Here is a 114,504-nt window from a genome sequence, read left to right as displayed (position 1 = left end):
GGGGCGTGGGGCGCGTCGCGAGATCCTGCGCGGCGCCTTCGGTCGTGTCCGTCGTGTCGGCGGTAACGGCGCTGCACGCCGCGCACGAGAGAGCGCCAACGAGCCACGTCATGCGAAGCATGGTGGACCGGCTCATGTCAGATCTCCCCGCGGCAGCTGCGGAAGCGCCAGTTCGAGTATTCGCCGAACATGATCACGAGATCGCTCGCGTCGCCGCCCCCGCCCGCCGCGACGGCGATCCCATGACCGTCGCGCGCGATGCCGACCCAGCCTCGTATGGTTCCATTCGCAACGAGCGCGACGAGAAGTCGTTCGCGTGAAAGACGCCTCGCTCGAGCCGACCCGCGAGGATGAATTCGCCCTTCTCGTTGATCGTTCCCGCGGGCACGTCGTGGACCTCGACGCCGTGGGTCAACGCATAGACGGCGTCCTCGTCGTGGATGACGAGCTGGACCTCGCGGCGCTCATCGCGGTTCACATCGAGCACGGCCCTATCGCAACGGATGGCGGCTTGCCACTCGGTGGTCGTCGAGGCCTGCGTCGAGGCCGACGCCGTCTCGTCGTCCGGGGCGCCGCCACAGGCAGCCGCCGCGAGAAGGAAGGGAATGCAAAGGAACGTGGTCTTCATCAGGGCTTCTCCTGACGCGCCGCGCAGCAGGAGGTGTTCCAGCGTCCCACATGACGAGAATCACGCTGTTTCTCGGGTGAATGCTTGCGCGCCGTTACCTGTCGGTAACAGCCGCGCGGCTTCGGCTCCTCGCCCCGTCACCGGGAGGTGTCACTCGGACACCTGCCGTCGCGTGCATGCGACCGGCATGTCCGTTGCTCTCTCGTCGCGCGTGAAAACCTATCGACTCGCATGCTTCGTCGGGCTCATCGTCGCGGCGTGCTCGCCAACGAGCGACTACACGAAGACCGACGGCGGACCGAACAACCCGGCCGCGAAAGGACAGGTCTATGCGTACAACTTCGACGCGGCGCCGACCGGCGCGCTCCCATCCGAGCTCGCGCACGTCCTCGGCGACTGGCGCGTGAGCGAAGGGGCTCAAGGTCGCTTCCTCGAGCAAACCGGGGAGTTTCACACGGCGGACTTTCCGCGCGTCGTGCTGAAGGACATCGCCTTCACGAACGTCCACGCGAAGGTGCGCTGCAGCATGCGCGCGGGCGAGACCGATCGCGCGTGCGGCCTCATGTGGCGCTTCGTCGACAGCGACAACTACTATCTGACCCGCGCGAACTCGCTCGAAGACAACGTTCGCTTCTACAAAGTCGTCGACGGCGACCGCGAGGAGCTCGCCAGCAGAGACATCAAGATTCCCGCCGGTGACTGGCACACGCTCGAGGCGTTCATGGAAGGCACGCACGTGCGCGTCGTCTGGGACGGACAGACCGTCATCGAAGACGACGACCGCACCTTTCAGGTCGGCAAGGTCGGGCTTTGGACGAAGGCGGACTCGGTCACCTCCTTCGATGATCTGGAAGCGACCGAGCTCTGACGTTCACGCGTGCGAGTGCCGAGGATCCGCCGGCCGTACGATCGCCGCGAGCACCGTCACGACGAGACAGGTCGCGCCCGCGGCGGTCAGCGCGGTGGGCGCTCCCCAGCGGACCGCAGCGTGGCCCATCGCGGGATAGGTGACCAGCCAACACGCGTGCGTGAGCGCGAAATGCGCGGCGTACGCGCGTCCGCGTTCGGCCTGCGACGTATGCTCGGCGAGGAGCGTGGAGCCCGGGATCGCCACGAGGGCTTGGCCCGCGCCGAGGATCGACCAGAGCGCCGCGACGGCGATCAGCGGTGGGCCGAGCGCGATCGGGAGAAGCGCCGCGCTCATGCAAAGACCACCCGCGAGGAGCGCGCGGCGACCCCAGCGATGCCGCGCCGCGTGAACCTCGTTCGGCGCCACTCGGCGCTCGTACCGGCCTGTCACGCGCCCGAGCGCGAGCGCCATCATCGATGAGCCCACGCCGACCGCGGCCATCACGAGCGACACCGCCGTCTCCCCTCGCCCGAGCACGTTTCGAACGAGCGCGACGGTCACCACGATCGCGCCCGCCCCGGCCGTCGCCTCGGCGAAGCTGAGCAAGATCGCCTGACGGAGCGAGGGCTCACGCAAGACGATCCGCATGCCGACACCGAGATCGCGGACGAAGCCGCGAAACGACATCCGCTGGTCGCGCGCGTTCGCCTTGGGCAGCGCGACGAGCCCGACGAGAAGCGCCGAGCCGAGATAGGTCGCGGCGTCGAACCAAAAGACCCCGTCGACCCCGACGAAGGCGACGATCGCGGCGGCGACCACGGGGGAAGCCAACGCCTCGACGTCGCTCGCGATGCGCGACAGACCGAGCGCCCGCACGAGGTCTTCCTCCGCGACCACCGCGGGGATGCTCGCCTCGAACGTCGGCGTGAAGAAGGCGGTCAGCGCGTTGAGCAGGAAGACGACGACGTAGACGTGCCAGACGGCGGTCACGAACGGCATGAAGGCGAGGAGCGCGGCGCGGAGAACGTCGGACGCGATCAGGATCCGCTTCCGAGATCCGCGATCGGCGAGCACCCCCGCGGGCTGCGAAAACACGAGAAACGCGAGGATTCGCAGCATCAGCGCGTTCCCCACGAGCGCCGTTGCCTCGTCGCGGCCCGCCAGCCGATACGCGAAGAGCGCGAGGCCGATCGTCGTCGCGCCGCTACCGAGCAGCGAGACGATCTGCGCCGCGAAGAGCAACGCGAAGTTGCGGTTTCGGCGGAGCATGCTCACGACGTCGGTCGCGGCGCGAACCGCGCGTAGAGCGCCGGCAGCGCGACGAGCGTGAGGATCACGGCGGAGACGAGGCCGCCAATGACGACCGTCGCGAGCGGCCGCTGCACCTCGCTTCCGGGCGCAGTCGAGACGGCCATCGGAACGAAGCCGAGCATCGCGACGAGCGCCGTCATGAGCACCGGTCGGAGGCGCAGCCCCGCCGCCGTGTGAATCGCACGCTCCGGCGTCTCGCCTCTTTCTTCGAGGTGCTTGCTGAAAGAGACCATGACGAGGCCGTTCAGCACCGCGACGCCGAAGAGCGCGATGAAGCCAACCGCGGCGGAGACGCTGAACGGGATGCCACGGATCGCGAGCGCGAAAACCCCGCCGATGAGCGCAAAGGGAACCGTCGCATAGACGAGAAGCGCCGTGCGAAGGGAGCCGACGCCGAGCCAGAGGACGAAGAGAATGAGCCCGAGCGCGAGCGGGACGACGATCGCCAAGCGCTCGCGCGCATCGACGTAGTGCTCGAATTCGCCGCCCCACGTGACACGATACCCCTTCGGGAGGTCGATCTTCGCGGCCGCGCGTCGCGCATCTTCGACGACGCCGAGAACGTCACGTCCGCGGACGTTCAGCTCGACGAGGAGCCGGCGCGACTGAGCCTCGCGATTGATCTCGGCCGGGCCTTCTTGCAGGACCACGTCCGCGACCTCACCGACCGGCACGAGCGTCCCCCGACTCGTGGCGACGGGAAGCCCCGCGACGGCGGAGGTGTCTCCCGCGAAATGCGCGTCCGTCTTCACGACGATTCCGAAGCGGCGCTCGCCTTCGAACATCTGGCCCGCCGGATGCCCGACCGAGATCGCCTCGACGACGGCAGCGAGGGCTTCGATGCTGACGCCGTGTCGCGCGAGCTTCTGTCGATCGGGGATGACGCGCAAATAGCGGAGCCCCGCGACGTCTTCGACGCGCACGTCGACCGCGCCGGGGATGGTGCGGAGCTTCGCGGCGAGCTTGTGCCCGAGCGCGGCGAGCACTTCGTTGTCCTCGCCGTACAGAAGCGCGGCGACGTCGGAGCGGATCCCGGCCACGAGCTCGTTGGTGCGCATCTCGATCGGCTGCGAGATGCCCGCCGCGACCTCGGGCACGTGCTCGTCGAGCGCCTTAGCGACATCGTTCGCGAGCGCTTCTTTCGAAAGGCCTCGCCGCCACTCGCTGCGATCCGCGAGCTCGATGTACACGTCCGTCTGCGAGAGTCCCATCGGATCGGTCGCGAGCGCCGGCGCCCCGGTCTTGCTCACGACATGGCGAACCTCTGGGATCTTCAGCAGCGCACGTTGCATTCGGGCGTCCGTTGCGATCGACTCGGAGAGCGCCGCGTCGGGAAAGCGCCGCGCCTCCACGAGGATCTCCCCTTCGTCGAGCTGCGGTACGAACTCCGCTCCGACGCGCGTGAACATGAGCAGCGCTCCGGCGAGCAGCGCCACGCTGCTACCGATGACGATGGCGCGATGCCGCGCCGCGGCGGCGAGCACCGGCTCGTAGATCGCGTGCGCTTTGCGGATCAGCCAGGTGTCGCGGTGATCCGTGCGCGGCTTGATGACGAGGCTCGCCAGCACGGGGATGACGGTGAGCGTGAGCAAGAAGGCGCCGCCGAGCGCGAGCAAGACGGTCGTCGCCATCGGCCGAAACAATTTCCCTTCGATCGACGTAAGCGAAAGGATCGGAAGGTAGACGATGGCGATGATGGCCTCGCCGAAGACGCTCGCGGCGCGAACTTCGAGCGTGGCTTCTTCCACGACGCGCACGCGCGTCTCGCCGTCGAGCGGCGCCGCTTGTTTTCGCTGAGCCTCGGCGAGGTGCCGAGAGGCATTCTCGACGACGATGACGGCGCCGTCGACGATGAGGCCAAAATCGATCGCACCGAGGCTCATGAGGTTTCCGCTCATGCCCGTCGCGCCCATGATGGCGACCGCAAAGAGCAGCGAGAGCGGGATCGTGAGCGCGACGACGAGCCCCGCGCGCAGATCGCCGAGCAGGACGAGGAGCACGACGATGACGAGCCCGGCGCCCTCGAGCAGGTTTTCGCCGACGGTGCGGGTCGTGCGACGAACGAGCTTCGAGCGATCGTAGAACGGCTCGATCTTCGTGCCTTGCGGAAGCGATGGGCCCAGCTCATCGAGCTTCTTCTTCACGCGCTCCGTCACGGCGAGCGCGTTCTCGCCCGTTTGCATGAGGACGACGCCGACGACCGCCTCGCCGCGATCGTCCACGGACGCGGCGCCGACGCGGAGCGAATGCCCGATGCGGATCTCCGCGACCGACCCTACCGTGAGCGGCACGCCGTTCTCGGTGCGCCGAACGACGACGTCGGCGAGATCTTTCGGCCCGCGCAAGAGCCCGTCGAGCCCGACGACGAGATGCTCGCGCGCGTGCTCGACGTAGCCGCCGCCGGCATTCGCGTTGTTGTTTCGGATCGCGTCCGCGACATCGTCGATCGAGAGCGACGCGGCCTTCAGCCGGCTCGGGTCGACGATCACTTCGTACTCCTTACGCTGGCCGCCGAACGCGTTGACCTCGACGACGCCCGGCACGGTGCGAAGCTGCGGAATGATCGACCACTCGAGGAGCGCGGTCGTGTCTTTGAGCCCGAGCTTCTCGTTCGTGATCGCGAACTGGAAGATCTCACCCAGGCCGCTCGTCATCGGCCCCATGACGGGCCGGCCGTAGCGCGCGGGCACGGCGTCGACCGCGCGCGGCATTCGCTCGGCCACGAGCTGCCGTGCGAGGACGATATCGGTCGCGTCCTCGAAGACGACGGTGACGAGCGAAATGCCGTACTTCGATAGCGACCGCACTTCGATCGAGCCGGGCAACCCGGCCATCACGCGTTCGACGGGAATCGTGACGTAGCTCTCGACCTCAACGGGCGCGAGCGCCGGCGCGCCGGTGATGATCTGGACCTGCACGCTCGTCACGTCCGGCACGGCGTCGAGCTTCAAACTCGACGCCGATCGGAGCCCGACCAGAACGAAGACGACGAGAAGAACGAGGACGACGGCTCGATGACCGAGTGACCAGCGCACGATCGCGGTGAGGAGCGCCATCTCTTTACTCCTCCGTGAACGACGACTTGAGCGCGATGCTCTTCAGGGTGAAGACGCCATCGACGACGATCTCGTCGCCCTCGTTCACCCCGCGCACGACGGCGAGGCGATCGCCCGCGGCCGCGCCGGTCTCGACGTCGCGCGGCTCGAACTCCTCGGGCCCTTTCTTGACGAAGACGACGCGCCGGCCTCCGAGATCCGCGAGCGCGGCGCGCGGGATCGTGACGACGGGCGGACCGGCGTCGGCGGCGTTCGCTTTGGACATGATCCGCGCGAGGCCGGTCATGCCAATGCGGATCGCACCATCTCGATTGTCGATCGGAATGCGGACGCTCGTCGTCCGCGTCGCCGGATCGAGCGCGCGGCCGAGGAGCTCCACGGAAGCGTCGACGGTGCGGTCGGGCAGCGCCGTCAACCGCACGCGCGCGGTCGCCCCGATGTCGACGAGCGGAAGATCCCGCTCGAAGACTTGTGCGACGAACCAGACGCGCGAGAGGTCGGCGACCGTGGCGATCGTTTGATCCGAGCGAAGCGGTTGTCCGACCAGTGCCTCGCGCGAGACGACGACGCCGTCGACGGGCGCGCGCAGCGTGACCTGAAATCCGGAGTCCGTCTCGGACGGCGCACCCATCGCGCCGATCTGTTCGCGGAGCGCGGCCGTTTGCGCCTCGAACGACTTCGCCTGCGCCTCCGCATCGAGGTACGCCTGCTCGGTCGCGAGCTGCCTTTCCGAGAGGCCCTTGAGGCGATTCGCATCCGCGCGAGCAGCGGTCGCGCGCGCCGCGGCGGTCGCGAGCTCACCGCGAAGCCGTCCGAGATCGGGAACGCGGAGGACGGCGAGCGGCTCGCCTTTCTTGACCGTCTCGCCTTCGCCGAACCGAACCGAGTCGAGCCTCCCCGCGACCGGCGACGACACGCGCGCCGTTCGATCGGGCGTCGAGACGATTTCGCCGGCGATCTCGACCGTGCGCCCGAGGACCTCGCGCGTCACGCGCTCGCTCCGGACCTTCGCGTCGGTCTGCACGCCGATCGCGAGATGCACGTTCGTCGAGGAGGGCGCGCGCTTTTGCGGCGCCTCCTCGGATGGATGGACGCGTGAACAGCCCACGGCGATGAACGCCGCAGCAAAGAGCCAAACCGAATGCACGATGACCTCCTCCGCGCGGGCCGCGCGGACGTTTCGCGAGCGATGACGACGAAGCGTCAGCCGCGAGGAGGTCGATAGACGCCGCGGTAGAGCGGCGTCGCTGGTGCTTCGCTCGGTGCCTCGGCGATGGCGAGTCGCGCACTCCCCGGTGCCGCGAGCGACACGAGAATGGGCGACGCCAGCGAAGCGCCGCCGGGCTGCGCGTGATGCGATGCGGGCGAGCCGGGCGCTTGCGTCGGATCGTCGTCGTCGGGATCGAGAGGTGTCCCGGCGTGGTGGCCGGTCGTCACGAGCTCGTGCACGTCGGCCGCGAAATGCGCGAGCCCCGACGAATGAAACACGATGACGAGCAGCGCCGCGCGAACGAGCGCGACGAGACAAGCTCGCCATCGTGACGCGGCAACCCGCTTCATTCGCCGGAGACCCTAGCACGGCGCGGAAGCGCCCTTCCTTCGTGCTACCTGCGTCGCAGCGCGTGCCACGCGCGATCGTCAGCCGCTCACTCGTAGCTGCCCGTGATGATCGACTCTCCGAAGTAGCCGGGGTGGTACTTGTTCAGCTTCCCCGCCTTGCGGTTGGACGACTTCGGCGAGCGAAGGAAGCGGAGGGTTTGGATCGGCTTGGTCGCCGCGCCGGAGGCGTCGACGAAGGCGGCTTTCGCATCGGTGATGTCCGAGTCCGAGTCGCCGTAGAAGACGTCGAGGTCGAGCGCCTTGATGCGATCGGCCTTGCCCTTCGGGTTGCCGGGTTGGTCGATGTCCGGCTCGAAGAAGACATCCTCCTTCGCGATGCCGAGCTCCTGCTCGATGAAGTGGCGCAGCGGATCGCCATTGATGTCCGGGCGCGCCGTGATCGCGTAGACCTTGTGGCCGTGCGCCTTGTGGCGCTTCACCAGCTCGATCGCGCTCGACTTCGCGGTGCTCGCGACATTGTCCGGCAGGAGCTTGGTCGTGCCGTCCGGGAGCGTGATGCTCTGCGCGTTGCATCCGCTGTCGCAGCCGTTCGTGTGCGTCCAGAACACGGTGTCCGTCGGCGCGGGCGTTCCCCCCGTCGCGAAGCCTCGCGTAAACGTCGGCGTGGTGAAGGCGAGCGTGTCGTCGATGTCGAAGGCGACGGCCTTCACGCCCGTGAGGTTGACCCGCGACGCGGCGACCAGCTTCAACTTCAGAAGACCGAGGAGCTTCGCTTTGTCGAACGAGCAGCTCAAGGTCATGCTGGCCGCCGGCGTCTTGTAGAGCAGCGTCTTCGCCCCCGCGAGGTCGATCTCGAGCGCGTTCGGACCGTCGACGGGAACCACCTGAAGCCCGGCGTCGCTGAAGTCGACGAATTCGTTCACGACCGCGTTCGCGCTCGCACTGTCGTCGAGGCGCACGCTGAGCGAGGGACGCTGCGCGGTCGCCGTGAAGAGCGTCGCTCCGTTCGTCGTCGCGCGGATGTCGAACGCGTCCGCACGCGCGGAGACGACGACCGTGCTCTTCGTCGCGTCGGCGTTCTTGCACGTAAACGCGTACGACGTCGCTGCGCTCGTGAGCGCGTCGTCGGTCCCGTCGCTGCTTTCGGTGTCGTCTGCACCCGGCGTAGCAGCGCAGGCGATGAGGGGCAGCGTGAGAAGGGCGATGAAAGCGAGCTTGGTGGACATTTTTCAGGAGCTCCGTGGGGTTACGGGAGCGCCCAGTGCACGCGGGGTGCCAGTGAGTAAGTGTAGGTAATGACGCGCGTCGCGGACGCGAGTGTTCCCGGTGGGTAACGGAGCCGCGAAGCTTTCGAGCTCGCTCGTTACGACGAGGTAACAACGCGCCGCGACGATGGCGAGCAGCGACGCGCGCACGAGCGCACGCGATAAGCTCGCCATCGTACGAACGCCCGCGAACCTCAGCCGCCGTCGCCGGCGTCGCTCGTCCCGGGTGCCGTGCACGTCGCGAGGCACTCAGCCTTCTTCGCCGCGCACTTCTCCTCGGTCGGATTGTCGTGCCCGACCTCGTGACAGTCGTGGGCGGGGCCAGGCCCGTTGTCGAGCGGGTGGCAGGCGGTGATGATCGCCTGACACGACGGAAACTCGCTCGTATGTCCGCCAGACGAGGACGACGAATGATCGTGATCGTCATCGTCCGAACAACCCCAAGCCGCGGCCACGAAGACGGCGAGGATCGCCGTCCCAAAGATCTTCCTGTTCATGATTTCACCTCGAAAATGATTGGTTCGTCGGTTGGTTGGCTAAACCGGACGAACCCGAGGCGGTGGCGTAGGCGGCGGATCGGCGCCGCGGGAGACACGGACGTGATGTGCGGGGAGGTCGCGGCGGACCATGGGCGCCGCCGCGATGACGAAGGGCGCCGGGAGCACGGCGCGGAGGACGCTGCCGCCGAACGCGACGTCGTCGTCGCCACAGCGTCCCTCGAGCGACTCGGTCGAGAGGCGTGGCGAATGCTCGGGGTCGCAGATGGAGCACGTGCAGTCGTGGTGCTCGAGCGAGCAGTGGCAAACGTGAGGGCTCTCGACGCCAACGAGACGCGCCCACGTCGGAAGCGCGCCCATGCTCGCGAGCGGCAGGAGAAGCGCGAGCGTCACGAGTCGAAGGAGCTCGCACGTCCATGCGCGTCGCGTCGCTCGCTTCATCCGTGCCCCGGCATGGCCGGCCGTCGACTACAACGGTCGAGGGCCGGAGCCTAGCGATTCCGCGACGTCGATCAATTCACGAAGAAGTAGTGGGCCTTGTTGTCGGTGCCGAGCGTGTACACGCCGTATCCGGAGCGGGTGCCGCGAATGGTCGGGATCGCCCAGTAGACGAAGCCGCCGGGCATCGCCTCGTCGACGGCGTCGACGGCTTCACGCAGCGTCATGCGCGCCGTCTGCACGAGCGTGAGATCGCGGGCGGAGCGCGCGACGTGCTCGAAGTCGGGCATCTTGAACTCGGACTTCGAAGGCGCATACGCGGGCGCCGTGGGATCGCCGGCGAGCTCGAAGAACGAGTTGCGCTCGGCGTCGACGTCGATGCCCTTGCCGATGGGATACACGCTGAGCGAGAGCTTGCCGTCGTGATCGAGCTCGAACTTGGCTTCGATCGCCGGACCGTGCGCCGCCTCCGCCTGCGCGAGCGCGCGGGCCATCGAGATTTTCGATGCGCGCACGACGGTGAGGTCGGAGCCAACCTCCGGGTGCCGCGCGTCCGTCGCGAGCGAGCCCGGACCCGATCCGATCTCCTCGAGGCAATCGTCGGCCTCGTCGCTGCCGCGCCCGTCGATGAAGCGATAGGCCTGGCGCCCGCTCGGCGTGAGCGCATAGACGCCGTAACCCGCGCGGTGGTTGCGGATGGTCGGAATGGCCCAGAAGACCTTGCCCATGCTGGACGCCGCGGCGACGGCATCGGCCACGCCGAGGCGCGAGAGCTGGACGAGCATGAGGTCACGCGACGAGCGGAGCACGTGCTCGTCGTCTTCGAACGTCGAGAGGTCGCCACGGAACGCGGTCGCGGTCGGATCGCCGGCGAGCTCTTGGAAGACGTTTCGCTCGCTGTCGAGCGCGAGACCTGCCCCGACCGGATAGAGGCTCAGCGCGAGCTTCCCGTCATGTCCGAGCTCGAACTTCGCTTCGATGACGGGCCCGTTCTCCGTTCCAACCTTGCGGACAGCGTCGGCCATCGAGATCTTCGACTGACGAACGACGGTGAGGTCCGCGCCGAGCTCGGGCACGCGTTGGTCGGTCGCTTTCGCGCCGGGGCCACTGATGAGCGCATCTTCCGTCGCGACCGCGTCGCCGTCGTCGGACGGCGACGCGGTGCACGCGGCAGCGGCGGTGGAAGCAAGGACGAGCGCGACGAGAGAGAAGGAACGAGCAAGCATGAGATCCTCAATGGGTCTGGAGTTGCTCGCGCCCTCAGCAATGTCGGTGCCGCGGCGACACCGACCGCATTTCGAGCGGTTGCCACTGTCGCTCGCGACGATGTGTTACCGACCGGTTCGACGTTTCAGAAATGGCTGTTACGGAGAGGTTCCGCTCAGCGCCTGGAGTGAGGCCGGGGCTGTGCGCAACGTCGACGGACCGGACGAATCGATCAAGCCGAGCGCGTCTTCGTGATGACGGAGGCGACGTAGTCGTTCGGTTCCATCACGCCCGGTGCCCGCGGTGCCCCCTTTGCGACCGAGGGAGTCGGCCAGATCGCGCTTGCGATGAGCTGCCCGAGCGCCGGCTCGATGACCGCGTCGAGTGCGCTGGCGTATCGATCCGACTCGGGCGCGCCGCGTACGACCCAGGTTGCCCAGCGGCCGACCGCGCCGGCCACGACGTCGGCGATCTGGAGGGCGGCGCTGTGCTTTGAATCCTCGAAGCGAGTCGCAGTGACGCCGATTGGATATTCGACGGTTGCTCCACCACGCCCGACGACCGCGGCCGGCGCATCGGGCGCGAGAAGCGCGTCCCAAAGCCATTTGCTCTTCACCATCGGCGACGAGCGATCGTGGACGATGTTGAACGGCGGTGAGAGACGACGCCGCCATGCCCAACATTGCTGAAGCGCGAGAGGTAACGAAAGATCGAGGCAACGGTCCGGAAGGTCTTCGGTCCAATTCACGCCGTACTTCGCGATCGCGATGCGGAAAAAGTTCGGAAGACCATCGAGGGCCCCGCCGACGTCCGCGGACGAAAGAACGGTGTTGCAAGCACGCACGTGCTCAGGTGCGCGCGTACGGACCGCACGTTGAAATGCACTTCCGACGTCGAAGAGAAGCTTTTTCGAGTGTGCGCCGAGCGAATAGTAGAGCACCGCGGCGAGCGCATCGTGTCCGCCCTGGTCGTAAAGGTCGAGCCCGTCCTCGAACATCATCGGCTCGATGAGATGATCGACGATCTTCGCGATGAGAGCGTACGGCTTGTATGCCATCGATGCGCGCGCCCGGTCCGACGTCAGCACCGCGTCGAGGAGTGCGGTCACGGCAGCGTGGTGCTGTTCGCGCCGTTGGAGACTCGAGTGTTTGAGCTCCTCGGCTTTAACATGTCCGAAGTGCTGCTCTTTGAGCGCGCTCGCTTCATCCTCCGTGAGGTTGTGCGACGCCACCACGAAGACGGGCTGGTCCGGCTGCGCGAGGTCCTCGCCCGTGAAGCCACACTCGTCGAGAAAGACCGTCTGCTCCATGTGGCTCCGCGCCGATCATAGCGCGCGCGAATGAGTGCGCCGGTCCGGCGCCTCTCCGCGCTTGCCGTAACATCGGGGTGACATGCGAAAGACGGGACTCGCCGACTTCGAAAGGTCAATCTCGCGCGCCGTCCGGGCGGAGGTCGAGCGGGTCGCTCCGGCCGATCGCCTCGCCGCCCTGCAGTGGCTGCTCACGTGCACGATGACCTACGCGAGCGAGTTGGCGCACGAGCCAAAAGCGACTCGGTTCGGAGAGGGCGCGGTCCCGGAAGTCGACAGAGCGCATGCTCGCGACCTGATGGAGATCCTCTATCCGCTGACGCTCGGGCTGGTCCCCTTCGACCGTGCCGTGGTCGGCGCTGTCCAATCGGGTGCGCGTCGCGCCACGAAGACGATCATTGCGAAGACGCCCAACATGGCCGAATTCGTCCGCGGGCTCGGCGAGCCCGAGCAGGTCCTTCATCGCGCCGTGCTCAAGCGCGTTCGCGCCGGCACCACGACGAGCGCGCTCGCTCCCTATCTTCGTGTTTTCGTCAGCGCTCGGGGCGCTCTCTTGAACGCAGACCTCGTCGAAGATCGCGCCGCGGTCCCCGACCCACTCGACGCCAAGATCGCACGCGCCATAAGTCGTTACGCGGACGGCGGGGGAATCCACGTGCCGCGGGCCGTCGCATGTCGACGGGTCGGAGAGCGGCCGCGGCGCGGTCGTGTTCACGGCGAGCAGGAGTGCCGCTGCTCCGAGTGCATCACCGTTCGCATCATCAAGCGTGCGCGCGCCGTCCAGCGGTCAGCGCGCGGATAAACGCTTTTTGAAAGTCGTCTATTTGCCGACTGCGAGGCGCGAGCGTCCGAACGATGACGCAGAGTGAGGGCACGAGGTTTCTGATGAAGACGACGACCAGGAAACGGCGCCCGACGGGTGCGGGCCGCCTCCACATTCAACTCGAGCTCACTCTGACCAATCCGCGCGCGTGGGCGCTCGCCATCGCCTTCGCGGCCGCCATCGCGACGCACTGGTCGCCGGCCTGGCGCGTCGCTTCGCTCGTGGCGTAAGTGAGATCTCGCCGTGCGCTACGCGCGTTTCGCGACTCGCTCCCAGCGGGACTTGAGCAGCTCTTCCGCATCCCCGGCCGGGTCCATATCTTTTGGTGGGTGAACGGACGCCGCCGCGCACCCTCGCGTGTATCCCGTTGCTGCGACGCCCAGCCAGCGCGTGACCAGGGCCGGGCCGAAACTGATGCTCGTGAAGCCCGGACGGAGCCGCATGTACATCACTTCATCGTCGACGGTGAATCCGTGCGTCCGATGGGCCGGTGCGGTGAGATGAAGGATGGGGCAACGGTAGAAGCGGTAGAGCATGGCCGCATAGGTGTATTCAGCAGCCAATGACCGGAGCGGCTTGCTTGCCCCGATCTCCGGACATTCATCGATCAATTCGCCGAGCGGTTTGTCGAGATACGATCGCGGAAGCTCATTCGGGTGTTCGCCGATGCGCCGAGCGAGGAGCTTTTCGGCGGGACCCGCCGTCTCCGAGGCGTAGCGTTTCCAGTCCTCGGCAAACGACACGACCGCGACGAGCTGTGCGCTCGGCTCGGTCGGCGCGAAACGCGCCATCATGCGGGCGAGCCGAATGCTCGGCGGCGGGTTCCCGCCGAGCTCCCGCGAGAGCTCCTCAACCGTCGCCGGGAAGTCGTGAAACCAGATCGCCCCAAGCGCATCGAGCGCGCCCGCGGCCAGGCCGATGCCGTCGACCGTGAGCCCGCGCCCGACGAGCTCGTCGGCGAGATCGGCGCGGCGGTGGAAGTGTCGTTCGAACGCTTCATCGACCATGCACGAGCCCGTAGCACAGCTCCTATTGCGGCGGGATGTTGGCCCAGAGCGAGCCGTTCCTCAGCGACGCTTCGCTCGTGTCGTCGGTGACCGCGAACGACCGGCCTTCTTCGGTTTCGGAGGTTCTTCTGTCGCATCGGCTCGCCGCTGCTTCCGGGCGGAAGCCAACGGACCCTCGCTCGTCGGCTTCTCGTCCGGCTTCAGAAGCTCGAGTGGCTCGACGCCGAGCGCGTCCGCGATCCGCTGGATGACAGCGAGCGTGGCCGAGCTCGTCTTCTTGAGCAGCGACCAGAGGTAGGAACGAGCGATGCCCGCGCGATCCGCGACGTGGCTCAACGGAATCTTCTTGGCTCGCGCGAGCTCGCGCAGCCGTGCCGCGAGTGCGTCCTCGAGCCGTGATGCCACGGACCGAGCGTGGCCGTTGCTGGCCGGCTTGCTGTCCTATATATAGGACAGTGGAGCTCAAAACGGGGCTGCGCCGGGTCGGTCGGGGAGGAAGTGCCAAGGTCCCATGTCAGAGTCCGACGATCTTGCGGTCGCAGAAGCTCGCGTCGGGCAGGTGCTCGGCGACAAGTACCGCATCGAACGCGTGCTCGGGATCGGCGGCATGGCCGCGGTCTACGCCGCGACCCATCGAAACGGGCGCCGTGTAGCGCTCAAGCTTTTGCATCCCGAGCTCAACGCGCGACCGGATCTTCGGAAGCGGTTCCTTCGCGAGGCGCAGGCCGCCAACGCGGTGAATCATCCCGGCGTCGTCGCCGTCATCGACGACGACGTGAGCGACGACGGCGTTGCGTACCTCGTCATGGAGCTGCTCGACGGGAGGACGGTCGAGGAGCTCGCTGCAGCAGAGGGCGGGAAGCTTTCGATCAAAGCCACGCTCTCGATCGCGGCGGACCTTTGCGCGGTCCTCGCCGTGGCTCATGGCCTTGGTGTCGTTCATCGTGACTTGAAGCCGGCAAATCTGTTCGTCACAACCGACGGCGCACTGAAGGTTCTCGACTTCGGCATCGCGCGCGTGCGTGATGAGGCCGGACCGCGCGCGACGCAGACAGGTGCCGTGATGGGAACCCCGGCGTTTATGGCGCCGGAGCAAGCCGCGGGCTTGGTAAAAGACGTGGGCCCGCCCGCCGACATCTGGGCCGTCGGAGCAACCATCTTCAACCTTCTCACTGGTCACGCAGTGCATGAAGGTCAGTCCGCGCAGCACCTCGCGATTTTGGCCGCGACGACCCCTGCCCGCTCTCTCGCGACAGTTCTGCCCGACGCGCCGACCGAGCTGATCGCGCTCGTCGACCGCGCGCTCGCGTTCGACCAAGGAAGTCGATGGGAGTCCGCCGCTGCACTCCGAGCGGCGATCGACGAGATCGTCGCGACACTCACGGAGAGCGCAACACCGATCGGCGCAGGCTTGAGCGAGACGATGCTGGCGGCCGCGAAGGTCGCCGTTCCCGGCTCGACGCTCGCTTCGAGGGGCAACCGCCATCCGCCGGTACTTGGAAAAACGACTTCGGAACCGGTCTCGAGCACAGCGGAAACGCGGATTCGTCACCCTCGCTCGCGCACCGTGCACGTCGTGCGCCGACGATGGCTCGCGCTTTCCATCGCCGCCATCGCGCTCGTCGTGGCAGTTGGAATGAGCGCGCGTCCACGTCGTCCGGGCGCCGAGGAAGGCCAGAGAAGCAGTACGCCGACGTTGGGTGCAGCAACCGCAGCTGAGAATCTCGTCGATGCGGCCAAGGAACCAACTCCGCCGACGTCGGCGCCCATTGAGCCGGCTGAATCTCCTTCACGGGCGCCTGCTCGTGCGACGAGACCCTCGGCCAACAAGCCGCGTCCGCCAGCGCCACCGAAGAGCACATCGGCGAAGTCGAACTGCGACCCACCGTTCACCATTCAAGACGGCATCCAAGTGCACAAGCCGTGGTGCCCATGAAGTGGCGCGACGCCACGGCGATCCTGCTCGGCATCGTGACCTGGCTCGCGTCCAGCGAGGCGCGAGCGTCCGAAGAGAGCACCTGCTCTGCCGCGCACGTGCGCGCGCAGATACTCAAACGCGATGCGCCGGACAGTCTTCTCGAGCGCCGCGCCGCGCTTCGCACATGCTCGAGTGCCGTCTGCGCTCGTTCCATCGTCGACGCATGCTCGGCCTGGCTGCGCGATGTCGACGCCCGCATTCCGAACATCACGGTTCGCGTCGTCGATGCGCACGGCGGCAGCACGCCAGTCACATCAATCCTCGTCGACGGGAAGGCGCAATCATCGGCCGTGGCGCTCGACTTGGACCCTGGCGAACACACCGTCGTCGTACAGGCGGGCGGTTCGAAGGAGACGCGAGCCGTCGTCCTCCGCTCCGGGGAGAAGGGACGCGCGATCGACATCGTCCTCCGCTCGGACGAGTCGGAGCGTGGTGCGCCTGGCAAGGTGTCTGCGATCGACCCCGGTGCCGCCGGCGCCACACGACGCCCGCAGTGGCCCTTGTACGCGACCCTTGCGCTCGCTGGCGTTGGTCTCGCGACGAGCGCCGTTTTTGGAGTCCTGTGGACGAAAGGCGATTCGCGCTGCGCGAATCAGAACACCTGTCCGGATCGAGCCACTACGGATCACGCGAACGCGGAGCTTCGGCAGCTCGCCGTCGGATTCTGGGCGGGGGCCGGTGTCGCGTTCGTCGGTGCGAGCCTCGCTACCTGGTTCCTACTCTCCGAGCCGGCTCCAAAACGAAGCGCTCGCCCCTCTCCGCTCGTCGCAGCGCGCGTTGGTATCGGCTGGATCGGAGTCCACGGGGAATTCCGATGAAAATTCGGACCACCATTTTCATGATGCTGACGCTCTCGTGCGGAGACCGGTACCACTCCGCAGTCATGACGGGCGAGGAACCGCCGGCGTCGTCGGGCTCCTCGTCGTCGGGCTCATCGAGCAGCGGCACGTCGCCCGCACAGGTTGGCTGCGAGCCAGGAACGAGCACCTCTTGCGCCTGCTTGGGAGTGACGGACGGTGTGGCGACCTGTTCGGCAGCTCGCGTGTTCGGCAGTTGTGATTGCCCTACTGGTGGCTCGTCGACGAGCGGTGGCTGTTCTCACGAGCTGTGCAACGGGAAGTGCTGCAATCCAGATGAGCGCTGCATTTCGAGCAACGGCGCCAAAATCTGCGCGCGAACCTGTGTAACGGGTTCGGACTGCGGGCTCGGCGCGTGCTGTTCGCCTCAACCCAATGGCCAAGGCGCATGCCTTGGCGCCGCGAACACTAACGACGGCCTTTGTCTCTGCAAAACGACGAGCGACTGCGCGGGCGGCGCCTGCACGCCGTCTCTCGGTTACTACACATGCCAACCGGATAGCGGCGAACATTATCGCGGCTGTTATTCCAAACCGTGTGGCTATCGTCACGACTGCGTTGCCGACAATCTTGGTAATCGCTATTGCGCCCCCGACAATTTGAACGCCGATCAGTGCGCACTGGGATGGTGCATTGGTCCATTTCTGGGAATGGGCGAGCAAGGGAGCTGCCACAATCCGCCGGGTGAGCAATGCAATACAGACTGCATGCTTTGCTCGACCAAACCTTGGTGAGCGCGAGCGGTCGAGCGCCTGGCGTCCGGTTCGCGGCGCCCGTGCGGCACGTGTGAGCCCGCCTGCGATGGTCGCGCGGCTTGCTGCCGGCTTCACTACTCGTCGGTCGCCACTACGAGCTGGTCGGCCGAAGAGGCTTCCTCGGTCGCGAGAACGTCTGCCACGGCGACGCTCACGACCTTCGGTTTCGGTCGTTTGCTCGCCGACGTGACGTGCTCGAAGATGTCGACCACGACGTAATACACGGTGTGGTTGCCGACGCGGAAGCAGGGGAAGCCATCGTCGCGATCCCCTTTCAGATCGAAGATGACGTCGCAGTTCACGAAGATCACGAGGTAGCCCGCGGGCTCGTTGTGGTCCCGGCAGTAGTCCGCGATCTGTCGGAAGCCGGACGCGATCGTGCGAAGCGCCTTGGCGGACGCGTCGACATACTTCGCATCGGCGACAAGGGGTTCCCCTCGAGCTTCCCGCGAGACGACGTCGGGCTCGCCCGCTCACGGATTCGATCCAGAAGTCGACGCCCTGATCGTGAAGGTATTCATAGAAGTCGAACGCTAGAGCCAATGCCGTTCACTTACGCGGCTTCCGACGAGCTGTTGTAGGGCGCTTTCTGTCGTAGTTGCTCATTTTGATCTTCACGGCGCGGGGGAAGAGTCGGTCCGAGCGTCGTGGAGGCAAGATGAAGCGCTTTAGCTCTTCGCGGAGTTTGCGAAGGTTCTTCGGAATCGCTCCGGGGGCGTTGGATGCGGCGGCCCACGCCCACTCGTCGCGAATCAATCGGAGGCTCATCACGAAGCTGATGCGCGATGGCTCGCCGCTCGTCCTCGACCTCCCGTATTCGTTGGATGGGAATGCAGGGTAGTGACGACCGATTCTCGCGAAAGACGGTTCAGTACGAGCGCCTCTCACCCTCGTTTTCTGCGGGTTTCCTGCGGATCGCGCCTCTCCTCGTGGCGATCAGTGGTCCGACATGAACACGCCGCCCATCAGGCGTTCAGCCCACTCGCGTTTTCGTTGGGCTTTTCCCAAGAACGACATGAGCGCCAGACGTCGGTGCTTTCATCCGACTTCGGGCGTTCTCCTTGGCTGCCGTCACGCGCCGATCCGCCGCGAGCGCGTCCTGCTCAATGGCTTCGCAGCCGAGGAACGTCCGCCCGAGGTTGTGCGCCACGATGCCCGTCGTCCCGAAGCCCGCGAAGAAGTCCACGACGAGGTCACCGTCGTTGGAGTGCCCCTTGATCAAGCGAGCGAGCAACGGCAGCGGGCGTCGGCAGGAGCGCTCGGGACGAAAGACCTGCTCGATGTCGCTCCACACGTTCGAGACCTTCTTGAACTCGTTCTTGGTGGAGCGCTTGTTCCGTTCGTCGAGCCACTGCGGGTTGAACGTGAAGGCTCCGCGCTTCTCGCTCGCCGTGAACCAGATGATCTCATCGCGAGCGAAGAGGTAGTTGTCGTCCTTGCCGAAGGAGCGGCTCTTCTTCCAGGTGATCCAGTTGCGGAAGAACCAGCCGTTCTTCTCGGCGCCCTTGAGGACGTCAAAGAGCGGATGCTGCCCGTGCTTGCCGATCGCTTGGAACATGATGAGCGAGCCCGTGGGCTTGATCTTCTTCCGCGCCAGAACGAGGAGACCGACCAGCCACTCGGCGTACTGCTCCGCGCTCTCCCACTTGTGATCCCAGAGGTCGCGAACGATCTTGTAGTAGGGCGGGTCGATGAGGAAGAGATCCACGCTCTCGTCCTTCAGCGCGGTCAGGAACTTTTCGGCGTCGGCGGCGACCACGTAGTTGCTCACGACGCCGAGGCTATCCGAGAGCAGAGATCGGGTGCCATCTCCAGTTGGAAGTGAAGGCGGTGCGCATGCGACACCGCCTTCCTACCGATCAATTCTCGTCGGACCCCTCCTCCTCTTGTCGCAGTTGTTGCAAGAACAGCAGAAGTCGTCGCTTGTGCTCTGGCGAGAGTTCCAACGGCATGCGACAGCGGGGAACCCCATCAGCCGAAAGATCAAGCTCGATATAGACATCAAAAACAGTACTGCAAATGCGTTTCATAGTTCGCTCCTTGGTTTGAACCTCCTTTCTCCTCGGCACCGTGCGTCGTAGACCGTCGGCTCCACACGTCCGACAACCTTTCCTGATAAATTCGAGCGTCAAGGGGGCGGCAAATGAGAAAAAAGCGCGACGGCGAAAGCGCGTTCGGCTCGCTTGCCGCGCTCGTCGCAAGGTCTATCCCCTGTCCCCTCTATCCCCCTGTCCCACGAGCGCGAGTTCACGGGGTACAAAGGGATAGGGTTCAGCGGGCGGGCGTCTCGCGCTCGGCGGCGCGGTCGTCGTCATCCTCGACGTCTTCTCGCTCGACGGCGTAGCGAGCCGCGAGGTCTATCCCCGTATCCCCCGTGTCCCACCAGTTGGAGCCGAGCCATTCGGGACTGCCTGACGCAGCCTCTGGTCGTTGACCGGCAGCCCACACAGCAGTAGATGATCGTTATCGACAGTCGATAACGATGACCGATCGCGATCTCTACTCGGGGCTCATCCGCCTCCACATCCTGCACCATGCGGCACACGAGCCCATCTTCGGGCTCGGCATCGTGGAGGAGCTGGCGCGCCACGGGTACAAGCTGAGCCCCGGCACGCTCTACCCGATTCTTCACGGGCTGGAGACCAAGGGCTACCTGCGCTCCACGGAGAAGCGGATGGGGCGCACGGTGCGGCGCGTCTACCGCATCACCCCGCGCGGCAAGAAAGCGCTCGATGCCGCCAAGGAGAAGGTTCGCGAGCTATTCGGCGAGCTGTTCGAGGACGACTGAGGAGGGCACATGAACGACCGACTACACAACCGAAGAGATGCGCTTGCTTTCGGTGGAGCGATTGGCGTCGGGCTTGTCGCCGCAGCATGTGGAGGTCAAGGGCGCGGCGCCGAGAGCCCTCAGGCGCACGGCGGAGAGGAAGAGATCTCGCCTGCCGAAGACCTGATGCGCGAGCACGGAGTGCTGAACCGCGTGCTGCTCATCTACGAGGAGGGCATTCGTCGTTTCGAAGCCCCCGGCGAGAAGGTGCCCGTGGACCAGTTCGCCGCGACCGCCAACATCGTGAGGCGTTTCATCGAGGACTACCACGGCAAGCTCGAAGAGGACTTCCTCTTCCCGCGCTTCGAGAAGGCGGGCAAGCTCGTCGATCTCGTCGCCATCTTGCGCCGCCAACATGAGGCGGGACGGAAGCTGACCGACGAGGTTCTTCGACAAGTCGGCTCGCCCGTAAGCACCGAAGATGCGCGGCGACAGCTCGCAGGGAACCTTCGGAAGTTCATCCGAATGTACCGCCCCCATGAGGCGCGTGAGGACACGGTCCTCTTCCCCGCGCTTCGAACCGTCATTCCGCCGAAGGAGCTGGAGGAACTGGGCGAGCGCTTCGAGGAAAAGGAGCACGCTCTCTTCGGGAAGGAAGGCTTCGAGGGAATCGTCGCCCAGGTTGCCGTCATCGAAGCGCAGCTCGGCATCGGGGACCTTGCCTCCTTCACGCCGTCATGACCCCGTTGCGAGCATGGGCATTCGATGCTCGCGGACCAAGAGCGACGGCGCTCCTTCGCGGCATGGTCGGCATCATCTTCGTTTCCGAGGGCATCCAGAAGTTCCTCTTCACCGACGAACTGGGCGTTGGGCGCTTCACCAAGATCGGCATCCCGCTGCCATCCGTGATGGCTCCCTTCGTCGGATGCGTCGAAGTCCTCGGTGGCGCTCTTCTCGTCCTCGGGCTCGCGGCACGACTCGTTACCATTCCCCTGCTCTTCAGCATGCTGGTGGCGATCACGACCACGAAGCTGGCGACATTCGTCAAGAATGGCTTCTGGAAGACGATGCACGAGGCGCGCACCGACCTTCTCATGATCTCGGGGTTGCTCTTCGTGCTGCTCGTCGGCGCGGGGTCGTTGTCGATGGATGGGTGGCTCGATAAGTCGCGCCGGAGCAGCGATGGCTGACGGTACGACGGAGGAGCGGGGACGATTGGGCGAACTCGCTGCCCTCTTTCTTCGACTCGGCGTCACGGCATTCGGTGGTCCCGCTGCCCACATCGCGATGATGCAGGACGAAGTCGTAGAGCGCCGCAAGTGGCTCACGTCGGAGGAGTTCCTCGACCTGCTGGGCGCGACGAACCTGATTCCGGGACCAAACTCGACGGAGATGGCGATCCACATCGGGCACCGCCGCGCGGGCTGGGTGGGGCTCATCGTTGCCGGCGTCTGCTTCATCTTTCCCGCCGCGCTCATCACTCTCGCCCTGGCATGGGTCTACGTTCGCTTCGGCTCCGTTCCGGAAGCTCGCGGCATTCTCTACGGCGTGAAGCCCGTCATCATCGCGGTCGTCCTCCAGGCGATCTGGGGTCTCGGGAAGTCGGCGTTGAAGACCAAGCCGCTCATGGCGCTCGGAGCAGTCACGCTTGCCGCGTCCTTCTTTGGCGTGAACGAGCTTGTTCTCCTGCTCGGGGCTGGCGCCCTGACCGTGTTCGGTCGCTTTTGGTCACGTCGCGGCGCTCCTCCAGGGGCGAGCGTCCTTCAGATCGCTCCCGTCGCCCTCGGGACGATGAGCAGCGGCGTCGGTGCGTTCTCGCCCCTGAAGCTGTTCCTCGTCTTCCTCAAGATTGGCGCCATCCTGTTCGGGAGCGGCTACGTCCTCCTCGCCTTCCTTCGTGCGGATCTCGTCGATCGTCTTCACTGGATGACCGAGAAGCAGCTCATCGACGCGGTCGCAGTGGGGCAACTGACGCCGGGTCCGGTTTTTTCGACCGCGACGTTCATCGGGTACGTCGTCGGAGGCGGCACGGGTGCAGTTCTCGCGACGCTCGGCATCTTTCTGCCGTCGTTCTTCTTCGTGGCGGTGAGCGGAGCGCTTATTCCGCGACTTCAGCGGTCGGCGGGAGCGCGAGCGTTCCTTGATGGGGTCAACGTCGCGTCGCTCGCGCTGATGACCGCCGTGACGTGGGACCTTGGGCGAGCGGCACTCGTAGATGCGGCGACCGTCGCCCTCGCCGTAGCGAGCGCCATCCTCCTTCTTCGATTCAAGATCAATTCGGCATGGCTCGTAGTCGGAGGAGCAGCGCTCGGCTTCGTCCTCAAGGCTCTTCTCTGATGAGCCTCACAGGAGGAATCGACGCGCCTGCTTCACGAGCTGCAACGGCGGACAGGGTCGCAGAATGAGGAAGTCGATGCCCGCTGCGCGAGCGCCCTCCCTTTCCGCCGTATCGGTGGGGTCGATGATCGCAAGGATCTTCGGCGTCGTAGCTCCACACTGCGAACGGATCGCTGACGCTGCCTCGATGGTCTCGGCGACGGGAAGGTCGAGCAGCACCAAATCCACCCCGCTCTTCGCGAGGGCTTCGAGAGCTTCGTCCTCTTCGGCTGCCCCGACGACCGAGAAGCCAGCCGAACGAAGAACGCCGACGGTGCTCTCACGGCTCTCGTCAAAGCCATCCAGCACGAGGACGCGGGGCATTCCATCGACGTATCAGTCCGCGCGGTGAGACGACGACAGTTGCTCGTTCCGAAACTCGATGAACCCGTGGAGTGATCCGTCTCACCCCTTGTCCCATGCGGTCAGCTCAAGCGCTTTCTTCACGGCGCCGGCAAGAGCGACCGCCTTGCCCCGCCCCCAGTAGTGAAGGAACAGGATGCGCGGCGACTCGCCCGTCATGTGGTGATGAATCGCGACGACGTTGATCCCGCTGGAGCGCAGCGACTTGAGGACGGGCTGAAGCTCGCTCTCGATGACCGCGAACCCGGTTCATTCGCTCGCACGTATCGACGGAGGGCGGCACAGAGCGACTCAAATGAACGCCGTGGACTGGAGCAACCGGCGTAGCAGCCCAGGCCCTCAGCCTCTCTGTTTTCTGGCGCGCCGCTTCGCGCAGGAGATCTATCTGCTGCACGAGGTCCTCGATTTGCTTCAAGAACGGAAGCTCCTCGTCCCAGGGAGGTTGCTCGGCCGCGTGCATTCGGAGCATTGCGATCACGTCACTCGCAGCGCACTCCTTGCAACGCTTACGCTCATGAGGTGCTTTCGATGCCTCCATCATGTGCCCAAAGGCGAAGCGCGACGCGAGCTGTTCGGGCGAATCAGGTTGTCGTGCAGCAGCGCCAAGAGCCTCGTCCGGGTAGAGATTCGAGCGGAAGACGAACGCTGCCTGCCCGTCCGCGCCTGGCGTGGGTGAGCTCGCGAGGGTAGGCAACTTATCGTCGTCAACGTTCTCGAGGAACCACAGCCCGATGCGCGCAAGTGTTTCCGCCGGGTGCAACCGATCCTCTCTGTCCTTGCTCGGGACGCCGCGCTGTCGTCGCATTCGGGCCATGCCTAAAGATGCCACGAGACGCGCCGCCGATCGCCGCAAGCGACGACCGTGGAAAGAAGCGCCACGGAAACCTTCCAGTTCCTATATCGACGAAGCGCCGGCGAAAGGTCGTCGACGCGCCCGCCCCATGAGACCCGCTCGCGGCGTCGGCACACGCGAAGTGCGTACGCCACGGGCGCGAGGACTTGGGGGCAGACCGCACCGCGTCACGGCACGGTCTGGTATGCCGCTGAAGTATGCCGGTGACGTTCGCGCGTGCGGAAGTTCCGCGATTTCCGCGAGCGCGTGCCCGATCCAATCGGACCGCGACGTGCGTGACGTCCTCATCGAATTAGGTGACGCAGGCGCTTCCGCTCGCGACGACGTCCTAACTCCGCCGGGAATTCGTCGAGCGCGCGGTTTTCATTCGTATCCACAAGCATGGCGTACGCGTGTCGCTCATGTGCCGGTGACGAGGCGATCCCTACCGGCCCGGCCGCGGAGCGTGCAGAGCCGTCGTCGCGCTGCTGATGCCGGCACCGTCGCCGGAGGTCGCAAGAAGACTGGCCCCGGCGTCGCGGCGACGTGACTCAACCCCGCGCGTCGCGCGCGGTGTCAGCGGGCGCCTAGAAACGCGGCAATCTGAGCGCGCCGCCGCCGCGTAGTTGGCCGCCATGCCGCCGATCCCGAGTACCCCTCGATCGAGTACTTGCCCGCGCCGACCGTCTTGCCGACGCGCGCGTGGCTCGGCGCAAGAAGCTCGGCGTCGACAGGGTTCCGTTACAGCGCGTTATGCTTCGGTTGGCGTTATCCAACCGCCGATCCGAGCGAGTGCAGACACCGGGAGGGTCCACTGGTAGCCGATGACGTTAGCCTGGAGACGCGACGGCATCGAGAGTACCCAGCCGGCACCGGACCTGGCGGAGCACGCGCCTGTGCGCCGGGCGTCCGCCATTTCGGACCCTGACCGAACAAGCGCTCGCCCGTGCTCACGGGGCTTCCACATGGCACCATGTGGCACCGCGATTTGGGCTCACCCCATCGCGCTCGACGCCCGATGAGCACACCAACTTCTTATGTCGCGATCACGCGTCATCTTCGTGAGGTCAGCGACTCGCCGAATAGCGGCCTGACGCGTCGGATGCTCGGCGGGCTTCCCGGCCGAAGCATCATGACCTGGCAGAGCCTGCTGCTCCCCGACGCAAAGGCGAGCGCTCCATCCGCTGTGATCGTTATCGCTCCGTCTGGCTCGGGGAAGTCGACCGAGCTCGAACGGCAGTGCGAGCGATTGTGCGCCGGTGGGTTCTTCGCATTCCGATGCGAGGCCGGAGCCGTCGCCACGGATGGGCTCCGCGAGTCGCTCGACCCCTCGTCTGCAAAGAGGCTCGATTCTTGGCGCTCCGGGACGAGCCCCGCGGTCCTCTTCCTCGACGCAGCGGACGAGATCTACCTCCGGCAGCGGAGGTTTCGCGACGTGACGCGTCGCTTGGCGAAGGAGCTCGATTTCGCGACACGCGAGATTCAGGTTGTCGTTACGGCGAGGACAGGACTCTGGTCGCCGAACGACAGGAACGACCTCGCGGATCTCCTTCGGTCGCGCATTCCGGAGCCGCGCGTCGACGTCGTCACCCTCGAGCCCGTCGACACCACCGCGGTAGCAGCTCTCGCGCGCGCGGGCGGGGTGAGAAGTGCGGAAGAGTTCCTCCGGCGCTTCGACGAGGAGGAACTATACGACCTGATCGATCTACGCCCCTGCGATGTCCAGCTCTTCGTCGACTACTGGAACAAGCATGGAACGTTTGGAACGTGGACCCAGATCCTCGACGACTTTCTGGATACGGCATTCGCGGAGCGAAATGCCGTTCATCAACCTCACCAAGCGCTCTCGCTCGAGCAGGGGAGCGCTGCACTTCGCAGGATCGCCGCGGCGTCAGTCCTGACGAAGAAGCCACACATCACCTTGCCGACGAGCCCCTCGGTACCCGGGGCGCTGGATGGTCGCAAGCTCTTTGCCGACTGGCAGGGCCGCCTGCTCGGCGAGCTTTTTGGGAACGGACTCTTCGTCCACAAGGGCGAGGCGGCCGTTCAACTCCCGCAAGGTGCGCTGACACACTTCCTCACGGCGGATTGGTTCGGCGAGCGCTTTCGTCTTGGCTGGAACCTGGATGACCTCCGCGACGCGCTCTTCGTCAGGGTCTTCGAAGAGCACCGATGGCGCGTTCCCGCCTCCAGGCTCCCCATTGTCGGCTGGGTTGCATCGGAGGTTCCGGAGATTCGGAAGCTTGTCCTCGATGCGGAGCCGCACGCGCTCCTCTACGAAGGCGACCCGCGCAAGCTCGATTCCACCGAAATCCTGGGCGCGATTCGAAAAGTCATCGAGCTCGCGGCGGCGGACGAGGGTGCAACTTGGCCGACGACGGGGACGATCCGTCAGCTCGCGCGGCCGGAGCTCTCCGACGCGATCCTAGCGCTCCTCCGAGAATATCGTGGCGTCGCTGTCGTCGAGCAGCAGCTTCTTCGATATGTCGAGATTGGCCGTTATCGAAATTGCGTCTCCGTGGCTCTCGAGATTTGCCGTGATCGCACTGCCGACGAATCGTCACGCGCAGCAGCGATTTCTGCAGTCGCATCGGTCGGTAACGCAGCGGAAAAAGCTTCGCTCCTCGAGCTCGCCTCCGATCCGAGCGCGGAGGTGCGCGCCGAGCTCGTTTCAGCGCTCGTGCCGGATCTCTTGAAAGGCGACCCCCTCATCCAATTCCTCCTTCGGGTCGACGATCACCGGCTGCGCTTCTACGTCGGTCGCGCAGTCGATGGCGTTGCTCTGGCCGATGTCGACGCGACGCTCACCGCGCTGCTTCCGTCGCTCCAGAGTTCGGACATCACGACCGAAACGGAAAGCCACTTCGAGCTGGCAGCCATCCTTCTCGGTTCCCGCTTGCGGCGCGACAATCACGTACCGGCGTGGCTCGCCGATATCGCGATCGCACTCGAGAAGCATTGGGCCCACCACTTCGTCTCGGATACCGATCGCTCCCCCATCTCCGATGCAGTTGCAGCTAACGCGGGCGCGCGCCGTGCCATCTGGGCGGCACGCATTCGGAGCGGGAATGGATCCGCATTCGAGCTATCAATGGCCCGACCGCACCTCGCACGCCTGCACGCCGAGGATCTGGCCTGGATGTTCGAACAATACGAAGCCGCCGGCACCGAGGCTCTCAGAGGCGAGCTCCGGTGGGCAATGGACGCATTCTTTCATTTCGCAGGCCAGTCCGAACGTGAGGAAGCGTTAGCGCGTGTCGATGTCCCGCCTCCGCTCAAAGCGCGCTTCCGAGAAATCGAGACAACTGCGAATGAGGCGAAGGTTGCCGCGCAGGCGCAAGAGCACGCCCGAAGCGCGGCAGAGTATGAAACGCGGAATAAGAACATCGAGAACCTGACTCCGAGACGCGCCGTATTGGAATCGGGCACCGACATCAATCTGCTCGTCCAAGGGTGGCAACACCTCGTTCGACCGGACTCGTCAAGAGCACGCATCGATCTCGGTCAACTACGAAAGTTCGTCGGCGACGACTTTACGGAGTCGTTCGCCCGAGGATTCAAAGCGTGTTGGCGCCTCCAGCAAGTGCCCGTTCCTGAGCCCGGAACGATGGGCGCGCTCCACACCATACTCGCCGGTCTCACGGGATTAACTCTGGAGATTCGCGACGGGCGCGATCTCGTCATGCTCAACGCCGGCGAGGCCGAGCTGGCGGCGCGCTACGCGCTCTACGAATCGAACGCGTTCCCGTACTGGTTCGATGCGCTTCGGGCTGCACACCCGGTCTCCGTCCGGAACGTGCTCGAAGACGTACTTTCCAGGGAATGGCGCTCGACTCTCGATCACTCGGGTGTCATGCGTTTCGCGCCTTATGCGGCGCGGGACGTCGGTTTGCTCATGCGAACGATCATTCTTGGGCTGGCCGAGCAGGAGGGCCCCGGCCATGCCAAGACCGCTCGTATGGCCGCCAATGCATTACTCCTCTCGAACGACGACACGGAGCGCGTCGCCAGGACGGCACGAGACCTTCTCCAATCGGCGATGGCGGAGGAGACCGAAGCTCGGTTTGCTTGGCTGCGCGTCTGGGCCCACGTCGCGCCGGTCGACGCCGCGGATTGGCTAATGGATCTCCGAGACCGTTCGGCAGACGCCTTCAAGCTCCTCGTCGAAGGAACCGCCGATCAGCTCGAAAACGACTTCGATTCGCAAGCGCGGATCCCTCCAACCGCGTTGCTGAGCCCGAAGGCGCTCGAGCGGTGGGTAAAGCTGCTTCACCTCGCTGTTCCGCCTGACAACGATCTCAGCCGAAGCCGTGACTACAATCGAGGTCCCCGGAGTCACGCCGAGGATTTCCGCCGACGATGCTTGAGCGCGCTCGCGGGCGATCCGTCACTCGAGGCGTACCTCGCGCTGCGTCGTCTCCGCGCCGACGATGCGTTGAGCGACTTTGCGAAGTTGCTCGCGCGCGCCGCCGACGCCCAGATCGCGAACGCGACGGAGGTCGCCGCGACACCATGGACGGAAACCGACGTGGTCAGCGTGGAGCGTGGTGATGAAAGAAAGCCCTCGTCGCGCGAGGACCTCTTTCGGCTCGTCTCGAGGCATCTTCGTCGAGTCGGCCAGCTCGTGGAGAACGACGACTTCAGCTATCGCAGCCTGTTCACCTCCCGCACGTCCGAACCAGAGGTCCAGCGGTGGACGGCCTCGAGCCTCAAGCTGGTCGCGCGCGGGCTCTACTCCGTCATTCGCGAAAGCGTGGTCGACGATGACAAGGAGGTCGATATTTCGGCGGTGGCGGACGGCATTGGCCGGATCCCGATCGAGATCAAGCCGCTCGGCCCTTATTCGCTGAACGCGCTCACTGCATGCATCCGCGACCAGCTCTACGGGCGCTACATGCAGCCGCCCGACGTCACCCACGGAATTCTGCTCCTCGTGCGGCAGACGAGCAAGCGGTGGGAGGTCGGCGATCGAACCGTCGAGTTTCCGGAGCTCGTCGATGCGGTGCGCGCCTTCGCCGACGCGTTCGCCGCCGAGCGCGACAAAGTGATCGCGGTCATCACGATCGACCTATTAAAGATCGGCACCGACCGATCCGGCGCGCATGTGGAGTAATGATACGCCTAAGCAGAGCCCGAATATCGATTCCGAGCCGGCGAATGCGCCACCGCTGACACGAGCGGGCGCGGCGCGTCAGCGACGCATACTGCTGCTGAAGCTCACTCACCTCGGCGAAGAGCGAAGTCGGAAGCGATCGCGCGAAATGCCTCGGAGGCGAGAAGCTTCTCGGGATCAGCATTCCGAATGACGTCGGCGACTTTCCCGCTTTGCCGTGGCGACATGCCTGCGACGGCGGCGCCGACCTCACTCGCCTTCTCGTTGAGATAGTGAAGGATCGCTCCCGGAACGTGGGCCATCCCGCCGATGAGCCCCTTGTTCACGTGAAGCTTCGTGCCGCGCCACTTGCGAGGCTCGCTTTCGCGAACGAATCCGAAGATGATCACACGACAGAGTTTGGCGTACGTGAGGCAGCTCGTTGGCGATGTAGGAAGGTCGAGACCGATCGCGCGCGTGAGGTAGCGGCTCATGAATGGTGAGATCGGTCCGCTTGCCGAAAGTGGAGCGTCCACGCATAGAACATGCTGCTCGAACGGGCCTGGGTGCGGCTCTTCGTCGAGAAGGAAGCGCCGCCAACGCTCCTGCGCCCGGCCGGCAGCGGCCGCGTTTTCGGCTGTCAGATCGTAATCGGGTTGCTGCTTGCTAAAGAGCAGCGCGCGCCACGAAATCGAAACCGCAAACTTCAAAGCCCATGGCCCATAGGGAATGGGTTCTTGTTTCTCGGAGGTCTTGTGGACGTACGAGAAAACCTTTTCCGCGAATGGATTTTCCCATGCGGATAGCCGTTGCTCGCAGTCGTCGCAGAGCCAGGGAAATTTTGGCCCGTCTTGAATTCGCCGATCGGCGTTCGTGCCGTCACGCAGAAAGCCAACGCTCGAGTCCCGCATCCATTGGATAACGAAGTTGGGAATTACGTGACTTTTGCGAAGAGCTACGCCGTCACGGCGACAAAGTTTGCAGGTCCCGGCGATGGACATGGCGCTATTCCGCGGGCGCCTCCGGCAAACGAACGAACAAGCGCGTCTGCAGTTCTTCGACGCGAATCGGGCCCCCAACGACGTAGCGAAACCGGAGAACGTCGAGCCTCCGCCCGGTTCGCCGCGCAATCAGATCACGCAGCCCTTCGGCGTTGTCGCGCACGGCCTCATACACGTTCTGCGCGAGCTGCCGCTCGTAGCTAACCCTGCGCGCGGCGAGGGCCGACCCTCCGCAAGCCACCGTGCCGCCGCCAAGTGGCACGTACACGGTGCCGTCTTCGACCTGAGTGCAGAGCGTGAAGTGGCGACGCATCTTCTGCCGGTCGCTCGGCGAGTATCCGGCCGGCTCCAGACTTCCGGGAACGACGCCCGGCGCGCGGAATCGTTCAATCGCATCTGGCCAGTTTCGATGGAGGATGTTCATCAGCTCCGCGTCGCCGAAGCAGTCGTCGCCGTGCCGCTTCCAATCGATGAGATAGGCGTCGCGGGCAGTCATGAGCACGTACAGCAGCTCGGGACCGTAGGCATCCTCTCGCGGCCCGACGTGAAGATGGTGGATGCCCCAGTCATTCAGAAGCCGGTCGCTGTAGTTCGCCCTCATGATTCTGCGGCTAAGCCGGGGTCGGAGGTCGAGCCCGGCCTCGATCTCTGCGACGATCGTGGCGAGTCGGGCTTGCTGCTCATCCGTAAGAATGCGTTGCTCGAGCTCCCGCGACTTCCACGCTGTGCGCGCGCCGGCGGGAATGAGCCGCTGGAGCACGCTGAAGTAAGCGAAGCACGTCTCGCGTACCGGGTCGTCCGCGGGCGCGGGCGCGCTCACGCCCAGCTTCGCGAGCTCGGCGAGAAAGTGGATACGGAGGTCATTCTGGAAGTCAGCTTCAACAACAACGGACACGTCTTCCTCGCTCACGTGATCAAGAGGCTCACGATAGGCACGAGTTCTGACTCTGCAAGCGAGCGAGTTACAAAAGCACTAGGTCGTCGGACGGTGCAAACCGAGGCTGAACGATCGCTCGGCCCGAGCCGCCGAAGTGTTTGGGGATGACCGCATGCTCGTGGACGCCCGGCGCCGGGCTTTCGAGGGTCGCGCTCCAGTTCTTCCCGTCCACTTGAACCATTTCTCGATACACGTCCCCGCGCTGATACGCGTAGCGCCCGCGCAATGAAAGAACGCGGCCATCCGAGAACGCGAGCTGTTCGATGCTCGGCTCCCTGCCACCGGTTCCGACCGGGAGCGACAGGTGCGGAATCGCGTTCGGGTCACCGAAAATTAGAGGACGCGACTCGTCGCGCCGCTCGATGAAAAAACAATGATGAATGTGCGAGCGGTTGTCGGGCGAGCGTACGACGGCGGGTTGGTAGAGCAGGACGGCCGACACGGGTTTCGCCTGATAGTCCTCGAACCACTGCCTTACCCACGTCGCGCAATCCGCGATCGAGGCCGACGACGGAACGTGGACGTAAACCATGTTCGTGGACAGCGCCCCCTCTTGGACCCCGTGCCGGGCGAGATTTGCGCACGCGTCGAACAACTTGCTTCGCAAATTGTCCGCTTCATTCTGATGAAAAGGCGCGATGACCTGAACGGTGAGCGAGCCACATGAGGCGGCGAGAGGAGCATCATGGCGGTCCGGGAGCGGGACTGCGCGCACGTACCAGTCGTCCATCCGAAGCTCGTCACCGGTGGATACCTTGTTCGGATCCAGGGCCTTCCGCAGGTCGGCCCATTCAGCGGGGCCAGGATAGGACTCCGCGACCGCGATGAGAGCAAACCCGTCGGCGCCGCGCTGCTTGAGGCCCCCTGCAACGTCACGTCGAAGCGATTCGGCTCTTCGATTGAACTCGGCTTGGTGGTTGCTCGTTCCGTACCGCTTGAGCGAGAGAATGAGGCGCCCGCCAGATTTGAAAACGAGTGTGCCGTCGAAACCCGGTTGCGACGCTTTCGCCGGCACGACCGCGGCGTCGGTGACATCGAAATTGCCGAGCGCGAGAATCTCGAAGATGGCACCGCCGGCGTTATTGGTGTCCTTTCCCTTGGCGATGCGAACCTGACCGCGGAGCCACGCGGGATGACCGCTGAGACGCTCGAGCGCGTGCCCGAGCGAGACCAATTCACTCGTCGCGAGCATGTCTCGACGTTTCCACAGCATCTGCACGGTGTTGGTGCCGGTCGCGTCCAGCCATCCCGAACCGAAATGCTCGTGTACGCGATTCAGCCAGCGTTCGACGTCGTCGTCGGGCGCATCGGCGGCAAGCGGATTCTGGCGGCCATCAAGATGTTTCTTCGACATGGTGTCACGCGCGGCTTCGTTGGCGTCAAATGGCCGCGCTTCCCTTGATGAGGGTGCCGTTGAGGACGACCCGTTCGAATTTGTCCGCGAGGCGACGAAACGATGGATCGAGATCGAGGAGCTCACGCGCCCACCCAGCCGCGAGATCCGCGGCTTGAAGCTCATCGACCGCACGTGAGCTGACCTCCTTCACGAGCGGCTGATCCGAGACCGTAAAGGAGGGGATTGTGGCTTGGAGATTCGCCGCGATTTCGTCAGCGGCCGCATTAAGGACAGCAAGCGTACTCGGCTCTTCTTCGTCGAAGACGCGTTCGATCGAAAGTAGCTCGGTGAGCAACACCTTCGCGAGCGGAGAGCGAAAAACGTCGCGGGTCGAAGCGGCATCGCTCTCCTGCAGCGCGACATCGAAAATCGCGTGAGCGCGAGCCGCGAAGACGGTGGCCTTGCTCACGACGGACTTGAGCGAGCCGCCCGCCAACGTAACGACGATGCGTTCTGGAGTGAATTGGTCGAGGGTGGCGAGCGGCGTGTACTTCGACCACGGAATCGCGCGATCGAGCTCGTAAGGCAAGTGCGCGATTGGCGTCGCGAGGACGATGGCAGCCGCACTCTGACGAGCGAGCTCGTATCGAAACTCCGGATCCGTCTCCTTCGGCCCACCCTCGGCGAGCAGCCGGCGGACGGACCGGTCCGTCGGCGACGGGTCCATCACGATGAGCGTCGCCTGCGATATCCCTTTCTCGATTCGCGCCCACAGTTGGCCGCCGTCTGCCGCACGAAGCTTCGGGCGATTGTCTTTCAGCTGCTGCCATTTCAACTCGTCGGTGGCCAGCGTTCGACGAAGCTCGGCGATCCAAGCGAGCTCGGAATCGGAGCGGAACTGCGCCATCACGTACTTCGCGAGGCGCCCGCCTTCGGTACGCGTCGCGTCCGCGTACGTTCGCAGCCCCGTCCGTGCGTCGAACAAGGAGTAGTTAGATGGAAGGATCAGCGCCATGGCAACCGAACACGCGCTCGACCATCGTTCGGAGCTGGGCGTACTTCCCGTTCTCGATCGGCTTTGCGGAATAGAGATATTGCGGGTCGGAGTCGACGACGACCATGTTGTGGACCTCTGACGTGAGGACGGCCAAGACCTGCTGCCAATCAGGATCGGCGGCCCAGCTCCGGGGATAGGTCACGAACAGACGTCGCGCGCTGAGCGGCAGGGTCATCGCGTAAATGGTCTTGTCTTCGCTCGTCGGCGCCCAAGGATTCTCGAGCAACGGGCGATCCGAGGTGATGTAGTCCGCGTCGACCGCATCGAGGACGAGCCATTCCTGATTCAGCAGCGCATCGAGCCAGACCGAGTCATCGATCTGCTGAACCATATGGTTTCGCACGATCATCTTCGCCGCGGCACCGAAGTTGAAGTTGTCGAGCGCGCGCCGCGCCCGACGACTGTTGAATTGAGCGCGGTACGTCTCCATCCTCTCGGCAGCGATCTGGTTTGCCCGAGCGTCCCGCTGCGCGAGCACTCGCGGGTGGCGCTCCATCAATGAGCGAAGAAAGCGCGCCCACGCCAATCGGTCTGCGCCGTCCAGATCGACGACACCGCCCGGCGCGCCAAGCAGTTTCTCGTGGACGAGCGCCGCCGCATTATCGAGCGGCGACAGGAACGAGGTCTCGACGATACCGGGCGCCCACCGCTCCCACGGAGTCGTGGGAGGCGTACTGTAGAGGTGCTCCTCGTAGCCCGTCGATTTGGGACGCGCTTGGCTCTCGATCAGCTTCCCCGTCGGAACACGGCGCGTGAGACAGAGCTCGCCTTTCGAGTCCGTCCATTTGGACAGATAGAACTGCGGCGCATGATGGTGCCGCCAGGACGGCTTCTGAACGGATGTCACGGCACCATTTTCATGCGGACGGCGGTCTCGCCTGTCAAGGTCGGAGCGGGACTACAAGGTCAAGGCTCGGTCTTGCCGCGACGTCAGCGCGTCTCCAGCAGGAGGTTGTCGAAGAGCCAATTGCAATCGCCCTTCGCATTGGCGAGCCCCGCGACCGCCGTGAAACTCTGGCCCACTGCGGCCGGGGTCGACCACCCGCGGCTATCAACCTCGACACCCGACGCATTGAGCAACGAGACTCTCGCGGTCCGAGACGAAAGCTCCAGCTTGAGGTTCGACCAGCTCCCGTCCGGCGTGCCGAACGCGCCGCTGCTCCCGCAGCGATACGCGCCGCCCGCACAGTAGTACGCCACGTACGAGCCCGCGGTGTACGCAAGTCCGAGACTCGCGGAGCCCGACGACACCTGCGCGACGCCCCCGGTCTCGCTGCACGACTGCGGATTGACCTCGCTCATGGCGAACGTGAAGACTGCGCGTGCAGCGGAGGGCGCTGTGTAGCCGACGTAAGCGCTTCCCCCGCTGCTCGTCCGCGCTGACATGACTTTGCCGCCAGCACCCGCGATGACGGTCACCGTTCCACCGGTCGCGTACGCCGTCAGGCCTGACGGCGCATCCGTGTCATTGTCGAAGTCACGACAGAGCGCGTAGCCGCCGTCGTTCACGAATGGCGTGCACCACACGCCCGGTGTCCCTGCTGGCGTCGTCGTCCCGCCGTCCAACTCGAGAGGGGCGCCTCCTTCGAACACGCCTCCGCCATCGTCTCCTCCGTCGACACCCTCAGGCACCGGCACCTTCGGCTCGGCGCCGTCGCGCTCTTCCGCATCGGCGCCGCCATCGGGGAACGATGGGGCCTCACCGGCACCGAGCAGCTGCGCGCACGAGGCGGTGCACACGCTGGCCGTGCCGATCAGCAGGCAGACGAAGCCCGCAGGCACGTTTACCGCGCGCGCTAGCCGCTTCGATCGCACATCTCGCGTCACCACAGGAGCGTGCCCGTCGTCAGAGCTCCTTGCCACGGCTGAAGCGCGGCCCGTGCCGGACGGGGACGACTCGTGAGGAACAACCACGTGCTTGCGACGACCAGAAGGGCTCCTCCAACGAACGCGACCGTCGCGATGTTTCCGGCCGTCGCGATCCGGCCATCGCGGTCTTTGAGGTAGTCACCTCGAGAGGGGTCGGTACACGCCGGGTAGTCGCCGCGACAGGCGTCGTCGCGATCGCTCTTGGCGTTCAGCGCAATGACACCGCTCACAGCGCCCACGCCGATCGCGAGCACGCCGGCACCGCCGAGGACGTACGCAAGTGTTCGCTTCGAGCCGCCGGCGTTCTCTGTCGCCGTGTCACCGTCGTCGTGCGCGGAGCCGCGAGCCGTCGAACCCGTTGGCGTCTGCCGTCTCATGACGAGGTCTTCATGTATGCGATCGCCCGCGTGGAGTTCGAGTCGGCGAGTGACGGTCACGTAGCCATGCGCGCGGAGCTCGACGACATGCGCGCCAGGATCCACTGGCAGCTTTGGAAGCGGATCAACGAGCGATCCGTCGATTCGCACCTCGAGGCTCGGGACGGAGCGACCCTCCGGGTCGAAGACCATGAGCTCGACCTCCGGCGTGACCCGCTGCGCCTCGTCCCGCCGTCGTACGCAATCGGCGCGCAGCGGGCCAGGACATGCTGGAACGGCGCATGACGCGAAGCGCTCGACGGCAGCCCGAAGGTGACCATCGCGTTGAAGATCCTGGCCGCCCTCGTTTGCGGCGATGCACTCGTCTTTCGTTGGGTCAGCGAGCGCGAACGATGACGTCATTGCGCTGGCTGCGAAGCAGAGGACGCGAAGAACCTGCGGTCTCACAGACACTCCTTCTTCCAGATCGTCTTGCCCGAGGAGTCGACGTAGCTCGGCGACGAACAATTCGGATGCCCGGCGTCGACGGCAGCTTGTTGCGCACGGGGCTTGAGCGGTGTGCTTACGTGTGTCGGCCGCACGACCTTTGCGGAAGACGAACCGTTCGGCCGCACCAGAGAAGACGGCGGGGGCGGTGGCGCGGTATCGAGCTCGATCGCCGACGCACTCGCGGCTGAGGCGACACGAGCCCCATCGGCTACTGTCGACAAGGCCTCAACGTTTTCGTGATGTGCCGCTCGTTCACTCGAGCGCGCGTACAGCCGTGGAAGCACGACGATCAAGAACGCGCCCAGCGCGACTGCAGCGACGCCAAGTAGCCACCGGCCACTTGACGAGGCTCGCGCAGTGACCGCGGGGGTTGCGGGGTGCGGCGCGGTCGGCGCCATGCTCGACACCGGAGCGCCGCCGGTCGTTCGTCCAATGACGAGTTGCAGGCGCGCGAAAGCGGACGCCAGCGTCGCGATAGCTGGGCGCAGACGGATCGGTCTCGCGGTCCGCCGTCTTGTTGGCGCGGAGCTCGACACCGGGCGCGCCGTCGTCGTGCCGAGCGGCTTCGTCTGCGGAATCGTGTCGTCGGTGACGCCGACGTCGGGCGCGCGAGCCGTGGATGCTTCACTCCGCAAGATAGGAAGGACGCGGTCGCCGAAAAGCATCATGCTCGCCTCCTCGATAGCCGTCCGGAGATCGTCGGCGCTAGACCAGCGAGCTTCCTTGTCGAGCACGAGCGCACGGTCGACGAGCGAAACGACCGCGGCGGGTGCGTCTGGCGCCACCGCAGCGAGGGAGCGAGCCGGTCGCGTGGCCGCGAGGATGGCGACGTGTTGCGGCGTTTCACCTTCGTGGACGACGCGACCGGAGATCAAAGCGAACAAAGTTGCGCCGATGGCCCAAACGTCCGTCCGCTTGTCGACCTGACTCGTTTGCCCTGCCGCCTGCTCGGGAGCCATGAAGGCCGGCGTGCCGAGCACCATTCCTGTGTCGGTCAGCTGGGTGCTGGCGATGTCGCGCGCACGCGCGATCCCGAAGTCGAGCACCTTCAAGCGGCCTTCGTCGGTGACAAAAATGTTCGCGGGCTTCACGTCCCGGTGGACGACGCCGGCGCGATGCGCGACCTCCAAGACTTCGCAGAGCTCACGCCCGATTGCGAGCGCAGTCCGTACATCGAGGCGCTGACCGCGGCGCTCCCAGAGCTCTTCGACAGACTGCCCCGCGAGAAGCTCCATGACGAGGAACGCGGCGCCATCTTCCGCGACGTCGTCGTCGATGACCGCGACGACGCCTGGGTGATCAACAGCGTTCGCAGCGTGACTCTCACGGATGAATCGCTGCCGGATATCGGAGCGCATCGACAGCTCCGGGTGGAGCAACTTGACGGCGACGCGGCGGCCATTGCGGTGCGTCGCGGCGAGACCGCCGCCATGCCGCCGACGCCGAGCACGCGTTCGATGCGGTACTTGTTGGCGAGCAGCTGGCCGACTCTTAACCGGGCGCGAACGAGGAGCTCGTCTTCTACTGCCGACATATCCCTCCCTCGACTCGCGAGACGCGCTCCCGCGTCTTGTGCTTCGCACCAAGTCTACGACATGTGCTTCTGTCGCTTCAGCAAATTTGTGCCTCACGCCAAATCGACGGTATGCCTCGCGCGCCAAACAAGCTCCGAGATGTCATACGGCGCCGGGTGCGCGAGCTGCGGGGCGAACGCGGCTTCACGCAAGAGGAATTGTGCGAGCGAGCTGGCATTTCGGTCGATGCGATCAGCAGAATCGAAGGCGGGTCGCGCACTCCGACACTCGACACGATCGAGTCCGTTGCCGAAGCGCTCGGAGTATCGCCGCTCGCTTTCTTCGATCCTGACATGAAGACTGCGCCGTCGAAGAAGAGCTCGGCGTCGTTGCGCCGGATCGTTGCGCTGCTCGATGGTCAAGACGAGGAACTCCTTCGGGTCGCCGAGACGTGCGTCACTGCGGTCGTCCGCGCCTATCGGCTCGCGAGACGAGGCACGACGGCATGACCTCCTGCGTATTATCGAGAAAAGCTGTCAAGCGCCGCGCTTCACGTCTCGTCCCGCGAGCGTCAACCGAACGCCTCGTCGATCCATGAACACGTCACCGCCTCGCGCGCAATTCGTCGGTGGCGTGCGAGCTCGCAGCGCGTCGTCCGCGAGCGCCGAGTAAGCCAGCCGTACGTCCGCGCTCCGCGAGGCGTCCCGATGCGGGCGGCGCCGCCGCCACTGCCGAGCGCATCGAAAAGAATCCGTTCGACGAAGCCTGCGTCGACCATGACCGAAGCGTTGCTGACGTTCGACTCAATCGCGCGGCCGATGCGTAGCGACCGCGTGACTTCTTGCCCGTTCGTTCACATCGAGCTCGACGGATGATGTGGGAGGTGGCGAAGAGTTTCTACAAGACGGTCTTCGACTGGAAGCTCAATGACCTTCCCGGCATGGACTCGACCGCATCGATGTCGGAAAGACGTTGCGGCCGGATGGGTCCGAAGCAAATGCCAGATCAACCGTCGGCGTGGACCGCTTACGCCGAAGTGAGCGACGTCAGGCGCGCTACGTGCGCGCAACGGCCCACGGTCAGAGGAGAAGTATTCAAAGGCTAGGTCTCGCGAGTCGAGCGACTACGGGCGGCCGAGAACGCACAATGAACCGACGGTGCACGGCTCGATGCGGCTGACGTTCTCCAATTCCTTCGCGCATGGCTCGCTCTGCACCCCGCGAACACAATATTCGAGCATCCTGGAGCTGACAGGCCCGGAGCACCGGGACAGTTGAAGGTCCTTCGCCGTCGTGAGCCGGTGCTGATCGACGCAAGCTTGAAGCTCGCTGGAATCGTGGCGACACGTGCGGCGCAGCTCACAATGCGCCGCGGTCACTCGATCGATGGCGTCGAGCTTGTCGCGCGACCAGGTGGGCCCCGGGTCGGGCTGCTTCGGAAAGCCCGTGCAGGAAACGGCGCAGGCGACGACAGCCGCGCACCACGCACCCCGTGCTGCGCCACATCGCATTCGTCGATTGTTCTAGAATAGACGAACTAATCAGCCGCGGCTACGAAACTCTCTTCTAGCCGAAGGCGGCCCCGCGCCTCAGGCGATGGCGAATATTGCGTCCTTTTCGGACCGGGCACGTCTTGGTCCTCGAAGACATTCGCTGATGCAGGAGGATCTGATGCAGACGATGGTGAACGCCAATCTTCCGACGGTCGTGATCGGTGGGGGGCCTGTCGGCCTCGCCGCAGCCGCGCATCTCCTCTCCCGCAGCATGCCGGCGCTCGTCCTCGAGGCGGGAGATGATGTCGCCGCGAACGTTCGCGATTGGGGGCACGTGCGGTTGTTCTCCCCCTGGCGTTACAACGTCGACAAGGTCGCGGCGAAGCTGCTCGAAGGCGAAGGCTGGACTGCGCCGGCCCCCGAGGGGCTTCCGACGGGCGGAGAGCTCGTCGAGCAGTATCTCCGGCCACTCGCCCGGATACTCGAGAAAGCCGACCAGATCCGCTTCGGGCACCGCGTGATCTCGATCACGCGGCTCGGTACCGACAAGATGAGGACCCGAGACCGAGACACGATCCCGTTCGTCGTCCGCGTCCGTGACGCGCGCGGAGATGAGCGCGATCTGCTCGCGCGGGCTGTGATCGATGCGTCAGGAACGTGGGCAACGCCGAACCCAATCGGCGCCGCCGGTCTCCGCGCCATCGGTGAGGAGCAGCTCGCCGAGCGGATCCGCTATGGCATCCCGGACGTCGCCGGTCGCGACCGCGAGCGCTACGAAGGGAAGACCACCCTCGTCGTCGGCGCCGGGCACTCCGCGGCCAATGCCATCCTCGCGCTCGTCGACATCGCCGCGGAGAACGCCACGACGCGCGTCGTGTGGTCGACTCGCAGCCAGGACCTGACGCGAGTCTTCGGCGGCGGCGAGGCTGATGGGTTGCCCGCGCGCGGTGAGCTGGGAGCGCGCCTGCGCGGACTCGTGGAGTCGGGTCGGCTCGAGCTCGTGCGCGGCTTCTCGATCCTTCAACTGACACGGTCCGTCTCGGGCGACGCGATCGACGCGAGCGGCTTTCGCGATGGTGAAGCACACCGGATCATGAACATCGACACCATCATCGCGGCAACCGGTCAGCGGCCCGACCTCGGCATCAACCGGGAGCTGCGCCTCGAGCTCGATCCGTGGCTGGAGTCTGCAAAGCAAATCGGGCCACTCATCGACCCGAACGAGCACAGCTGCGGGACCGTGCGTCCGCACGGCGCCGTCGAGCTCGCCCACCCCGAGCCGAGCTTCTACATCATCGGCAGCAAGAGCTATGGTCGGGCGCCGACGTTCCTGCTCGCCACCGGGTACGAGCAAGCCCGCTCCGTCGTCGCGATGCTGGCCGGAGACCGCGAAGCGGCGACGCGCGTCGAGCTCGACCTCCCCGAGACGGGCGTGTGCTCGACCGCAAGCGCGGAGCCTGGGAGCTCGTGCTGCGCTCCCGCGGAAGCCGCGCCGGTGGCGGCGACGACCTCCTGCTGCGGCCCGCGCCCCGCTCCAGGTCCGGCGGCGTCGTGCTGCGGTTGAAGACGTCTCGAAACCGCTAGGAAACGCGCTTCAGCGACTTTGTTGCGTCCATTCGCGTCGTCCTTCGTCTTGAAGGACATGACGATGGCGACTGCTACTCTCGACGACGTGACCTCGAACCTGGAGGCCCCGACCGTCGATCGGCTCGACCGTGCGCACCTCTCGCTGCGTGCCGACGTGCATCGCTTCATCGCGCGTCGGGTCGAGCCCGCGGCGACGGATGACCTCGTGCAGGAGGTCTTCCTCAAGGTGCACGAGAGCGCGACGGAGCTGCGCGACGCCGAGCGCCTCGCGCCGTGGTTGTTTCGCATCGCCCGCAACGTCGTGATCGACCATCTGCGGAAGCGCAAGACGCGCACGCATACTTCTCTCGATGAAGTGGACGAGCCCGTCGCGCCGGAGCCCGAGGCCAACTTCAACGAGGAGATGGCGGCCTGGTTCCGCCCGATGATGGATCTCTTGCCGGAGGAGTACCGCGTCGCGCTCGAGCTCACCGAGATCGACGGGCTTACGCAGCGGGAGCTGGCGCAACGCGTCGGGCTGTCCCTCTCCGGCGCCAAGTCGCGCGTGCAGCGCGCGAAGCACCTGCTCGAAGGCATCGTGCGCGCGTGCTGCGACTTCGAGGTCGACGCACACGGCAACTTCGTCTCGTGCCGTCCGCGGAGCAGAGGATCTTGCAGGTCGTGCTGATCGATTCTGCGTCCTTCGTCACCGGTCCACGTCTTCAGGAGTGAGAGCCTCGAGAGGGGTCCAAACCTGGAGCTGACGAATGAAGACGAACGACGAAGTGACGAAGACAATGGGGTCGACGACCCAGAACACGAGCGCCCCGAAGGCGAGTTGCTGTTCGCCGAGCGAAAAGGAGACGTGCTGCGAGCCGTCCGCCAAGCCAGAGTGCTGCGGGACGGCGAGCGCGACGGCGAAGCCGTCCTCCTGCGGCTGCCGCTAATCGATGTCGATGACGGCCTCACCGATCGGAAGCGCGGTGAGGCCGTGGCGGGCCGTCGCGATGCTATCCATCTCGGAGACCGTCGCGTGGGGGATCCTCTATTACTCCTTCGGAGTCCTTCTTCGACCGTTCGCATCGCACCTGCAGGCCTCCGAGGCGTCGATCGCCGGTGCGTTCTCCGGCGCGATTCTCGCTTCGGCCGCGACTGCGTGGGTTGCTGGCGCGAGCATCGATCGGTGGGGGCCGCGTCCGGTGATGACCCTCGGCGCCCTTCTCGGAGTGGGAGCCTTCGCGTCGCTCGCTTCGGTCGACACTCTTGCCGCCTTCTATGTCGCGTGGGCGCTGATCGGGGTGAGCCAAGCCGCCGTGCTCTACGAGCCTGCGTTCGCGGCGATCGCGAAGTGGTTTTCGGACCCGAATGAGCGGTCCCGTGCGCTGCTCAGCGTGACGCTGGTCGCTGGCTTCGCCAGCACGATCTTCGTTCCGCTGACGGCTGCGCTGTACGAGCGCTTCGGTCACGAGCGGAGCGTGCTGCTCCTCGCGTTGGTCGCGCTGGTGACGGTCGTCCCGCTGAACGCGGCGCTGCCGCGCCATCATGCAGCCGCGAAGCCAGGGCGGGAGCCCACCCCCGCCGCCAGGGCGTCCACGCACGCGTCGGACGGCTTTCCCGTGCTCGCCGCCGTCTTCAGCCTGCAAGCGTTCGCCTCGGCCGGCGTGACGGTGCATCTCGTCACCCATCTCCGCGAGAATGGATTCGAGCTGACGGCGGCAGCAGCGGTCACAGGGTTGCTCGGGGCCGCGCAGGTCCCGGCTCGCCTCCTTTACCAAACGTTCCAGCGCCTCCTCGGCGCGCGCGCGAGGCTTCCGGTGCTCCTCGGCGTTCAGGCCCTGAGCCTCGTCGGGGTGCTCGCGACGGCCCATCCGGTCGCGATCGCCTCCGCGCTCGTGTTCGGAGCCGCGAACGGCCTGATGACGCTCGAACGTGCGGTCGTGATCGCGGACGTCTTCGGAACGGAGCGCTACGGCGCGGTCAGCGGGCGCGTCGCGACGGTAGCGAACGCGGCCCGCGCGGCGGCGCCCCTCGCGGTTGGCCTGCTGAAGACGATGGCGGCCTCGTACGCGATCCCGTTCCTCGGGCTCGCCGTTCTGACCGCGGTGGCGGGCGCGATGGCCTGGGCCTGGGCACGCGACGGCTTCGCGGCTCAGAAGACGACGGTGTAGCGAACGCCATACTGGTCGGCACACTCGCCGAAGGCGTACGTCTCGGCGATCCGGTGCACGAGCCTGCACCGCAGAACCGCATTGGATCGACAGACGAGAACAGCGACACCTGCATCCGTCGTCGCATCGCTGTCCGAATCCACCGAGCGCGCGTTGTCGGCTCTGTCCGTTCGCGAGACGCGGCCCTCGCAGCGCGTGCCATCCGCAAGCTCTGCGGACGCGTTCGCCGAAGCCGCCGAAGTATTCTCGATCGTGAACCGAGAGACCGCCGCTACATCATGGCGATAGAGGCGGCCTTCTTGCGGCGGCGGCGCGCACGCCGTCGAGACGGCCAGCATCCCCGATCCGATTGCGAAGCTTCTTTTCATGATCCCCCCGATTGCCGCTGCCCAGCTTCGCCCTTCGACTCGTGGCTCATCGCCGCCGCGGCGAGCGCGCGAGCCTCGCTCTTCGCAGCTTCTTCCTTTCGCTCGCTGTAACGGTCCGTGAGGTAGGTCGAGCGGTCACGCAAGAGGAGCGTGAACTTCACGAGCTCCTCCATGACGTCGACGACGCGGTCGTAGTACGACGAGGGCTTCATGCGGCCGTCGTCGTCGAACTCCTGAAACGCCTTTGCGACCGACGATTGATTCGGAATCGTGAACATCCGCATCCAGCGGCCCAGCAGGCGCAGGGCATTCACGGCGTTGAACGACTGCGAACCGCCCGAGACCTGCATGACGGCGAGCGTTCTGCCCTGCGTGGGCCGAATGCTCCCGACATTCAAGGGCAGCCAGTCGATCTGGCTCTTCAAGATTCCGGTGAGCGTTCCGTGCCGTTCTGGACTGCACCAGACGTGGCCTTCGGACCAATTCGAGAGCTCACGCAGCTCCTGGACCTTGGGATGATCGGGAGGCGTGCTGTCCGGCATGGGCAAGCCGCGCGGGTCGAACACGCGTGCCTCGGCGCCGAAGTGTCCGAGCAGGCGCGCCGCCTCGAGCGTCAAGAACCGGCTGTACGACCGCTCCCGCAGCGATCCGTACAGCAGGAGGATTCGTGGCCGGTGCGAGGAGGACGCCGCGCGCAGCTTGCCCAGATCCGGAATGTCCAGATGCTCATGGGCGATATTCGGAAGATCGCTCATGCGTCTAGGCGGAGGCCCAGCCTTCGCGCGTGACGAGCTCGCTGACCCGGCCTCGGATGTCGTCGCGAATTTGTCGGACCTCGGCAGCGGGTCGGCCCTTCGGATCGTCGAGCGGCCAATCGTCTCGTCGGAGGCCCGGGACGACCGGGCATGCCTCGCCGCACCCCATCGTGATCAGCATCGTCGCGGTGCGCGCAAGATCGTCCGAGAGATACGTCGGACGCTGAGCGGACAGGTCGATGTCGACCTCCTTCATGACCTCGAGGACCTCCGGGTGAACGCGCGTGCCGGGCTCCGTCCCGGCCGAGATCGCCCGCGCCTTCGCAGGATCAGCGAGTCGATTGAACCACGCGGCGGCCATCTGCGAGCGTCCCGCGTTGTGCACGCAGGCAAAGAGAACCGTCTTCATCGCGCTTCCTCCGTGGCGAACAATCGCCGTTTCAACCAAAGCGACAGGTACACGAGCGCAAGGAGCGCAGGGACCTCGATGAGCGGGCCGACGACGCCCGCGAGCGCCTCACCGGACGAAATTCCGAAGAGACCGATCGCGACGGCGATTGCGAGCTCGAAGTTGTTCCCCGCCGCCGTGAACGAGAGCGACGCAGTCTCCTCGTAGGAGAACCCAAGCTTCTTCGAAAGAAGGAATGCGGCCGTGAACATGATTCCGAAGTAGAGAACCAGCGGCACGGAAATGCGCAGAACGTCGAGGGGCAGGCTCACGATCTTGTCGCCCTGCATCGCGAACATGAGGACGATCGTGTAGAGGAGCCCAAGGAGCGCCGTCGGACCGACCTTCGGTAGGAACCTGCGCGTGTACCAATCCTCACCGCGCCGCCGAACGAGGACGGACCGAGTGAGTGCACCCGCGGCGAGCGGCACCCCGAGGAACAACAGCACGCTCTTCGCGATCTCTGCCATCGAGACGTGGAATGCCGCGCCTTCTGCTCCGAGCCACCGGGGAACGACCGTGATGAAGAGCCAGCCCAGCACCGAGTAGAAAAGGATCTGGAATACCGAGTTGAGCGCGACGAGCAGCGCGGCGATCTCGTTGCTGCCTTTCGCCAACATGTTCCAGATGAGAACCATGGCGATGCAACGCGCGAGACCGATGAGGATGAGCCCCGTCCGGTAGTGCGGAAGGTCCGGCAAGAGCAGCCACGCAAGGGTGAACATCAGAATGGGCCCGAGGACCCAGTTGAAGACCAGCGAGGCGGTGAAGAGCTTTGCGTTTGCCCCAACGGAGGTGAGCTTGCCGTACCGAACCTTCGCGAGGACCGGGTACATCATCCAGAAGAGGCCGATCGCGATCGGCAGCGAGACGCCTCCGATCTTGACGGTATCGAGCGCCGGCCCGATGGCCGGATAAAGGCGACCGAGGCCCACTCCGAGCCCCATGGCGACGAAGATCCAGATGGGCAGGAAGCGATCGATGACCGAGAGCTTGGCGGCGACCTTCGGCGCCGCTGTCGGCTCCTCCTGACCGTTCGCGAGGGCGACGTCAGCCATCGAAGCCGCCGAGGTAGGGGTGGGTGACGTTGATCATGGCGAAATTCCTATTTTGAAACTTGCGGAAGGATCGAAACAGCGGGTGCTCGGAATCCGTCAGCACGTGCCCTTGCCGCCCTTGCAGCAGTCTTCCCAGAGGTAGTCCGTGAGCGCGCGCAGGTTGGCGACCAGGGCGCTGTAGTAAATGTACGTGCCGTCTCGACGAGCCTCGACGAGGCCGGTCCGCGAGAGCTGCTGGATGTGGTGGCTCAGCGTCGACGCCGGGATGTCGACCTTCGACTGGATGTCGCCCGCGGCGACGCCTTCGGGTCCGGCTTGAACGACGTGGCGCAAGATCGCGAGCCGCACGGGATGGCCCAGCGCCGCAAGCTGTTCGGCATGAGTCTCCAGCTTACGAGACATACGATTGTTCTAGAACACTGGAACTATGGAAGCAAGCCTCGTTGAGGTGGAGCTTCCGCTCACGGGCTCGAAACACGGCCAAAGACCCACGCGAGGTCACGGCCGATCTGCGCGACGCGCTCGTCGTAACGTGCGGCCTCCTCGGGCGTACCGTCCGCGATCTTGGGGTCGTCGTACGGCACGGGGATCCTCGCGACGGCGCCCTGAACGTACGGGCATGCGGTGTCGGCCTGGGAGCACGTCATCACCACGATGAAGCCGGACGTCGGGTTCGGCGGATCGGTCAGGCGCTTCGAGAACGCTTCGACCGGATCAACGGACGGGCTCATGCGGACGGAGTAGTGCGGGTTGGTCCCGTCACCCGCGCCGATCTCGAAGCCGACCCGCTGCAAGGCGGCAATCGCTCGCGGGTTGAACGCCGTTGCTTCTGTTCCGCCGGAGAACGTGCGTACGTTCAAGCCCTTCCGGCGGGCGGCCGCGAGACCAAGGAGCTGCGCCATGTGGCTTCGACGCGAGTTGTGCGTGCAGACGAAGAGGACTTCCGCCTGCTTCGTCTCATCCAGGCGGCGCCGAACGGCGGTCGCGAGCTGCGCAAGGCGCCCGCGATGCTCGTCGTCACCCGAAGGCCCAGCGTCCTCCCACTTTTTGAACGAAGCCTCGAGCTGCGGGCTCAGCGCACTCGGGACAGCAGCGGCGCGCGTCTCCGGCGCCGGTTGACGGACGGTGGGCGTCCTTCCTTCGTGACATGCCGCGAGCATCACGAGCGCGGCGGGAAGCAGCTGAACGGTCGACCTCATCTTCGTTTGAGGTACCCGCGAAGAAAGCGTCGAGCAAGCGACGGTTCGGTGTCAGGGCGAGGCGGGCGTACCCGCGGCGGCGATCGGAGGAAGCGCGACCTCGAAGCCCGTCTCGGCCTCGATCGCCTTCGCGTACGCTTCGAGCCGCCCCGGCGCTGGCTCGTAGCTCACGACGACGGTCTGATGCGGGATGTCGAGCTTGAGGTCGTGGAAGCCGCCGACGCCGCGCATCGCCTTGCGCAGTCCGGTTGCACATCCCTCGCAGTCGATCCCTTGAACGTGGATCGCGGCCGTCACCATCGTCGCGCCCGGAGCCGCGGGCACGTGGACGTCTTGGCGCGCGACGTGAGCGAGCACGGACGGGATCGCGGCGAACAGAACGACCGTGCCGGTGGCGATCCAGAGCCCGATCTTGGCGGCCCGAGCGCTCTTGCCTCGGCGAGCGGTCGCGCAACCGCACGCGTCTGCCGTCGGCTTCGCCTTTCGGTAGGTCAGGTAATAGCCGACGCCGAGGAGTCCGACAGTTCCAACGAGGATGTGCGGCCGGTACGCACCAATCGTGGCGAACGCGCCGGCGCCGCCGAGTCCGAGCGCCGCGACGACGAGTGGACCGATGCAACACGAAGACGCCGCGACCGCCGCGAGCACGGCCCCGCCGAGAGACGCGCGTCTCGCGATGGCGCTCGACTCACGGGATTCCTGGTTTGCGAGTGCCGGTTCCGTCATCGTCAGATCAATCCGAGGTGAAGCGCGCGCAAAACGGCGCGGGTGCGGTCGCGAACGCCCAGCTTCGTGAGAATGTTCGAGATGTGATTCTTTACCGTCCCCTCGGCCACGAAGCACGCCTTTGCGATCTCGCGATTGCTGAATCCGCTCGCCATCGTTCGCAGGATCTCGATCTCGCGCTTGGTAAGGGATTCCGGCGGAGACAGCGATTCGAAGCCGGCGCCGAAGCGCTCGATTCCGCGGAGGACACGGTCGGTGACGGCCGGCGCAATCACGCTTCCGCCGTCCGCGAGCGTGCGGATCGCGGCCGTGAGCTGCTCGAGCGACACGTCCTTCAGGAGATAGCCGCGAGCACCGCGCGCGATCCCGCGGAGGACGAGCTCGTCATCATCGAAGGTGGTCAGGATCAGGCACGCAGGGGGATCGGGACGCTTCGCGAGGACATCGAGGACGCCGATGCCATCGAGCTTCGGCATTCGGATGTCGAGGAGCACGATGTCGGGCCGACACGATGCGATGACCTGGAGCGCTTCCTCGCCGTCACCCGCCTCCGCGACGACCTCGAAGTCAGGGACGATGCCGAGCAGCGATCGTAGGCCCTGCCGGACGATGGTCTGATCGTCGACGATGCAGACTCGGATCATGCGGCACTCCGCGGCAATGTCCCCCGCACCTCGAATCCAGTGCCCGAGGCGCGATGGCCGAACGACAGCTCTCCGCGAAGCCCTTCCAGGCGTTCACGCATACCCGTGAGCCCGCGCCCGGGGAGGACGTCACCGACGGCACGCCCGTCGTCGTGGGCGCGGATCTCGATCTCGCTGTCGTTCGCGGCGAGATGGATCCATAGATTCGACGCGGCCGCGTGTTTGATCGAGTTCGTCACGATCTCCTGCACACAACGCACGATCGCGTTCGCGCGATCACCATCCGCGATCTCGAGCTTGGCCGGGACGTCGAGGTGAATGGTCGGCGACTTCACGGCTCCGGCAATCGCGCGCACGGCATCGGCGACGTCGACCGCTCCATCGCTGTGGAGGGCGCTCACCGCCTTGCGCAGGTCGACGAGAAGGCCGCGCGCGACATCCTGCGCCCGCGCGATCGGTTCGGCAGCAGCGCCTCCGGCGGCGAGGTGCTTGGCCGCCTCGAGATTGAGATGAAGCGCCGCGAGGTCATGGCCGAGAAGGTCATGAAGCTCCCGCGCGATCCGCAGACGCTCCGCATCTCGGGTCAGGCTGGCGACGTGCTCGCGCGCGACCTCGAGCTCCGCATTGGTGCGCGCCAGCTCTCGACGCGCGGCGGCCTCCCTCCCTGCGATCGCCGCGATGGTGAAGGCGAACGCCCCGAACCCGAGCGCTCCGATCGACCACTTGAGGCCGGCGGCGGTGCCCATCTGCAGCATCGCGAGCTGGGAGAGCGCGACGCTTTGAAGGACCAGCCACGTCAACGCGAGGCGCATGGGCAGGAACAGCCCCAGCTCGACGCCGACGACAATCAGCAGCGAGGTCTCGAAGCCGGTGCAGATCCGCGAGAGCATGACGAGCGCCGCAAGGGATTGGAGCCCGAGCCAGACCCTTGCGCGTCCACCGTCGAGGGACTCGCCCGCGCGCGCGGAGGCCTTCCAGAACGCGAAGCCGAAGACGGCGAAAGACCCACCCCACGTCGCGAAGCCCGCGAGCGACATGCACCCTGGGTCGTGGCCGAAGCCGAGCAAAGCAGGAACGCCCGCGAAGGCCCACGCGAGCAGGCCGACGGCTCGCAGCAGGGTTCGCGTCGTCATGACCGCAACGACTCAGGCGCCGCCGAACGGGATGCCGCGTGCGGTGAGGATCTCGCTTCGGTGCGCGTCGAAGTACGCGGCGCAGGACGCGCAGCAGAAGTAGAGCGGCTTCCCGAGCACCTCGCGTTTCACCGCGTCCTCCTTCACCCTGAAGACCGCACCGCTCACGGGACAGTGCACGACCTCGCCGAGCACCGCTCCGGGCTGGGGTCGTGCGGCGGCCTTCATCGCGGGGGAGTGACTTCCACACGACGCCTTGCAGCCTTCGAACACCGTATCGACCGCCTCGTCCGCGGTCAGCGTCGCGTTCGGGTTGGTCGCGGTGGTCGTGGACGCGGACCCCGCTGCGGCTTGCGCGGCCTGCTCTTGACCGGCGCAGCAGTCGGAGCCGCCGTACCTCCGATACGCGACGAGCAGACCGACGACGGCAATGCCGGCGCAGAGAAGAGCCGTCCGCGGCCTCTTGGGAGCGGTGGGAGCGGGCGGCGCGGGGGTGGCAGGGTTCGTGTCACTCATGCCGCCACAGTGCCGATTTTGGAGGAGGGGCGCCATAGGCCGATCGGCACATTTTTCGGCCATGACTTTCGGCCCAGGGGCCGCGCGCGGGCTTCTCAGGCCCAACGAAGCGCGGACGCGACGGCCTTCGCAAGCTGGAAGGCCTCGTGAACATCCACGACCGCCAACGAGCCGGCATCGTCACCCGGCGCCCACCGTTCCACGGCCGCGGGTGACGTGAAGAACCGCGCGTACCGGCAGAACGATGCTCGCAGGTCGTCGGGCGACGCAGCGAGCGGTGCTGAGAGTGCAGCCGTCGCGGGGGCCGCCTCCACGACTCCGTCCGGGGAGACGTCCAGGCGAACGGACTGACCCGTCGCAGGACACGATGAGCTGACCCGACACCGCCGTCCGAGGATCACCGGGAGGAAGAGCGCATCGAGGGCACACCAGGTGTAGAGCCGTCGGCCTTCGACTTCGAAGGCGTAGGGTGTTTCGCGGAGCGTTAGCGCAGCGCCGACGATGCGCCCGTCGACGTAGTCCAGCACCGGCACCTTCGCGAGCGCGTCATCTATCTCGCCGACGGTCCCGCCCGTGGAAAGGGCCAGCTCCGCGTGCGCGACCGGGGCTCCCCGTGCAAGCTGCCGAAACAGGGCGACCATCACGGGGGCGGTCTCGAGCGGGAAGACATTCAGGAGTGGTTCGACCAACGCGTCGAGGATCGAACGGAGGTGTGTCGACAGCCGCGGCGCCGGCGGAGCGGCGGAAGCTGCACAACAGCCATGGTGTTGCGGAGCCGAAGGCTGCGGTGCGACGGCGACTCGGTCTTGGAGAGCGGCCGCAATCCACGCGGAAGGCGGCGCGCCATCGAGGCGCTCACCGGTCGAGTAGACCCGGCACTGCAGTCCAAAGTCTGATCGTTCCCACGCGCTCGGATCGACGTCGGTCCCATCGACGCGAACGCTGGGCGAGCCGAGGAAACGCCGCGCGATCGCGTCCGCGGAGTCGGTCACTTCGAGAAGCGCGATGTCGGCGGACACGTTGGAGGCCTCGATCGCTTCTCGCGCCCGTGCGGTGGCGAGCTCGATGTGCGGGCAGCCGGCGAAGAAGAGTATTTCGATCCGTTTCGACCTCAAGGCATCTCCTCTGCGGCGCGCACCGTGCAGGAAACATACGCCCGAATCGCACCGCGCCATGTGCCGGAAGGCACATTTTCGGCACGCGCGAGGTCACCGATCGACGGCGAGCTCGAGCGCGGTCTCGACGAGAGTATCGAGCGCGTTGCCACTCCGGAGTCGTCGCCCTGCGAGCCGCCGCCGTGTAATGGGCGGGGCCCGGCTGCGTCTTGTTGATGGGGGCAACAAGTCCCGTCGGAGGACTCATGAGCATCGAAGAAGCGCTTCTGAAGGTCAAAGGCTCGATGACGTGCTCGCAGTGCATCCGCGGCATCGAGAATTTCGTGCGTGCTCTTGGGGACGCCCGTGTCGAGCGCGACGCGACTGAACGAACGCCGCGGCACCTCATGGCTGCGATGACCGGCGGCCACGAGCCGCGACCATTCTTCGACCTCGCATGACCGGTGCGGCCTGTCGGTTCATCCTTCCAACGGTTCTCCGACCGAGGAAGTGTCGCCGTCGGCGGTCGGCGGCTGCTACGGCGACGGGGTGGCGTGCATCCTGGTCGTGGACAGTTTTGACCCGACGCGTGCGGTCACGGCGGACGCCCTCCGTCAGAACGGGTTCACGGTGCACGACGTCGCGGATGATGATGAAGCAGCATCGATTCTCGCCGCCGAAGCGGTTGACGTCGTGCTCCTGGATCTTCCGCTCGAAGACACGATCGAGCTCGCTGCAGAGATCCGACGTGCGACGGCAGCCAGCCGAGGGCCGAAGATCTTCGCGCTTGTCGATCGCGCCGCGACCCCCGAGCGCGGTCGTGCTCGGCAGGCCGGCGTCGATTTCTTCCTCCTGCGCCCTTGCCCGGCGGCCGCTCTCCTCAAGCACCTGTCGCGAATGCTTTGACGAGGCACGCTTCCGCCGCAGCAGCCCGCTGCTTATCTCGCACAGGCACTGTAATGACCGGCGGGCGGATGCGTCTTCGAGATGCGGGCACGAAGCCCGTTAGGAGGACGCAATGACCACCAAAGCAACGGTTCTGGAAGTCGAAGGCATGACCTGCTCCGCGTGTGTGCGCCACGTCGAGCACGCTCTTCGCGGCGTCGAGGGCATCGAGAAGCTCGACGTGAAGATCGGCAAGGTCCGCGTGGAGCACGACGCGACGAAAGCGACGCCAGAGCGCCTCATCGCTGCGATCGCAGACGCCGGCTACGAGTCGCGACCGGAGACCTGACGCATGAACGTCATCGTTGGCACCGGTCTCGCCGCCGTGCGAGCCGCCGAAGCGATGCGCGAGGTAGGGAGCTCGGAGCCGATCATGATGGTCGGCTCCGAGCTTTCTCTGCCGTACGAGCGGCCTCCGCTGTCGAAAGAGCTCCTTCGCGGCGCGATGACGCCCGCGGACGCGCTGCTCCACCCAGAGGACTACTACGCGGCCCACGGAATCGAGCTTGTCCGTGGGAGCGCCGCGACCGGCCTCGACCTCCGTGCCCGCAGCGTCCAGCTCGCGAACGGCCAACAACTTTCCTTCGGCCGGCTGCTGATCGCGACCGGCGCCACGCCGCGACGTCTGCACGTTCCTGGGGAAACACTCGACGGCATCCTCTACCTGCGCTCGCTCGACGACTCAGTCCGCCTGCGAGCCGCGTTGGACCAGGCGGAGCGCGTGGTCGTCGTCGGCGGCGGGTTCATCGGGCTCGAGGTCGCGGCGGTGGCGCGGGCTGCGGGCCGGACCGTCACGCTCCTTGAGGCGGGGCGGCAGCCGCTTGCGCGGCTCCTGCATGGAGCCGAGGTCGCCGGCGCAATCGCGAAGCTTCATCGCGACCAAGGCGTCGACCTCCGTACGGAGACACGAGTGAACGCTTTCCTCGGCGGTGGACGGCTCGAGGGCGTCGAGCTGTCCACCGGGGAACGGCTTCCAGCCGACATCGCGCTCGTCGCGGTTGGTGTCGTCCCGACGACCGACTGGCTCGTCGGCTCGGGTCTCCGACTCGACGATGGCGTCCTCGTCGACGCCGAGCTTCGCACGAACCATCCCGCGATCTTCGCCGCCGGAGACGTCGCACGCGCTTTCCTACGAGAGACCGGACGCCACGCGCGCTTCGAACAGTACGGCGCCGCTCACGAGCAAGGACGCGCCGCTGGACGTGCCATGGCTGGGTTGCCGAGCGTTCCGAGCATCACGCCCGGGGCCGGGTCCGAGCAGTTCGGCGTGCGGATGAGTGTCCTCGGGGCAACGGACGACCACGATCGCATCGTCATCTGCCCCGGCAACGAGGACCACGCCTTTGCAGCGCTGTTCGTTCGGGGCCCCGTCGTTCGCGGCGCCTTCGTCATGGGTCGCGCAAAGGAGCTCCCTGCCGTCCGCCAGCTCGTCCGTCGAAATGCGCCGCTCGACGAGTTCGCGTTCCTGATCGGGACCACGCCGCTTCGCAAGGTCGAGGCACCGAGATGACCGCGCGATCAGGCGCCGGGCTTCTTCAGGAACTTCTCAGGGTCCTTGGCGAATTTGTTATCGCAGCCGGAGCAACAGAAATAATAGGTTTTCCCCTGGTATTCGACCTTCGGAGAGTCGGCCGTGACGACGAACTCCTCGCCCGACGTCGGGCACTTCGTTCGGTCGCCGACCTTGGCGTCTCCGGCAGCTTTGAGCTCGGCAGCGTGGGTGGCTGCGGTTGCTGTTGCAGACGCGGATGACGGCGCCACCGGAGCGGGCGCAGCAGCCGGAGGCGGCGGATCACCGGCACAGGCGGCGAGAAGCGAAACCGAGGAGACGATCAGGTAGACGTGGCGTGAGAGCATCGAGCAGACCTTTTGCGCTCCGCTCCCATGGCGTCAAGCGGACGCATCTACGATCTGCGCGAGCCGCCAGGTTTGTAACCGGCGCGGTTACGGTTGGGCGCGTCGCGGCGTGGTAGAGGGAGACGATGCGCCGGCAGCGGACCTCATTCGCTCTGTCGGAACGAGTCGGTCGGTTCGTGCTCGCACTCGCGTCCGCTGGGGCTTGCCTCCTTTCGTGCAGCGACGAGACCGCAAACGGCTCCGACGCCACAGCTCCCGGCGACCCGAACACGGGTCCCGTTCGATTGAGCGAGACGGGGCTCTACGCCGATGGAGTGCGGTCAATCGCTCCGAGCGTGCTGCGTTTCGCGCCGTCCCATCCGCTCTGGGCCGACGGTGCCGAAAAGACGCGCTACCTCTATCTGCCGCCGGGATCGAAGGTCGACACACAGGACCCGGACCACTGGGTTTTCCCGGTCGGGACGAAGGCCTGGAAGGAGTTTCGCGTGGACGGCAAGCTCGTCGAGACCCGCTTCCTCTGGAAACGCGCGGCGACGCCGGGACACGAGAGCTGGTGGAAGGTCGCCTACGTATGGCTCCCGGACGGGAGCGACGCCGTCGCCAACGTAGAGGGCGTCCGAAACGCTCTAGGAACGACGCACGACGTCCCGAGCCAGGACGACTGCGCCGCCTGTCATGCGTACGTCAAGGACACGGTCATCGGCTTCTCTGCGATCGAGCTCTCGCGGCCGGAGAGCACGAGCCCGGCACGGCCCGCCGACACCGGCCGACTCCTCGAGCTCAGCGGCCGAGCCCTCTTCACGAACCCGCCGGCGGCGGACTTCACGGTACCGGGTGAAGGCACAGGCCGCGATGCCGTCGCATATCTCCACGGCAACTGCGGCTTCTGCCACAACTCACGGCTCGAAGAGCTGACGAAGCGGAAGATACACTTCCGTCTGCTTGTCGCCGACCGATCCGTCGAGCAGACCGGCGCGTACACCACGACGTTCGGGACGAAGGCGTTTCACGAGATCGACGGAACGACCGAGGTCATCGTTCCGGGCGATCCTATGAAGAGCCAGGCCTACGTTCGCATGGTGAAGACCGACGACTACCGGATGCCGCCGAAGGGAACGAAGCTCGTCGATCCCGCCGGCAGCGAGCTCATTCGTAGCTGGATTACCGGACTCGCCCCGTGACCCCGCCGGTTACAGCCGCTTCGCTCGAGAGCCTCTAAGATTGACGGAGATGCCCATGATCGTGCGCCAACCCCTCTCTGCTGCCCTTCTCCTCCTCGCCGCGTCTTTTCTGGCGTGCTCCGAGCACGATGCGTCCCACGGCGCCGCTGCTGATGGTGGACATGACCCGTCGCATACGCCGACTCCGGTCACGGGCGAGGCGAGCAGCACCGGGATCGCGGCCGTCACGTTCGATGCGCTCTACGTCGTGAACGGGGGAGACAATTCGATCTCCGTCATCAACACCGAGACGAACGAGGTCGCCGGCACCATCGCGTTGAAGAACGCTGCTTTTCCTCACCACGTGTACTTGAGCCCGGACCGATCGAAGCTCGCGCTTGCGGTGCCAGGGATCGATCTCAGCGCCGGTCATGGTGGCCATGGGGGCCACGGCGGCGGTACACCGACCCCCGGCATCGTGATGCTCCTCGACGCGACGACGGGCGCCACGTTGAAGTCCCGCACGCTCCCGACGATGAACCATAACGCAGCCTTCGCTCCGTCGGGCGAGATCTGGACGACCCAGATGGCAGAGCCGGGCAAGGTTCTGACGCTCGACGCCACGACGCTCGCGGACACGAGCTCGATCGACGTCGGCGCAGCGCCGGCCGAGGTGACGTTCTCCGCCGACGGAAAATACGCGTTCGTCGCGAACGGGAGCGCCGATTCGGTCACGGTGATCGATACGAACACGAAAGCGGTCACGAAGACGATCGCCGTCGGCGATGGGCCGGTCGGTGCGTGGCAGGGCTCGAACGGTATCGCGTACGTCGACAACGAAGCCGGCAAGACGCTGAGCGCGATCGATACGAAGACGCTCGACGTGAAGCTCACGTACAACCTCGGCTTCACGCCCGCCTACGCGGCGCTGGCTCCAGACGGCTCGCTCTGGATCACGGACACGGACAACGGCAAGGTCGTCGTCAACCTGGCCGACGCCGATACGAAGCAGGGGGAGATCGTCACTGCTGCAGGCGCCCACGCGATCGCCTTTGGTGGCACGAAGACCGGCTACATCACGAACCAGGAGGCGAACACCGTCTCCGTCATCGACGTCGCCACGCGCCAGGTCACGAAGACGATCCCGGTCGGCAAGAAGCCGAACGGGATGGCGTGGCGGCAGAAGTAACGACCTTGTGCCGTCGCGCGGCTTCGGGTCCGATGGCTCGGATTGTTTCGCGGATCGGCCAAGCTCCCGACGGTGCGCGTCGCGCACGCGCATTCGATCGATCGCGCCGCGCAGGCCCTGCTTGCGCGTGAGCTGCCGCATTCGTGGGCTCGCGGCGCGGCCGGTGACGATTACGGGCTCGACTACTACGTCGACGCCGTCGAGGCTGTCTACCTCACGGGCATTCGCTTCGGCGTCCAACTGAAGGGGATCGAAAAGCCGAACATCGTCGATTCTTGCATCCACTTCCCGTTTCCCACGAAGAACCTAGGGACGTATCTCACTGCCGAGCCGCTGCCCGTTCTCCTCGTCGTCGCGGACGTGTCGAGTGAGAAGGCGTACTTTCTCTTCCTCCAACGATACGCGGACGAGGCGCTCGTCGACGAGGAGTGGGCGGACCAACAAACGGTGACCGTGAAGGTGCCGCTCCATAACCGCGTCGCAGATCACACGCGGCTACGGAGCGCCGTTGTCGACGCCAACGAATATGTGCTCGCCGCGCGCGCCGCCCCCGACATGGTGCTTCGACGACGGAGCGAGGCCCTGCAAAAGCTCGATCGCCGCTTCATCGTCAGCGCAACAGCGACGGAGAAGGGCACGACCTACGAGCTCGAACCGAAGGAAGATGTCACGTTCGGTATCCGGTTCTCGGGGCTCGACGAAGAGCGTCGCACTGCGCTCCGCCGCGGGTACGTCGTACCGATCGAGCGGGGCGAGCTGTCGTTTCGTGACGCTCCCATCTTCACGCGCCTTCAACACATGATCACGAGCGTCCAGCTCGCGACCTTCGAAGAGTGCACGGCGACGATCGAGATCGAACGCGACGGCCTCGTCACCGGTCTGGTCAATGTGCCCGCGACCGTTACCGCCGGAGTGGACGAGATGCGGATTGTGGCGCGATATGCGAACGCGCCGTTCGACGCGAAGGTGACGCTGACGTTCCTCCCACCAAAGGAGAGCCTTACCGCGAGCGCGAAGATCGACATTCAACAGACGCTCGATGACCGATGGCTCGGCCGTCCGATCGACGCGCTTCCGCACTTCGACCGCATGTACCGTTTCACGAAGGTCGGACGGCCGTACCAGTTCCGCCTCATTCTCCATCCCGCAGGGAGCGAGGACTTCGAGCTTCCTTGGGGCGGCCCCATTGCTGCGACCGGCACGGCACCAGACGCCTACGCCGCCCTGCTGGAGCAGCTGTGGCGCGCGCGCGAAGTGTGTCGACTCCTGGCCCTGAGGCCCGTCCTTCCGGCGAGCGACCTCTCGACTGCGCTCGAGAATGTCGACACGCTCTACGACCTCCTCACCGGCGACAGCCACGACAAGGCCGCACCCCGCGGACTCTTCTCGGGGTCCGCATCAGAATGGAGCGATTACACGGCGTCGTTCGCGAAAGCGAAGGGCCGCCCAACGGACTTCTGGGTGGACCTGCCCGATGGGCTCTGGAGATGCCGCATGCTCGGGCTCGACGTAGCCGTTCCCGCAGCGCGCGCTGGGCTCACGAAGGCGCGATGCAAAATCACGAAGCGCCCCGACGGCACCGTCACGATTCGCGCGGAAGGCACGCCGAAGTCTCGCTTCTGGGTCGAGAAGCATCGGGCCGCGGACGGCCGGAGATAACTAGAGATCGAGCAGCTCACCGTTCCAAAGTACGTGGTCGAGTGAGGCGAGAATGTTCTCGGAGTCCGCGGTCCCACCGCAATACGGACTCTCGCGAGCGACCGTGCGAAACGCGACGCGATGTTCGAGGCCGGCGAGGAAGTCGAGCGCGGTCTGTCCCGAGTCCGATCGCTCGGTGAAACGCTTGAAGAAACGTGGTGGCCAAGCGAAGGTCCCGCCCTCGGCCGAAATGGCGAAGCAATCCAGATCGACGTCGAGCACAATCGGAGTGAGCCCCGTCGTTCCTTTGAACCAGCCACTGCTCGGATCCCAGTCGAGCGCATCCCAGAGACTCCCGAAGTAGCTCGCGCGAACGGCATCTTCGAGCGCCCCCCTCGTGGCCAATGCCTTCCAGAGGTGCGGCAGCAGCCAGATGCGATGGGAGTCGCCGCCGTGGTCCTCGTATCTCGCGCAAAGTTCCTCGCCGCGACCCGGAAGCACCCGATGCGGCTCATCCTTGCCCTTTGCACCGGAGAACAGCTCTCGCATGCGGCGTGCGCTCTCGACGGCTTCGGGGTCGAGGTCGGCATGCGAGTCGAGGTTCGGGGTGCACGATGCCCCGACGCAGATCGCATCGCCGACGAGGCCAAGCTCCATCGCGGCGAGAAGCCAGTCGTCGTCCAGCGGCGAGAGCTCCCACTCGACGAAGTCGAACACTTCGCGTGCCGTCGGTGCACCGGCGCGCAGCTCGCGCAGTCGCGCGAGCGCCTTGCCACTCACCGGTTTCGCGTCGTCGTGCCCGTCGAAGTAGATGAGAAGCGGGGCTCGTTCGATCACCTTTGCGGCGTGGAGCGCGTACCAGAGGACGAAGAAGAGAGAGCGATGGTCCTCATACAGAACCAGCGGCTTTTCGCGGACGGTATGGACGTCATAGTTTGCACGATGACTCAGCCGCGACATCGTCGGGGGCCCCATGATGTCAGACAGGTCCGCATACGAGCCAGCCGCTGCTGCTCGCTTCTTCGTTGGCGGCATCGCGCCCCGCTTCTTTGGCTTCGTCGTCCTCTGCGCCATCTCGATGCTCGCTAGGACGTGATTCGTGGTTCGTACCCCGCCTCGGCGATCGCCTCGATGAGCTGCTGCGGCGTCGCCTTCGTCTCGTCGTGATCGACGCGGACCTTTCCGATCTTCACATCGAGCTTCTCGACCCCGTCGACGCCGCGCAGTGCTTGCTCGACGTGGCGGACGCACGCAGAGCAGGTCATTCCTTCGACATCGAGAACGGTGGACTTCGTGGTCATGGCAATTTCCTTTTTGTGGCGAGCTCTCTGCCCGCATCCTGAAGACGCGCGGCGGCCGAAACGATTACACCGAGCCGCATCCGCCCTTGTCCGTCGCGCACGTGCACGCGACACAGCCGTGCGTAGCGCACGTGCCGCAAGATGCAGCGACCTGCTTCCGGAGCGCCTCGCGCGCGCGGAACACGCGGACGGCAGCGTTGCCCGCCGAGATGCCGGCTTGCTGCGCGAACTCCTTCATCGACGCGCCCTCCACCTCGACGCGCTGGAGCGCGTCCGCGTACTCGGGCTTCAGCGTCGACGCGAGACGCGTCACGCACTGGCAGACCTCGGCTCGCATCGTCTCGTTCGGCTCCTCGGCTTCCTCGAGCTCCGCCGCGAAACGTGAGAGCGCACCATCGGCCGTCTTCGTGCGGCGGAAGTAGTCGACGGCCGCGTTCCGGAGCGTGCGGTAGAACCACGGGACGACCGCTTCGTCGTCCCGCAGCGTCTCGAGCTTCTCGAGGCCGCGCGCGAACGCGTTCTGCAAAATGTCCTCGGCGACGTCTCGTCGTCCGAGACGTCGCTCCAGGTACCCCAGAAACTCGCGATGATTGGCGACGAGGACGTTCGCGATCTCGGCGTCGCGCGGACGAAGGGCGCTCTCTTCCATGCCGCCAGTCTGGTCACTCCGCGGCACGGTCGTCAATCCGGCCGAACCGCCGCAGGCGCAGGGAGTTGGTCAGCACCGACACACTGGACAGAGACATCGCCGCGCTCGCGATGACGGGAGAGAGCTGCCAGCCCGTCCACGGGTAGAGGAGACCCGCCGCGAGCGGAATGCCGACGACATTGTAGACGAAGGCCCAGAACAGGTTCTGGCGGATCGTCCGCATCGTCGTGCGGCCGAGGTCGAGCGCGAGCGGCAGCCGGGCGATTCCGCCACGGAGAAGCGCGATGTCCGCGGCCGCGATCGCGACGTCTGCGCCGGAGCCGACCGCGACGCCGACATGAGCGCCCGCGAGCGCGGGGGCGTCGTTGATGCCGTCACCGACCATCGCGACGGTTCGTCCCTTGCCGCGCTCCTCGAACACGATCCGGGCTTTGTCCTCGGGCTTCACCTCGGCGAAGACGTCGTCGATCCCGAGCTCTCGGCCCACCGCGCGTGCGGTGCCGGCGCGATCACCGCTGATCATCGCGACGCCGATGCTCATCTTCCTGAGCGTGGCGAGCATCGGGGCCGCCGTATCGGCCGGCCTGTCCGCGACGGCGACCAAACCGGCAAGCGCACCGTCCACCGCAACGAAGAATGGGGTCTCGCCCTTCTCCGCGCGCTCGCGAGCTTCATGCTCCAGCGCTTCGGTCGAAACAGACGCACGACGGAGCCATTCGGAGGTTCCGACCCGGACGCGATGACCGGCAACCGTGGCTTCGATGCCGTGGCCGGCCGCGCTGCTGAACCCTTCGGTCTCTTGGAGCGCGATGCTCTTCTGCATCGCCCCCGCAACGACGGCGCGCGCGACCGGATGTTCGCTGCCCTGCTCGGCGCTCGCGACCAGCGCGAGGAGGGCGTCGGAGCCGAGGCCGCTGCGATCGACGACGGTGGTCAGCACCGGCTTGCCATTCGTCAACGTCCCCGTCTTGTCGAGGAGGACGCGATCGATCCGCGATGCCGCTTCGAGCGCGGCGCCGCCCTTCACCAGGATCCCGAGCTCCGCGCCGCGCCCCGTGCCCACCGCCACCGCCGCGGGCGTCGCGAGGCCGAGCGCGCACGGGCAGGCGATGACGAGGACAGCGACGAAACGCTCGATCGCCGTCGCGATCCCGTCGGCGCTGGGGTCCAGCCACACCCACACGACGAGCGTGGTGAGTGCGAGCGCGAGCACGATCGGAACGAAGACTGCGCTCACTCGATCGGCGAGCCGTGCGATCGGCGCCTTCGAGCCCTGGGCCTGCTCGACCGCTTCGATGATCCGCGAAAGCGCGCTGCCGCGGCCGGTCGTCGTGACGCGGAGGCCGAGCGCGCCGCTCTGGTTCATGCTGCCGGCGTAGACCTTCGCGCCCTCCGCCTTGTCCACCGGCATGCTTTCGCCCGTCAACATCGACTCGTCGACCGCGGACGCGCCACGCAGCACCTCGCCGTCGACGGGGATGCGCTCACCCGGGCGGACGAGGACGACGTCGCCGCGCTTCAGCGACGCGATGGGAAGGTCTTCCTCCGTGTCGCCTCGCAGCACGCGCGCGGTCTTCGGCTGCAGCGCGATGAGACCGCGGACGGCATCGGAGAGACGCTTTCGAGCGCGCGTCTCGAGCATCTTGCCGAGCAGAACGAACGTGAGGACCGCCGCTGCTGCCTCGAAGTACAGATGAGGGACCCGCCCGTGCGCCGCATGCGGGAAGAGCCCGGGCGCGACGAGGGCGACGGTCGAGTAGATCCAGGCCGCCGCCGTGCCTAGCGCGATCAGCGTGTTCATGTCGGCCGCGCGATGCTTGAGCGCGGCCCACGCGAGGTGAAAGAAGCGCCGGCCGGGCCCGAGCACCACGGGCGTCGCGAGCGCGAACTGCAGCCAGCGCCCGTACGTGGTCTCGGTCCAAGGGATGAGCCCGTGCGACATGGCGACGACGAGGAGCGGGACCGTAAGCACCGCCGCGGTGATGAAGCCGCGACGGATGCTGTGCTGCTCGCGCTGCTCGGCTTCCTCGACGGCCGCGGCGCGCTGGCTCGCAGCGTCCGTCGCAGCGTCGTCGCGCTCGTCGGCGGCCGCCTCGCCGCGCACGGGCTCATAACCGGCCTTCTCGATCGCGGCCGCGACCGCGTCGACGTCAGCCGTGCCGGAAGCGAAAGACACCGTGGCGCGGTTCGTGACGAGGTTCACCTGCGCGTCGTGTACGCCGGGGACCTTCTTCACCGCGTTCTCGACGCGGCGCACGCAGGCCGCACACGTCATCCCGAGGACGGCGAGCTCCACCGTGGTCAGATCGACGTCCGTAGCGGTCTCGGTCGCTCGTTGGGTTGTTGCCATTGCAGTCATGACGAATCTCCTGCTGTGCAGACGCAGGGGTCCCCTCTGCATTACAGCCGACGCGACGCATCTTCCAGCGGAGCGACCTGAACGCTCTTGGTCTTCGGCTCGAGCTTCATGTTGCACTTGGGGCAGAGGCCCGGAGCGTCGCTCGTCACGTCCGGATGCATCGGGCAGACGTAGACGGTCTTCGCGCTAGGGGCAGGCGTCGCGGCCGACGGCCTGGCGGCCGCGAGCGACTTCGTCGGCTTGACGACGGTCTCGCTCGTGGCAGCGGCAGGCGTCGCGGCCGACGGGCTCGCGGCCGCGAGCGACTGCGTCGGCTTGACGACGGTCTCGCTCGTCGCCGCGACGGCCTCGCTCCGCGGCGGCGACGACCGCTCGCAACCGCCGAGCATCACGAGCGTAGCGATCGCACTCTTGAACAGATCCATGACTTCCTCCTGCCGTATTGGCGGAGGGAAGACGCGGCACGGGCGCGGCGATTACACGTCGCCGCCTGGGTCGCCGCACGAGTGTGACCGGCGCTGTCACTGTGGCCTCTCGATCGCGTGTGCGAATCGTCCCAGCTCCTTTCGCGGTCGCTGTAATGAACGGCGGCCGTCCGCGTCTGCACGACGGACCCTCAACGATCGAGAGCCCCATGAACCATCGTTTTCTCATCGCCACGCTCGCTGCGGCCGCGCTCGTCGCGTGCTCGCCCGCGCCGGCACCCGTCTCCACCTCCATGAGCGATCCGTCCAACCCGAACGCGCCGGAAGGCGTCGCCCACGCGGCCCCATCGACATCGACCGCGCCGCCCCCGGCATCGGATCCCCACGCCGGTCACCACGGTCATGCGGGCCACACGTCCGGGCCAGCGACCGCCGCCGACGCTGGCGCCGTCTACGTCTGCCCAATGCATCCGGAGGTCACTTCGACGGAGCCCGGCCAGACGTGCCCGAAGTGCAACATGAAGCTCGTCCCGAAGAAGTGAGGCCGCGATGAAGCTCCGAACCCTGAGCGCCATCGGCGCCGCTCTCCTCCTCGTCGGCTGCGCTTCGACGTCGCCGCAGACCCCCTTCAAAGACGTCGCCCGCGATGTGGAGAGCCGCTCGGGGCACAAGGTCCACTGGAGCCAGGCGGGCGGCGACGACAAGCAGGCCGAGCAGGCGATCGACAGCCTGCTCGACCGCGATCTCACCGCCGACGCTGCGGTCCAGGTCGCGCTCCTCGGCAGTCCCGCGCTACGAGCGCGGTTGGAGGAGCTAGCGATCAGCCAGGCGGATCTCGTGCAAGCGGGCCTTCTCAAGAACCCGGTCTTCTCGATCGGCCGGACGGCCTGGGAGCAGGAGCACATCGCTCCGAACCTGTTCGTCACCGTCGAGCAGGATTTCCTCGATCTGCTGACGATGCCGCTCCGTAAGCGCGTCGCGGCGACAGAGCTCGAGGCCGTGAAGCTCGACGTAGGTGACCACGTCCTCGAGATCGCCGCGCAGGTTCGGGAGGCGTTTTACGCCGCGCAGGCGGCCGAGCAGGTGGCCGCGATGCGACGGCTCGTCGACGACGCGTCGAAGACCTCGGCCGAGCTGGCGCGCCGACAGCACGAAGCCGGCAACATGAGCGATCTGAACCTCAATACGGAGCTTGCGCTCTCTGCGCAGTCTGCACTGGAACGGAAACGTGCCGACGGAGAGGCGATCGTCGCGCGCGAGAAGCTGAACAAGCTGATGGGGACGTGGGGCCCGCGCACGCGCTGGAAGACAGCGACGCGGCTCCCGGAGCTCCCGCGTGAGGAGGTCTCGCTCGAACGGCTGGAAGCCGTCGCCATCGAGCATCGGCTCGACGTCGGCGCCGCGCGCCGGAACGTGCAGGCGATGGGCTACGCGCTCTCGCTCGCGAAGACGACGCGCTGGACCGGCACCGTGAACGTCGCGGTCGAGGCCGGTCGCCTGCGGCCCGACCCCGACATCGGCATCCCGCGTCGCCGCTTCTCCTTCGGCCCGAGCGTCGCGCTCGAGATCCCGCTCTTCGATCAGCGGCAGGCGCAGATCGCGAAGCTCGAGGCTCACAAACGCCAGGCGGAGAACGAGCTCCAGGCGCTCGCGATCGACGTCCGCGCCGACGTCCGGTCCGCAAGCGCACGCGTGGTGACCGCGCGCGGCGTCGTCGAGGAATACGGCAAGACGATCGTGCCGCTGCGCGAGAACATCGTTCGGTTCTCGCAGGAGCAGTACGACGCCATGCTGCTCGGCGTCTACCAGCTGATCCAAGCCAAGCAGAACGAATACGAGGCCTATCGCGAATACATCGAAGCGCTGCGTGACTACTGGATCGCGCGGAGCGATCTCGAACGCGCCGTCGGCCGCCGCCTCGGCGGCGCCGCCGCGCCCGAAACGCATGACCCCAAGGCGACCGTCGCACCGCCGGCCGCTCATCAGCACTGAGGTTTACATGAAGTTCCATCGCATCTTGTCCGTGCTCGTCATAGCGCTCGCGGCGCTAATCCTCCCGCGGTTCGCCCACGCACAGCAGTACACCCCCGTCGTCACCCCCAACGGCTCCACGCTCCCGTTCACGATGAACAACGGCGTGAAGGAGTTTCGGCTGACGGCGGAGCCCGTGAAGCGCGAGTTCGCGCCCGGCATGATCGTGAATGCCTGGGGCTACAACGGTTCGACGCCCGGGCCGACGATCGAGGCCGTCGAAGGCGACCGCGTTCGGTTCTTCGTCACGAACAAGCTTCCAGAACGCACGAGCGTCCACTGGCACGGCATCCTGCTCCCCAACGGAATGGACGGTGTCGCGGGCCTCAATCAGCCTCACATCGAGCCGAACGAGACGTACGTCTACGAGTTCACGCTGAAGCAGAACGGCGTCTTCATGTACCACCCGCATTCGGACGAGATGGTCCAGATGGCGATGGGCATGATGGGCTTCTTCGTCATCCATCCGAAGGTGCCCGAGGTCCCGAAGGTCGACCGGCACTTCGTCGTGATGCTGCACGAGTGGTTCGTCGAGCCGGGCACCGCCACGCCGAACCCGAACGTCATGACCGACTTCAACCTCTTCACCTTCAACAGCCGCGTGTGGCCGGGCACCGACCCTTGGGTCGTGAAGAAGGGCGAGCGCGTACGCTTCTCTTTCGGCAACCTGTCGATGGACAGTCACCCGATCCACGTGCACGGCTACACCTTCGAGGAGGTCAGCACCGACGGCGGCCCTGTCCCGCGGTCAGCGCGCCGCCCGGAGACGACGGTAAACGTGCCCGTTGGCTCTACGCGAACGGTCGAGATGGTGGCCAACGCCGAAGGGGATTGGGCATTCCACTGCCACAAGTCGCATCACACGATGAACGCGATGAGCCACGACGTCCCGAACATGCTCGGCGTCAAACAGTCCGCGTCGCTGGAGGCGAGGGTCCGCGAGATCCTGCCTGGCTACATGGCGATGGGCGAGAGCGGCATGGGCAACATGATGGAGATGGGGCGTCCGAAAAACACGTTGCCGATGATGACGGGCGATGGTCCGTTCGGCCCGGTCGAGATGGGCGGCATGTTCACCGTGCTCAAGGTCCGCGCGGGCCTCACCAGCTACGCGGACCCGGGTTGGTACAAGCACCCCGAAGGCACGGTCGCGCGCAAGGTGGAGGCGACGAAGTGAGCGCACGATCGGGCGTCGGGCTTCTTCAGGAACTTCTGCGGGTCCTTGGCGAATTTGTTATCGGGCGGCCATGTTCGTGCGCCAACATTTCCCTGCTTCCCTCGTCGACCTCCTCGCTAAGACCTTCCTATCGTGCTCCGAGCAGGATGCGTCCCAGGGCGCTACCGCTGATGGTCAACATGAGCCTTCGGATACGCCGAGTCCCGTCACGGGCGAGGCGAGCAGCACGGCGATCGCGGCCGTCGCGTTCGACGTGCTCTTCGTCGTCAACGGGGGAGACAACTCGATCTCCGCATCAACACGGATACGAATGAGGTCGCGGGCACCATCGCGCTCAGGAACGCTGCCTTCCCGCACCACGTGTAGCTGAGTACGGACCACTCGAAGCTCGCACGCGCCGTGCCGGGATCGATCTCAGCGCCGGTCATGGTGGCCATTGGGGGGCATGGCGGCGGCACGGCCACGCCGGGCGCCGTGATGCTTCTCGACGCAACGACCGGCGCCACGTTGAAGTCCCGCCACCTCCCGACGATGAATCACATGCGGCCTTCGCTCCATCCGGCGGAATCTGGACGACGCCATGGCGGACCCGGGGAAGGTCCTCACGCTCGACGCGACCACGCTGGCGGACAAGAGCTCCATCGAGGTCGGCGCAGCGCCGGCCGAGGCGACCTTCTCCGCGGACGACGTCCGCACCCAAGAGTCCGCCGCATCTTGCCGACGCCGAAGAGACGTATCGCCGCGCGGTTGCGCGTGGCACTCGTCTGGCTCGCGACCACGGCGGTGGCGATCGCCACGCTCGTCGGCGTCCTCCTTGCCGGCGCCAGCTACGTGTACGGCCCGATGATCGAGCGCATCAGCGACGCGCCTTCCTCGAGACGCACAATCGCTGGGCGATGACCACGGAGGCGAGCTCGAGAGGTTCGGGCAAAACCTCCACTTCGATTCCACCCGGAACGTCCGCGGTAAGCCAAGCGCCCGCTGTCGCGCCGACGCTCTGGCGGAGAAGACCCGAATCGACGTCATCGCGGCAGTCGCAATCTACCTAAGCTGGCCGCCGCCGTCGGCCAACCCCGACGGCGGCAGCCCTACGACGAATGGCCTGCTGGCCGCATGATCGACGACGATGGTTGAGACGTGCACCAGCCGTCCGCCCGCGCGTGCCCCCTGCAGCGACGATCCATCGCGCCCCCTCGGCTCGGTCGCCGCCGTCACCTCGGTCCGACGTCGAGCGGCAGGCCGGCTGCGCGCGCGAGCTCGACGGATGCCAGACAGAGCTGTCGGCGCGCTTCGACGGATGCGAACAGATAGTCCATGAGCGACTGCTGGGTCAGGAGCGCGTCGCGGATCGGCAGGCGGCGCGCCTCGATCTCGCCGGCGATGTTGCGGAGCGTCTCTTCGGTCTGCTTTGTCTGCTGCGGCGGAAAGACATCGGCCTGGCGCTGTCGCGCTGACAGCACCTGCAGAGCTTGCACGATCTCGAGGCGCACCACACGCCGCAGACGCTCCGCTTCATTCTCCGCGCGCGCTGAGAGCGCGGACGCCTCCTCGATCTCGCCGGCGTATGTCCGACCGACCGGGGCTGGAATTGGGATCGGAATGGCGAGCCCGATCCCGACCTGTCGCTCGTTGATCCAGTCGTTGCGTACGAAGACCGAGATTGTTGGATTCGGAACCCGAAGCCGCCGGTAGAGGGCGACCTTATTGTTCTGCGCTTCCGCCTCGGCGACGGCGGAGGCGATTTCGGCCCGGCGCTCGAGCGCGGCCGTGACGAACGTGGCTCCCGCCGCACCAGGTACGTCGATCGGCACGAGCTCCCCTTCGACGCGAAGGCTCGTGGTCGCCGGATCGAGGCCGACAGCGGTCGCGAGCGAGGCGGTCGCGGCAGCGAACCGGCTTTGCGAGGCGACCTGCGCTTGCAGGAGACGCGCTGCCCCCGCTTGCGCTAGCTGTGCTTCGACATCAGGAGCAAGACCAGCCTGCACACGCGCACGCGCGACGGCGTTCAGAGCCGTCGCGAGTGTCGCAAGCCGCTCCGCGAGCCGCGTCTCCTCGGCAGCCGCGACCGCGTCGAAATAGAGGAGGAACGCATCCGCTGCCGCAACGCGACGCGCGAGCTCGAGGCGCGATTCCTGCGCGCGCTGCTCGGCGGAGACGACATCGACGCGCCTGCCCCGCTGGCCTGCGATCTCGACCTCTTGCGACAGCGTCGCCCCCCACAGCGATTCGCGCTGGTTCGCGCTGACTGTCGGCTCGATCGACTGTCCTCCCGAGACGAAAAGAGTCGGATTGGACGGCAGGAAAATTCCGGCCGCCCGCTGGCGCCCCGCGAAGCTCCGGAGCGTGAGCTGCTCACTCTTCGCGGCGAGGTTGGCACCCACAGCGCATCGGGCGATGTTCGCGCGCGTGATCATTGCGCAGGAGCCCGCCTCGTCGGCGCGACTCCCGGTCGAGGCCAGCCCGTATGCGCCGGCGACAGCGAGTCCTAATAACCAAGGCTTCCATTTCATCTTTGCCCTCCTTGCGCTCCGCACGTGCTCGACTTCCTGGACAACTTCACCTTCCGAGTGGATGCGACGCGAGCCCACCGCGCGAGTACTCCGGCGGCGCGCGGCTGCGATCGATCGCGACGTGGCGAGGCGATGGCTGTCGTCTCTCGGTTCATCGCTCTCGTCTGCGAAGCATGCGAAGACCGCTGGCGATGACGACGAACTCGCTCAGCTCGTGGGCCACGACGGCGGCGGGCAACGTGAGCCTCCCGACAATCGCCGCTCCGACGAGCGCTGCGATGACAATCCCCGACAACACTAGGTTTTGACGCACGATCGACGCATTCCGCTTCGCAAGACGAACGGCCTCGACGAGCTTCGCGAGGTCGTCCGCCATCAACGCGACGTCCGCCGTTTCGAGAGCGACGTCCGTGCCAGCAGCACCCATTGCGACTCCGACGTCGGCCTCCGCGAGGGCAGGTGCGTCGTTGACTCCATCGCCGACCATCGCTGTGGCGCCCCAGTCCTTGCGAAGCTGGCGCACGCGCGACACTTTGTCCTCGGGCCGGAGCCCGGCGAAGACCTCGTCGACGCCGGCCTGCTCGGCGATCGCCTGAGCCGTCCGGGCATTGTCGCCCGTGAGCATCACTACCCGCTGGATGCCAACGGCGCGGAGATTCGCCACGGCGTCGCGCGCGTTCGCGCGGAGCTCGTCGCGAAGCGCGAGCACGGCCCACACGCCGGTGGCTTCACCGATCGCGATCACTGTCTTCCCTCGCTCCTGGAGCTGCTCGATGGAGGCGCGCACGTTTCCCGGTGCGGCCGCGATCTGCCTCGCGAGGAACGTCGGGCTGCCAATGAGCACTCGCCGCCCCTCGAGCTGCGCCTCGGCGCCGGCACCGGTGTGAGAGCGGAACTCGATTGCGGCGCGTGGGGCGATCCCACGCGTCTCGGACGCGCGCACCACCGCGCGCGCAAGAGGGTGCTCGCTCCATCGCTCGATTCCTGCTGCCGCCGAGAGCATGCCATCTTCGCTCTTGAGCTCGGAGGGCGCTGCGTCGAAGAGGACGACGTCCGTGACCTGCGGCTCACCGCGCGTCAAGGTGCCCGTCTTGTCGAGCGCAACGACGCGGACGCGCGCGAGCTGCTCTAGGTGAATGCCGCCCTTGATGAGCACGCCGTTCCTCGCGCCCGTCCCGAGGGCGGCGACGAGTGTGATGGGAATCGATATGACGAGCGCGCAGGGCGCTGCCGCCACGACGAAGACAGTCGCGCGGCTGATCGAGATTGCCCAGGCCGCTCCCGTCACGAGCACAGGGATGACGGCGACGAGAACGCCGACCAGCAGCACGATGGGACTGTAGATGCGGCCGAATCGCTCGATGAAGCGCTGACTCGTCCCCTTTCGTTCGTGTGCCTCTTCGACCATCTGGATGATCCGCGAGAGCGTGTTCTCCGCGAACACCTTCGTCGCTCGAACTTCCAGGGCACCTTCCCCGTTGATTGTCCCAGCGAGGGCGACGTCGCCGACCTTCTTCTCGACCGGGACGCTCTCCCCGGTAACCGGAGCTTCGTTGATTGCCGACGTCCCCGATACGATTTCACCGTCGGTCGCGATCGCCTGGCCAGGCCGAACACGGAAGACGTCGCCGACTGAAATCTCTTCGACCGCGACCTCTACTTCCTTGCCATCGCGCACGACGACGGCGGTCTTCGGCGCGAGCTTCATGAGCGCCCGCACCGCTGCGCGTGTCTTCTCGGCCGTGTATCCCTCCGCCGCTTCCGAGATCGAGTAGAGGAATGCGAGCATCGCGCCTTCGCCGGGTTCTCCCATGACGGTTGAGACCACCGCGGCGACGGTCATGAGGAGCTCGATCCCGATTTCGCGCTCACGGAGCAGGTCTTCGAGCGCCTCGCGCGCGAAGTAGTACGCGCCGACAACGAGCGCTGCGAGGTAGAGAGCCACGCTGGCCTGCCGCGGGGCGCCTGCCGAGGAGGCGAGCCAACCTGCGAGCAGCGTGAGACCGGACACCGCGGACGTGACGACCTTCGGGTTGCGCCAAGGCGCCGGTAACGCGGACGCCTCTGGTGCGCGCGGTGGAAAGCCGGCCTCACGGAGTGACGCTGCAACGGCCTCCGCGGAGATCGAGCGCTCGTCGATGCGGAAGGTGACGCGTGCAGCCGATGCGTTGACCGCGACGTCGAGCACGCCGGGGACGCTCTTGAATCGGCGAACGATGGCTGCAGCCTCGTTCTCACAGTCGAGATTTGCGACTCGAAGGTCGAGTCTCCTCTCATGAGCCATCGTAATCTCCTCCAGTCGGACGAAGCGAAGCCCGCTCGCAGCGGCGTCGATCGTTGAAGCGGCCGTCGTCCATCACGCACGCTCCGGCGGCGCGGGCGCAGTGGCGCCAAGCTTCACGTCCGTCGACGTCCCTCTCGTCGACTTGCCGAAGTACGCATACAGGACGGGGAGCACGAAGAGCGTTAGCAACGTGGCCGTGATGAGACCTCCGATGACGACCGTCGCAAGCGGTCGCTGCACTTCGCTGCCGGGAGCCGTCGAAAGGGCCATCGGAAGGAAGCCGAGTGAGGCGACGAGCGCTGTCATCAGCACCGGACGCAACCGGAGCTCTGCAGCGTGCTGGATTGCCTTGTTGTGATCTTCACCCGCTTCTTCGAGATGGCGCGCGAAGGAGACGAGGACGAGGCCATTGAGGACCGCGACGCCGAAGAGCGCAATGAAACCGACGCCAGCGGAGATCGAGAAGGGGATCCCGCGGATCGAGAGCGCGACGACGCCCCCGATGATCGCAAATGGAACATTGACGAAGATGAGAACGGCCGCCCGGGTCGACCGAAACGCGAGCCAGAGCAGGAACATGATGAGCGCGAGCGCAAGCGGCACCACGACGACGAGACGCGCACGAGCATCGACGTAATGCTCGAATTGGCCGCCCCATTCGACGCGATATCCCGGCGGGAGCTTCGTCTCACGAGCGACCGCACGTTGCGCATCCTCGACGACCGACAGGAGGTCTCGATCACGTACGTTGAACTCGACGGTCAATCGGCGAGACTGCTTGTCGCGGCTGATCTGCGCCGGCCCCGTCAGGTAGACGAGGTCGGCCACCTCCCCGAGCGGGACGACCTGTCCAGCTCCCGTCCGTAGCGGAATGTTGCGGACGTTCGCCCGCTCTTGCATCGTCCCCTCGCGCATCTTGACGATGATCCCGAATCGGCGCTCCCCCTCGAGGACCTCACCCGCTTCACGACCGACCGCGATGGTCTGTGCCGCCTCGTTCACATCCTCGACGGTCAGACCGAATCGCGCGAGTCGCATGCGGTCAGGGACGATGCGAAGGTAGGGGAGGCCCGCGACCTGCTCCATCCTGACGTCGACCGCGCCGGGGACCGTGCGGATGACGTCGGCGATCCGGTCTCCGAACTTCGCCAGCGTCTCCAGCTCCGATCCGTAGAGGAGGACGGCGACGTCGGACCGTACGCCGGCGAGGAGCTCGTTCGTCCGCATCTGGATTGGCTGCGAGACCGCTCCAGCTACCTCGGGGACGGCGTGCTCGACGGCTTCGGAGATCTCCTTTGCGAGATCGGCCTTGAGCAAGTCCTTCCGCCACTGGTCGCGCTCCTTGAGTCCGATGTACACGTCCGACTGCTCGACCCCCATCGGGTCTGTCGCGACCGCAGGCGCTCCGGTACGCGTGACGACGGACGTGACCTCGGGAACCGCGCGGATCGCCTGCTCGAGCCGCAGGCTCGTCGCAACGGACTCTGACAGGGCGATGCCGGGAAGACGGCGCGCCTCGACGAGAACGTCGCCCTCGTCGAGCTGCGGCACGAACTCCGCACCGATACGAGTGAAGAGGAACACCGCTGCAGCGAGTCCGAGCACGGCCGCTGAGAGAGGGATCCACCGGCGCCTCATCGATCGTCGGAACAGCGGTAGGTACAGGGCGTGTGCCTTGCGAAGCAGCCAGGTCTCGTGCTCGCCAGGCTTCGGCCGCACGAGGTAGCTCGTGAGCACCGGAATGAGCGTCAGCGAAAGGACGAACGCTCCTGCGAGGGCGAGGAGCACGGTGATCGCCATCGGCTGGAACAGCTTTCCCTCGATGCCGCTGAGCGCGAGGATCGGCAGGTACACGATGGCGATGATGGCTTCGCCGAAGATGCTCGCGGAGCGCACCTCGAGCGTCGCCTCGCGGACGACGTCGACGCGCTCCTCGGGGGTGAGTGTGCGTCCCCGGGAGGTCTGAGCCTCGGAGAGCCGCCGAACCGCGTTCTCCACGATGATGACGGCTCCGTCGACGAGGAGGCCGAAGTCGATCGCGCCAAGGCTCATGAGGTTGCCCGACAGCTTCATCGCGTTCATCGCGACGACGGCGAATAGCATCGACAGAGGGATCGTCACCGCAACGACGAGTCCGGCGCGGAAGTCGCCGAGCAGCACGAAGAGGATGACGATGACGAGGAGCGCTCCTTCGAGGAGGTTCTTCGCCACGGTACGGACCGTTCGATCGACGAGGCGTGAGCGGTCGTAGAAGGGTTCGATCTTCGTTCCGGGCGGCAGTGTAGAAAGCAGCGCGTCGACCTTCTCCTTCACTGCGGCCGTCACGGTCCGCGAGTTCTCGCCCATGAGCATCATCGCCACGCCGATGACGACCTCCCCTTGGCCGTCCTTCGTCGCCGCGCCGCGTCGCAAGCGCGGACCGAACCCGACGTCGGCGACCGCGCCGACCGTGAGCGGCGCCCCGTCAATGCTCGTCGAGAGGACGACACTCTTGAGATCCTCGAGGCGTTTGAACTGACCGTCCGTGCCCACGACGATCTGCTCGCGGTTCTTCTCGATGTAGCCCCCACCGACGTTGGCGTTCGACTTCTCGAGGGCGTTAACGACGTCGGGCACACTCAGCGCGGCCGAGTGAAGGCGATGCGGATCGACCACCACTTGATACTGGCGGTCGTGACCGCCGAAGCTGTTCACCTCGATGACTCCAGGCACGGTTCGAAGCTGCGGAGCGATCTGCCAGTCGAGCATCTCCTGCACCTTCATCAGGTCCATGGAGTCGTTCTTCACGACGAACTGGAAGATCTCGCCCAAGCCCGTCGAGATCGGACCCATCTCCGGCTTGCCGTACTTTGCGGGCACGGCGTCCTGCGCCTCGCGCATGCGCTCCGTCACCAGTTGCCTGGCGAAGTAGATATCGACGTCGTCGCGGAAGACGATCGTCACGACGGAGAGACCGTACTTCGAGACCGAACGCACTTGCGTCGTCCGTGGCAGCCCGGCCATCGCTCGCTCGACAGGGACAGTCGCGTATTGCTCGACCTCGAGGGGCGAGAGCGCTGGCGTGGACGTGATGATCACGACCTGCACGTTCGTCACATCAGGGACGGCGTCGATCGGAAGGTCTTTGGCCGACCGCAAACCGAAGACGGTGAACAAGAGCGTGGCGACGAGGACGATGGGCCGGTTCTTGAGCGACCACTCGACGATGAGCGAGAGGAAGCGCATCATCAGTCGTCGTCTCCCATCGTCCCCTTGAGGAGCGCACTCTTGACGGTAAACGTACCGTCGACGACGACCTCCTCTCCTTCGCGAACGCCGGATAGGACCTCGACCTTGCCGATGCTCTCGGTCCCGACGGTGAGGTCGCGGCGCTCGAATCCGCCAGACTCCTTGACGAACGCGACCGGCTTACCCTGCACCTCGGTGATCGCGGAAGACGGCACGACGAGTGTCGGACCTTTCTTGGCACTCGGGTCCGCGGCGGCGATCGTCGCCGTCCCGAAGAACCCCACGCGGAGGAGGGCGGCGTCGTTCTTCAGGCGGATGCGCGTCGTGAAGGTGCGCGCACCGGGGTCCATCTGCTGCCCGACGTACTCCACCTTGCCGGCGAAGCGCTTCTCGGAGAGGGCGTTGACGCGGATCTCCGCATCAGCACCGGCAGCGATTCGGCTCACTTCCTTCTCGTAAATGCGCGCGAGGAACCATACTTCGGAGAGCTCGACGATCGAAGCGAGCGTCTGGTCCGCGCCGACGGCTTGTCCCACGACCGCGTTCCGACTGACGACGACGCCTCCGAGCGGCGCACGAAGCTGGAGCAGCGCGCCGCCTGCTGCGTCCGCCGTCGTTCCGAGCGCGGAGAGCTGATCGCTCGCCGCCTTCGTCTCCGACTCGAGCGCCTCCGCCTCGGCTTCTGCGACGAGCAGCTCTTGTGAAGAGGCAAGCCCCTTGTCCGCCAGGCTGCGAAGGCGATCCGCGTTGGCGCGCGCGGCGTGGGCTTTCGCGGACGTCGACGTGAACGCGGACCGCGCCTTGCCGATATCCGGGACGCGGATGACCGCCAAAAGATCGCCCTTGTTCACCCTCGCCCCTTCGATGAAGGAGACGCGGTCGAGACGCCCGGCGACGAGGGCGGTCACGCGAGCGCTCTTGTCGGGATCCGCGACGATGTCGCCTGGAACGGAAACGGTCGGCGCGAGCACCTCTTTCGCGACACGCGCCGTTCGAACGCCGGCTTTCGCGATGACCTCGTCCGAGAGCTGGATCTTCTTCCCCTTGTCGTCGTCGTCCTTGTCCTCCTTGCCCTTTCCGCCCGTGGACAGGCGCGGACGACCGCCTCGCTCCGGATGGCAGATCGGACACACGGACTCCGGAAACGCGTGCTCGGAGCACCAGTCCTTCTTCGCCTGGAACACCGGAACGAGCTTCGGATTGCACTTCGTGCAAATGTCCTTCTGCACCCCGTGCTCGCAGAGCGGCGGCTGCTCCGCAGAGCTCGATGTGGCGTCTGCCGTAGGTTTCTTGCAACCGACGGAGGTCCCGACAACGCCCAGCGCAAGCGCGACGACGAGAATGAAACGCATGGTCAGCTCTTCTTCGGGGGTCGCACCGGCTTCCGTCTCGGATCGCACTTCGTGCATTGCGACTCCGGCAGGCCGTGCTCGTTGCACCAGTCTCCGGCCGCCTTGAACGCCGGGATGAGATCGGGATTGCACTTCGTGCACTGTGACTCGGGCACCTGATGCTCGTCGCACCAGTCCTCGAACGACCCAGGCACGACGCTGCTCGCCGGTTTCGTCGAGACGTTGTTGTTGTTCACGGTCGCCGCCGGCTTCGTCTCCGGGGCCGGCGCGGGGTCGCGTTTGCAACCGGCAGCCGCGGTCACGATGAGGATGGCGGCGATGCCAACGAGAGAGATTCGCTCTTTTCGCATGGAAAACTCCTTCGAGTGGAAAGGGCTGGCGCTGCAGTCGGTACCACCTCGCACGAGCGCAACGACGCATCGGCGCTTAGGTGGCGACGCAAGCGCCGCGCGTGAGGCCATGACACGATGCCCACGGGCGCGCGGAAGCAGACGTCACCGCTGCGCGTACTGGCACAGGGACGTCCGTCAGCTCCTCAGCGCGTCACGCCTTGGGTACGTGACTGATCTCAGCTGGATCCGGTGAGCTCGGCGGCGCGTCCGCCTCGATGGGCGGCGCCTCTTGAGTCGCACGAAGGACGATCGGCTCGAGCGCGGAGCTCGGCGCCGAGGGAGGCACCGCACGCGCGGTCGCGCATGAAGTGCAGTCGAGAGGACACGGACACGGAGCCCCGTCGTCGTCCGTCTCGAGATCTCCCGTCGCGACGACGCAGCGGGGGTCGATCGTGACACTCGAGGCAATGGAGACGACAGCAAGAAAAACGGCCATCACGCGAGCGATCCAGCGCGCGCGTCGACGACCGTCCATGCTCCCGCTCCGCTTCACGCGGTGGTCATAACATAGTCTCGGCGGCTACGCCTCGCGATACCGAGCGTTCATCCGTGTCGGTCGGCTTGCCGCAGGCCATCGCTGTCATTGACGCCGGCGGCAACGCGGTCGGCGAACGCACGGTCGACTTGCTCCGCAGCACCTCCGCGCCTAAGGTCGTCCGCATGTCGCCGCCCCGGAAACGACGTATCGCTGCGCGGTTGCGCGTGGCGTTCGTCCGGCTCGCGACCACGGCGTTGGCGCTGGCCACGCTGTTCGGTGTTCTCCGCGCTGGCGCCACCTACGTGTACTGCCCGATGATGGAGCGCATCAGCGATGCGCCTTGCTGCGCCGCTGACCGCGAGCACCACTCGGAGAAGACCGGTCCGGAGCTCCGCACGCCGGATTGCTGCGAGCACCGCGTGGTTGCGAAGCTTCCTCCGGGCGGCTCGGTGGCAAAGCCGACACCGTCCGTCACTGCGCCGCTCCTCGCGACCGTGCCGGTGCCTGCCGAGGTCGTCGCGACAGCGCTGCCGCTCGTTCGCGGGCGCGTCGAGCACGAAGGTCGCGCCGGGCCGATCGTGAGATCCCGGCACCGCGCCGAGCTGATGGTGTTCCTGAACTGAGCTGACCTTCGGACCGCGCCCGCGCGCGTGTCCACGCAGGCAGAGCCGCGCCCGACGCCCGGCTCCGGTGTTTCCCGCCTGACTTCGAAGGAAAGCTCATGTCGATGTTCACCCCCGGTCGGGGCGTGCTCGTCGCGATCTCGGTCCTCGCGCTCTCTGCGCCAAGGACGGCGATCGCCGACGCGATCACGGCCGGCCCGCTCGATCGCACCACCGTTCTCCGCGAGGCCGTCGCACGCCATCCGTCCGTCGCTGCCGCCGATCAGCGCGCTCGGGCCACCGCCTTCACGGCGAGCGCCGCAGGCAAGCTGCCGCCGCCGGAGGTCATGCTCCAGATCTGGCAGGTCCCGATCGCGAAGCCCTACGCCATCTCGAACGCGGGGATGGTGATGGTCGGCGTCGGGCAGAGCTTCCCCGCCCCCGGCGCTCGGGGCGCACGCGAGAGCGCGGGGAACGAGCTCGCCGCGGCCGAACGCGCGATGGTCCAGGACCGCGTCCGCATTCTTCGCCGCGATGCAGACCACGCCTTCGCCGACTACGTCGAAGCGACGGCGCGGCACCGCATCCACGTCGAGCATCGCGCGATCGCGGCCCGCGCGCTCGAGGTCGCGCGCGCGCGGCTTGGGGCCGGCGCTCCCCTCACGGACGTCACGCAAGCGGAGGTCGAGCTGGCCCGCGTCGAGGCGGACGTGATCGGCGACCGCTCGCGGATGATCGGAGCGCGCGGGCGACTGAATGCTCTCCTCGCCCGAGACGTGAACGCTCCGCTCGGTCCGCCGGTGAGCGGCGAAGCCGAGACGGCGGCGTGGGATCTGCGCGAATCAATGGCGAAGGCGTTGACCGTCCGCCCCGAGGTCCGCGCCGCCGCGGCGACGAAGCGGGGACGGATCGAAGAAGCGCGCGCCGCGAAGAAGGAAGCCACGCTCCCGTCGTTCAGCGTCGCCGCGCTCTACTTCGCGCCCGTCGGAATGATGCCGGTCCACGGCTACGGCGCCAACGCGTCGATGAGCCTTCCCTGGCTCTGGGGCGACGCGAGCGCGCGAGGCGAAGCCGCCGACGCGCAGGCGCTCGCCGCGCGGCGAGATGCAGAGGCGGCGACGATTCCGGTGACGGCCGAGGTCGCGCAGGCTGATACGAATCGGCTCGCCGCCGCGCTCCGGCTTCAGGCCCTCCGCGACCGGGCGGTCCCCGCGACGAAGCGCTCGTTCGAGGTCGTGTGGGCCGGATACGAGACCGGACGCGTGGACATCCTCACGCTCCTGTCCGCACAACGCGCCGTCGTCGACGTCGAAAGCGAGGTCGTCGCGGCACGCGCGAGCCTGGACCACGCGCTCGCGGAGCTCGACGCCGCGGTTGGACAAGAGGTCCCGCGCCGCCCGCTCGGGCCGCTCACCGATTCGATGCTGCAGGGAGGAGACGACGATGGGCGCTGAACCGCACGAGACGGAAGAGCCGATGGCGGAGGGCGAAGAGCGGCCGCCGCGCGGCGCGAAGACGATGGCGATCGTCCGCTGGGTGTTGGTTGTCGCCGCCGCGACGCTCGCGGGCTTCATGTGGCTCTCCTACGCGACGACGCGGATCTCGACGGCGCAGAACGGGACCGCAAAGGCGGCGCCCAAGTACCAGTGCCCGATGCATCCCGAGGTCGTCTCGAACGAGCCCGGGGAGTGTCCTATTTGCCATATGGACCTCGAGCTCATTGCCACGGACCGGGGCGGCGTGGCCGAGCCCGACGCAGACGGAGCAGCAGAGCCGAGCATGGATGCCGGACCCGACGCGGCACCACGGAAAGCGCCCTCGATGGTCGGCACGACGCCGGGCAACATCCCCCCGGGCACCACGCCGGTTAAGCTCACCCTCGACCGCATCCAGTCGATCGGCGTCCGTACGGCGACCGCCGAAGAGCGCGCGTTGAACGGCGGCCTACGCGTGACGGCGATCGTCGTCCCGCCGGAGCAAGGGGTCAGCGAGGTCCACGTGCGTACCGCCGGCTTCGTGGAGGCGATCCAGGTCGATCAGACCGGGATCGCGATCGGCGCGGGCCAGACGATGCTCTCCGTCTACAGCCCCGAAGCGCTGCAGGCGCAGAACGAGCTCCTCACCATCAGCCGCTGGGCGGGCGACGCCGGCGCGGCGTCCGCGAGCGCGGCGGCCCGGAAGCTCGAGCTGCTCGGCATGTCGCCGGTCGAGATCGATCGAGTGGCCACGAAACGGGAGACCATCCGCGCAATCGCGGTGACAGCGCCACGCGGCGGTTTCGTGACGAAGAAGAACGTCGTCCTCGGCTCGTACGTCACGCCCGAGATGCTCCTCTACGAGGTCCAGGACCTCTCGACCGTGTACGTCGTCGCCGACGTGCTCCTCGCGGACGCGAGCGCGCTGCGACCCGGCGTCGACGGCCGTTTCGTCCCCACCGCGCGCCCTGACGATGCGATCACGGCGAAGGTCGACCTCGTTTACCCGCTCGTGAACGCGGAGGCGCGGACGCGGCGCGTGCGAATGCAAATTCGCAATACCGCGAGCCGTAGATATACGCCTGGCGAATATGGGACGGTCGATCTGTCCGTGAGCGCACGCTCTGGAGTCGCGATTCCGCGGGACGCGCTCGTCGAAACCGGTAATGCCAAATATGTCTTCGTCGTCGAGAAAGAAGGCCGCTTCACGCCCCGCGTCGTTGCCGTTTCCGGCAGCGACGGCGAACGCGTGATCGTCGTCGACGGGCTCGCCGCCGGAGAGCGCGTCGTCTCGGGCGCGACCTTCCTCATCGACTCCGAGAGCCGCCTCCAGGCGTCGATCGCGCAGGCGACGCCAGGCTCGGACAAGCCATGATTGGTTGGATCATCGACCTGTCGGCGCGCTACCGCTGGCTCGTCCTCCTCGTCTACGCCGCGCTCGTCACGGGCGCGTGCGTCTCCGCGAAGCGCGTGCAGCTCGATGCGATTCCGGACCTGTCGGATCCGCAGGTCATCGTGTTCTCGGAGTGGAAAGGACGCTCGCCGACGCTCGTCGAAGACCAGGTGACCTATCCCGTCGCCAGCGCGCTCCTCGCTGCGCCACAGGTCACCGCGGTGCGCGGCTATTCGATGTTCGGCATGTCGTTCGTGTACGTGCTCTTCGACGAGGGCACGGACGTCTACTGGGCGCGATCCCGCGTGCTCGAATACATGAGCGCGCTCCGCGCGAAGCTGCCGAACGACGTCACGCCTGTGCTCGGCCCGGACGCGACCGGGATCGGCTGGGTCTACGAGTACGCCCTCGTCGACAAGTCTGGCCGTCACGACCTCGCGGAGCTGCGGACGCTGCAGGACTTCACGCTCCGCTACGCGCTCGAGAGCGTCCCCGGCGTCGCGCAGGTCGCCACGGTCGGCGGCTACGAGCGCCAGTACCAGGTGACGCTCGACCCCGACAAGCTCCGGGCCTACGGGCTCCACGTCGAAGACGTCGCCGGCGCGATCCGGCGGTCGAACGGAGAGGTCGGCGGCCGAGTCCTCGAGATGAGCGGTCGCGAATATTTCGTGCGCGGCCGCGGCTACCTCGAGAACCTCGGCGACCTCGGACGCGTCGCGATTCGTGCCGGCCCGGACGGGACGCCGATCCGCGTCGGCGACGTCGGTACGCTCCAGTTCGGCGGCGACATCCGACGCGGTCTCGCGGAGCTCGATGGAAAGGGCGAGACGGTCGGAGCCATCGTCATGGCCCGCTACGGCGAGAACGCGCTCGATGTGATCGCGCGGGTCAAGTCCAGGCTCGGCGAGCTGAAGTCCGCTTTGCCGGAGGGGGTCGAGATGGTTCCGACCTACGATCGCTCGACGCTCATCGAGCGCGCGATCGCGACGCTGCGTAGCTCGCTCACCGAGGAGGTGATCGTCGTCAGCATCGTCATCCTCGTCTTCCTCCTTCATTTCCGGAGCGCGCTACTCCCCATCATCAGCTTGCCCATCTCCGTCGTGCTGGCGTTCATCCCGATGTACCTCTTCGGGATCCCGGCAACGATCATGAGTCTGGGCGGGATCGCGATCGCGATCGGCGCGACGGTCGACGCGGAGATCGTCATGATCGAGGCCTGCCACAAGGCGCTCGAAAAGGCGCCACCGGATCTACCGAACGCGCAGCGGGCGAAGCTCCTCCACGCCGCCGCGAAGGAGGTGACGCCCGCGATCTTCTTCTCGCTCCTCATCATCGCGCTCTCCTTCATTCCGGTGTTCGGCCTGAACGGACAGGCTGGCCGCCTGTTCAAGCCGCTCGCTTACACGAAGACGTTCGTCATGCTCTCCGCCGCCGTCGTCAGCATCACACTCGCGCCGGCGCTCCGCGACCTCCTCGTCCGCGGGCGCATCCGCACCGAGAAGAACCATCCCGTCTCGCGCGCGATCATGGGCGTCTACGAGCCGTTCGTGTACGTCGCGCTGCGGAACCCGAAGACGACCCTCGCGATCGGCGTGTTCGCGCTTCTATCGGCGATTCCGCCATTCCTGAAGCTCGGGAACGAGTTCATGCCGCCGCTCAACGAGGGCGACATTCTCTACATGCCGACGACGCTGCCGAACGTCTCGATCGAGGAAGCCAAGCGCCAACTCGAGCATCAGGACCGCGTCCTCGCCTCCTTCCCGGAGGTGAAGAGCGTCTTCGGTAAGGTCGGTCGCGCCGAGTCGCCGACCGATCCTGCGCCGCTGTCGATGGTCGAGACGGTCGTGCAGCTCAAACCGCGCGAGCAATGGCCGAAGGTGCATCGCCATCGCTGGTTCTCGAAGGCCCCGGAGTTTCTCAAAGCCCCTCTTCTCGTCTTCTGGCCGGAGCAGGACCAGGAGCGGTGGGACGAGCTCATCGCGAAGATGAACGCGAAGCTGCAGATGCCTGGGTGGACGAACGCCTGGACGATGCCGATCAAGACGCGCGTCGACATGCTCACGACCGGTGTGCGGACGCCGGTCGGGGTCAAGGTGTTCGGTGCCGATCTCGCGGCGATCGAGGCGGCTGGAACCGAGCTGGAGGGCGCGATGCGCGCGGTCCCCGGAACGAGGAGCGTCTTCTACGAGCGCTCGCTCGGGGGCGAGTACGTCGACGTCGTGCCGAACCGCGAAGCGCTGGCGCGTTACGGCATGCAGGTCGACGACCTCAACGACGTCGTCGCGACCGCCGTCGGCGGCGAGCCGGTGACGACGACGGTGGAAGGCCGGCGTCGCTTCAGCGTCAACATCCGCTATCAGCAAGACTTCCGGAGCACGCCGGAGAAGCTCCGGGAGGTGCGCATTCCACTCCGCGGCCGACCGGGCGCCGACGTCCCGCTCCGGGAGCTGGCGGACGTGCGTATCGTCGACGGCCCGCCGATGCTGCGCAACGAGGCCGGGCTCCTCGTCGGGTACGTCTACATCGATATCGAGCCGTCGCGCGACATCGGCGGTTACGTCGAGGACGCGAAGGCGGCGGTCGCCGCGGCGCAGGCCCGCGGACAGGTCCGGCTCGGGCCAGGCATGTACATCCGCTGGACCGGCCAGTACGAGCTGCTCGAAGGCATGCGCGAACGGATGCGGATCCTGATTCCGCTCGCGCTGCTTTCCATCGCGCTCTTGCTCTATTTCCAATTCAAGCACTTCACGGAAGTGCTGATTGTCTTCCTCTCCATCCCGTTCGCGCTCGTCGGGAGTGTGTGGCTCCTCTACGTGCTCGATTACCGTATATCGACGGCGGTGCTCGTCGGTGTGATCGCGCTGGTGGGGCTCGCCGCGCAGACCGGCGTCGTCATGATCGTGTACATCGATCACGCCTTCATCCGGAGGCTTCGCGTCGGCAAGATTCGTGACCTGAACGACATCATCCATGCCCATACGGAAGGCACGGTGCGCCGCGTTCGCCCGAAGGTGATGACCGTCGCGACGATGCTCTTCGGGCTCGTTCCGCTGCTCTGGGCCCACGGGAGCGGCGCCGACGTCATGAAGCGCATCGCGGCGCCCATGGTGGGCGGTCTCCTCTCGAGCGCGTTCCTCACGCTCGAGCTGATCCCCGTGATCTACACCTACTGGCGTTACTCCCAGCTTCGACGAGCGCAGCGTACCGGCCGCCCACTCGCTGAGGTCTGCGGGATCACGCTCACTGAATCGTGAACGTGACGGTCGCCGTCGTCGACGCGCCTGCGCCGTCCGTCGAGGTCAGCGTGATCGTGTGGCTGCCTTTCACGGTGAACGTGTGATTGAACGTCTCGCCTGTTCCGATCGTGCCGCCGCCGATGCTGTCGGTCCAGACGAGCTTCGCGCCGGTGATCGGAACGCAGTTGGCATCCCGCCCACGTCCGGAGAACGGAACGGACGTGTTCGCATCGCGCGTCTCGGTGCCGGGATGAAAGATGACGGCGCCGGGACACGGGTCGCCCGCGTCGTTGAATTTCTGCGGAGCGGCGTCGGCGTCCTTGCCGGCGTCTTCGGGTGGCGGCTGTCCACCGGAGCTGGAGCTGCTCGAGCTGGTGCTGGTTCCGCTCCCGCTGCTCGAGGAAGACGAGCCGGCCGCGACGCACGTGCTCGACAGACACTGCAGACCGGCGTTGCACGTCCCATTCGCGAAGCACGGCCCGCGCTCAGCGCCTGCGACGGGTCCCGTCGCGACCTCCGCATCGGATCCGCCACACGCGATGGCGCTCGTCATCAACGCAACGAGCGTCACGGCAAGTCGTTTCATGGGCATACCCCCGACGGCACCAGGCCGAGCCTCGAGAATAGCCGCCGCGTCGGGGCCTTCGCGAGTGTGACCGGCAGCGTTACACACGGCGCTTTCGCGTGGGACGTCGGGAGCCATTCCTAGAATGGCACGCGCGATGACGACGGCGACACGCTCCACGCTCGTCCGGCGGTTGGCCATCGCGTTCACGCTGAACCTGGTGCTCTTCGCGATCACGCTCGGCGTCGTGGTGCACGCGACGACACGGCTCGACGCGGCAGATGCGGACGTCGCGCGCTTCGATCGGGCGAAGGACGCCGGACATCGCGTCTCGGCGCTCGTCCGCGAGCAGTACATCCACCAGGCGCACACGATAATCGAAGGAAACCGGTCCCATCTCGGCCACTACGAAGACATCGCGAGACTGACGCGCGAGGCGATCGCGACGCTCCTGGGCGTCGTCGAGGAACCTCGAGACCGTTCGGACGTCGACCTGATCGGCGCGCTCGTCCAGCGCAACGACGACGAGTTCCACACCCTCACGCTCGCGGCGATCGACCGCGGCAGCGCGGACGAGGTGAGACAACTTCATGCCGGCACCGAAGCCGTCGTCGTCGACGCACTCCGGAAGATCGGCGCGCTCAACACGAGGTTCGAGCGCCGAACCATCGAGGCTCGCGCCCGCGCGGACGCGGTCCGCCAGCGCACCCGCACGACCGCGGTCACCTGCTTCGTGCTCGCGGCCTTCCTCGCGGCGCTCGGCGCGGCGCTGACGACGCGATGGATCGCCTCGCGGGTGACGCTGCTGCGCAATGGCACGCGCGCCATCGGCCGCGGTGATCTCAACGCGCGAATTCCCATCGAGGGTCACGACGAGTTTGCCGAGATCGCGCGAGGGGTTCACGAAATGGCGGCCAGCCTCCAGCGGCATCACGACGAGATGCTCCGCGCGCAGCGGCTCGCCTCGATCGGTCAGGTCGCGGCCGGCGTCGCGCACGAGATCAACAACCCTCTCGGCGTCATTCTCGGATTCGTGAAGACGATGCGCCGCTCGGATCGGCGCGACGACGAGGGCCTCGACGTGATCGAGGAGGAGACGAAGCAGTGCAAGCGCATCGTCGAAGGCCTCCTCGATCTCGCAAGACCGCAGGGGCTCGCCGTGGAGACGTTCGACGTCGTGAAGCTCCTGCAAGAGTGCGTGGACCGCCTCCGAAGCAGCGGGCGCTTCGACGAAATCTCCTTCGTCGTCCCCGCTGGCGGTCCCATATCAGCCATCGGCGATCCGGGCCGGCTGCGCCAGGTCTTCTCCAACGTGATAGCGAATGCGGCCGAAGCGGTTCGGCCGGGCGGCCACGTTTCGGTCGTGGCGCGATCGTGGGACGCCGGGGTCGAGGTCACGGTCTCGGACGACGGGCCGGGGATCGCGCGCGACGTCCGTAACCGCCTCTTCGAGCCGTTCGTGACGACGAAAGCGGGCGGCGTCGGGCTGGGCTTGGCGATCGCCCATGCAATCGTCGACGCGCATTCTGGAACGATCGACTGCGGCGACGCACCGTCCGGCGGGACGACGATGCGGATCGTGTTGCCGCTCGACGCGAGCAAGCGGGCTGCGTGATGGCCAAGCCGCGGGTCCTCGTCGTCGACGACAAGCTCAACTTCCATGCTCTCTTCCGAAGGCTGGCGGGCACTGAGCTCGATCTTCTCACTGCGGCGAATGGGGAAGAAGCACTGCGCCTCCTCGCGCGTGAGAGCGTCGACGTCGTGGTTTGCGACGTGAAGATGCCGGGCATGGATGGCCTCGCTGTCCTCAAGCAAATCAAGACCTTGTACCCGGACGTCGAGGTGATCCTGATGACGGCCTTCGCCGCCGTCCCCGACGCGGTCGAGGCGCTGCGGGCGGGCGCGCATCACTACCTGACGAAGCCGTTCGACCCCGACGACGCGATGGATGCGATTCGGGGCGCGCTTTCGCGGCGCGGGAAGGCCGGCAATCGCGGCGTCCCGAAAGGGCGGAAGATCGTCGCCGCGAGCCCCGCGATGCGAGCCGTCGTCGACGTGGTCGCGCAGGCGGCGGCGTCACGAGCGAACGTCTTGATCACGGGCGAGGCCGGGACGGGGAAGAAGCTCGTGGCTGCGGAGATTCACGCTCGCAGCGCGCGTGCTCCGGGGCCCTTCGTTGCGCTCGACTGCGACGCGCTTACGGAGGAGGACCTCCGAGCGCCGTTTGAAGCTGCTCGCGCGGGCACGCTCTTGCTCGCGAACGTCACGGAGCTTTCTCTTCCGCTCCAGGCGAAGCTTTTGAATGCCCTGCAGCGGGCCACGGTCGACGTGCGCGTCGTCGCGGCGACGACGAACGACGCCGCGACCGCTGTCGCCGACGGACGCCTGCGCCAGGACCTGTTCTACCTTCTCCATGTCGTCGCGATTCACGTCCCACCGCTGCGCGAACGCCGCGAAGACATCGTGCCGCTCGCAAACGAATTCCTCGCCGCGGCGCCGATCGACGAAGGGCGCGTGCTTCGATTCAGCGAGGACGCTCTCACCGCGTTGAACCAATATTCTTGGCCGGGAAACGTTCGCCAGCTCGAGAACGCCGTCTCCCGCGCGGCGGCGCTCACCCGAGGCAATGAGGTTCTACGGACCGCGTTGCCCGAAGAAATCCTCGAAGACGGTGAACCGCCGGAGGTGGACCTCGCGACCCTCACGTACCGCGAGGTGCTCGCGCTCTCGCGTGACCGCATGACGCGCGAATACCTGATCGCCGTCCTCAAGGCCGTAAAAGGAAACGTCACGCAGGCGGCGGAGCGTGCCGGCGTCGAGCGCGAGAGCGTGCATCGTCTGCTCAAACGCTACGGTCTTCGCGCGGACGACTATCGCGAGCGGTGACCCGCCTCATCGAACGCGCGATACGTGTCCCCCACAGGACGCCGCCGCTGATCGTCACGAGAAGACCGATGCTTGCCGCCACGACGAGCAGCGTGGACCGGTAGTTCGTACGATCCCAGTAGGTCATCGTGTGGAGGCTCCAGAAGAAATCGTAGATGCGCCATGTGTCGTTCCGCCGCGCGGTCACGTCGCCGGAGACGGCATCCACCCAGATCGCGGTGCCTTTGCCATCGGCGAGCACCACACGCCACGCAGGCAGTGGCTTGTCGCGATACTCGATCGGTGCGTCTCGCGCGACCGACTCGGCGCTCGCGTCGACGGCCACGGAGCCTTGGTCCGCCTTCGCGATCGCGATGGCCTCGTCGCGCTCGACGGGCACCGACGCTGCGGTCCGAGGGTCAAGGCGGATACGCGATAGCGAGCCGGTGATCACCACGCGTGGCGCCCCGCCGATCGTGCGCACCTCGATCTTGCGCACCTCCCCGACCCCGTTGGCGCGGGCAGCCCGAGCGAGCTCCTCGGCGGACAGCATCCCCGAGACGTCGAGGCCGCTCGGCGGAACGCCTTGGGTGCTCGGCCCCATGACGCGTTCTTTCGGCACGGCTGCGAAGAACAATCCGGAGACCATCCACGCGAGCATCTGCAGGACGGCGACGGCGGAGAGCCAGCGGTGGAGGGCGTAGAGGCGGCGGTTCATCGGCGCTCCGCTTTCGGGCGTTCACGAAGCTCTCGCAGGAACTCGATAATCTCGGGCGCGAATTCATCCGCGAAGTCGCTCGCCGTTCGGAGCGCGTTCGACATCGTCGCCGTGCCGAGTCGTGCGCGCGGCAAACGCTCCGCAAGGTTCCTCGCGAGCGCGGCCGGATGGCGCCAGTCTCCGCCGGCGAAGAGGAGAGCAGGCATCGGGAGGCCGTAAAGCTCCTCCGGCCCCTTGAACGCGCGGTCATGACCGATGTGAGCGGCTGCGGCGATGCTCGCGACATCCATGTCGTCGATCGCCTCCCGCACCATCGTTCCGATGACGGGCGACAGCTCCGGAAGGATGGGAGCCCAGGCCGCGTTGATTCCGCCCGTTCGCGCGCGCTCTGCAAATGCGTCCATGAACGCGGTCTCCGCTGCTTTCGCTGCGTCGTCCTCGATGTCCTCGACGCTGATGAGGACGAGCCCCGAGACGCGCTCGGGGTGCGCGACCGCGGTTCGGAGGCTAATCGTCGTCCCGAGCCCGGCGCCTCCGATGATCGCGCGGTCGACGCGCAACGCGTCGAGGAGCGCGACGACGTCGTCGACGTAACGTGCCCACGTGTGTCGAGTCGGGTCACGACAGATCGACGCGCCATAACCGCGCACGTCCGGAAGCACCACCACCGCTTCGCTCGCGAGACGCTCGCTCAAAGGCACGAGGCTGCGGTGGTCCGGCCCGCCGCCGTGCATCAGGACGAGGAGCGGAAGATCCGAAGGCCGGTCCGTCGGAAGATGCGTCGCAAATGCGGCGAGCGGACAGCCATCCAAGCCGGCGTACGCGATCCGGTGCATCGCCGGCGAGTATGCCTCGTCCGCTGCCGACGCTTGGCAGGTCGAAGGATCGAAGGCACCGTAACCGGCTCGGTTACAGTTTTCTTTCGCAAAATCATACAATTAAGCGCGCGAGAAGCGGTTGCGCGTGTAGGACATCATGCTACGTACCCCGCCATGCGTGGTCTCTACCTTTCCCTCTCGGCGCTCGTCCTTGTCACCGCAGCCTGCTCGACCGAGGTCGACGCCGAAGGCGCCGCTGTCCAGGACATCATCGCGCCGCCCGCGGGAGATGGAACCTATCGCGTCGCGGTCTCCGCGGACCCCGTCCAGGCCGGCGAGACCTCGCGCCTCACGCTGCGCGTCGTCGATCCCAACGGCCGGCAGGTGAAGGAGTTCGACGACCTCCATACGCAGCCGATGCACTTCGTGGCGGTCAGCTCCGATCTGAAGAGCTTCCTCCACCTGCACCCGGCGCTCGAGGCGAACGGCTCGCTCATCGTCGATGCGCCGATCACCGCGTCGCAACCGTACAAGCTGTTCTTCGAGTACGACCCGAAGGGCCCCGCGACCGCTCAGACGAGCACGTCGTCGCTCGCGCCCGAGGGCGCCGCGGCCGTCGCGCCGAACCTCGCGGCAGGGCCCATCTTCAGCGGCAACGCGCTTCGCTACACGATCGCGGACGACACGCGGGTCGAGCTCCAGCCGATCCCACACGGCATGATCATGCCGGGCATGGCGGCGACCCTGAAGGTCGCGATCAAGACGCTCGCGGGCGCGCCCGCCACGGACATGGTCGACTGGCTCGGCATGCCGGGTCACGCCATCGTCCTCTCGGAAGACTCGTCGACGTTCATCCACGCTCACGGCATGCCGGCCGGCAGCGGCGGACATGGCGGACACGGCGGACACGACATGCCTGCTGCCCCGGCGACAGGTCACGGCGGACACGGCGGACACGGCACGACGCCTCCGGCGGCGGGGTCGACCGCGTCGGTCCTCGACGTCGAGGTCACCCTGCCGAAGGCTGGCCTCTACAAGATGTTCATGCAGGTGAAGCGCGGCGACCGCGTCATCACCGCCCCGTTCGTCCTTCGCGCGACCGCGATGTAACGTGGGTCGATGACGAAGGACTCGAGCGACCTCTCCGAGAAGACGAAGCGGCGCTGGGAACAGGTCCGCCACAACCTGCTGAAGGAGAGCGACCGAGGGGCCGCTCTCGTCGGCGGCGCGATGATCGAGGAGGCGCTGAAAGGGCTCGTCCTCGCGACGCTGCGTCCACCGGAGCAAGGAAAGGTGGCGAAGGTTCCATCGGGCCTCCGCATGTTCTCCGCCGTGCTCGAGTATTCCGAGGCGATGGGTCTCATCACTGCGTACGAAGTCCAGGACGCGGAGCAAATCCAAGCGATCCGAAACGGGCTCGCCGCGCACGTCATCGGGCCGCACGACGGCCAATGGTCGTTCGAAACCACGGACGTCCGGCAGCATCTCGCCCGGTGCGTCGTACCTCGCCCGGCCGCCGACAAGCGGCCGCTTCGCGACGTCTTCAGCCACATCGTCATCCAGCTTGCGGCGACGCTCTGGCAACGCGAGGAAACGGCCCGTGAGCTTGCGCGCACGAAGGGCCGTAGCGCCGCGATCGGGTATCTCCTGAGCGCGGTCGAGAACGGCACCGACGTGTACCTCGAGCACTTCGACGAAGACCCGCCGTCCTCGGACGGCGGTTCGAACGAGTAGACGCGTAGGACGCGTGGGACGAGGGACGGTGAGCCGAGCGCTCAGACGGCGCTCTTGCGAAGCCGTCCCCACGGTTTGTAGACGCTCAGCGCCTGCACCATGAGGAGCACGACGAGACCGCCCGCGCCGTGGACGAGGGGACGATGCAGCTCGGGACCAACGGGGCGTCCCGATGCGGCAGCGGCGGCGATCCGTTCGATCGGTCCGAGTTGAGCCATGAGAACGACGGTGCAGAGAATGACGAGCACGAGCTTCGCGACGACCCAGTAGTGTTGGAGGAGCCCCCACTTCGTGCCCGCCGCCGACACGACCCCCGTGACGAGCGACGCGAACGCGCACGGCACGACGGCGTAGCGGACGACGATGTTCATCGCAACGCACGCGCCGCTTAACGTCGACGCGTCTTCAGTGCGCGCCGCGCCGATCGCGAGCGCCAGGAAGGCGACGACGGCGCCAAGCCATCCGGATGTCGCGAAGAGATGCGCCTCGAGAGCGAATTTCCTCGTCCGTGAAGTCATCATGGAAGCACCTCAACGTTTTTCGATACACAGTGTATGGATCGATACAGCGTGTCTCGCAAGAGCGGCGTAGTACATTTTGTCGATGCCTCCGAAGCTGTGGAGCGCGACGATCGACGAGCATCGCCACGACGTTACGGCCGCCATCCTCGACGCGACGGCGGTCCTGGCGCACGAGCTGGGCATCCGGAAGGTCACGATGTCTCTCGTCGCCGAGAGGGCCGGTATCGGCCGCGCGACGCTCTACAAGTACTTCCCCGACGTCGAGTCGATCCTCCTCGCGTGGCACGAGCGCGAGGTGTCGCATCACGTCGAGCAGCTCGCGAAGCTGCGCGACAGCGACAGCGACGTGTTCGAGCGACTACGCGCAGTGTTCGAACGCGTCGCGCAGGGACGGCGCGACCACGGGGGAGACCTCGCCGCAATGCTTCACCGTGGCGCGCACATGCATCGAGCGCACGATGCCGTCCGGACGCTGATCCGGGATCTTCTCGTCAGTGGCATCGGGAGCGGTCGAATCCGGAGTGACGTTCCGCCCGATGAGCTCGCAAGCTTCTGCGTGCACGCGCTGTCGGCGGCGAACGGGGTACCGTCGAAGGGCGCCGTGCGACGCCTCATCACCGTCACGCTCGACGCACTCCGCACGCACGGTGCGTGAGCGCCGGCTCAGTTCGCGGCGACGACGACGGAGCTCTTGTACATCCCCATGCCGCACTGGAAGGTCAGGGTCTGTTCCTTGTCGGTCGGGATCGTGATCGCCACGGGCTCTCCCTTCGGGAGATCCTTCTTCACGTTCAGCTCCGGAAACACGACCGACGTGGCGCACGTATCGTCCGTCGTGCGCGTGAAGAGGAGCGTCGCTGGCTCGCCCTTCTTGAAGTGAACCGAGCTCGGCTTGAATCCCTTGTCGTCAGCGGTGACTTCGATGGTTCCTGGAGGCGGCGGCTTCTTCGAGCAACCTCCCACAACGAGGGCTCCGAGGATGAACGGAAGGACGAACGAGCTGCGCATCGCCGATTGATAGCGGCAGGCTCATGCAGCGCCAAGCGCGACGAGCGGCGGCCTTCTTTGGACGTGCCAGCTCACGCTCGCAGGCCCGACGCCGTTTCGAACCGCATGACCAGAACGGCGCGTCCGGAGCCACCTGCCGCCTAATCATCCCGGTGGAACATGCCTTGATGAAACATCATGGCGACGAACCTCTCGCTCACGCGCGATGCGAAATCCTGAATCTGCGCCTCCGTAATCGCGGTCCCATCGGGCGCTCCGAAAGTCTCCTTCAGCGACTTCTCGATCAGCGATCGAACCGCGGCCTCCCGTGCCCTACGCATGACGTATGGCATGAGGCGATTCATCGCTGCCGCCTGCGACTCGAGCCAGCTCGAATAATGGGCCTCGGAATATCTATGGTACGCGGGTACTTCAATCGATGCGTCCTCATGGGCGTCCAGCCGGTCTCGCCCGCCCAATTGATCGACGCGGTAGGCCGAAGTGAAGGAAGACACCATTGGCCCGACGCCGAGCCGCACCGTGAATTGAAGCTGTCCGTACAAGACGACCAGCCCAAAAACGTCACCCGTTGCGCAGTCTCCGTTCAGCACCACGAGATGATCGACGTCGCCAAACTGTCGACCTTCAAGAGCAAGATCGATTGGCGATGTGTTGAAGGCGAGAAAGTCCCATGGGTGGCCGTCACCATCGAGCACGAACTTTCGCACCGCGTCGAACCCGGAGCCGAGGAACAGGTCGCTCCGCTGGTATGCGAGCAGATTGCACGCAGTCTTGAGGATCCCACGCCAGACGTTGCTGTCATATTCGAGCGAGATCTCGAGGTCCGGTATGTGCTCTTCGCCGCTCTTTGCGATCTTCTCGAGAAGCTCGATCGGCAGCGAGTGCTTCGCCAATACTCGGCGCATGAGCTGCCTCGCCTCGCGCATGCTGCGAGCATGCCCTTCGATCGCGAGTTTCCCCTCCCTCTCGTCGACATCGATCCGAGGCGCGGCCATCTCAGGCTTGCCCCCAGGAAGCAAATTGAAGAGTCGTCCGTCCTTCGCCTTCACGCCCCGAAGCGGTGGCGGGGAGCGGCCATCGGCAGCCTTCGCATCGAGCAACACGCGGATCGGCAGCAGACAATCTGCCAGCGCGATATCGATGGTGGCGCCAAACCGATCATTCGTCGACTTGTCGAGCAGCGCCTTCGAGGCGAGGCGACCGCCTAGCGAATCAAGGAGAATGTGTTCCTCCGAGATCGTCTCGATGGGAGTCTTCTTGTAGACATCGTAAGGCATGAGCGTGCTCGCTAGGACGCATCACCAGGCGCGTTATCACCTGCGGCGGAAGGCTCACGCTTCCTCGCGTCCAAAGCGAACACGGTGCAGAGCCGTAGCGTGAGCCACCAAAAGTAGATTGCCTCCGACGAGTTGTAGTCCTCGTCGTCGAGTAGCCCGTGCGCCTCCACGTTGCGCAGATTGGTCCCGAACCGCTCGTTTAGTAGTCCTCGCAGATCGAAGACGAGATCCTCGCCCAAGATGCTGCGCGCTTCCTCGGAGCCAAGAAGATGCCCGAGCAGGTGAGCGTCCTGAATACCATCTTCATCCAAACCGAAAGCTCTTCCTCCAGAGATCTCGACGATGTTGCGCAGCGAATTTTCGATCTGAGGAACGAGCAGCGATGTGGCGATCATGAAGTCACCGCGCAACCCCGCCGCGAGCCCGCGGGCAAACTTCACTTCACGCCCCGAAGGGACGAATGGGCTCGTTCGAACGAGCGGAAGAAAGTCGCCGTCGCCAAATGGATGCTCCTCAAGCACAAGCCTGCGCGCATGATTCAGGACTGAGGCCATGATGTGCTGCATGCGCCGCGCATCTTGAAAGAGGATCGCGTCCGCATCGTCGTCCGGAAATCCGTTTCTCCGGCCAGTTGTTCGTCCGGTCTTCGAATCTACGATTTTCTGAGGGATGAGAAATTGAATCGGACTCGCAGACGCGCGCTCGCGGAGAGACTTCCTCATTTCATCGACGCTCGGCGAGCCCGCCAACGTCGCGAGGGCAACGAGCGCCTCGTTGAATGTGGCCTTACCGCGAACTGCCTCGAGCGCTTCACGGACTTCTTCCTCGATGTTGATGGCGCTGCTGAAGGTCTGGAAGCTCGCGGTCGAACGCTCTTGGTACTCGCGCATCTTTGCTAGCAACTCGTCCACGCGATCGCTCGCTTTTCCGATCCGACGGTAGATCGCGACGGCACGCTGCACGTGCGACGCAGCCAGGCCGGGAGGCTCGCTTTGCGCTGCCATGCGAACGAACGCTTCGGCCCCGGCAACCCGACACGATCGCGCTCTCTCTCGGTCAGAAGCTCGCTCGAACCAGCCAGCTGCCACGGCCGACAGTCGCTCGGCCCGCCAGGCATCGTTCTGCTCTGCCGCCGTTTGCGCCATCGCCTCGGCTCGCTCTCCGTACTTCGCCGCGTCGGTGTCGCGCGCGCGGCTCTCCAGAAGGAGCTCCAGCAAGCTGGCAGAGAGATAGAGCGGGTCCTTCCCGGCAAGACGCTCGATGGCATCTGCGATGAAGTCAACGACGGTTTGGAAGAGTTGGTTCTTCCGTCCGAGGCTCGCCGCGATCTGATACGCGCGCTTCGTCCTCGCGAAGCCCCGGGACCACTCCTTCGGATCCTCGAACTCTTTGGCGGCGGCGAGATACCCGCGGGTGGCGGCCTCGGCCGCGACCCGGTCCTTCTTGCGAAGCCAGAGGACATCCGCGACGCGGGCTTGGAGCTCGGCCCCGCCCATCTCGGCGTAGACCGATCCCAACACCTGCAGCTCGGGCTCCGAGATCGCGTCGTGGAATTGATGGCCAAGCGGCGCATCCTCAACGTCTGGACGGAGCACCGGACGACAGATGCGTTCGAGCAGATCGAGTGCCGACGCGCGCTCCAGAGCCCCCTCCGCCTTCGCGCGGACGGACTTTTCCGCGAACAACTGCGCCAGCTTCTGACAGTCTGCGAGGCCTGCAGACGCCACCACGTCCTTCCAACCAGATGCTCGAAGGTCGTCGGCGGTGATTGATCGGATCGGTTCTCCCATGGCTCGGCTCAATGCATGGCAACGAGCGGGCCGAACGTCCACTCTCTTTCTGCTTTAACGCACACGGTCGCGGGATTCATGAGAGCGATTGGCCGCCGTGACCTCGACGGCCTTGTCGACCCTCGCGGGCAGAGTCACCTCGTTCTCGACCCGATCGACGATGTACGGCGCCCGACTGCCACGAACCGGAGCGACGTACAAACACGACGACCGCGACGTGGCGCACGGGCGACTTCGCGGTGTAGAACACCGTCGTGAAGGTCCAGCCCATCGACTTCCGGCGCGTCTACGCTGAGCGCATCGAGGGCCGTAAGCTCATCTACCTCGACAACAACATCTGGATCCTTCTGCGCGACGGCGGCGCCGCGAAGGCATGCCGCGATCATTGTTTGGAGGCCGTGCGGAAAGGGCGCGCGATCTTTCCGGTCTCGTACGCGGCCGTCAGCGAGCTTTTCGGAATCCCATCACCTTCGCTTCGCGCGAGCCAAGCGGAGCTGATGGACGCGTTGTGCATGGGCGTGACGTCGCGCAGTCCCGAGATCATTTTTCGGCTCGAAGCTCGCCATCTCTACGCTCGGCTCTTCGAGTCCGCGGAATCTCGAATCCTGCGCAACGAGGCGTACACGAGTCTGCCGGATTATCTCGGGACGGGCGAGCTCGAGTTCGCGGCGGATACCCCTGCGTCTGTCGTCGAAGTTGTGATCAATGCTTGGAATGATATCGACCTTCCGGGTCGTTCGCTGCGCTGGCTGAGCCAGGAGATCCCCAGCGCCGCTCAAACCGAACGCCACGCTGAGAAGTTGAAGGAGTACGTAGCTCTAATGGAGAACCTGCGCGCGCGTCGTCTCGCTGATCCGAAAGAGCGAAGTCTCGACCGCAATACGGCCATCCTTCGCGAGCGAGTGGCACTCTTTCGTTCATCCGTCATCCCCGCCTGCCAAGACCTGTTGGCGCGCGACTGCGGAGCCGACGCGGCCGAGATTCGCCGCCGATTGTCTGAGCTCGGAGCCGGAGAGATCGGTGGCAAACGAATGACTCAACGTTTCCGTGCCTCACTCCCGTCAATGGAGGTCGCGGCACAACTCCACGGGATGCGAGCCGTCGACCTGCAACGGCGTACGCGCCCGCAAGACTTCTGGGACATCGAGCACGCAAGCTTCGCGATGGTCTACGCCGACGCCTTTGTGTCCGCCGACGGAGGTCTCACCGCACTCCTTGAAGCGAAGACAATGCCGCCGACGGCGTCGGCGAAGGTCCTGAAAACGGTCGACGCCCTCGAGCAATGGCTTGGCGCGGCGTGAGCTCGTGACAGTCGTGATTTGCCCAGCACCTCGGCATCCTTCGCAAGCCGTCGTCGAACCGCCGAACCAGCGTCTTGGGCGCCCACCCGTTTCTGACGATTCACGCGCGAACCCGTCAACGGAGCCGCAACCGGCGCCGAGCGCGGAGCGTGCTTCCCGAACGGGACGTGCAATGCGGGCCTGAACTGCCTCTCGAACGTATGCGTCGTCCCGCCTGGAAGCCTGCTTCTGGCGTGAGCTTCGAGCAAGGATCCGAGATAACGATGCGTTGCTCAGCGGCCGCGGTTTGCAACATTTGTTGCGCGACCGTGATTCAGTTCCCCTGATTGAGCTCCACGAGCTTCCCATCGGGTCCCCAGATCTTGACGTCCGGCGGACCAACGACGCGGCCTGGAAGCGTCTCAGGTGAAGGCACCGCGAGGGCGATCTCGTGCGCCCGACCACGGGCCTCGGCAAGCAGAGCGCTGCACTCCATACAACCGGCACTGTTGATGGTCTCCGGCCACGTCTCTTTCCGCACGAAACCGAAGCCTAAAACGGCATAGATCACTGTGCCGAAGAGCTGATCGAGCGAAGCGGCCGAGTACATCACCTCGAGACTGGCTCCCCCCTGCACGCTCAACCGATTCGGGCAGCGGATCCTGTAGCCCCCCGGCCAGATCCTTCGCACCTCGTAGGTTCCATCTTTCGCTTGCGCCGCATCCTTCAACGGCTGCCCCTCTTTATCCATCGCCAGCAGCCGCGCGGCCCTCACGATGTCGAAAGTCAGGGCCAGGCTGCTCGGCAACGAATTCTCGTCGCCGCGCAATACCTTCTCACCAAACCACGCTCGCGCTTCCGCCGCGTTTCCTGGCGCCTTTTCGGTAACACCGACGAGATGCAGTGCGAAGCTCGGAGCACCGACCGACTTGTGCCACTTTAGGATGCGAAGAAGTGCGGTCCTTAGCTGTCCTCCGCTAACGACCTCGTCGATGACGGCGAGTCGCTCTACGCTTTGCGCTTTGAAAGCGTCCAATATCCCGCGCAGCTCGGCATCGGGGTTGTGGTTACCCGTCTTGTGGCTGAGACCGCGCCCGTGGACAATGCGCTTCTCGAAGAGGTGTCCGAGTCGACGCCGGAGGACCCAGTCTAGGCCCTCGCTTCCCGTCATGAACCCGAGTACCGCGCTGCGCTCTCGCGTCGGCTCCGTAAACCTCTCGACGGACCGAACGACTTTAACGAGCGCGATGGCGTAATTGAGCACGTCGTGCGCGTCGTGCTCGATCGGCTCGTCCGTCTTCTCGACGGGAGCAGCGGAGTAGTCCGCTTCGATGGGATGGGCGTCGAAGGATTCGACCCGTCTTACGGCGGGCGGTGGGGTCGGTCGCACCTCCAAGAGGTCACGGTCGCACTTCGGGCAGATCTGGAGGTTCTGCGCGACCTTCGGATCCATAGGCGGGTCACCCTGGCAATACATACAGAGGTTCATGAGGTCCTCGTGACCTCAGGGTAACGCGAGAGAGGCTCACGCGCGGCGACGGACGCAGACGGCGCGGCTCGTCGAGCGACAGCTCGCCACCGCTTCGCCGCCTGTCACCCCCGGTCTCCGCCACGGGGCGCCTGCGAGGCGCTCCGCCCGATCGCGTCTTGACTCTTCTCAATCCTTCTTCCGCGGCGGCGGATCGTACGTTCGGGTCCGCCGCCCCGCGGACCGGCTGAAACGACGGGGTTGATGCTGTCCAGGCCGTCGTTGAGCGACGAGGTAGCTGACGCGCCGCGCGTCAGACTTCAGAGGTGCACACGGGAGCCAGTCGCATTCCGATGGCGCCGCCTTCGGAACGCCGCCGCAAACCGCGCTACGCTCGAACTGCGAAAGGTCGAACGTCCAGATGCACCCCTACGAGGCTGCGCGCAGAGTCCTCGCGGAGCTCCACAAGATCTTCCTTCAGCACGGGCATCGAAACTGGAGTGTCTCACCGACGAAGGATGGCAAGGAGAACTTCGCCCACGTTGGTCTCGACGAAGCCGAGGCCCGGAAGGCGCTACTGTTGCTCGTTTCCAAGCGCTTGGCGGAGCACCGTGGAACGATTGCGTTCGTGATCACGGAGTACGGCGTCCGCGTGAGTGACCACGCGACGCAGCTCGAGGATGTGCTTCCAATCCCTCACGCGAACGCAGACCCGGATCCAGCGACGGGCGATTCTCGTGCAACCCCGAACGTTCCTGCTCGTACGCCGCTGCCGGCGTTGGACGAGTTCGTTCCCGCAGACCTTCGGGAACGCTTCACCGCGGTACATCACATCGGTGGGGGAAGCTTCGGAAACGTGTACCAGGTCGTTGACCGTGAATCGCTTCAGCGACTGGCGCTGAAAGTGACGATCCCCGCACCCGATGCCCGTGCTCGCGCAAAGCGAGAAGCGGACGTGATGAGAACTTTGCGGCACCCGAACGTGATGACGGCCCTCGAACTTCATCCAGATGGCGAATGGTTCGTCTTCCCGCTGGCCGAAGGAACGCTCGGTCAGCTCAAGGCGTGGGATCGCGTCACGGACGACGATGCGTTGGCGCTCGCCCGCGACGTGGGAAGCGCCCTCGAACATGCGCACGCGAAAGGTGTCCGTCATCGCGACCTGCACGTCGACAACATCTTGCGGTTTGACGGCAGGTGGGTCGTCGCAGATTGGGGACTCGCGGTTGCCAGAGGAAGCGACCGACTCACTAGAACGAGGAGCGTCGGAGGAATCGCGACGTGGACGGCACCAGAGCAGATCGTCGCACTGAAGAATGCCGACGAACGCTCAGATCTTTTCAGCCTCGGGCGCCTCGTCCAATGGCTTGCAAGCGGCAGACTACCTGATGACGATAGACCGGGAGTGCTCGCGGACGGGCATCCGCTGGCGGCATTCGTCGAACGACTCACGCAGCTAGACCCTTCGGACCGCCCTACTTCGGCGACATCGGCGTTGGAGCTACTGCCTAGCAGAGAGCCGGTGCCCCGCCGTGCGGTCGAACGTGCAGCCGGGCCGGGCCGGCGACCGCCGACACCGATTTCACAATCTGAGATCGAGCGCCTTGAAGGTCGACATCGCGCACGCGTCGGTGACTTGTTGGCCCTGCAGAAAGACTCCCCCAGCCTCAAGCCGGGACCAATGGTCATCCTGCACGTGTGGCCATCGGACGAGAAGAGAGAGGTGGACCTTCTCCCATTGAAGCAATCGCGGTTCGACCCGCTCCCACCGGTAGCCCATCTCCATTGGGACGTTCGCTTCAACCATGATGGCATCGCCGCGTCGTGCCCAGAAAATCCCCCTGCGTCGTGGCTGGTTCACATTTCTCGGAGCGGCGCGATCGAGCTTGCAGACACCTATATGATCCAGCGCATCCACGCTCCCGAGCCCGTTCTCTTTCCCCTGAACCTGGAGCGCGAGGTCGTCGGCTTCGTCGAGCACTGGGCCTCCACCGTCCTCGAGCCCCTCGGCGTGCATCCGCCGCGCGTCGTTACTCTTACGCTGGCTGGCATAAACGGGTTCGAACTACATCTCCACGAACGCTCGCCGGTAAAGCGTAAAACGACATTCGATCGTGATATCTTCACGTTCGCGCCAGTCGTTCTCGCCGACGACAGCGACGTGAGATCTTCGCTGAAGTCGCTTTTCGATCGGATTTGGCAAGCCGCTGGTGAGGATCGAAGCCTTGGTTATTCCCGAAGCGGCGAATGGCTCGACGACGTCCACCGACGTCGGTGACGCCGTCTATGCCGACGCCGCGCATGGTTCGCCGCTCGCTCTCGAATGCGAGCCCGCATCATTTTCGTTCGCGCCGTTCCCTCTCCAGCTCGAGGCGGTCGGCTTCCGTGAGGGGCGAGCTGGCTAACAGGCGCTCGAGTATCTCACGCTCCTGTTTGAGCGCGAGGACCTCGTCATCGAAGAACGCGCGGAGGCTCTGATTCGGACCGCCCCGTGAGACGTCGACATCGGCAACCCCAGGCGTGCCTCGCTTGGCTGACGCCGAGGCGCCCGCGTTGTGAACGGGCTGTCCGGGATTATCGGGAGGGGCGGGGGCCTCCGTCGAACCTGCTGCGGGCCGCTCGCCGTCGTTCCGGTTCGCGGTCTCTCCGCGAACCTCCGACGCAGAGCGCGCGGAGGGGGTAGGGACCGAAACGTTCGGAGGCGTCGCGGTGTTCCCCGCTCTCGCGTACGGGGGCGGTTTATGTGCCGAGCGCATATCCGCGGCCATTGCACGGCCCCTGGAGTCCCGTTGCTCTCGATCGCGTGCACGCAACGCATTCGCCTGGCGCGCTTGCGCGATCGCGACGGAGTCTCGAGCGTAGCGGGTGACGCAGTCGTCGCACGTGCTCGCCCTGCCCTCGGAGCATCGGACGCAGTTGAGGTGAGATGCGACGTTCCCCATGAGTCGAAGAAACGCCGCCGGATCGCCAGCCTTCGGCCGTCGCACCATCCCGAGCAGCAACCGGATCTCCTCCAGGTGCTCTCTGGTCAGCGACAACCCTCCCTGCAGCCTGATGCGCGACTCATCGAGCTCCTCCACCTGTTCGGGATACAGCTCGAATTCGCCGAGCACCTCCAGCTTGCTGGCTCCCGATGCGAGCCGCGCGATCGCCTTCGCTGCCGTCTGTGCGCTGATGCCTGCCGTCGACGTCGCCGCGCGCGGCGCGTAGGGCAGCGCCTTCGGCAGGCGCTCGATCGGACCGCCGCCGATGAGTGCCCGGATTTCCTGTTCGTCGTACAGGCGAGCGCCACGCTTGCCGGTCGCGACCGGCTTCAGCCTTCCGGCCTTCTCCTCGCGGATCACCCAGGACTTGTCCTTGCCAAACGCCTTGCCGACCTCGGCGCGCGTGAGCGTTCCGGTCGTCTTCTTCATGATCGACTCCTCCGCGAGGATCTCTCGCGGGCGTGGTCGCGTCGCGGCCGGGCGCGTCGCAGCACCGCGGGCGTTTCTTCCGCTGGGAGTGCTGGGGGTGGTTTGGGGGTGGTTTTCTCCAGCGCGCCTAGTTCTGCCGGATTCAGCGAGCGAGAATCGCCCTGAATTGCAGACCGATCGACGTCTGGCCCGACGCTTGCGGGAGCGGCGGCCGACATTGACACGGTAGGGGTCGTTGGTTCAACCCCAATCGCGCCTACAACATAGCAGCAGAAAACAAGCGGGTTGGGTGCTTCGGCACTCAGCCCGTTTTGCTTTCCTCCCCACCTGCGCGGGGTCCCTCCCCACCATCCTCCCCACCTGGCTTCGCCGTCGCCGGGCGCGCGTCGACGAGGCGAATGACCTTCGCGAGGGCCTCGCGCTGCTCGGCCGAGTTCACGGAGGAGTAGTGGCGCTGCATCGCCTCCGTCAGGTGCCCGGAGATCGAGCGCGTGACGAGGTCGTTCACCTGCGCCGCGCGCGCCAGGTCGTTGAACGTCCGGCGCAGCGCGCGCTGCGTGAGGTGCTTCGTGATGCCGATCTCGGTCGCGACCTCGGCGATCGGGACGTTGAGCACCTTCTGCGTGCGGAAGCCGCCGGTGACGGCGGGGAAGAGGAGGTCGGAGTCCTCCTGCTCGGGCGTCGTGAGCTGCGTCGCGACGTGCCAGCGCAGCACCTCCATCGCCTCGGGCGGAAGGTCGATCGAGTAGCGACGCTTCTGCTTCGTGGTCCGCATCACCTCGTCGCCGAGCGAGTGTGAGCGGCGCACGTAGAGGCGGCCGGTGTCCCAGACCACGTCGCACTCGCAGCCGCGACGGCGGATTGGGCGGAGGGTGCTCGGTCGAAGACCGGTCACGAGACCGAGGTAGAGCATCGCGAAGTGCTGCGGGTAGAGCTCGCGGAACTTGGCGACGAACGGCGCCACCTCGGAGGGCTCGAGCGCGTTCGGCTCCTCCTCGGTGTACGTCTCGTGCTCGGAGGTGTCGAGGTTCTCGACGCCGTCCATCGCGTCGTGAGCCAGCTGATACTTTCGGCGCGCCGCCTTCATGACGACGCGAAGGATGGCGAGGTAGCCGTTGACGGTCGTCGGTGCGAGCTCTCCACGAGCGACGCGTGTTGCCTGCTCGGCGCGCCAGGCCTCGACGTGCGAGACGTGCAGCCGGTCGATGAAGTGGTCGCCGAACGCCTCGATGAGCCGGAGCAGCGTGTAGTGCCACTTGTTGCGGCCCATCGCGCTGCGGATGTCGCCCACGTTCACCTTATGCTCGAACAGCGAGGCGGCGAACTCGCTGAAGCGCACGCTCGGACTCTTCGGAGAGGCGACGCCGTCGCGGACGCGCTGCTGCTCCTCCGTGAGCCACTTGAGCGCCGTCGCCGCGTCGCTCGTCGGGAACACGCGCGCGATGTCGCGAAGCTTCCCCGTCGCCGGGTCCTTCGCTCGACCGCGCACTACGTGTCCCCCCTCCTTTCGCTCCCACACGCCCGGGAGCACCGGCTTCGCGGAGAGCCACGTCCCGCGGACGAGCTTCCACTCCTTCTTCTTCGTCGTGTTGTCCGTCTTCTTCATGCTCATCGTCGTCACCTCGTTGGCGAGGCGTTCCTGAGCGTTCCGAGCACATCGTCCCAGGAAGCTCACCGCGAAGGAATCGATCGAGGTCGTCGACGGCCCACACCCAGGTCCCACGCCCGCCGCGCCTCCCAACTGGGAAAATGCGGCGCTCCAGGTGCGCCTTACGGAGCGCGCCCGACGTCTTGAAGCCGCAGTACGCGGCGGCCTCGGTCGTCGGCAGCAGGCGTCTCGGCGGTGCCCGACTCACCTCTGCACTTGAGTCGGTCACGTCCGTCCGTCGTCCTTGGAGGCGACGGCGTGGAGCCGCGCGATCGCGGAGGAGATGCGCTCCGCCGACGTCGACCGAACCGAGTCGGGGCTTCGCAGGTACGCGCGCACCGTGCGCTCGTCGCAGACTGCGTCGGCGGCGACCTTGCGTATCTCATGGGGCGAGAGCTTCGGGGGAGTGAACATGCCCCCAAGATGACCGGGCCCCACGCCTCAGGTCAGACGATGCAGCGACATCGAGCGCTCAAGACTCGACGGAGCGCCGTCCGCGCCGTGCCGACGCGCTCAGCCGGTCGACGATCCTCTTCCGGTCGGCGGCCGGATAGTCAACAGGCTGAGCCCTGATGAGCAGGTCGGCGAGAACGCCGGATGCAGCGGGTTGATGCGGACCGCCGGCCAGCTCCAGCCTCTCGAGCATCGTCGTGCAGTCCCTGAGCGAGCTCGCCCAGCACTTCGCAACCTGGAAGCCGAGGTCGTCCAGGTCCGCCAGGAGGCGGCGCGTGATCTTCGCCTTCGCTGCGGCGGACACGGTCGTCTGAACTCGCTCAGCCTCGGCATTGATCCGGTCCAACGCGCGAGCGCGGCGTCCGTCCTCCTCCCGAAAGCCTCGAGGCACCACCTCGCGTTGAAGGCGAGCGAGCAGATCCGCGTCGGTCTTCGATCGCTCCGCCTTCTCGAACATGCCCGCGAGAGCCTGCGCGACCTCCATCGCGCGTAGGTCATCGTCGTCGAGGGAGCTCGGCTCCTCGACGGTGGCGAACTCGTCCCACGACATGCCCGCGATCAACTTCGCCGCCGCTTCGCGGAAGGCGCGCGCGAGCGCGCGACGTCGCCGAATCGACTGCCCCGCGTTCTTGCTCGATGCCATGGACCTGCCTCCAACTTGGGCGCAATGCGGACCTCAGCGTCGCACGGTCGCCCCGAAAGGCAGAGCATGAACGAGGACACGAACCCCGCCGCAAGTGACGATCCCGCCGACGACGAGGTCGGCGTCGCTCAGGACGGCCGCCGGGACGCAGGCGTAAACAAAAACGGGACTCATGCGCGCGCGGCGATCAACCCGCGTCCGGCCCCAGCCGTCAACACGTCGGGGACCCCAACGCGTACGCACGCGCCCCCGCGACTTGATGGACCGCAAGATATGAAGGTCCATAACCGTGAGGTAGCGAAGCTACCCACGGCAGACGGCGACCCGACGCCGAAGCGCTGGTCAGCACTACAACTCGCGAAGTCACTTCGCCGACGGCTGATGCGTCGGGAACTCGGGGAGCGCGCGGATGGGAGCGTTCGCGCGCGGGCGTTCTCGGTCACCCTCACGACGCGCTCGGGGTCCGAAGCGGAGATTCGTGCGCGCCTCCCGCTCCTGCTTCGCGACGTGGCGCACCGCACCCGCCGCGCGGGGATGCTGCTCGCCTTCGACGTCGCGGCCACGGGGCGCTGGCACGCGCACGTGTTGGTGCTGCTCGAACCGCATGTCGACGCCAACAAGCTGGTCCGCTGGTGGACTCGGCTCGACAACGTGAAGGCGAAGCGTCCGGCGCGCGCAGCACAATGTGTGCGCCGGCTGAACGATGGGCGCCTCGCCGACGAGCTCGAGCGCGTCCTGGTGCACAACCTCGCACGGACCCGCGCCGGCAAACCGGTGCCGGCGGCGGTTCCGGCACTCGAGCAGCGTGTACAGGCGTGGGGCACGCTCACGCGCCCGTGGGCGGCCGTTTGCGCCCGTCATGGCCTCGTGGTGACCGTTGCTCGGGCGGCGCCGCCGAGAGCCGCTTCCCGCGCAAGCAAGGCGTCAACACCTTGAGGACGGTGAGCGCCAGCGGCCGGGACTGCCCTTGGTGTGGGAAGCCCCTTCCGGTCGGCGCACGCGCCGATGCACGAACACATCGAGGGTGTCGCCAGAGTCTTTCACGCGCGATTCGACGCCTCGGTGATCGTGTGGACGAAGCCGCGGAGGTTCTCGCGCAGGGCCTCGTGCAGAAGGGCTGGCGCGCACACGACGCAATCCGCGCCGCCGAGGAACAATGCGCGGTCGCCGACCAGATGGCCTGCGACATCAAGAGGATTCAACCGCGAGCACCGGCGTGCGCGTGCGGAGCGGCGCTGCCGCCACGGACATCCGCACGCACGTGCGGAGCCTCGAGGTGTCGAAAGCGCCATTGGCGCAAGACGCTCCCACTGACGAAACGTCGTCGACTGACGCGCCCGGCGTTCGCGCAGACGATCCGGGTGCGTCTTCGCGAAGGCCCCGTCCTCGCCGTCGAGGTCGAGGCGCTCGCGCGTCAGCTCAACTTCGACCGCGACAAGATCAAGGACGTCGTCGCGCTGCTGAAGAGCAGCGGCGACCTCTGCGTCCTTCCTACGGCCGCCGCGGGCCTCGTCGTGTACGCATCGCCGCAGCATGCGGTCGCAAATGGCGCATCCAAGGAGGTCGAACTGACCGTGGGGCGGTCGAAGGGCGTCCTCCGCATTCATCTGCGCTGAGGTTCACGCGCCTCGTGCTCGCAGGTGCGACCCATTTTTCCCCGCTGAGAGCGGGATGAGGGTGGGGCACGCTGCGCCGCACGGCAGGAAACGGCGGTCTTGCAGCCCTACGAGCACTCTACGACGGAGCAACCGGCGGCGTCGTGTCGCCGGCAGGGTGGCTACGGCTTCACCGCGTACGCGTGCACCCACCCGCGCTGCCTCGTCGTCGCGATCTCGACCTCGTAGCGCAACGTGACGCGCCCCTCGCCGCCGTTGAATTCCTTCACGGAGACGACCTTCGCCTTCGTGCCATTAGGAACGCGAACGACGGCGTCAGCGTCGCCCCACGACGTGGCGCTTCGAGAGACAAGCACGGTGGTCGGGCCGTCGGAGTCGTTCGCCAATGTGACGCTGGTACCGATGCCGTGAGCGGTGGGCTTCGCAGTGAAGTATCCGGGCGCGAACTCGGTCTTTACCGAGAAGGACGTCAGCGGAGCGGCATCGGACGCCGACGACCAGTCGCCCCCGGGAGCGAACGTAGCCATGGCCGCCGAGAATGGCCCGGAGGTGTCGTCGCCGGCCCACGCCATCACGCTGAGGGCGCCGAGCGTGACCCCCGCGTTGGAGTAAGCCGTCAGCAGCGCGTGACGCATGTTTGCTTCGAGCACGTCGTGGGGGAGGCCGCGCGGCACGGTGACGACGACCTTCAGCCTGTGAGCGCCCGCAATGTCGAGCCGCTCCTGCGACTTCACCTTGTAGACGCCGGCGAAGTCCTTCCGGCTGCCGATGGCGTTCTCGAGCGCCGACAATTCATTCGGTGCGGTCGCGCTCGCGGCGGCCGTCCCACTGCTCCGATCCGAGGCGCCCCCGCCGACGGCCCTGAGGAGGCCGACGAGCACGATGAGAACGAAGAAGCCGCCCACTCCGAGGGCCAGGTAGAGCCCCGCATCCTTCCGCTTCGGCGGCGGCGGCTGCCAGCCCGGCGGCGCCCCGGCTTGTCCTTGGTTCCGCGGTTGTCCCTGGTGTCCCCACCCGGGAGGAACTTGATGATTCACGCGAGTCTCCCCTTCGGCCGGAAATGGCCACGATGAATACTCGTCCGAGTTGCAGATCGCATCAAGTACGTGATCTGCGTATCGGACCTTCTGTCGCGTGCTCGGCTCCAGAACGCTAGCCGGCATGGCTTCGCCCTCGCCAGCTGGTCTCGGCCCACGCATCCGCCACGCGCGTGTGGAAGCTGGCCTCCGGCAGGCCGACCTCGCGGAACGCGCCGGGATGGCCGACGCGACGCTCAGCCGAATCGAACGGAATCGGCTCGTTCCCTCGATCGCCCTAGCCAAGCGCATTGCCGACGCGCTTGGCGTTCCCGTCGACAGTCTGCTGAATGCGAGCGCGAAGCCGCCGAAGGCACGAAGCCTGCGCCCCTCGGAGGCACGCTTGCTCGCGACCGTGCGCGAACTGGACGACGCGGCCGTGGATGACGTCGTTCGCGGCCTCCGCCTCATCATGGCGGCTGCGCGCCGCGGCGACGCTGGCGTAAGCGTTTCCGATCCCCGGAGTGCACGACGACGCCGCGCCTAGCGTCGGTCTAAACCGCGACACTCCCGCGGTTTAGACGAGCGTGGCGCGGTTTAGAGCGCGCGACGTCCATCGTTTTGGCGGTCGCTCGCCCTCGAGCACGATGTCGCTGTCGAGCTCGAGGACAAGGAGCGCGAGTTCCTCTTGGTCGGCGGCTGTCGCTCGCTCCTCGAGCGTTCGCATGGCGAGCTTCAGAATGCGCGATAGCTTCACGTCGGCTTTCCGCCTGGGCACGTCGAGAGCGTCACCACGGCGAGCGCGAGGGACAACCGCGAGCAAGCGGTGCGCGAGCCTCCTTCCCGTCACGGAGACGGTCGTCTTCGGAACAGATCGTGGTGACGGTAGACGTATGACGCAGCAGCGCGAACGGCTCATCGGCTACATTCGCGTATCGACCGAAGGCCAGGCGGACGGAGGTGTGTCACTCGACGCGCAGCGCCAGAAGTTGGCCGCGTATGCGGTCGCCCTCGACGTCGAGCTGGTGCGCATCGTGGAGGACGCCGGCTATTCGGCGAAAAGCCTCGCTCGCCCTGGCCTTCGAGCCGCGCTACGCGACCTCGAGGAGGGCCGCGCAACGGGACTGCTCGTCGCGAAGCTCGATCGGCTGACGCGCTCCGTCCGCGACCTGGGCGCTCTCGTGGACGAGTACTTCAGCACGCGCTTCGCGCTCGTATCGGTAGCAGACGCCATCGACACGCGCACCGCGGCAGGCCGACTCGTTATGAACGTTCTCGGTGCCGTAAGCCAGTGGGAACGCGAAGCGACAGTCGAGCGGACGAAGGAGGCGCTCGCGCATCTACGTGATGAGGGAATCGCCCTCGGCGCTCCCCCGCTCGGATGGGACCGGATCGACGAACGTGACGGCGCTGGTCGCCTGCGGATCGCCCCAAACCTCGAAGAGCTGTCGACCATCGAGCGCGTTCGTGCGCTTCGTGACGACGGGCTGTCGCTGCGCGCGATCGCAGCGGTGCTCACCGCGGAGGGACGGCGGACCAAACGTGGTGGCCGCTGGCGAGCGGTCACCGTCCAGCGAGCGCTTCGCAAGAGCACGCCATCGATAGCGAGTGTCGCTTCGGAGCATCAGCGTTCAATTGAGGCCAGACCAAAGCTCCATCTCGGTACGAACGAATTCCGCCCGTCGGCGGTAGTTGAACCGGTCGCCGTCGACGACCTTGCCGATGATCGGCGAATCGGCGCCGAGCGCGCTCGATGAGCCCGTTCTTCATTTTGCGTCGAATCGCGAAGTCCGTTTCGCGGAGCGGCTCGCGCCATCCGAACAGCGCCCTCGATACCCCCACAAAGGTAGAAAACACGGGGCTGGCTCCTGCGGTTGCGTCGGCGATGCGCACGACGGGCGAGCCGAGGAGCGCGGCCGCGACACGTGGCACAGTTCATCCGTGGGCAATACCTGCGCGACCTGTTCGGCGTCCTCCGAACCGCACGGTATCGCCTCCTCGAGCTCGCTCCACTCAACTGGGCCAGGACCGTGCAGCGCGACGAGGTGCAGAAGCTCCTCAACGACAACCGCTTCACGCTCGACGCCCGCTGACCGCACGCGCCGCGTCTCACGAGACGACGGGGCCTCGCGATCTTGCGAACGCGGTTCACGCGAACGCGTGCGTTCATTTAGCGCCAGCCGATCGATCGCCGCCGAGACTTCGTCGCCGCATCGGTCACGGTCGACAACAAGGTCGTTGGCGTCCGCCGGCGCGGGCAACTGCAGCTGTTCCGCGGCGTGTTCGCGAGAGGCCACCGCCAGCGACGGCCGTCCGACCGCGGCCCGCAGGGACGCGGCAGGCGGCGCTACGCCTCGCGAACATCTCGGCGCCTCTCCCGATTCACGCCTTTTTCGTGGCGTCCACCGCAGTCGCGGCCGGTCCCGTCATCGCTGCCGTCGCTGCGAAGAGCGTCGTCAGATGGCGGAGTGCCCCCGCCCCCGCGCACGGCGACGATCTTTCTAAGTCCAAAAATTATCACATTTCCGCCACTTGCCAACCAAACCTTCGATGAGCCGGCGATCGCGGCGCAGCGATCTGAGACGGCGGGTACAGATCGCTGAGGGGCGCGATCGACGCGCTGACGATGGCGATGTCCGCAGATGCCGATACACTAAAACACCACTTAGGGGCCGCCGTCGAAGCCGCGGCGCGGAAGGAACTGCGCGAGTACCTCGTCCACATTGCGGCGAGCCATGCGCTCGATGGCCTCACGCGACAGCTGCAGAACGCCTGGCCCCACGCGCTGCCCGGGGTGATCGAGGAAGCCGTCAGCACGGCAAGCGACGAGCTCTACGTCCGCGCTGGTAGCGGACCGATCGTGGCGCCGCTCGGCTTCCTGTGGGGGACTGCCCGGAACATCATGCTGAAGAAGCATCGCGGGGGCACTGCGGTCACGGAGTCCCTCGACGATGAGAGTAATGCGGACCTGCTGGTCTGGAACGCGGAGGAGACGCGCACCGACAAGGAACGCGCCGCGCTTCGCGATGCCGCAATCAGGTTTGCGCGCTCGGTCCTCCCGTCGCTTGGCCACGCCAATGTCGTGCAGGTGATGACCTTCATCATCGACTGCGTCGACCGCGGCGACGTCTACGTCGACAACCCTACGATCGGGGCCGCGCTCGGGCTCACGTCCGACACTGTGAAGCGCTGCAAGCATCGCGGCTTCGAACGCCTCGCGCGCGAAGCCAAGAAGCGCGGGATGAACATCGACGACGTGCTCGAGGACGTCACGGACGAGGAAGACGACGACGTCGTCGTGGAAGAGGAATGACCATGATGCAGGACACTCCGACTGTAGACCTTGCGAAAGAGTTTCGGCTGCTCTTGGCGGCGGTGAAGGCGACGGCGAGCGACCTCGGGCCGGAGCTCGACGAGATGCTCGTCGACGGCGCGCGCAAGCCGCTCGAGCCCGCCGAAGCGGAGCGTCTCCTGGTGCGGGTAGTCGAGACGATCCGCCGGAGCGCCGACGAGCGTGGCGACGCGCGAACGGCGGAAGCGGCGCGCGCGAACGTCAACGACCTGCTCGCGCTCGCGACGTCCGCTCGCGACCGCGTCCGAAGCCTCGTATCTGCGAGGCCGGTGCGAATGGAGAAGACGCAGACCTGCTTCCTGCTCAAGGTGCACAACAGCATCGAACGCGGGCCGGTCGTGCCAACGCCGGTGTTCCACGAGAAAGAGGTTCCGATGAACGGTGGGTTCATCCGTACCTCCGACATCAAGCTCTGGGAGAGCAACGAGCGACTCGAGATCCACGTAGCGCAATTCCGGGCAAAGAACTCACGTCCGCCCTCCCCCGAGGAGTTGTTCCAGATCATGACGGGCAAAATGCTCCTTGAAGGGGTCGGAGCGGAGGACGAGTTCGCCATCCTCGACCTCGCGCGCAGCATCGCCGCCAACGGGGTGCGCAAGCCGCCTATCGTCGACGTCGATGGCGCACTGCTCGATGGGAACCGTCGTGTCTCGGCGTGCATGCTGATCCTTTCCGATACGTCGGGTGAGTTCACGTCGGAGGACAAGAAGCGCGCGGAGTTCATCTTCGTGTGGCAGCTCACGCCGCACGCAACGGCAGACGACCGGCAGCGTGTGATCGTCTCGCTCAACTTCGAGAGCGACCAGAAGAAGGACTGGCCCGAATACATCAAGGCTCGCAAGGTCTACGAAGAGTGGAACGCGATGCTCGCTGTCGAAACACCGAAGCCGGGCCCGAAGCAGCAGGCCGCGATGAAGCGCACGCTGTCGAAGAAGTACGCGCTCGGTCCGGACACAGCGGTGGTGAACCGCTACCTCAAGATGATGAAGTGGGCCGAGGAGTTCGAGGAGCACCACATCAACACGAGGAAGCACGACGTCTTCACGGTCAAGCATCGAGCGACCAAGTACTTCCAATACTTCGACGAGATCGCCAAGGGCGAGACGACTGGGGGCGTAGCCTCTGCTCTGAGCCAGAGCGACACGCTAAGGCAGACCGTCTTCGACATGCTCTTCGACAACAAGTTCGACAACTGGACGAAGATCCGTCCCATCAAGCACATCGCGACCTCGGAGGAGGCGCGCGCGCTCCTCGCGAAGGCGCATGTCGAGCCGGATATCGAGCAAGCTCAGGAATTGCTCGACCTGGCGATCACGGCCGCGAACGCGAAGCGCGCGGAACAGCGCTCGGTGGGCGCGGACCAGCGCATCGAGAACTTCACCAAGTGGCTCGAAGAGGTACCGCCGATCACGCTCTACGAGGTCGTAACGCTCGACAACGTGAAGCGCTTGAGCCGTGCGATGGGATTCGTCGAGGGCATCTTGCAGAAGCGCCTCGCGGCCGCGGGTCCGGATGATGTCGACTGAGCGGTCACCGCGCATTCAAGCCCGCGTGTACACAGCAGACTCGTCGGAGTACCTCGTCGTGAATGGCGACAAGGGCGACCGGGTCGCGATCACAGGTATTCTCCGGGAAGAATTGGGGGTCCCCCTTCGTCTCTCGGCGGACGGCGTTGTCGTTGCTGCCTCAGAGGCGCACCGCTTGCTGACGGTGAGACGCCTCGATCTCGATTGGACCGAAGCTGCTTTCAGGTTCGCTAGTAACCGGGACAGAGCGCGCCGGCACCATGATCTCGTCCATACCCTTGTGGAGGAGATCAAGCGCGGCGGGGCGCAGAAGGCACGCAGCTACCTGCCGGACCTGGACGATGCTGGTCGCCTCGACGAGCACCAACTCGTGAACGTGGCGGCGATGACCGTACCTGATGGTCCTGGCCTCTGCGTCTTCGACGAGCAGGGCGCGGGGAAGACCGTGACCTTCATCTTTGCGTTCGACTTGCTCGCCAAACGGCACCAGGCAGATCTGGCTTTGATCGTTGCACCAAAAAGCATGGTCGCCGAGTGGCCGCGGGACATCGCCCGCTTCAAGCAAGACCTCTACAAGACGGGCGTACTCGCGGGTGCGCGGAGGGATAAGGTCACCGCGATCAGGAACGGCGCGGACATCTTCGTGACGAACTTCGAGACCGTCGTGTCCATGGAACAGGAACTGACTGCGCTGCTGCGAGCCCGCGACGGGCGCGCGGTGCTCGCGATCGACGAATCCTTCTATGTGAAGAACCTCGATGCGCGCCGCACGCGCGCCCTCCGTCGCCTGCGAGAGTGGTGCGGCCGCGCCTACGTGCTCTGCGGGACGCCAGCTCCGAACGCACCGCAGGATCTGATTCAACAGTTCAACATCGTGGACTTCGGCATCACGTTCGACAACGTCGCCTTGCCCGACGATCGAGCGGCTGCAGCGCCCATCGTACAGAACGCGATCGATACTCGTGGTCTCTCGATTCGGCACCTGAAACAGGACGTCTTGCCAGACCTCCCGGCAAAGTCGTTCTCGCGGGTGCTCGTACCCCTGCAACCGATTCAGCAACGCCTGTATCAGGGCGCACTGCGCAAGCTCATCGTGGACCTTCGCGCCGCCGACGACGCCTCGTTCAACCGGGAGCTCACGTCGTTCCTGGCGCGACGTATGGCGCTGCTCCAGATCTGTTCTGACCCCTCCATGGTGAACGACGCGTACGACGAGACACCCGCGAAGCTCCTCGCGTTGGATACAATCGTGCGAGAATTCGTCGAGAAGCGTCGCGAGAAGGTGATCGTATGGTCGTTCTTCCGCCACACGGTCGACTCGATCGTTCGGCGTTTCGCGGACCTCGGTGCAGTGAGGTACGACGGGTCAGTCGCGAGCGTCGACGAACGCCGCGATGCCGTGCGGAACTTCCAGGAGGACGACGTCACGCAGGTCTTCGTGGCAAACCCAGCCGCCGCGGGTGCTGGGCTGACGCTCCATCGGTCGCGGGTCGCGATCTACGAATCGATGAGCAACCAGGCGGCCCACTATCTCCAGAGCCTCGACCGCATCCACCGGCGGGGTCAGGAGCGCGAGGTCGAGTACATCGTCCTGCTCGGCGACGGAACGATCGAGTTGAACGAGTACGACCGATTGCTCACGAAGGAACGCACCGCGCAGGCCCTGCTGGGCGACCAGGTACAGCCGGCGGTGACGCGCGAGTCGATGCTGAGCGACCTGCAGGCCGCTGCGAACCTCGTCGGGCTCGAGAACCCGACGTGAGCGCGCCCTCGAGACTGCATGAGTCACGACGGACGACGCTCGACGCGCTCGCGGTGCTCACCGGATTCACGGTCCCGCTCATGCGGCTGCCCGACGGCTCTTGCCCGGACGTCGTGCGGGTGAACATCCGTGATCGAGCGATCTTTGTCGGCGACGCCAAGGCTACCGAGGCTCCCGGATGTTTGCAGACGAGGGCGCGACTCACGAGATACGCGCACTGAGTTTGGGCGGTGGCTGGCTCGGGGGCGACTGCGGTACTCGCGATCTGTTGCGGTCGTACCCAGCGTTACGGTTGGACGAACACCGTCAGCGAGGTCGCTAGCGAGATCGGCGGGCCCGAGCCGACCGTCGAGGTCGTGCTGCTCGGCTCGTGGGCAGTCGCACTCTGGCTGCCGACTCCAGCCGTAGCCGTCCGAAGGGACACAGTCGCAACAGGGGGCACGCTTCACAACGGGGCCCACGTGGAAGGCAGAGCTCCCTTCCAAAGGAGATGGCGTTGACGTGGAACGCGTAGCGATCCGCGGAGGCGACAACTTCGTCGAGGGCTGCATGCACCCGAGGATAGGGAATGTCCTCTTCGAGGAGCCCGAGGCGCTTCGCGACGCGCCAGACGTGCGTGTCGACGGGAAGCACCTGACGCGCAAGCGAGTACATCATCACGCAACGCGCAGTCTTCACGCCCACGCCGGGCAGACCCGTCAGGTAGTGCTCCGCCGCGTCGTCAGTCATCAATCGCAACGGCTCAAGCGTGACCTTTCCGAAGTCGGAACGAAGTGTCTCGAAGAGCCGAAGGAGCCTCGGCGCCTTGACGTAGCTGAGTCCCGCTTCCGCGATGAGAAGCCGGAATCGATTGACCCCGAGCCCTAGCGCGCCCTCCCAGTTCGGGAGGCGAGCCTTCACACGCGCGAAGACGCGATTGAACGCGTGGTGCGTCGTCATCTGCGAGAGCACGATGAAAACGAGCTCGTCCAGGGGGTCATCCTTGTTGCCGTGGCGCGGCGACCCGTATCGAGCGGCAAGGATCGCCGTTGCGCACCGCGACCGTCGGCGCTTCGTCGCGAGCCCGCACTTGGCTTTCACGTCCCGGTGCGCCGCGAATCTTTCGTCGTGATTAGCCGCTTTAGCCCGCCGCGCTTTGCGCCGCCCAGCCACTTCTTCGCGGCCGCGTCCGACTTATATCTCCGCATGCGCGGCGGATTCAGCACCGTCTGCGGTCGCGCTGCCAAGCGACTCATCAGCGTCGGGTTCGCGCAGACGACGCTACCTAGCAGGACGAGACGCGCGCGCCGCCGCATCGCGATGCGAAGCGCGCCTCCGATCGCTGCCCCGAAGCCCACCGGCACGGCGTTGCCGAGCTGCTTGTATTGCTGCGGCTTCCCGCCCGCCAGCCGCCATCGCTTCGGGAACTGCTGGATAGCCTTGTATTCGTCGATCGATAGCGGTCGAGTCTCCGTCGGATGACAGAGCATCGTCGCCTTCGAGTCCGGGCGCGTCGTCAACGCGGGCGCCGGTCGGTCCCAACCGAGCCGCCGACAGAAGCCACTTCGTCCGCCCCACGAAACGTACGCCGCCCCAAGCGCCTTCTTCTGCAACTGCGGAGGCAGATCCTTCCAATTGCCTCCGGTCGGCACGAGGCGGAGGAAGCGCGCCTTGCTCGCAGCGAGCGGCGTGTATGAGTGGGGGCCTTTCAACCCTCCAATTGCTTTCTCGAGAGTGACCCACGCTCTGCGCGTGCTCGTTCGCTCCGGCCCGTGCGTTGGCTCTGGCATCCAGATCGGTTCGCCATCGCGGGACCCAATGAAGGCGACACGCTCACGCGTCGATGGGACGCCGAAGTCCGCTGCGTTGAGCAGATCGAAGACGACGTAGTAGCCCGTCTTCTTCAGCTCACGGAGAACCTGCGCGAGCGCGGATCCAAGGCGCTCGTCGCGCGTGAGAGCTGGGTAGCCAGGACCGCGCTTGCCGAGGGGACGATGCCGTATCGCCGCGCTGAGGATGCCGCGCACGTTCTCCATGACGAAGAACCTAGGGCGTGCCTCGTCGACCACCCGGAGGAACTCGCGGAACATGACCCCGCGAGGGTCAGACATCGAACCTCGCTGACCCGCGGTCGAGAACGCCTGACAGGAGGGCCCTCCGGTGACCAATGCCGCCTCGCCTGGCTTGAGCTTCGCGGCCTCGAGGATCTCGTCCGTCGAGACGTCTTCGATGCGCTTCGGGATGACCTCGATGTCGGGACGATTCAAGCGGATCGTCTCCGCAGCGAACTTGTTGCACTCCACCGCGACTTTCACGCGGAAGCCGGCCTTCTCCAGTCCGAGGTCCAGACCAAGTGCTCCCGAGAAGAGCGAGATGATCGGGAGTTCAGTCTTCGCCATCGTCCGTCGGGTTCCCAAGCTTGAGCGCCAGTTGCGGATCACGTGACTCGCGGAGGAAGCGCTGGAGCGCGAAGTTCACCACGTACTGAAGCGAGAGCGGCGGACGGTGACCGTTCGCGATTCGGTTGAGCTCCTCCCAGTCGCCCCGCTCCACCGTCACGCTGAACCGCTTAGGATGCGCGAAACGTTTCCCCGACGTCACTGCACCAGTGTGCACCAACTTGCACCAACCGTCGAGCGGTTCACGCAAGATGG

The 114,504-nt window shown here is 66.1% G+C and carries 108 protein-coding genes; 44 read left to right on the top strand and 64 right to left on the bottom strand.

All coding sequences use genetic code 11. The features are described 5' to 3' along the window. Positions 1-193: 193 nt before the first annotated feature. Positions 194-628 carry a hypothetical protein gene (locus KF837_40245; protein ID MBX3233624.1) on the bottom strand — a complete coding sequence of 145 codons (435 nt, stop codon included), beginning with the start codon at positions 626-628 and terminating at the stop codon, positions 194-196. A 211-nt stretch (positions 629-839) separates the two neighbouring features. Here KF837_40245 and KF837_40240 point away from each other — a divergent pair, with 211 nt between their 5' ends. Beyond that, positions 840-1,496 carry a hypothetical protein gene (locus KF837_40240; GenBank protein MBX3233623.1) on the top strand — a complete coding sequence of 219 codons (657 nt, stop codon included), beginning with the start codon at positions 840-842 and terminating at the stop codon, positions 1,494-1,496. Between the two features lie 3 nt (positions 1,497-1,499). Here the strand turns inward: KF837_40240 and KF837_40235 are convergent, their stop codons facing one another. The 9 genes from KF837_40235 to KF837_40195 form a co-directional block, all read right to left on the bottom strand. Then, complete coding sequence (locus tag KF837_40235) at positions 1,500-2,747, bottom strand: MFS transporter (GenBank protein MBX3233622.1); 1,248 nt, start codon at positions 2,745-2,747, stop codon at positions 1,500-1,502. Between the two features lie 2 nt (positions 2,748-2,749). Next, on the bottom strand, positions 2,750-5,845 hold the full coding sequence (locus tag KF837_40230; GenBank protein MBX3233621.1) for an efflux RND transporter permease subunit: 3,096 nt from the start codon (positions 5,843-5,845) through the stop codon (positions 2,750-2,752). A gap of 4 nt (positions 5,846-5,849) precedes the next feature. Continuing rightward, the gene (locus tag KF837_40225) at positions 5,850-6,992 is read right to left on the bottom strand and encodes an efflux RND transporter periplasmic adaptor subunit (GenBank protein ID MBX3233620.1); all 1,143 of its coding nucleotides are present in this window, start codon (positions 6,990-6,992) and stop codon (positions 5,850-5,852) included. A 56-nt stretch (positions 6,993-7,048) separates the two neighbouring features. Continuing rightward, positions 7,049-7,405 (bottom strand): hypothetical protein, encoded by a 357-nt coding sequence (locus tag KF837_40220; protein MBX3233619.1) that lies wholly within the window; start codon positions 7,403-7,405, stop codon positions 7,049-7,051. A gap of 86 nt (positions 7,406-7,491) precedes the next feature. Continuing rightward, entirely contained in the window at positions 7,492-8,631 is a 1,140-nt protein-coding gene (locus KF837_40215; GenBank protein MBX3233618.1) for a hypothetical protein, read from the bottom strand. Between the two features lie 233 nt (positions 8,632-8,864). Next, positions 8,865-9,167: a hypothetical protein gene (locus tag KF837_40210; protein ID MBX3233617.1), complete on the bottom strand. Its 303-nt coding sequence runs from the start codon at positions 9,165-9,167 to the stop codon at positions 8,865-8,867. A gap of 39 nt (positions 9,168-9,206) precedes the next feature. Then, positions 9,207-9,560 (bottom strand): hypothetical protein, encoded by a 354-nt coding sequence (locus KF837_40205; GenBank protein MBX3233616.1) that lies wholly within the window; start codon positions 9,558-9,560, stop codon positions 9,207-9,209. 119 nt (positions 9,561-9,679) lie between these two features. After that, the gene (locus tag KF837_40200) at positions 9,680-10,831 is read right to left on the bottom strand and encodes a hypothetical protein (protein MBX3233615.1); all 1,152 of its coding nucleotides are present in this window, start codon (positions 10,829-10,831) and stop codon (positions 9,680-9,682) included. Between the two features lie 212 nt (positions 10,832-11,043). After that, the gene (locus KF837_40195) at positions 11,044-12,120 is read right to left on the bottom strand and encodes a DUF3800 domain-containing protein (GenBank protein ID MBX3233614.1); all 1,077 of its coding nucleotides are present in this window, start codon (positions 12,118-12,120) and stop codon (positions 11,044-11,046) included. Between the two features lie 82 nt (positions 12,121-12,202). On the opposite strand from KF837_40195, the gene KF837_40190 reads away from it, so the two are divergent. Further along, positions 12,203-12,922, top strand: a complete 720-nt coding sequence (locus tag KF837_40190; GenBank protein MBX3233613.1) for a hypothetical protein — start codon at positions 12,203-12,205, stop codon at positions 12,920-12,922. Between the two features lie 83 nt (positions 12,923-13,005). Further along, positions 13,006-13,173, top strand: coding sequence for a hypothetical protein (locus KF837_40185; GenBank protein MBX3233612.1), 168 nt, complete (start codon positions 13,006-13,008; stop codon positions 13,171-13,173). Positions 13,174-13,191: 18 nt separating this feature from the next. Here KF837_40185 and KF837_40180 read toward each other — a convergent pair whose 3' ends face one another. Beyond that, positions 13,192-13,950 carry a hypothetical protein gene (locus KF837_40180; GenBank protein MBX3233611.1) on the bottom strand — a complete coding sequence of 253 codons (759 nt, stop codon included), beginning with the start codon at positions 13,948-13,950 and terminating at the stop codon, positions 13,192-13,194. A 60-nt stretch (positions 13,951-14,010) separates the two neighbouring features. Next, a complete protein-coding gene (locus KF837_40175; GenBank protein ID MBX3233610.1) occupies positions 14,011-14,355 on the bottom strand; it encodes a helix-turn-helix transcriptional regulator in 345 nt (114 codons plus the stop codon). Positions 14,356-14,461: 106 nt separating this feature from the next. On the opposite strand from KF837_40175, the gene KF837_40170 reads away from it, so the two are divergent. Together KF837_40170 and KF837_40165 are read left to right on the top strand one after the other, a co-directional pair. Beyond that, complete coding sequence (locus KF837_40170) at positions 14,462-15,886, top strand: protein kinase (GenBank protein ID MBX3233609.1); 1,425 nt, start codon at positions 14,462-14,464, stop codon at positions 15,884-15,886. Beyond that, the gene (locus KF837_40165) at positions 15,883-16,746 is read left to right on the top strand and encodes a hypothetical protein (GenBank protein ID MBX3233608.1); all 864 of its coding nucleotides are present in this window, start codon (positions 15,883-15,885) and stop codon (positions 16,744-16,746) included. The genes KF837_40170 and KF837_40165 overlap by 4 nt, the downstream gene beginning before the upstream one ends. An 868-nt stretch (positions 16,747-17,614) precedes the next feature. Here KF837_40165 and KF837_40160 read toward each other — a convergent pair. Together KF837_40160 and KF837_40155 are read right to left on the bottom strand one after the other, a co-directional pair. Then, a complete protein-coding gene (locus KF837_40160) occupies positions 17,615-17,842 on the bottom strand; it encodes a hypothetical protein (protein ID MBX3233607.1) in 228 nt (75 codons plus the stop codon). 671 nt (positions 17,843-18,513) lie between these two features. Next, positions 18,514-19,311 (bottom strand): site-specific DNA-methyltransferase, encoded by a 798-nt coding sequence (locus KF837_40155; GenBank protein ID MBX3233606.1) that lies wholly within the window; start codon positions 19,309-19,311, stop codon positions 18,514-18,516. Between the two features lie 711 nt (positions 19,312-20,022). Here KF837_40155 and KF837_40150 point away from each other — a divergent pair. The 4 genes from KF837_40150 to chrA are packed head-to-tail and all read left to right on the top strand — an operon-like array spanning position 20,023 to position 22,644. Next, complete coding sequence (locus KF837_40150; GenBank protein MBX3233605.1) at positions 20,023-20,328, top strand: helix-turn-helix transcriptional regulator; 306 nt, start codon at positions 20,023-20,025, stop codon at positions 20,326-20,328. A 9-nt stretch (positions 20,329-20,337) separates the two neighbouring features. After that, on the top strand, positions 20,338-21,048 hold the full coding sequence (locus KF837_40145; protein ID MBX3233604.1) for a hemerythrin domain-containing protein: 711 nt from the start codon (positions 20,338-20,340) through the stop codon (positions 21,046-21,048). After that, a complete protein-coding gene (locus KF837_40140; protein ID MBX3233603.1) occupies positions 21,045-21,497 on the top strand; it encodes a DoxX family protein in 453 nt (150 codons plus the stop codon). Before KF837_40145 ends, KF837_40140 begins: the two co-directional genes overlap by 4 nt. Beyond that, complete coding sequence (chrA, locus tag KF837_40135) at positions 21,457-22,644, top strand: chromate efflux transporter (GenBank protein MBX3233602.1); 1,188 nt, start codon at positions 21,457-21,459, stop codon at positions 22,642-22,644. Before KF837_40140 ends, chrA begins: the two co-directional genes overlap by 41 nt. A 6-nt stretch (positions 22,645-22,650) precedes the next feature. Here the strand turns inward: chrA and KF837_40130 are convergent, their stop codons facing one another. Then, a complete protein-coding gene (locus KF837_40130; protein MBX3233601.1) occupies positions 22,651-23,007 on the bottom strand; it encodes a response regulator transcription factor in 357 nt (118 codons plus the stop codon). 81 nt (positions 23,008-23,088) lie between these two features. Further along, complete coding sequence (locus KF837_40125) at positions 23,089-23,280, bottom strand: DUF1259 domain-containing protein (protein MBX3233600.1); 192 nt, start codon at positions 23,278-23,280, stop codon at positions 23,089-23,091. 1,616 nt (positions 23,281-24,896) lie between these two features. On the opposite strand from KF837_40125, the gene KF837_40120 reads away from it, so the two are divergent. After that, positions 24,897-28,991, top strand: a complete 4,095-nt coding sequence (locus tag KF837_40120) for a hypothetical protein (GenBank protein ID MBX3233599.1) — start codon at positions 24,897-24,899, stop codon at positions 28,989-28,991. 104 nt (positions 28,992-29,095) lie between these two features. On the opposite strand, the gene KF837_40115 is transcribed toward KF837_40120, so the two are convergent. The 8 genes from KF837_40115 to KF837_40080 all read right to left on the bottom strand — a co-directional run bounded on the left by KF837_40115 (position 29,096) and on the right by KF837_40080 (position 37,415). After that, complete coding sequence (locus KF837_40115; protein MBX3233598.1) at positions 29,096-29,971, bottom strand: hypothetical protein; 876 nt, start codon at positions 29,969-29,971, stop codon at positions 29,096-29,098. Between the two features lie 4 nt (positions 29,972-29,975). Further along, a complete protein-coding gene (locus KF837_40110; GenBank protein ID MBX3233597.1) occupies positions 29,976-30,881 on the bottom strand; it encodes a hypothetical protein in 906 nt (301 codons plus the stop codon). Positions 30,882-30,933: 52 nt separating this feature from the next. Continuing rightward, positions 30,934-32,262: a hypothetical protein gene (locus tag KF837_40105; protein MBX3233596.1), complete on the bottom strand. Its 1,329-nt coding sequence runs from the start codon at positions 32,260-32,262 to the stop codon at positions 30,934-30,936. A 25-nt stretch (positions 32,263-32,287) separates the two neighbouring features. Beyond that, positions 32,288-33,259 (bottom strand): hypothetical protein, encoded by a 972-nt coding sequence (locus tag KF837_40100; protein MBX3233595.1) that lies wholly within the window; start codon positions 33,257-33,259, stop codon positions 32,288-32,290. Beyond that, entirely contained in the window at positions 33,237-34,148 is a 912-nt protein-coding gene (locus KF837_40095) for a DUF4238 domain-containing protein (GenBank protein ID MBX3233594.1), read from the bottom strand. Before KF837_40095 ends, KF837_40100 begins: the two co-directional genes overlap by 23 nt. An 83-nt stretch (positions 34,149-34,231) precedes the next feature. Beyond that, a complete protein-coding gene (locus KF837_40090) occupies positions 34,232-35,083 on the bottom strand; it encodes a hypothetical protein (GenBank protein MBX3233593.1) in 852 nt (283 codons plus the stop codon). A gap of 41 nt (positions 35,084-35,124) precedes the next feature. After that, positions 35,125-35,739 (bottom strand): hypothetical protein, encoded by a 615-nt coding sequence (locus KF837_40085; protein ID MBX3233592.1) that lies wholly within the window; start codon positions 35,737-35,739, stop codon positions 35,125-35,127. Between the two features lie 251 nt (positions 35,740-35,990). After that, entirely contained in the window at positions 35,991-37,415 is a 1,425-nt protein-coding gene (locus KF837_40080) for a serine/threonine protein kinase (protein MBX3233591.1), read from the bottom strand. Positions 37,416-37,726: 311 nt separating this feature from the next. Here KF837_40080 and KF837_40075 point away from each other — a divergent pair, with 311 nt between their 5' ends. From KF837_40075 to KF837_40065, 3 genes are all read left to right on the top strand, one after another. Next, on the top strand, positions 37,727-38,059 hold the full coding sequence (locus KF837_40075) for a helix-turn-helix transcriptional regulator (GenBank protein ID MBX3233590.1): 333 nt from the start codon (positions 37,727-37,729) through the stop codon (positions 38,057-38,059). A gap of 1,146 nt (positions 38,060-39,205) precedes the next feature. Next, positions 39,206-40,606: an NAD(P)-binding domain-containing protein gene (locus KF837_40070; GenBank protein MBX3233589.1), complete on the top strand. Its 1,401-nt coding sequence runs from the start codon at positions 39,206-39,208 to the stop codon at positions 40,604-40,606. 84 nt (positions 40,607-40,690) lie between these two features. Continuing rightward, a complete protein-coding gene (locus KF837_40065; GenBank protein MBX3233588.1) occupies positions 40,691-41,296 on the top strand; it encodes a sigma-70 family RNA polymerase sigma factor in 606 nt (201 codons plus the stop codon). A gap of 18 nt (positions 41,297-41,314) precedes the next feature. On the opposite strand, the gene KF837_40060 is transcribed toward KF837_40065, so the two are convergent. Beyond that, positions 41,315-41,494, bottom strand: a complete 180-nt coding sequence (locus tag KF837_40060) for a hypothetical protein (protein ID MBX3233587.1) — start codon at positions 41,492-41,494, stop codon at positions 41,315-41,317. Between the two features lie 70 nt (positions 41,495-41,564). Between KF837_40060 and KF837_40055 the strand changes: the two genes are divergently transcribed. Then, positions 41,565-42,776, top strand: coding sequence for an MFS transporter (locus KF837_40055; GenBank protein MBX3233586.1), 1,212 nt, complete (start codon positions 41,565-41,567; stop codon positions 42,774-42,776). On the opposite strand, the gene KF837_40050 is transcribed toward KF837_40055, so the two are convergent. The 11 genes from KF837_40050 to KF837_40000 all read right to left on the bottom strand — a co-directional run bounded on the left by KF837_40050 (position 42,758) and on the right by KF837_40000 (position 50,738). After that, positions 42,758-43,114, bottom strand: coding sequence for a hypothetical protein (locus KF837_40050; GenBank protein MBX3233585.1), 357 nt, complete (start codon positions 43,112-43,114; stop codon positions 42,758-42,760). The genes KF837_40055 and KF837_40050 overlap by 19 nt on opposite strands. A 26-nt stretch (positions 43,115-43,140) precedes the next feature. Then, positions 43,141-43,899 (bottom strand): arsenical resistance protein ArsH, encoded by a 759-nt coding sequence (gene arsH / locus KF837_40045; protein MBX3233584.1) that lies wholly within the window; start codon positions 43,897-43,899, stop codon positions 43,141-43,143. A 4-nt stretch (positions 43,900-43,903) separates the two neighbouring features. Then, positions 43,904-44,308 (bottom strand): arsenate reductase ArsC, encoded by a 405-nt coding sequence (locus KF837_40040; GenBank protein ID MBX3233583.1) that lies wholly within the window; start codon positions 44,306-44,308, stop codon positions 43,904-43,906. After that, a complete protein-coding gene (gene arsB / locus KF837_40035; protein ID MBX3233582.1) occupies positions 44,305-45,405 on the bottom strand; it encodes an ACR3 family arsenite efflux transporter in 1,101 nt (366 codons plus the stop codon). Before arsB ends, KF837_40040 begins: the two co-directional genes overlap by 4 nt. Positions 45,406-45,501: 96 nt before the next feature. After that, positions 45,502-45,807, bottom strand: a complete 306-nt coding sequence (locus KF837_40030; protein MBX3233581.1) for a helix-turn-helix transcriptional regulator — start codon at positions 45,805-45,807, stop codon at positions 45,502-45,504. Between the two features lie 59 nt (positions 45,808-45,866). Continuing rightward, positions 45,867-46,568 carry a hypothetical protein gene (locus KF837_40025; protein ID MBX3233580.1) on the bottom strand — a complete coding sequence of 234 codons (702 nt, stop codon included), beginning with the start codon at positions 46,566-46,568 and terminating at the stop codon, positions 45,867-45,869. 87 nt (positions 46,569-46,655) lie between these two features. Then, positions 46,656-47,252 (bottom strand): heavy-metal-associated domain-containing protein, encoded by a 597-nt coding sequence (locus KF837_40020; protein ID MBX3233579.1) that lies wholly within the window; start codon positions 47,250-47,252, stop codon positions 46,656-46,658. An 80-nt stretch (positions 47,253-47,332) separates the two neighbouring features. Beyond that, positions 47,333-47,974, bottom strand: a complete 642-nt coding sequence (locus tag KF837_40015) for a response regulator transcription factor (protein ID MBX3233578.1) — start codon at positions 47,972-47,974, stop codon at positions 47,333-47,335. After that, positions 47,971-49,107: a sensor histidine kinase gene (locus KF837_40010; protein ID MBX3233577.1), complete on the bottom strand. Its 1,137-nt coding sequence runs from the start codon at positions 49,105-49,107 to the stop codon at positions 47,971-47,973. The genes KF837_40015 and KF837_40010 overlap by 4 nt, the downstream gene beginning before the upstream one ends. Before the next feature lie 12 nt (positions 49,108-49,119). Beyond that, positions 49,120-49,623 (bottom strand): hypothetical protein, encoded by a 504-nt coding sequence (locus KF837_40005; protein ID MBX3233576.1) that lies wholly within the window; start codon positions 49,621-49,623, stop codon positions 49,120-49,122. Positions 49,624-49,718: 95 nt separating this feature from the next. Next, positions 49,719-50,738 (bottom strand): hypothetical protein, encoded by a 1,020-nt coding sequence (locus KF837_40000; protein MBX3233575.1) that lies wholly within the window; start codon positions 50,736-50,738, stop codon positions 49,719-49,721. Positions 50,739-50,983: 245 nt separating this feature from the next. On the opposite strand from KF837_40000, the gene KF837_39995 reads away from it, so the two are divergent. The 4 genes from KF837_39995 to KF837_39980 all read left to right on the top strand — a co-directional run bounded on the left by KF837_39995 (position 50,984) and on the right by KF837_39980 (position 53,172). Continuing rightward, positions 50,984-51,178, top strand: coding sequence for a hypothetical protein (locus KF837_39995; protein ID MBX3233574.1), 195 nt, complete (start codon positions 50,984-50,986; stop codon positions 51,176-51,178). Positions 51,179-51,266: 88 nt separating this feature from the next. Then, entirely contained in the window at positions 51,267-51,623 is a 357-nt protein-coding gene (locus tag KF837_39990; protein ID MBX3233573.1) for a response regulator transcription factor, read from the top strand. A gap of 112 nt (positions 51,624-51,735) precedes the next feature. Next, positions 51,736-51,951 carry a heavy-metal-associated domain-containing protein gene (locus KF837_39985; protein MBX3233572.1) on the top strand — a complete coding sequence of 72 codons (216 nt, stop codon included), beginning with the start codon at positions 51,736-51,738 and terminating at the stop codon, positions 51,949-51,951. 3 nt (positions 51,952-51,954) lie between these two features. Further along, positions 51,955-53,172 carry an FAD-dependent oxidoreductase gene (locus KF837_39980; protein ID MBX3233571.1) on the top strand — a complete coding sequence of 406 codons (1,218 nt, stop codon included), beginning with the start codon at positions 51,955-51,957 and terminating at the stop codon, positions 53,170-53,172. Between the two features lie 8 nt (positions 53,173-53,180). On the opposite strand, the gene KF837_39975 is transcribed toward KF837_39980, so the two are convergent. Further along, the gene (locus KF837_39975) at positions 53,181-53,519 is read right to left on the bottom strand and encodes a YHS domain-containing protein (protein ID MBX3233570.1); all 339 of its coding nucleotides are present in this window, start codon (positions 53,517-53,519) and stop codon (positions 53,181-53,183) included. 125 nt (positions 53,520-53,644) lie between these two features. On the opposite strand from KF837_39975, the gene KF837_39970 reads away from it, so the two are divergent. From KF837_39970 to KF837_39960, 3 genes are all read left to right on the top strand, one after another. Next, a complete protein-coding gene (locus KF837_39970) occupies positions 53,645-54,700 on the top strand; it encodes a hypothetical protein (protein ID MBX3233569.1) in 1,056 nt (351 codons plus the stop codon). 55 nt (positions 54,701-54,755) lie between these two features. Then, complete coding sequence (locus KF837_39965; GenBank protein ID MBX3233568.1) at positions 54,756-55,868, top strand: hypothetical protein; 1,113 nt, start codon at positions 54,756-54,758, stop codon at positions 55,866-55,868. A gap of 72 nt (positions 55,869-55,940) precedes the next feature. Next, positions 55,941-57,527 carry a DUF4365 domain-containing protein gene (locus tag KF837_39960; GenBank protein MBX3233567.1) on the top strand — a complete coding sequence of 529 codons (1,587 nt, stop codon included), beginning with the start codon at positions 55,941-55,943 and terminating at the stop codon, positions 57,525-57,527. Here KF837_39960 and KF837_39955 read toward each other — a convergent pair whose 3' ends face one another. From KF837_39955 to KF837_39935, 5 genes are all read right to left on the bottom strand, one after another. Then, complete coding sequence (locus KF837_39955; GenBank protein MBX3233566.1) at positions 57,528-58,580, bottom strand: hypothetical protein; 1,053 nt, start codon at positions 58,578-58,580, stop codon at positions 57,528-57,530. An 11-nt stretch (positions 58,581-58,591) separates the two neighbouring features. Further along, positions 58,592-58,771, bottom strand: coding sequence for a heavy-metal-associated domain-containing protein (locus KF837_39950; GenBank protein ID MBX3233565.1), 180 nt, complete (start codon positions 58,769-58,771; stop codon positions 58,592-58,594). 100 nt (positions 58,772-58,871) lie between these two features. Next, on the bottom strand, positions 58,872-59,456 hold the full coding sequence (locus KF837_39945; GenBank protein ID MBX3233564.1) for a sigma-70 family RNA polymerase sigma factor: 585 nt from the start codon (positions 59,454-59,456) through the stop codon (positions 58,872-58,874). A gap of 13 nt (positions 59,457-59,469) precedes the next feature. Continuing rightward, positions 59,470-61,806, bottom strand: a complete 2,337-nt coding sequence (gene cadA / locus KF837_39940; GenBank protein ID MBX3233563.1) for a cadmium-translocating P-type ATPase — start codon at positions 61,804-61,806, stop codon at positions 59,470-59,472. Positions 61,807-61,856: 50 nt separating this feature from the next. Continuing rightward, positions 61,857-62,240: a hypothetical protein gene (locus tag KF837_39935; GenBank protein ID MBX3233562.1), complete on the bottom strand. Its 384-nt coding sequence runs from the start codon at positions 62,238-62,240 to the stop codon at positions 61,857-61,859. 209 nt (positions 62,241-62,449) lie between these two features. On the opposite strand from KF837_39935, the gene KF837_39930 reads away from it, so the two are divergent. From KF837_39930 to KF837_39920, 3 genes are read left to right on the top strand one after another with little or no spacing between them, the layout of a single operon-like run. After that, complete coding sequence (locus tag KF837_39930; GenBank protein MBX3233561.1) at positions 62,450-62,782, top strand: hypothetical protein; 333 nt, start codon at positions 62,450-62,452, stop codon at positions 62,780-62,782. Between the two features lie 7 nt (positions 62,783-62,789). After that, on the top strand, positions 62,790-64,232 hold the full coding sequence (locus tag KF837_39925) for a TolC family protein (protein MBX3233560.1): 1,443 nt from the start codon (positions 62,790-62,792) through the stop codon (positions 64,230-64,232). Next, the gene (locus tag KF837_39920) at positions 64,186-65,448 is read left to right on the top strand and encodes a copper oxidase (protein MBX3233559.1); all 1,263 of its coding nucleotides are present in this window, start codon (positions 64,186-64,188) and stop codon (positions 65,446-65,448) included. The genes KF837_39925 and KF837_39920 overlap by 47 nt, the downstream gene beginning before the upstream one ends. A 174-nt stretch (positions 65,449-65,622) precedes the next feature. Here KF837_39920 and KF837_39915 read toward each other — a convergent pair whose 3' ends face one another. Continuing rightward, positions 65,623-65,805, bottom strand: coding sequence for a hypothetical protein (locus KF837_39915; protein ID MBX3233558.1), 183 nt, complete (start codon positions 65,803-65,805; stop codon positions 65,623-65,625). A gap of 357 nt (positions 65,806-66,162) precedes the next feature. Between KF837_39915 and KF837_39910 the strand changes: the two genes are divergently transcribed. Further along, positions 66,163-66,348 (top strand): hypothetical protein, encoded by a 186-nt coding sequence (locus KF837_39910; GenBank protein MBX3233557.1) that lies wholly within the window; start codon positions 66,163-66,165, stop codon positions 66,346-66,348. Positions 66,349-66,659: 311 nt separating this feature from the next. Here KF837_39910 and KF837_39905 read toward each other — a convergent pair whose 3' ends face one another. The 4 genes from KF837_39905 to KF837_39890 all read right to left on the bottom strand — a co-directional run bounded on the left by KF837_39905 (position 66,660) and on the right by KF837_39890 (position 75,107). Continuing rightward, positions 66,660-67,958, bottom strand: a complete 1,299-nt coding sequence (locus KF837_39905) for a TolC family protein (protein ID MBX3233556.1) — start codon at positions 67,956-67,958, stop codon at positions 66,660-66,662. A gap of 151 nt (positions 67,959-68,109) precedes the next feature. Beyond that, positions 68,110-70,242 (bottom strand): cation-translocating P-type ATPase, encoded by a 2,133-nt coding sequence (locus KF837_39900; GenBank protein MBX3233555.1) that lies wholly within the window; start codon positions 70,240-70,242, stop codon positions 68,110-68,112. A 72-nt stretch (positions 70,243-70,314) separates the two neighbouring features. Beyond that, positions 70,315-73,470, bottom strand: a complete 3,156-nt coding sequence (locus tag KF837_39895; GenBank protein MBX3233554.1) for an efflux RND transporter permease subunit — start codon at positions 73,468-73,470, stop codon at positions 70,315-70,317. Then, on the bottom strand, positions 73,470-75,107 hold the full coding sequence (locus KF837_39890; protein MBX3233553.1) for an efflux RND transporter periplasmic adaptor subunit: 1,638 nt from the start codon (positions 75,105-75,107) through the stop codon (positions 73,470-73,472). Before KF837_39890 ends, KF837_39895 begins: the two co-directional genes overlap by 1 nt. A 656-nt stretch (positions 75,108-75,763) precedes the next feature. Between KF837_39890 and KF837_39885 the strand changes: the two genes are divergently transcribed. The 4 genes from KF837_39885 (at position 75,764) to KF837_39870 (ending at position 82,416) form a co-directional block, all read left to right on the top strand. After that, positions 75,764-76,315 carry a hypothetical protein gene (locus KF837_39885; protein MBX3233552.1) on the top strand — a complete coding sequence of 184 codons (552 nt, stop codon included), beginning with the start codon at positions 75,764-75,766 and terminating at the stop codon, positions 76,313-76,315. A 98-nt stretch (positions 76,316-76,413) separates the two neighbouring features. Then, entirely contained in the window at positions 76,414-77,748 is a 1,335-nt protein-coding gene (locus KF837_39880) for a TolC family protein (GenBank protein ID MBX3233551.1), read from the top strand. Beyond that, positions 77,738-79,144: an efflux RND transporter periplasmic adaptor subunit gene (locus KF837_39875; protein MBX3233550.1), complete on the top strand. Its 1,407-nt coding sequence runs from the start codon at positions 77,738-77,740 to the stop codon at positions 79,142-79,144. Before KF837_39880 ends, KF837_39875 begins: the two co-directional genes overlap by 11 nt. Then, positions 79,141-82,416, top strand: a complete 3,276-nt coding sequence (locus KF837_39870; protein MBX3233549.1) for an efflux RND transporter permease subunit — start codon at positions 79,141-79,143, stop codon at positions 82,414-82,416. Before KF837_39875 ends, KF837_39870 begins: the two co-directional genes overlap by 4 nt. On the opposite strand, the gene KF837_39865 is transcribed toward KF837_39870, so the two are convergent. After that, positions 82,403-82,951, bottom strand: a complete 549-nt coding sequence (locus KF837_39865; protein ID MBX3233548.1) for a PKD domain-containing protein — start codon at positions 82,949-82,951, stop codon at positions 82,403-82,405. The genes KF837_39870 and KF837_39865 overlap by 14 nt on opposite strands. A gap of 112 nt (positions 82,952-83,063) precedes the next feature. After that, positions 83,064-83,555, bottom strand: coding sequence for a hypothetical protein (locus tag KF837_39860; protein MBX3233547.1), 492 nt, complete (start codon positions 83,553-83,555; stop codon positions 83,064-83,066). A gap of 141 nt (positions 83,556-83,696) precedes the next feature. On the opposite strand from KF837_39860, the gene KF837_39855 reads away from it, so the two are divergent. Continuing rightward, positions 83,697-84,578: a HAMP domain-containing histidine kinase gene (locus KF837_39855; GenBank protein ID MBX3233546.1), complete on the top strand. Its 882-nt coding sequence runs from the start codon at positions 83,697-83,699 to the stop codon at positions 84,576-84,578. Continuing rightward, the gene (locus KF837_39850) at positions 84,575-85,849 is read left to right on the top strand and encodes a sigma-54-dependent Fis family transcriptional regulator (GenBank protein ID MBX3233545.1); all 1,275 of its coding nucleotides are present in this window, start codon (positions 84,575-84,577) and stop codon (positions 85,847-85,849) included. Before KF837_39855 ends, KF837_39850 begins: the two co-directional genes overlap by 4 nt. On the opposite strand, the gene KF837_39845 is transcribed toward KF837_39850, so the two are convergent. Continuing rightward, a complete protein-coding gene (locus KF837_39845) occupies positions 85,806-86,546 on the bottom strand; it encodes a PepSY domain-containing protein (GenBank protein MBX3233544.1) in 741 nt (246 codons plus the stop codon). The genes KF837_39850 and KF837_39845 overlap by 44 nt on opposite strands. After that, positions 86,543-87,382 carry an alpha/beta hydrolase gene (locus tag KF837_39840; GenBank protein MBX3233543.1) on the bottom strand — a complete coding sequence of 280 codons (840 nt, stop codon included), beginning with the start codon at positions 87,380-87,382 and terminating at the stop codon, positions 86,543-86,545. Before KF837_39840 ends, KF837_39845 begins: the two co-directional genes overlap by 4 nt. 156 nt (positions 87,383-87,538) lie before the next feature. Here KF837_39840 and KF837_39835 point away from each other — a divergent pair, with 156 nt between their 5' ends. Continuing rightward, positions 87,539-88,474 (top strand): hypothetical protein, encoded by a 936-nt coding sequence (locus KF837_39835; GenBank protein ID MBX3233542.1) that lies wholly within the window; start codon positions 87,539-87,541, stop codon positions 88,472-88,474. 120 nt (positions 88,475-88,594) lie between these two features. Then, positions 88,595-89,098: a hypothetical protein gene (locus KF837_39830; protein ID MBX3233541.1), complete on the top strand. Its 504-nt coding sequence runs from the start codon at positions 88,595-88,597 to the stop codon at positions 89,096-89,098. Between the two features lie 41 nt (positions 89,099-89,139). On the opposite strand, the gene KF837_39825 is transcribed toward KF837_39830, so the two are convergent. Further along, positions 89,140-89,469, bottom strand: coding sequence for a hypothetical protein (locus tag KF837_39825; GenBank protein MBX3233540.1), 330 nt, complete (start codon positions 89,467-89,469; stop codon positions 89,140-89,142). 232 nt (positions 89,470-89,701) lie between these two features. Here KF837_39825 and KF837_39820 point away from each other — a divergent pair, with 232 nt between their 5' ends. Further along, entirely contained in the window at positions 89,702-90,274 is a 573-nt protein-coding gene (locus KF837_39820) for a TetR/AcrR family transcriptional regulator (protein MBX3233539.1), read from the top strand. An 8-nt stretch (positions 90,275-90,282) separates the two neighbouring features. Here the strand turns inward: KF837_39820 and KF837_39815 are convergent, their stop codons facing one another. The 3 genes from KF837_39815 to KF837_39805 all read right to left on the bottom strand — a co-directional run bounded on the left by KF837_39815 (position 90,283) and on the right by KF837_39805 (position 93,694). Beyond that, entirely contained in the window at positions 90,283-90,627 is a 345-nt protein-coding gene (locus KF837_39815) for a cupredoxin domain-containing protein (protein MBX3233538.1), read from the bottom strand. 140 nt (positions 90,628-90,767) lie between these two features. Continuing rightward, positions 90,768-91,904, bottom strand: coding sequence for a hypothetical protein (locus tag KF837_39810; GenBank protein MBX3233537.1), 1,137 nt, complete (start codon positions 91,902-91,904; stop codon positions 90,768-90,770). 11 nt (positions 91,905-91,915) lie between these two features. Continuing rightward, the gene (locus KF837_39805) at positions 91,916-93,694 is read right to left on the bottom strand and encodes a DUF4209 domain-containing protein (GenBank protein ID MBX3233536.1); all 1,779 of its coding nucleotides are present in this window, start codon (positions 93,692-93,694) and stop codon (positions 91,916-91,918) included. A 254-nt stretch (positions 93,695-93,948) separates the two neighbouring features. Between KF837_39805 and KF837_39800 the strand changes: the two genes are divergently transcribed. Then, on the top strand, positions 93,949-94,995 hold the full coding sequence (locus tag KF837_39800; protein MBX3233535.1) for a hypothetical protein: 1,047 nt from the start codon (positions 93,949-93,951) through the stop codon (positions 94,993-94,995). Positions 94,996-95,308: 313 nt separating this feature from the next. On the opposite strand, the gene KF837_39795 is transcribed toward KF837_39800, so the two are convergent. Beyond that, complete coding sequence (locus tag KF837_39795; protein MBX3233534.1) at positions 95,309-96,427, bottom strand: hypothetical protein; 1,119 nt, start codon at positions 96,425-96,427, stop codon at positions 95,309-95,311. Between the two features lie 436 nt (positions 96,428-96,863). Between KF837_39795 and KF837_39790 the strand changes: the two genes are divergently transcribed. After that, positions 96,864-98,720 carry a serine/threonine protein kinase gene (locus KF837_39790; protein ID MBX3233533.1) on the top strand — a complete coding sequence of 619 codons (1,857 nt, stop codon included), beginning with the start codon at positions 96,864-96,866 and terminating at the stop codon, positions 98,718-98,720. Positions 98,721-98,778: 58 nt separating this feature from the next. On the opposite strand, the gene KF837_39785 is transcribed toward KF837_39790, so the two are convergent. The 4 genes from KF837_39785 to KF837_39770 form a co-directional block, all read right to left on the bottom strand. Then, a complete protein-coding gene (locus KF837_39785; GenBank protein MBX3233532.1) occupies positions 98,779-99,855 on the bottom strand; it encodes a hypothetical protein in 1,077 nt (358 codons plus the stop codon). A 301-nt stretch (positions 99,856-100,156) separates the two neighbouring features. Further along, positions 100,157-101,467, bottom strand: a complete 1,311-nt coding sequence (locus KF837_39780) for a hypothetical protein (protein ID MBX3233531.1) — start codon at positions 101,465-101,467, stop codon at positions 100,157-100,159. A 261-nt stretch (positions 101,468-101,728) separates the two neighbouring features. Then, the gene (locus KF837_39775; protein ID MBX3233530.1) at positions 101,729-101,917 is read right to left on the bottom strand and encodes a hypothetical protein; all 189 of its coding nucleotides are present in this window, start codon (positions 101,915-101,917) and stop codon (positions 101,729-101,731) included. A gap of 58 nt (positions 101,918-101,975) precedes the next feature. Next, on the bottom strand, positions 101,976-102,599 hold the full coding sequence (locus tag KF837_39770) for a hypothetical protein (GenBank protein ID MBX3233529.1): 624 nt from the start codon (positions 102,597-102,599) through the stop codon (positions 101,976-101,978). A gap of 66 nt (positions 102,600-102,665) precedes the next feature. Between KF837_39770 and KF837_39765 the strand changes: the two genes are divergently transcribed. Next, a complete protein-coding gene (locus KF837_39765) occupies positions 102,666-103,535 on the top strand; it encodes a hypothetical protein (protein MBX3233528.1) in 870 nt (289 codons plus the stop codon). A 134-nt stretch (positions 103,536-103,669) separates the two neighbouring features. Further along, complete coding sequence (locus KF837_39760; GenBank protein MBX3233527.1) at positions 103,670-104,215, top strand: hypothetical protein; 546 nt, start codon at positions 103,670-103,672, stop codon at positions 104,213-104,215. Between the two features lie 161 nt (positions 104,216-104,376). Here the strand turns inward: KF837_39760 and KF837_39755 are convergent, their stop codons facing one another. Beyond that, positions 104,377-105,120, bottom strand: coding sequence for a hypothetical protein (locus KF837_39755; protein MBX3233526.1), 744 nt, complete (start codon positions 105,118-105,120; stop codon positions 104,377-104,379). A 256-nt stretch (positions 105,121-105,376) separates the two neighbouring features. On the opposite strand from KF837_39755, the gene KF837_39750 reads away from it, so the two are divergent. The 6 genes from KF837_39750 to KF837_39725 all read left to right on the top strand — a co-directional run bounded on the left by KF837_39750 (position 105,377) and on the right by KF837_39725 (position 111,871). Then, positions 105,377-105,778: a helix-turn-helix transcriptional regulator gene (locus KF837_39750; protein ID MBX3233525.1), complete on the top strand. Its 402-nt coding sequence runs from the start codon at positions 105,377-105,379 to the stop codon at positions 105,776-105,778. 346 nt (positions 105,779-106,124) lie between these two features. Continuing rightward, positions 106,125-106,988: a recombinase family protein gene (locus KF837_39745; GenBank protein MBX3233524.1), complete on the top strand. Its 864-nt coding sequence runs from the start codon at positions 106,125-106,127 to the stop codon at positions 106,986-106,988. A gap of 168 nt (positions 106,989-107,156) precedes the next feature. Beyond that, positions 107,157-107,324 carry a hypothetical protein gene (locus tag KF837_39740; GenBank protein ID MBX3233523.1) on the top strand — a complete coding sequence of 56 codons (168 nt, stop codon included), beginning with the start codon at positions 107,157-107,159 and terminating at the stop codon, positions 107,322-107,324. Between the two features lie 533 nt (positions 107,325-107,857). Next, positions 107,858-108,544, top strand: coding sequence for a hypothetical protein (locus KF837_39735; GenBank protein MBX3233522.1), 687 nt, complete (start codon positions 107,858-107,860; stop codon positions 108,542-108,544). Between the two features lie 2 nt (positions 108,545-108,546). Then, entirely contained in the window at positions 108,547-110,109 is a 1,563-nt protein-coding gene (locus KF837_39730; GenBank protein ID MBX3233521.1) for a hypothetical protein, read from the top strand. A gap of 58 nt (positions 110,110-110,167) precedes the next feature. Beyond that, a complete protein-coding gene (locus KF837_39725; GenBank protein ID MBX3233520.1) occupies positions 110,168-111,871 on the top strand; it encodes a DEAD/DEAH box helicase in 1,704 nt (567 codons plus the stop codon). Positions 111,872-112,189: 318 nt separating this feature from the next. Here the strand turns inward: KF837_39725 and KF837_39720 are convergent, their stop codons facing one another. The 3 genes from KF837_39720 to KF837_39710 form a co-directional block, all read right to left on the bottom strand. Continuing rightward, entirely contained in the window at positions 112,190-112,951 is a 762-nt protein-coding gene (locus tag KF837_39720) for a hypothetical protein (protein ID MBX3233519.1), read from the bottom strand. After that, positions 112,948-114,249 carry a DNA cytosine methyltransferase gene (locus tag KF837_39715; GenBank protein MBX3233518.1) on the bottom strand — a complete coding sequence of 434 codons (1,302 nt, stop codon included), beginning with the start codon at positions 114,247-114,249 and terminating at the stop codon, positions 112,948-112,950. The genes KF837_39720 and KF837_39715 overlap by 4 nt, the downstream gene beginning before the upstream one ends. Further along, the coding region (locus tag KF837_39710) for a hypothetical protein (GenBank protein MBX3233517.1) at positions 114,236-114,504 on the bottom strand (269 nt) is incomplete at its 5' end. The genes KF837_39715 and KF837_39710, both read right to left, overlap by 14 nt.

Origin of the sequence: Labilithrix sp. (assembly GCA_019637155.1) — a bacterium.
In the GTDB taxonomy this organism is placed as follows: Bacteria; Myxococcota_A; Polyangia; order Polyangiales; family Polyangiaceae; genus Labilithrix.
Note: the sequence above shows the minus strand (reverse complement) of the source record. Positions and strands in the feature narration are given on the sequence as shown.

Excerpts from the sequence above, each read along its gene's own strand:
- KF837_40245 (MBX3233624.1), bottom strand. The coding sequence starts at position 628 with ATGAAGACCACGTTCCTTTGCATTCCCTTCCTTCTCGCGGCGGCTGCC.
- KF837_40235 (MBX3233622.1), bottom strand. The coding sequence starts at position 2,747 with ATGCTCCGCCGAAACCGCAACTTCGCGTTGCTCTTCGCGGCGCAGATC.
- KF837_40230 (MBX3233621.1), bottom strand. The coding sequence starts at position 5,845 with ATGGCGCTCCTCACCGCGATCGTGCGCTGGTCACTCGGTCATCGAGCC.
- KF837_40220 (MBX3233619.1), bottom strand. The coding sequence starts at position 7,405 with ATGAAGCGGGTTGCCGCGTCACGATGGCGAGCTTGTCTCGTCGCGCTC.
- KF837_40215 (MBX3233618.1), bottom strand. The coding sequence starts at position 8,631 with ATGTCCACCAAGCTCGCTTTCATCGCCCTTCTCACGCTGCCCCTCATC.
- KF837_40210 (MBX3233617.1), bottom strand. The coding sequence starts at position 9,167 with ATGAACAGGAAGATCTTTGGGACGGCGATCCTCGCCGTCTTCGTGGCC.
- KF837_40200 (MBX3233615.1), bottom strand. The coding sequence starts at position 10,831 with ATGCTTGCTCGTTCCTTCTCTCTCGTCGCGCTCGTCCTTGCTTCCACC.
- KF837_40195 (MBX3233614.1), bottom strand. The coding sequence starts at position 12,120 with ATGGAGCAGACGGTCTTTCTCGACGAGTGTGGCTTCACGGGCGAGGAC.
- KF837_40190 (MBX3233613.1), top strand. The coding sequence starts at position 12,203 with ATGCGAAAGACGGGACTCGCCGACTTCGAAAGGTCAATCTCGCGCGCC.
- KF837_40185 (MBX3233612.1), top strand. The coding sequence starts at position 13,006 with ATGAAGACGACGACCAGGAAACGGCGCCCGACGGGTGCGGGCCGCCTC.
- KF837_40180 (MBX3233611.1), bottom strand. The coding sequence starts at position 13,950 with ATGGTCGATGAAGCGTTCGAACGACACTTCCACCGCCGCGCCGATCTC.
- KF837_40170 (MBX3233609.1), top strand. The coding sequence starts at position 14,462 with ATGTCAGAGTCCGACGATCTTGCGGTCGCAGAAGCTCGCGTCGGGCAG.
- KF837_40165 (MBX3233608.1), top strand. The coding sequence starts at position 15,883 with ATGAAGTGGCGCGACGCCACGGCGATCCTGCTCGGCATCGTGACCTGG.
- KF837_40150 (MBX3233605.1), top strand. The coding sequence starts at position 20,023 with ATGACCGATCGCGATCTCTACTCGGGGCTCATCCGCCTCCACATCCTG.
- KF837_40145 (MBX3233604.1), top strand. The coding sequence starts at position 20,338 with ATGAACGACCGACTACACAACCGAAGAGATGCGCTTGCTTTCGGTGGA.
- KF837_40140 (MBX3233603.1), top strand. The coding sequence starts at position 21,045 with ATGACCCCGTTGCGAGCATGGGCATTCGATGCTCGCGGACCAAGAGCG.
- chrA (MBX3233602.1), top strand. The coding sequence starts at position 21,457 with ATGGGTGGCTCGATAAGTCGCGCCGGAGCAGCGATGGCTGACGGTACG.
- KF837_40130 (MBX3233601.1), bottom strand. The coding sequence starts at position 23,007 with ATGCCCCGCGTCCTCGTGCTGGATGGCTTTGACGAGAGCCGTGAGAGC.
- KF837_40120 (MBX3233599.1), top strand. The coding sequence starts at position 24,897 with ATGAGCACACCAACTTCTTATGTCGCGATCACGCGTCATCTTCGTGAG.
- KF837_40115 (MBX3233598.1), bottom strand. The coding sequence starts at position 29,971 with ATGTCCATCGCCGGGACCTGCAAACTTTGTCGCCGTGACGGCGTAGCT.
- KF837_40105 (MBX3233596.1), bottom strand. The coding sequence starts at position 32,262 with ATGTCGAAGAAACATCTTGATGGCCGCCAGAATCCGCTTGCCGCCGAT.
- KF837_40100 (MBX3233595.1), bottom strand. The coding sequence starts at position 33,259 with ATGGCGCTGATCCTTCCATCTAACTACTCCTTGTTCGACGCACGGACG.
- KF837_40085 (MBX3233592.1), bottom strand. The coding sequence starts at position 35,739 with ATGGTCTTCGACCCGGAGGGTCGCTCCGTCCCGAGCCTCGAGGTGCGA.
- KF837_40070 (MBX3233589.1), top strand. The coding sequence starts at position 39,206 with ATGCAGGAGGATCTGATGCAGACGATGGTGAACGCCAATCTTCCGACG.
- KF837_40065 (MBX3233588.1), top strand. The coding sequence starts at position 40,691 with ATGGCGACTGCTACTCTCGACGACGTGACCTCGAACCTGGAGGCCCCG.
- KF837_40055 (MBX3233586.1), top strand. The coding sequence starts at position 41,565 with ATGACGGCCTCACCGATCGGAAGCGCGGTGAGGCCGTGGCGGGCCGTC.
- KF837_40050 (MBX3233585.1), bottom strand. The coding sequence starts at position 43,114 with ATGCTGGCCGTCTCGACGGCGTGCGCGCCGCCGCCGCAAGAAGGCCGC.
- arsH (MBX3233584.1), bottom strand. The coding sequence starts at position 43,899 with ATGAGCGATCTTCCGAATATCGCCCATGAGCATCTGGACATTCCGGAT.
- KF837_40040 (MBX3233583.1), bottom strand. The coding sequence starts at position 44,308 with ATGAAGACGGTTCTCTTTGCCTGCGTGCACAACGCGGGACGCTCGCAG.
- arsB (MBX3233582.1), bottom strand. The coding sequence starts at position 45,405 with ATGGCTGACGTCGCCCTCGCGAACGGTCAGGAGGAGCCGACAGCGGCG.
- KF837_40030 (MBX3233581.1), bottom strand. The coding sequence starts at position 45,807 with ATGTCTCGTAAGCTGGAGACTCATGCCGAACAGCTTGCGGCGCTGGGC.
- KF837_40015 (MBX3233578.1), bottom strand. The coding sequence starts at position 47,974 with ATGATCCGAGTCTGCATCGTCGACGATCAGACCATCGTCCGGCAGGGC.
- KF837_40010 (MBX3233577.1), bottom strand. The coding sequence starts at position 49,107 with ATGACGACGCGAACCCTGCTGCGAGCCGTCGGCCTGCTCGCGTGGGCC.
- KF837_40005 (MBX3233576.1), bottom strand. The coding sequence starts at position 49,623 with ATGAGTGACACGAACCCTGCCACCCCCGCGCCGCCCGCTCCCACCGCT.
- KF837_39995 (MBX3233574.1), top strand. The coding sequence starts at position 50,984 with ATGAGCATCGAAGAAGCGCTTCTGAAGGTCAAAGGCTCGATGACGTGC.
- KF837_39985 (MBX3233572.1), top strand. The coding sequence starts at position 51,736 with ATGACCACCAAAGCAACGGTTCTGGAAGTCGAAGGCATGACCTGCTCC.
- KF837_39980 (MBX3233571.1), top strand. The coding sequence starts at position 51,955 with ATGAACGTCATCGTTGGCACCGGTCTCGCCGCCGTGCGAGCCGCCGAA.
- KF837_39975 (MBX3233570.1), bottom strand. The coding sequence starts at position 53,519 with ATGCTCTCACGCCACGTCTACCTGATCGTCTCCTCGGTTTCGCTTCTC.
- KF837_39970 (MBX3233569.1), top strand. The coding sequence starts at position 53,645 with ATGCGCCGGCAGCGGACCTCATTCGCTCTGTCGGAACGAGTCGGTCGG.
- KF837_39965 (MBX3233568.1), top strand. The coding sequence starts at position 54,756 with ATGATCGTGCGCCAACCCCTCTCTGCTGCCCTTCTCCTCCTCGCCGCG.
- KF837_39955 (MBX3233566.1), bottom strand. The coding sequence starts at position 58,580 with ATGGCGCAGAGGACGACGAAGCCAAAGAAGCGGGGCGCGATGCCGCCA.
- KF837_39950 (MBX3233565.1), bottom strand. The coding sequence starts at position 58,771 with ATGACCTGCTCTGCGTGCGTCCGCCACGTCGAGCAAGCACTGCGCGGC.
- KF837_39945 (MBX3233564.1), bottom strand. The coding sequence starts at position 59,456 with ATGGAAGAGAGCGCCCTTCGTCCGCGCGACGCCGAGATCGCGAACGTC.
- cadA (MBX3233563.1), bottom strand. The coding sequence starts at position 61,806 with ATGGCAACAACCCAACGAGCGACCGAGACCGCTACGGACGTCGATCTG.
- KF837_39935 (MBX3233562.1), bottom strand. The coding sequence starts at position 62,240 with ATGGATCTGTTCAAGAGTGCGATCGCTACGCTCGTGATGCTCGGCGGT.
- KF837_39930 (MBX3233561.1), top strand. The coding sequence starts at position 62,450 with ATGAACCATCGTTTTCTCATCGCCACGCTCGCTGCGGCCGCGCTCGTC.
- KF837_39925 (MBX3233560.1), top strand. The coding sequence starts at position 62,790 with ATGAAGCTCCGAACCCTGAGCGCCATCGGCGCCGCTCTCCTCCTCGTC.
- KF837_39920 (MBX3233559.1), top strand. The coding sequence starts at position 64,186 with ATGACCCCAAGGCGACCGTCGCACCGCCGGCCGCTCATCAGCACTGAG.
- KF837_39905 (MBX3233556.1), bottom strand. The coding sequence starts at position 67,958 with ATGAAATGGAAGCCTTGGTTATTAGGACTCGCTGTCGCCGGCGCATAC.
- KF837_39900 (MBX3233555.1), bottom strand. The coding sequence starts at position 70,242 with ATGGCTCATGAGAGGAGACTCGACCTTCGAGTCGCAAATCTCGACTGT.
- KF837_39895 (MBX3233554.1), bottom strand. The coding sequence starts at position 73,470 with ATGATGCGCTTCCTCTCGCTCATCGTCGAGTGGTCGCTCAAGAACCGG.
- KF837_39880 (MBX3233551.1), top strand. The coding sequence starts at position 76,414 with ATGTCGATGTTCACCCCCGGTCGGGGCGTGCTCGTCGCGATCTCGGTC.
- KF837_39875 (MBX3233550.1), top strand. The coding sequence starts at position 77,738 with ATGGGCGCTGAACCGCACGAGACGGAAGAGCCGATGGCGGAGGGCGAA.
- KF837_39870 (MBX3233549.1), top strand. The coding sequence starts at position 79,141 with ATGATTGGTTGGATCATCGACCTGTCGGCGCGCTACCGCTGGCTCGTC.
- KF837_39865 (MBX3233548.1), bottom strand. The coding sequence starts at position 82,951 with ATGACGAGCGCCATCGCGTGTGGCGGATCCGATGCGGAGGTCGCGACG.
- KF837_39860 (MBX3233547.1), bottom strand. The coding sequence starts at position 83,555 with ATGAAGTTGTCTCACCTCGTCCGCGCTGCCGCGGTCGATCGCCGCGAG.
- KF837_39845 (MBX3233544.1), bottom strand. The coding sequence starts at position 86,546 with ATGAACCGCCGCCTCTACGCCCTCCACCGCTGGCTCTCCGCCGTCGCC.
- KF837_39840 (MBX3233543.1), bottom strand. The coding sequence starts at position 87,382 with ATGCACCGGATCGCGTACGCCGGCTTGGATGGCTGTCCGCTCGCCGCA.
- KF837_39835 (MBX3233542.1), top strand. The coding sequence starts at position 87,539 with ATGCGTGGTCTCTACCTTTCCCTCTCGGCGCTCGTCCTTGTCACCGCA.
- KF837_39830 (MBX3233541.1), top strand. The coding sequence starts at position 88,595 with ATGATCGAGGAGGCGCTGAAAGGGCTCGTCCTCGCGACGCTGCGTCCA.
- KF837_39825 (MBX3233540.1), bottom strand. The coding sequence starts at position 89,469 with ATGAACATCGTCGTCCGCTACGCCGTCGTGCCGTGCGCGTTCGCGTCG.
- KF837_39820 (MBX3233539.1), top strand. The coding sequence starts at position 89,702 with ATGCCTCCGAAGCTGTGGAGCGCGACGATCGACGAGCATCGCCACGAC.
- KF837_39815 (MBX3233538.1), bottom strand. The coding sequence starts at position 90,627 with ATGCGCAGCTCGTTCGTCCTTCCGTTCATCCTCGGAGCCCTCGTTGTG.
- KF837_39810 (MBX3233537.1), bottom strand. The coding sequence starts at position 91,904 with ATGCCTTACGATGTCTACAAGAAGACTCCCATCGAGACGATCTCGGAG.
- KF837_39805 (MBX3233536.1), bottom strand. The coding sequence starts at position 93,694 with ATGGGAGAACCGATCCGATCAATCACCGCCGACGACCTTCGAGCATCT.
- KF837_39795 (MBX3233534.1), bottom strand. The coding sequence starts at position 96,427 with ATGGATCCGAAGGTCGCGCAGAACCTCCAGATCTGCCCGAAGTGCGAC.
- KF837_39790 (MBX3233533.1), top strand. The coding sequence starts at position 96,864 with ATGCACCCCTACGAGGCTGCGCGCAGAGTCCTCGCGGAGCTCCACAAG.
- KF837_39785 (MBX3233532.1), bottom strand. The coding sequence starts at position 99,855 with ATGAAGAAGACGACCGGAACGCTCACGCGCGCCGAGGTCGGCAAGGCG.
- KF837_39780 (MBX3233531.1), bottom strand. The coding sequence starts at position 101,467 with ATGAGCATGAAGAAGACGGACAACACGACGAAGAAGAAGGAGTGGAAG.
- KF837_39775 (MBX3233530.1), bottom strand. The coding sequence starts at position 101,917 with ATGTTCACTCCCCCGAAGCTCTCGCCCCATGAGATACGCAAGGTCGCC.
- KF837_39770 (MBX3233529.1), bottom strand. The coding sequence starts at position 102,599 with ATGGCATCGAGCAAGAACGCGGGGCAGTCGATTCGGCGACGTCGCGCG.
- KF837_39765 (MBX3233528.1), top strand. The coding sequence starts at position 102,666 with ATGAACGAGGACACGAACCCCGCCGCAAGTGACGATCCCGCCGACGAC.
- KF837_39750 (MBX3233525.1), top strand. The coding sequence starts at position 105,377 with ATGGCTTCGCCCTCGCCAGCTGGTCTCGGCCCACGCATCCGCCACGCG.
- KF837_39745 (MBX3233524.1), top strand. The coding sequence starts at position 106,125 with ATGACGCAGCAGCGCGAACGGCTCATCGGCTACATTCGCGTATCGACC.
- KF837_39735 (MBX3233522.1), top strand. The coding sequence starts at position 107,858 with ATGGCGATGTCCGCAGATGCCGATACACTAAAACACCACTTAGGGGCC.
- KF837_39730 (MBX3233521.1), top strand. The coding sequence starts at position 108,547 with ATGATGCAGGACACTCCGACTGTAGACCTTGCGAAAGAGTTTCGGCTG.
- KF837_39715 (MBX3233518.1), bottom strand. The coding sequence starts at position 114,249 with ATGGCGAAGACTGAACTCCCGATCATCTCGCTCTTCTCGGGAGCACTT.